This window comes from Streptomyces sp. NPDC107498 (genome assembly GCF_055582805.1).
In genome coordinates this window covers 113,330-195,534 of the sequence record NZ_JBVJPE010000015.1, presented here as the reverse complement: position 1 = coordinate 195,534, position 82,205 = coordinate 113,330, and the positions used below count along the sequence as shown (strand labels likewise).

Below are 82,205 nucleotides of genomic sequence, written 5' to 3'. Positions count from 1 at the left end.
CCATCCCCCTGTACGAGACCACCCTCGCCCAGCGGATGGAGGTACTGGGCGACACCCACCCGGACACCCTGTCCACCCGCAACAACCTCGCCTACGCACTGGAATCAGCAAAGGCCGCACAACAGACCGATGCAGCAACTGAAGCACTCGATAGCGGCTCCCAGCCTCTCTCCCACACCCCTGAATAACCTGTATGCCCCTCCCTGTCGATCTCTATAGAGCTATGGCGCAGAAGGCCCTACGTCCCCAATCGAAGGGAGGCAGAAGCAGTGGCGAGTACAACGTGTTGTCCTGGTCTTTGTCCTGTACGCCAGAGGCCGCGCCCGTTCACCTGTATCCAGGCGCCCGCCTCAACCGCTGCATGAACACCTACGAACGCCCATGAACCCTGGAGCGGACAGTTGGAAAGCGTGTTGGGGGCAACCCCTCACGAGTTCGAATCTCGTATCCTCCGCCATTGCTCTCACCGGGCAATTCGTTGAAGGGCCCCACCGTTCGCGGTGGGGCCCTTCGACGTATGCCCGTCCGTTCTCCCGGACGGGCCCCTCAGGCGGGGCAGGGGGGGACATTCCGGCACGGGCGATCCCCTTGGCCTGGTTCCCCATGTCGACGAGCTCCCGCGCGATCTCCTCGTCGGTGAAGCCCGCCGCCCGCATGTCGGCCTCGGTGCGGTGCATGTCCTCCAGGAGCCCGTGGTGGCGCATTCGGGTCCGCTGGGCCTCGGCAGCACCGACCACGGACGAGCCGGCGGCACACAGGAGGGCGGCGGCGCGGCGCCTTCCCACGGGCGCACCGGCGATCACCCCCACGGGGGCGGGCCGACAGCCGGGCGCCCGCGCGAAGCGCCCCACGCCCGGAGGGGTGAACGGGCCGCCCGACAGGGGGCGTTCACCGGATCGGGGGGTGATCGGAGGGAGGGACGTTCCTGCTGCCACCCGTGTGTAGTGATGCAGATACTTTCTGTGATGACCAGTCGGCACTTTCAGCTCGAGGGGACATCTATGAGGAAGTTGGCGGCAGCTGTCGTGGCTGCGGGGTTGTTCGTCGGAGGAGCGGGGGTGGCGGCGGCCGACTCGTGGCACGGTGTAGCGCTCTTCAAGACGACCGGGGCGGAGTTCGCGGAAGGAATGTACAAATGGGAGCCCGCCGAGGTGCACCAGGGGGCATTCCACATCAAGGGTGAACTGCGCGACATCGGTCTCAACGACAACCACAACGTCTACCTGCTGGTGAAGGTGCACGGTTACGGGTGGAATCGCTTCGACGGTGTCCAGAAGAAGGACGTCTGGCTCGACAAGCTCGTCCACGATGGCGCCAGCCGGTACACGAACACCGCGGAAGTGCGCGTGTGCCAGAACCGCGGCTCCCTGCACCCTGACAACTGCTCTCCGACGAAGTCCTTCAAGCGCAATTAGGGCAGTCGACCTTCGTGGGAGCCGCTTGTCGGCGGCTCCCACTCCCACAGGAGTGCACACCATGACGGACGTCGTCCTCCGCGCCGAGGGCTTGGATCTCTTCTACGGCACCCAGCAGGCGGTGATCGATGTCGATTTCGCGCTCAAGCGCGGTGAAGTGGCCGCCATCACGGGTAGCAGCGGGTCGGGCAAGTCCTCCCTGCTGTACTGCCTCGCTGGAGTTCTGCCGCCCTCCAACGGCACGGTGACTTTCGACGGGGAGCAGCTCTCGTCGCTCCCCGACGGAGAACTCAGCGCGTTACGCCGTACCCGCCTGGGCTTCGTCTTTCAGTACGGGGAGTTGCTGCCAGAGCTGACCGTCGAGGAGAACGCGGCGCTCCCTCTCCGGCTCGCCGGCATCAGCAAGTCCCACGCCCACGCCATGGCGGCCCAGGTGTTGGGGCGGCTCGGAATGGGCGATCTGTTGCGGCGCAGGACGTCGAAGCTGTCAGGAGGCCAGAGCCAGCGCGTGGCGGTTGCGCGGGCTCTGGTCCACCGGCCGGACGTGGTGTTCGCGGACGAGCCGACCGGAGCTCTCGACAGTGCCAACGCAGCTGCCGTGCTCGATGAGTTCCTTCAGCTGGCGAGAAGACAGAAGACCGCCGTCGTCATCGTCACGCACGACGCCGATGTCGCCGCGAAGGCCGACACCCAGTACACGATGTCGGACGGCGTGCTGTCCGAACGGGTGACCGTGTGAACGCGTTCGTCCTCGGGATGCGCCTGCTCTGGGGAAGTGGACGCAGGGCCAGGGTCCGCTTTCTCCTGATGGCGCTCGGATCCGGTCTCGGGGTTGCCTGTCTGGCCGCCGCACTCACCATCCCGACGATCATCGCCGCCAACGACGCCCGGGTGACGAATCGCGCCATCTCCCCCGGGGCGAACAAGAATGCCGTCTACCAGGAATTCCTGGACCCCTACGGCTCGCAACCACTGCGGCGTGTCTTCATCGGCCACAAAGGTGTCGGCCCTCTGCCCGTTCCTCCGGGGATCAAGGCACTTCCTCGCGCAGGTGAAGCGATCGTTTCGCCGAAACTGGGCGGGATCCTGGCGGCCAACCCCCGCGCCGCTGGACTCGTGCCCGGTCGCGTGACCGGCATCATTTCCCCAGAGGGGTTGGGCGGACCGGACGAGCTGTACGCCTATATCGGCACCGACGCCGACGAACTGAGCGGAGCGGCGTCCCTCGGGCGCTTCGGCGCCACGTACACACGGCACGAGGTCATCGACCCCTCCACCCTGGACATCCTGCGGTTCACACTCGGCTGCATCGTGTTGCTCCCGCTCGTCATCTTCCTCTCCGTCTGCGCCCGGCTCTCCGGGGAGTCACGTGCACGTCGGCTCGCCGCACTCCGGCTCGTCGGCCTCAGCGTGCGGGACACCCTCCGGGTCAATGCCGGAGAGAGCGTGGTCGCCGCCTTCGCCGGGGCTGTGGTCGGACTCATCGGATACCTCGGGATCAATGAAGTCATGGCGTGGGTCGGGTTGCCCGGCTTGCGCTGGTACCCGGCCGATGGTCGGCCGGACGGGACGACCATCGCTGTGTGCCTGTTGGGATGCCCGGCCCTCGCCTGGGTCGTGGGGCAGTTCAGTGCACGGCGAGCGGCCCAGTCGCCCATCAGCGTGCGCCGGACCGGTGAGCGCAAGCCTCCGAAGAAGTACGGGACGCTGCTGCTGATCCCCGGCCTCGGAATCATCAGCGGATACTGCCTGCTCGACGCGATGGGACGGAATCCGTCAGGCGGATCGGCCGGCGCCGTGCTGGTTCCCGGCGCCGTGCTGATGACCGGGGCAGGGCTTGTGTTCGGTCTGGCGCCGATCACGGCCTGGCTTTCGCGCCGCCTGGCGGGAATGTCGCAATCGCTGCCGCTGGTGCTAGCCATGCGGCGCACGGAGGTCGATCCGGGGAGCGCCCTGCGGGTGGTCACCGGGCTTGTGCTGCTGGTATTCGGCGCCTCCCTCACTCAAGGGGTGCTCATCGAACTGGATCAGGTCAGTCGGCGGACGGCCCCGGTCCAGGAGTACAGCCTTCCGGCGGAAGAGCTGAGCACGCGACAGCGCTCGGAGATGGCCGCGTTGAGTGGAGTACAGGCCCATGGTCTGGTCGCCCAGTCATGGGTGGGCAGCTTGGAGGGGAGACCATCCAGTATCCGAGCAGTCATCGCCACGTGCGCCCAATTGGCTGCCTTCACCGAGACAACACATGGATGCACCGATAACAAGGTGCTGCGGATTACGGATGCCACGTTCCCTGCTGACAGGGATGCCCGCCCCGGTAACAGCTTCCCGTTCCTGCTCAACAACGGACGAAAACTGCACGTCTCCCTGCCTCAAGAAGCTGTCATGGTTCAGACGTACCAACCCTCAGAGTTCGGCGGCCCAAGCCTGCTCATCCCTCCCTCACTGCTCCCCCAAGGCGCCGAACCCGCCAACGCCCTCTTCGTCCTCGCCAGTCCTTCCGACCCCGCCACCATCCGCACCGTCCTCGACGGCATCGGGGCCGTTGCGCCCACCGCTTCCGTCGAGCCCGTCGGGATCGTCATCGACTCGCTCGCTCAGTTGACCGTGATTCGGAGTCTGCTGGTCGTCGGGATGGTGCTCGGGTTGGTGATCGGGGTTGCCGCGTTCGTCGTGTCCGTGGCTGATCGGGCCATGGAGCGGCGGGGGCAGGTCACCGCGCTCGCGTTGTTGGGGGCTCGGGCGGGGACGTTGCGGGTGGTGCAGGTGGTACAGGTGGTGTTGCCGTTGGTGGTGGGGTTGGGGGCGGCGATCGTCACCGGGTGGCTCGCCGAGTCCAGTTACCTGATCACCGGGGGCGGGGCCGTGCACTGGGACTGGGACGGGTTGCCCTTGTTGTTCGCCTGTGCGCTGGGGGTCGTGCTCGCCGCCGCCCTCGCCTCCGTTCCCATGGTGCGGCGGCACATCGATCCCGAGCACATCCGGCGGGACTGATCCTCGGCGGGGGCGGGAGCCTTCCCGGGGGTCGTGCGGAGCCCGGGCACGCGAGCGCGGTCATGCCGCCAGGGTGTGGGACGTCGTGCGGGATTCCACCCGGGTGCGCAGCGCCAGGGTGGTCGCCGCCGTGGCCGTCCCCGCCGCCAGTGCCGTCCACCACAGCGTCGCCGGGCCCAGGGTCGTGTAGGTCGTCACTCCCAGGGTGAGGGCTCCGAAGCGGGCCACTCCCCAGGTCCAGCTGAAGGCGCCCTGGTAGCGGCCGCGGGCGTGCGCCGGGGCCAGGTTGGCGAAGATGCCGGCCGCGATGCCCGCGACGGCGACCTCGCCGAGCGACCAGACCACGACCGACACCGTGTAGCCGGCGACGCCGTCGGCGAGGCCGGTCAGCGCGACGCCCACCGCGATCAGGCCGCTGCCCGCGCTCTGCACCACCAGTTGCGGGAGCCGCGCCAGCCAGGCGGTCGCGAAGGGCTGGAGCGCGACGACCAGGATCGCGTTGACGGCCGCCATCGCCCCGTACACCGCCGGCGAGAGGCCGCTGTCGCGGACGGCGAGCGGGAGGGCGACCTCGGTCAGCGAGTACACGAAGAGCTGGACGCCGAACAGGGGCAGGAGGAGCAGGGCCAGGCGGTCGCGGAGGACCACTCCGTAGCCGATGCCGTCCTTCGTGTGCCGCGCCGGGGCCGGGCGCTTCGGCTCCGGCAGGCGGACCGCCACCACCAGCGCGTACAGCAGCATCGAGCCCGCGTCGACCACGAACAGCAGCCAGTACCCCTGGGCCGCGAGGTAGCCGCCGAGGACGCCCGCCACGGCCGTGCCGATGTTCACGCCCCAGCCGAAGAGGGCGTACGCGCGCTGCCGCCGTTCGCTGTCGACGGCGTCGGCCAGCAGGGCGTACGCCGCCGGGGAGACCGCGCTGCCGGCCGCGCTGATCAGCAGCGCCGCCCCGGCCATCGTCCACACCCCCGGCGCCAGGAAGAGCGCTCCCTGCGCCGCCGCCGCGCCGATCAGGCCGATCAGCATCGTGGGGCGACGGCCGATGCGGTCGGCGAGGACGCCGCCCACCGCGGGGCCGATCAGGTTGCCCGCTCCGAGTGCGCCGAGCACGTACGAGGTGTCCCCGCCGGTCACCCCCCGCGAGGCGAGGAAGAAGACCAGGAACGGCGTGACGAGGTATCCGAGGCGGTTGACGATCGTTCCCGCGAAGATCGTCCAGACCGCCGGCGGGAGGCCTCTGAAGGCCGAGTCGGAGGGGGTGGGGGTTCGGGTGGGCTTGTCGGGTGTTCCAGGCATGGGGGGAGCGTGCTTCCTGTCCCCACCCCCCTTCCAATGATTAAGCTCAGGCCGAATCCGTTCGCCAGCCCCAGGACGTGGAACGCATGGAAGCCGGGCTCAGTTTCTCCGCCGCCGATCTCGCCCAGACCCGTTTCGCCGTCTCCCCCATGTGGGAGGTCGTCACCAGCTACCGCGTCGTCGCCCATCAGCCCGACTCCGCCCCGCACGGGCGCTGGGCCGCCCAGGTGCGGCCCCGGCTCGTCCGGGCCGGGCTCGACCGCGGCTGGCTCGCCGCCCTCGTCCCCGGTCTCGGGTACCTCGCCGACTTCCTCAACCCCACCCCCACCGGGCCCTTCCCCACCCTCGACGCCGAGCTCGACGCCATCCGCCGCTCCCCCGCCGCGCAGGTCCGGTCCGACCTCGACACCCTCGAGCAGAAGGGCGTGGACGCGGGCCGGCTCCGGCTGCTGCGCGAGGATCCCGAGGCCGTCCTGCCCAAGGTCGCCGACGAGATCGAGACGTACTGGGAGCTCGCCCTCGCCCCCTACTGGGCCCGCATCCAGAAGGTCCTGGAGGCCGACGTCTTCCACCGGGCGCGGCAGGTCGCCGAGCACGGTTCGGCGCGGGTGCTGAGCGAACTCCACGAGACCGTGCGGTGGGACGACGGCACCCTCCGGCTCGTACGGCGGCACTGCGCGCTCACCCGCGACCAGGCCGGCTCCGGGCTGCTGCTCGTCCCCTCCGTCTTCGCCTGGCCCAGGGTCCTCACCCGGTCTGTCCACCCCGATCCGCCCCAACTCGCCTACCCGGCCCGTGGTTTCGGGAGCGTCTGGGAGCCCCGTACCACCGATGCCACGGACGCCGTCGCCGCCGTCCTCGGCCGCTCCCGCACCCTGCTCCTCACCGAGCTCGACACCCCCGCCTCCACCACCCAGCTCGCCACCCACTGCGGCATGTCCGCCGCCGGCGTCTCCCAGCACCTCATCGCCCTGCGCAACGCCGGGCTCGTCACCGCCCACCGCAGCGGCCGCTCCGTCCTCTACGCCCGCACCGCCGTCGCCGATCAACTCCTGCACCCGTAGGGGAGGATGGCGGGGTGACCGATTCCCCCACCGCCTCCTCCGCCGCCTCCTCCGCCGCCTCCTCCGCCGCTTCCTCCGTCGAGCGCGTCGTCGTACGTGACGGCGTGCGGCTCTCCTGTCGCGACTGGGGCGGCTCCGGGCCCGACGCCCTCCTCCTCCACGGGCTCGCCGGTCACTCCGGGGAGTGGGACGCCGTCGCCCGGTCGCTCCGGGACGCCGGTCACCGGGTCGTCGCCCTCGACCAGCGGGGGCACGGCGGCAGCGAGCGGCGTCCGGCGGACGTCTCGCGCGCCGCGCACGTCGCCGACGTCGTCGCCGTCGTCCGGGAACTCGGTCTCGTGCGCCCCCTGTTGGTCGGGCAGTCCCTCGGCGGGCACACCGCCCTCCTGACCGCCGCCGCCCGTCCCGGCCTTCCCCGCGCGCTCGTCCTCGTCGAGGCCGGGCCCGGACGCGCCGAACCGGGCACGGGAGAGCTGATCGGGGACTGGCTGCGGGCGTGGCCGGTGCCGTTCCCCTCGCGGGAGGCGGCCGTCGCCCACCTGGGGAACGGGAAGGCGGCCGTCGGGGAGGGGTGGGCCGACGGGCTCGAGGAGCGCGCGGGGGGATTCCGGCCGCGCTTCGACGCCGACGTCATGGTCCGGTCCCTCGACGAGAACGTCCGCCGCGCCTTCTGGGACGAGTGGGCGGCCGTCCGCTGCCCCGCGCTCGTCGTCCTCGGCGAGGGCGGGCAGGGCGGGATCATCGACGGGGACGAGTACGCGGAGATGGCCCGGATCCAGCCCGGCCTCCACGGCGTGAGCCTGCCCGGTGCCGGGCACGACGTGCATCTGGAGCGGCCCGAGGTGCTGGCCGGGCTGATCCTCCGGTTCTCGTCCTCCTCCGCCCCTTGCCCTGGAGTGCACTCCAGTTCCTAGAGTGCGCGCATGCGCTATCGGATACTCGGCGGGACCGGGATCGACGTCAGCACCTACTGCCTCGGCACCATGATGTTCGGAGCCGTCGGCAATCCGGACCACCAGGAGTCCGTACGGATCATCCATGCCGCCCTCGACCAGGGCGTCAACTTCGTGGACACCGCCGACATGTACTCGGCCGGCGAGTCCGAGGAGATCGTCGGCAAGGCGCTGCGCGACCCGCGGCGCCGGGAGGCGACCGTGCTCGCCACCAAGGTGTACTTCCCGGTCGGCGGCGAGGGCCCCAACAGGGGCGGCAGCTCGCGGCGTTGGATCACCCTCGCCGTCGAGAACAGCCTCAAGCGGCTCGGCACCGACTGGATCGACCTGTACCAGGTGCACCGGCCCGACCACCGGACCGACATCGAGGAGACCCTCGACGTCCTCGGCGACCTCGTCACCCAGGGGAAGGTCCGGGCCTTCGGCTGCTCCGCCTTCCCCGCCGAGGAGATCGTCGAGGCGCACGCCGTCGCCGAGCGGCGCGGGCTGCGCCGGTTCCGCTCCGAGCAGCCGCCGTACTCGCTGCTGGCGCGCGGCGCGGAGGCGCACGTGCTGCCCACCGCCCAGAAGTACGGGATGGGGGTGCTGACCTGGAGCCCGCTCGCGTCCGGGTTCCTCACCGGGAAGTACCGCAAGGGGCGGCCGATCGACATGACCAGCGGGCGGCCCGCGCTCACCCCGCACCGCTTCGACCCCTCGCTGCCGGTCAACGCCGCCAAGCTCGACGCCGTCGAGGAGTTCGTCGCGCTGGCCGACGAGATCGGGTGCTCGCTGCCCGAGCTGGCGATCGCGTTCGCCGCCGCCCACCCGGCCGTGACGTCCGTGATCATCGGGCCCCGGACGATGGAGCAGCTGGAGGGGCTGCTGAAGGGCGCGCCGGTCGTCCTCACCGACGAGGCCCTCGACCGGATCGACGCGATCGTGCCGCCGGGGACCGACCTCTACCAGCCGGACGGCGCCTGGCGGTCGCCCGTCCTCACCGATTCCTCCCTGCGCCGGCGGCCGATCGGCGAGCGCTCGGCCGGGTGAGCGGGGGCGGGTTCGTGAAGACGGTGACGGAGTTCCCGGACTCGGCCGCCGCCTGAATCCATGATGGGGCCCATGGGAGACACCAGGTTCATCGACGCGGCGGAGCGGCGGGCCCGGCTCGGAGTGCGGCACCGGCTGGCCGGGAGCGCGCGGGCGGGGTCGGCGGCGGAGGTCGGGGGCGCGCTCGTGGCGCTGCACGGGACGGATCCGGCGAGCGTGTTCCTCGCGGTGGCGGCGCGGCTGGCCGAGGGGGTCGAGCCGGTGGGGGCGGTGGAACGGGCGCTGTACGAGGACGGGGCGCTGGTCCGGATGCACGGCATGCGGCACACGCTCTTCGTCTTCCCGGCCTCCCTCGCCGCCGCCGTCCAGGCCTCGACGACCCGGCCGGCGGCCGTCCGGGAACGCACCACGCTCCTCAAGCAGTTGGCGGCCGGCAGCACCTTCGACGGGGCCTGGCTCGCGGAGACCGAGCGGCTCGTCCTCGCGGAGCTGGCCGCACGGGGCGAGGCGACCGGGACCGAACTCGGCGCGGCCGTGCCGAGGTTGAGGTCGACGTACGTGTACGGGCCGGGCACCCGCCAGGAGGGGACGCAGTCCGTGGCGAGCCGGGTCCTGCGGGTGCTGGGCATGGAGGGCCGGATCGTACGGGGCCGGCCGCAGGGGACGTGGACGTCGAGCCGCTTCCGGTGGGCGGTCGCCGGGGCCCACCCCGTACGGGACCCGGCGGAGGCGCGGGCGGAGCTGCTGGGGCACTGGCTCGGGGCGTGCGGTCCCGCGACCGAGGCGGACCTGACGTGGTGGACGGGGTGGAAGGTCACGGACGTGCGCAAGGCGCTCGTGGCGGTGGGGGCGCTGCCGGTGACGGTGGACGGGGGGACGGGGTTCGTCCTGCCGGACGACCTCGGGCCCGTACCGGAGCCGGAGCCGTGGGCGGCGCTGCTGCCCGCGCTCGACCCGACGCCGATGGGCTGGCAGGGCCGCGACTGGTACCTGGACCCGGCTCACCGGGCGGCGCTGTACGACCGCAGCGGGAACATCGGGCCGACGGTGTGGTGGAACGGCCGGGTCGTCGGCGGCTGGGCGCAGCGGCCGGACGGCGCCGTCGTCCACCGGCTCCTCGCCGACGTGGGCGCGGAGGCGGAGCGGGCGGTCGGGGCGGAGGCGGCGCGCCTCGCGGAGTGGCTGGGGGACGCCCGGGTGACGCCCCGCTTCCGGACGCCGCTGGAACGGGAGCTCTGCGCGGCCCGGACCTGACCGGCAGGACGGCTTCCGGTCGCGCGGCCCGGACCTGACCGGCAGGACGGCTTCCGGTCGCGCGGCCCGGACCGGCAAGGCACCGCCTAGTGGCGGACGTCCAGGCCGGAGACGCCCAGGTCGAAGAGGCCGTCGAGGACCAGGTCGACGCCGACGGCGGCGAGCAGCAGGCCCAGGAGGCGGCCGAGCAGCTCGATCGTGGCGTGGTGGGTGCGGCGCAGGATCTGGGCGAGGAGCAGGACGCAGGCCAGGTCGAGGGCGATGACGGCCACGTACGCGCCGACCACCGTCGAGCGCCAGCTGAAGGAGTCGCGCTCGGCCGCCTCGATGAGCACGGCGGTCAGGGCGAGCGGGCTCACGACGTACGGCATGAGCAGCTCGCGCACCCCGCTGACCAGGTCGGGGGCGTCCTGGTGGGCGCCGTCGGAGCCGAGGTGGAGGCCGAGGACGAGACCGACGGCGTAGATGAAGAAGATGACCCCGCCCGCCAGCTGGAGGGCGGGGGTGCTGATGTGGAAGAGGTCCAGCAGCCAGGGCGACGTGATGCCGGTGACGAGGCCGACGAGGACGGCCGCGCCGGAGGAGATGAGGGCGACGGTCCGCATCTGGCGGACGTCGTGGACCTGGGCGAGGCCGGCGAAGGCGAGGAGCACCTTCGGGGGACCGACGACGGAGAAGAAGGTGATGAAGGCGGCGGAGAAGGTGAAGGCGTTCACACCGGAAATCATGGGGCAGCCGAGTGATTTATCACGCTTTTCCGGTTTCCGTCCGCGCGGTGTCGAGAACGGCCGCCCGGCTCCGACTGTGCTGCGAGGGACAGATCGGCCCCATGAGCGAGGAGGACGTCATGAAGTACCTGGTGATGGTGCAGGGGTCGCAGGCCGACTACGAGGCGATGGCGGGCCGCGGCTCCGCGCAGAGTCCCGCCTGGGACGGGGCGCAGATCAAGGCGATGTCCGACCACATGAACGCGATCACCGAGGAGGTGTCCGCGAACGGCGAGCTGGTCGACGCCCAGGGCCTCGCCGCCCCGTCCACGGCCCGCTTCGTCACGGCGGGCGCCGACGGCGAGCCGGTCGTCACCGACGGCCCGTACGCCGAGACCAAGGAGGTCCTCGCCGGCTACTGGGTCCTCGACTGCGCCTCCCTGGACCGCGTCACCGAGATCGCCGCCCGGGTGGCCCGCTGCCCGGTCCCGCCCGGCTCCCCGGACCACCCGGTGGTCATCCGCCCGATCGACGAGACGGGCCCGGCCCCGGACTGAACCCGGTGCGCCCCGCGGGCCCCGCCGGTCGCGCGGGGCCCGCCCCGACAGGTGTCATCCTTGGTCTTCGACGGGACCCCGTGCCGGGGAGTAAATTACCCCCTGGGGTATCTGTGGAGGAGTGGCAGTGGAACTCGATCTCGCGGGCGCCGAGCTCAAGGCGGTCCTGAACCGGCTGCGCCGGGCCCAGGGCCAGATCGCCGGGGTGATCCGGATGATCGAGGAGGGGCGTGACTGCGAGGAGGTCGTCACCCAGCTGGCCGCCGCCTCGCGGGCCCTCGACCGGGCCGGGTTCGCGATCATCGCGACCGGTCTCCAGCAGTGCCTGACCGACATCGAGGGCGGGCGCAGGAACGGCGAGGACCCCGAGGCGATGCGGGCCCGCCTGGAGAAGCTCTTCCTCTCCCTGGCCTGACCGGGGAACTCCCCGGCCCGACCGGGGGACGGATGCGGAAGCACCCCCGGAGGCGATGCCTCCGGGGGTGCTTCCGCATCCGTCGTCAGTCGTCCGCCAGGCCCTTCAGGCGCTTCGCGATGCGGGTCAGGCGCTCGCCCTGGTAGCGGGCGCCCGCGAGGACCGCCTCCCCCGGGGCGCCGTTGTCGGCCGGGTGGGAGGTGCCGTACGGGTTGCCGCCGGCCGCGTACACCGCCGGGTCGGTGAAGCCGGGCGAGACGATGACCGAGCCCCAGTGGTGGAAGGTGTTGTAGAGCGCGAGCAGCGTCGACTCGTTGCCGCCGTGGACGTTGTGGGCGCTGGTGAAGGCGGTGGCGGGCTTGTCCGCCATGACGCCGCGCTGCCAGAGGCCGCCGGTCGTGTCGACGTACTGCTTGAGCTGCGCGGACACGTTGCCGAAGCGGGTCGGGGAGCCGAGCGCGTACGCGTCCGCCCACTCCAGGTCCTCCAGCGTGGCGACCTCCACGTCCCCGGTGGCGTCCACGTGGGCGCGCCAGGCCGGGTTGGCGTCGATGGCGGCGTCGGGGGCGAGCTCGGGCACCCGGCGCAGGCGGACCTCGGCGCCGGCCTTCTCGGCGCCCTCGGCGAGGGCCTGGGCGAGCTGGTGCACGGCTCCCGTGGCCGAGTAGTAGATGACGGCGACCTTGACGGACATGGCGGACTCTCCTCAGCCGAACACGAACGGACCCTCACGAACGGACCAAGCGGATCGCTTTCCGCTTCGCCGTGACCGAGATTAAACGGATTCCTATCCGTTTTTCAAGGGGGACAGGTATGCTCACCTCAGGAAGCCGAGAAGCGACCAGGGGGAGACGGAGCTCGGGGACACAGGGACAGGAGTCGGCAGATGAGTACGGAGAACCCGCGGGCCGGAGACCGGACGGCGCCGGTGCTCAGCCTGCTCCCCACCGTCGACACCCCCGGCCCCGAGCGCGCCGACGCGGCCCGCAACCGGCGCAGGATCCTCGACGCGGCCGCCCGGATCGTCGCCGAGGAAGGCCCCGACGCCGTCACCATGAACCAGGTCGCCCACGCCAGCGGCATCGGCGTCGGCACCGTCTACCGCCGCTTCGGCGACGTCTCCCAGCTGCTGTGGGCACTCCTCGACGAGCGCGAGCGCACGTTCCAGGAGGCGTACATGAGCGGCCCGCCCCCGCTGGGCCCCGGTGCCCCCGCCGCCGAGCGGCTCGACGCCTTCCTCGACGCGCTCGTCGACCGGGTCGCCGCTCAGCGCGCCCTGCTGCTCGCGGCGCACTCCGCCGCCCCCCGAGCCCGCTACCACAGCGGCGCCTACCGGGTGATGCACACCCACATGTCCCTGCTCATCGGGCAGCTCAGGCCGGGGAGCGACCGCACGCTCCTCGCGCACCTGGCGCTCGCGCCGTTCTCGCCCGACGTCATGCACCACCTGACGGTCGAGCAGGAGCTGTCGGCCGAGCGCCTCAAGACCGGCGTGCGGGAGCTGCTGACCCTGCGCGCCTGACCCCGGCCGGCCCGTTCGGTCCGGCCGATTCGGTCGGACCCGCTCCGAAGAACGTCGACCGCTCCGCGGACGGTGGTGGACCGGCGGCCTCCGCCGTCGCAGGATCACCGCATGACCACGTACCTGATCCTGCACGGCTTCCAGAACCGCCGCCCGCCCGCCCACTGGCAGCACTGGCTCGCCGGGCGGCTGCGCGAGCGCGGCCACGAGGTCCGCTACCCCCAGCTGCCCGCGCCGGACGCCCCCGTCCTCGACGAGTGGCTCGACGCCCTGGAGGAGCACGGACAGCGCCCGGCCGAGGGGGAGTTCGTGGTCCTCGCCCACAGCCTGTCGGTGCTGCTGTGGCTGCGCGCCGGGGACCGGAGGCCGGACGCCGACCGGGTCCTGCTGGTCGCGCCGCCCTCCCCGGAGGTCGCCGCCTCGATCCCGGAGATCGCCGCCTTCGCCGACGGCCTCGACCTGTCGGAGGCGGGGCTCAAGGCGCGCCTCGTGTACGGGGACGGGGACCCGTACTGCCCCGAGGGCGCCGACCTGCACTACGGCATCCCGCTCGGCCTCGACCTGGACCCCGTGCCGGCCGGCGAGCACCTCAACCCCGACTCGGGGTACGGGGAGTGGCCCTCGCTCCTGGACTGGTGCGAGGACCCGGCCGTACGGGTGCGGGGGAACGGAAGCCCGTGAGCGCGGACCCGTCCCGGCCGGAAAACCCCCCGCCCCGCGGCGCCCGCGCCCGGTAGCGTCGGCCGGATGCATCCCGAGACCGCACCTCACGACCAAGGCCTGCTCGACGTGGGCGACGGCAACCTCGTCCACTGGGAGGCGTACGGGAACCCGGACGGCAAACCCGCGCTCGTCGTGCACGGCGGGCCGGGTTCCGGCTCCTCCCCGCGCAGCCGGCGGCACTTCGACCCGGAGGCGTACCGGATCGTCCTCTTCGACCAGCGCGGCTGCGGTCGCTCCACCCCGCACGCCGGCGACCCGGCCGCCGACATGACCGTGAACACCACCGCGCACCTGGTGGCCGACATGGAGCGGCTGCGCGAACACCTCGGGATCGACACGTGGCTGCTGTACGGCGGGTCCTGGGGCTCCACGCTGATCCTGGCGTACGCGGAGGCCCATCCCGAGCGCGTGTCGGAGATCGTCCTCGCGTCCGTCACGACCACCCGCCGCTCCGAGACCGCCTGGCTGTACGAGGGCGTCGGCCGCTTCTTCCCCGAGGCCCACGAGCGGTTCCGGGCGGGGGCGGGGAACGCCTCCGACGTCGTGGGGGCGTACGCGGCCCTCATGGACCACCCCGACCGGGCCGTACGGGAGAAGGCCGCGGCCGACTGGTGCGCCTGGGAGGACGCGGTCCTCTCCCCGGAGGGCATGGGAACCCCGTACACCGACCGGGTCGACGACGCCCGGCTCGGCTTCGTCCGCATCTGCTCGCACTACTTCGCGCACGGCGCCTTCCTGGAGGAGGGCGCGCTGATCCGCGACGCGCACCGGCTCGCCGGCATCCCCGGGGTCCTGATCCACGGCCGGCTCGACATGGGCGGGCCGCTCACCACCGCCTGGGAGCTGGCCCGCGCCTGGCCGGACGCCGAGCTGCACGTCGTCGAGCGCGCCGGGCACCTGGGCGGCGAGGAGACCCGGGAACGGATCCTGGCGGCCCTCGACCGCTTCGCGAAGAGGTGAACCCACCGGGCGATCATCACGCACGCGCGTGATGATCGACGCGTGAACCCCGAAACCCGTCCCGAAAGCCGCGAAAGGAGACCCACGGACCGGGAATTGATAATTCCGCATTTCCCTCCCGCTCCGACCTGACAGCAATCGTGACGGATCTGTTCACAGAACGCCCCCGAGATCGCTAGCTTCCCCTCAACCTCCGTCCGTACCGGGAAGGACTTCTGTGAACGCATCCCAGCGCCGAGCCGCGGCCATCCTCGCCGCCGCCGCCCTCGCCACCCCGCTGGTCCTCGCCTCCCCCGCCACCGCGGGTCAGGACCCCGCGGCCGCGCCCGCCCGCGACGCCGCCAGGCTGGCGAAGAAGCTGGTCCGCGAAACCACCGCCCGGGACGCCTACGAGCACCTGCAGAAGTTCCAGGCGATAGCCGACTCGGCCGCCGGAAACCGCGCGGCCGGCACCCTCGGCCACGACGCCTCGGCCGCGTACGTCTACACCCGGCTCAAGAAGGCCGGGTACGACGTCCGGTACCAGCAGTTCGACTTCGTCTACACCGAGACGCTCACCGAGAAGGCCTCCGTCCTCTCCCCCGACGCCCGGACGCTCGGCATCAAGGCGATGACGTACACGAAGTCCACCCCGGTCGGCGGCATCACCGCCGAGCTGGCGGCCGTCCCGGTCGACGCCGACGGCTCCACCGGCTGCGAGCCCGGCGACTTCGCCTCCGGCACCTTCACCGGGAAGATCGCGCTGATCAAGCGCGGCGTCTGCTCCTTCGCGATCAAGCAGCAGAACGCCGCCGCGGCCGGTGCCGCCGGCGCGATCGTCTACAACAACGTCGACGGCGCCCTCTCCGGCACCCTCGGCGAACCGGCCGCCGGCAGGATCCCCACCGGCGGGATCAGCCTGGCCGAGGGCACGCGGCTCGCCGACGACCTCGCCAAGGGCCCGGTCTCGCTCTCCTTCGAGATCCGCCAGCTCCAGGAGAAGCGCACCACCAACAACGTCATCGCGGAGACCAGGGGCGGCAACGCCGCGAACACCGTGATGCTCGGCTCCCACCTCGACTCCGTCACCGCCGGCCCCGGCATCAACGACAACGGCTCCGGCTCCGCCGGCCTCCTGCAGACCGCCCTGGAGCTCGCCAGGTCGAAGGAGAAGGTCCGCAACAAGGTCCGCTTCGCCTGGTGGTCGGCGGAGGAGGTCGGCCTCCTCGGCTCCGAGCACTACGTCAACGGCCTGTCGGCGCTCGACCGCAAGGAGATCAAGCTCTACCTCAACTTCGACATGATCGCCTCGCCGAACTACGGCCTGTTCGTGTACGACGGCGACAACTCGGACGGCGTCGGCGCGGAAGCCGGCCCCGAGGGCTCCGCCCAACTGGAGCGCGACATCAACGACTTCATGGACGGGCGCGGGGTCCCGCACGAGGGCACCGACTTCACCGGCCGCTCCGACTACGGGCCGTTCATCAAGGTCGGCATCCCCTCCGGCGGCACCTTCACCGGCGCCGAGGGCATCAAGACCCCCGCCCAGGCGGCCAGGTTCGGCGGGACGGCCGGCGTCGCGTACGACGTGAACTACCACGCCGAGGGCGACGACATCCGCAACATCGACATGAAGGCCTTCGACGTCAACATCGACGTCATCGCCAACGCCGTGGGCACCTACGCCCACGACATCTCCTCCCTGCGCAGGCCGGTGGTCTCCACCCCCACCACGGGCGACGCGGGCAGCGGCGGCGGCCTGCACGGCGACCACGACGAGGTGACCGCCTAGTCAGCGCCTCCGGCGGGCCGTCCCGAAGATCGAGCGGCTGATCTCCCGGCCCAGCTGGGTGCCGATCGACCGGGCCAGGGAGCTGAAGATCCCGCTGCCCACCACCTGCTCGGCGAGCGAGGGCTCCTCCTTCTCACGGGGAGCCCTCGCCCCCGCCTTCCCGGCCTCCTTCGCCGTCTCGGCCTTCTCGGCCTCCTTCGCGGCCGCCGCCTCCAAGGCCGCCTCCTCCGCCGCCCGCTGCTCGGCGGTCAGCCTCTCGTACGCCGACTCCCGGTCCACCGCCTGCGCGTACCGCCCGTACGACGGCGAACCCTTCACCGCCGCGTCCAGGACCGCCGCGTCGACCGGGCCCATCAGCGACTCGGGGGCCCGCAGCCGGGTCACCGCCACCGGTGTCGGAGCGCCCTCCTCGCTCAGTACGGTGATCACCGCCTCGCCCGTACCGAGCCCGGTGAGCACCGCCTCCAGGTCGTACGGCGACTTCGGGAAGGTCCGCACCGCCGCCTTCAGGGCCTTCGCGTCGTCGGGGGTGAAGGCGCGCAGCGCGTGCTGCACCCGGTTGCCGAGCTGCGCGAGCACGTCCGGAGGGACGTCCTTCGGGGTCTGCGTCACGAAGAAGACCCCGACGCCCTTCGAGCGGATCAGCCGCACCGTCTGCGTGATCGACTCCAGGAACGCCTTCGAGGCGTCGTGGAAGAGCAGGTGCGCCTCGTCGAAGAAGAAGACCAGCTTCGGCTTCTCCGGGTCGCCGACCTCCGGGAGGTCGCCGAAGAGGTCCGCCAGCATCCACATCAGGAAGGTCGAGAACAGCTGCGGCTTGTCCCGCACGGCCGGCAGCTCCAGGACCGAGACGATCCCGCGCCCGTCCGCCGCCGTCCGCAGCAGCTCGGCCGTGTCGAACTCCGGCTCCCCGAAGAAGTCCCCCGCCCCCTGCTGCTCGAGGGCCGTGATCGACCGCAGGATCACCCCGGCCGTCGCCGTCGACAGACCGCCGATGCCCTTGAGCTCGGCCCTCCCGGCGTCCGAGACCAGGAAGGCCACCACCGCCCGCAGGTCCTTGAGGTCGATCAGCTCCAGGCCCTTGGCATCGGCGTAGTGGAAGATCAGACCGAGCGACTGCTCCTGCGTCCGGTTGAGCCCGAGCACCTTGGACAGGAGCACCGGACCGAAACCGGTGACCGTCGCGCGGACCGGGATGCCGGGGCCGGTGCCGCCGAGCCCGTAGAACTCGCAGGGGAAGCCGCGTCCCCGCCACTCCTGGCCCACCTGCCCGGCACGCTCCCGGACCCTCTCGCCGTCCTGGCCGGGGGCGGAGATCCCGGAGACGTCGCCCTTGACGTCGGCGAGGAAGACCGGCACGCCGTTCGCCGAGAGCTGTTCGGCGATCAGCTGGAGCGTCTTGGTCTTGCCGGTGCCGGTCGCCCCGGCGACCAGGCCGTGCCGGTTGAGCACGGACAGCGGGACGCGGATACGCGCGTCCGGGTGACAGACGCCGTCCCAGAGCAGGGCCCCCAGTTCGAGTGCGGGCCCGTCGAAGGCGTACCCGGCGGCGATGCCGGTCGCCTCGGCGCCCGGTGGCTGCTCGCTCGCGCTCATGACGGCACCCCGATTCCGGTTCTGTCACGGTTTGCACCAGCATCCCACTGCTCCCGCGTGGCTGCGCCGGGAGCCGCTCGCCCGGTAGGCTTTCCGTGTGATCTTCAAGCGCATCGGAAACGGAAAGCCGTATCCCGACCACGGCCGGGAAAGCACCCGGCAGTGGGCGGACGTCGCCCCGCGCCCGGTCCGCCTCGACCAGCTGGTGACTACCAAGGGCCAGCTGGACCTGGAGACCCTGCTCGCCGAGGACTCCACCTTCTACGGCGACCTCTTCGCGCACGTCGTGAAGTGGCAGGGCGACCTCTACCTCGAGGACGGACTGCACCGTGCCGTCCGCGCGGCGCTCCAGCAGCGCCAGGTGCTGCACGCCCGCGTCCTGGAACTCGACTGACCGCCTCCCGGGAGCCCGTCCCGCTGGGCCTTTCGGGGTCAGTTCGCCCCCATCCGGACGCGATCACATGATCATCAAGTAGGCATCGCCGACGGGCGGCATTACGCTGCGTTCATGAGCATGCTCACTCCCCCCGGCATGGGCGGAAAGTACCGCATCACGGGGGATGTCTACCCCCGCATGCGCCGCCCCCACCGCCGGCGCAGGATCGTCCTCGCGTCCGCCGCCGCCGTGGTCGTGCTCGGCGCGGCCGGCTGGGGGACGCTCCAGCTCGTCGACGTGTTCTCCGGCGACGGGGACACCAGGACGACGGCCGGGAAGCAGACCGACTGCAAGCCCGCCCCCAAGGCGACCGCCGCGCCCGCCGCCGCCTTCCCCGAACCCGCGCAGATCACGGTCAACGTCTACAACGCGACCCCGCGCAGCGGGCTCGCCAAGACGACCGCGGACGAGCTCAAGAAGCGCGGCTTCAAGATCGGCAAGGTGGGGAACGCGCCCGCCGCCTACGACAAGAAGGTCCCGGGCGCCGGCCTGCTGCTCGGCGCCTCCGGAGCCGCCAAGGGCGCCCTGCCGGTCCTCGGCACCCAGCTCGCGGGCGCCACGTCCAAGACGGACACCCGGGGCACGGCGGACGTGGACCTGATCATCGGGACCGCGTTCAAGACGCTGTCCCCGAAGACGACGGCGGACGCGGCCCTGGTCACCCTGACCAAGCCCGCGCCCGCGGTGAAGCCTTGCCGTTAGGTCCTGCTCGGCGGAGCCGGCGGTGAACCGTCCGGCCGAGCCGGCGGCGTCCTGTTCGGCGGAGCCGGCGGCGTCCTATTCGGCGGAGCCGTACATGCGGTCGCCCGCGTCGCCCAGGCCCGGGACGATGTAGCCGTTCTCGTTGAGCCGCTCGTCGACCGAGGCCGTCACGACGGTCACCGGCGTGCCCGCGAGCTCGCGCTCCATGACCTCGACGCCCTCCGGGGCGGCGAGGAGCACGACCGCGGTCACGTCGTCGGCGCCGCGCTTGATGAGCTCCTGGATCGCCGCGACCAGCGTGCCGCCGGTCGCCAGCATCGGGTCCAGGACGTACACCTGGCGGCCCGAGAGGTCCTCCGGCATCCGCGTCGCGTAGGTCGACGCCTCCAGCGTCTCCTCGTTGCGGATCATGCCGAGGAAACCGACCTCGGCCGTCGGGAGCAGCCGGACCATGCCGTCGAGCATCCCGAGCCCGGCGCGCAGGATCGGGACCACCAGCGGACGCGGGTACGACAGCTTCACGCCGGTCGTGGGCGTCACGGGGGTCTCGATGTCGACCTGCTCGGTCCGCACGTCCCTGGTGGCCTCGTAGGCGAGCAGGGTGACCAGCTCGTCGGCGAGACGGCGGAAGGTCGCGGAGTCCGTGCGCTTGTCGCGCAGGGTGGTGAGCTTGTGGGCGACCAGGGGGTGGTCGACGACGTGGAGACGCATGACTCAACAGTAGCCCGCCGCGCACTGGCATCGACCCGCGCCGCTGGGGGAAGGTGGGGTCACAGGGACCCAGCGATGGGGTGGTGTGGCCGATGCCCGACCTGGAAGAACCGGCTGAGGGAGTCGCCGAGGGGGCGGCCCGCACGCCGGCACGGGAGACCGACGCGGAGCGCCGCAGGCGCCGCGCGCAGTTCCTCCGCGAGCTGAACGAGGCGAAGGCGCTGCGCGAACGCGTGCAGCCGCGGCGCGCCCGGGCCGCACGGATGCGGCAGCAGATGCGCATGAGGACCTTCCGGTGGTGAGGTCCCGGCCGGAGGATCCGCCGTGCGCCCCCTCTGTGCGCCGGGGTCGCACGCCCGCCCGATCGCGGGGTCGTTCAGACTGATGCACGACGCAAGAGCCGAAGACCTCTCCTGATCGCGTCGTTTCTGTCACGATGCCGATTGGGCGGGGCATCAGGCTCGCGCCGCCGGAACGTCACACCTCTGATCAGTGGGAGAGAGTCAGGTGTACTTCGCCGCACTGCTCGCGCGCACCGAAGACGGGTGGGAAGCGAGCGACACGGAGCTCGACGACGTGGAGACCCTGTCGGATCTGGCCGAGCTCGCCCGTGAGGCCTCGGACGACGACACGGTGATCGTCTTCATCGAGCAGGAGGACGCGTGGTTCGGGATCGTCCGGATCGAGGGTGAGGAAGACCCTCGTGTCTACGTCTCGGACGGGGCCGCCGCCGCCCGTTCCTCGTACGGGGAGATGCTCACCCGGGAGATCCTCGGCGACGACCTGGACGACCTGGTCGACGACCTGGAGGCGCTGGACCTGGACGGCACCGAGGACGGGGAGCCGCTCGACGCGGACGGGGACGACGAGGCGGGCTCCGTCGCCGCCGAGGCCGTCCCGGCCGCCCCGGTGGGCGACCGGCTGGTCCTGGCCGACCTCGGGATGTCGGCGGAGGACCTGCTGGCCCTCGACACGGACGCGCTCGCGGAGATCGCGGACGCGCTGGGCGCCGCCGAGGTCCTGGAGGCCGTCCGCTAGTGGCGCCCGCGGCACCCGTCCCCGACCCCGCTCCCGACGCCGTTCGGGACCCGGTCCGGGATCCCTGGCGGGACGCCATGCGTCTCGCCCTCGCCGAGGCCGACGCGGCCGCGCCGGCCGGCGACGTACCGGTCGGGGCGGTCGTGCTCGGCCCGGACGGCACGGTGATCGCCCGCGCGCACAACGAGCGGGAGGCCACCGGCGACCCCACCGCGCACGCCGAGGTGCTCGCCCTGCGCCGGGCGGCGGCGGTCACCGGCGAGTGGCGGCTGACGGGCTGCACGCTGGTCGTGACCCTGGAGCCGTGCGTGATGTGCGCCGGCGCGCTCGTCCAGTCGCGCGTCGAGCGGGTGGTGTTCGGGGCGCTCGACGAGAAGGCGGGGGCGACCGGTTCGCTCTGGGACCTCGTGCGGGACCGGCGGCTGAACCACCGCCCCGAGGTGGTCCAGGGCGTCCTCGGCGAGGAGTGCGCGGAGCAGTTGACGGCCTTCTTCCGCAGTCGCTGACGCACCCGTCGGCCCCCTTCCGACCTGCGGAGGGATGCGGATTTCATCGCAGCGGGACTTTGGGCTAAGCTCTCTCTCGGTAGCGTGTCCGAGCGGCCGAAGGAGCTCGCCTCGAAAGCGAGTGTGGGGAAACTCACCGAGGGTTCAAATCCCTCCGCTACCGCTTCGATCGAAGGGCCCGACGCATCAGCGTCGGGCCCTTCGGCGTATCTCCGTGGCCCTTCCGGCTCGACACCCGTCCTGCTCGTCCGTCACCCTTCCGGGGGCGGCGAAAGGCCCCGATCGCAGGGCCCTTGGCGCACAAGGCCTCGGTTAGAGTGGCGCGGTCGTGCGGCGGGGGAACAGGGGAGGGCTGGGCAGGTGGCACAAGCGAAGAAAGTCGTGCTGTACGCGGTCGTGGTCTTTGTGCTGTACACGATCGTCACGTCCCCGGCCAGGGCCGCCGACCTGGTCCAGGTAGGGTTCGAGGGCATTTCCAGCGCCGCCCAGGGGGTCGGTCAGTTCATGACCGAACTCGTCAACTAGGAGCCCACCGTGATCCGCCATCTGGTCCTCTTCAAGCTCAACGACGGCGTCGCTCGCGACGAGCCGCGCGTGGTCGCCGGCGTGGAGGCGTTCCGTGCGCTCGGCGGGCAGATTCCGGAGCTGACGTTCTGGGAGTGCGACTGGAACATCACGGACCGCCCGATCGCGTACGACTTCGCCATCAACTCGGCCGTCGAGGACACGGACGCGCTCCAGCGCTACCTGGACCACCCCGCCCACCAGGCCGGTGTCGCCCAGTGGCGCGAGTTCGCCACCTGGGTGATCGCGGACTACGCCTTTTAGTCCCCTCTTCACCCCGAGGCCCCCTGCCCTCGCGGCGGGGGGCCTTTTCCGCGCGTGACCTCCCCCTTTTCCGCCACTATGCCCCCAACACGGGATTATGCGGTGCTTGCACACAGTGGACATGTCTTGTGATGCTATGACCGCTTTTGACGGATGAGTTGACCGTAGCTGACCCGGTCGACCAGCAAGGACAGGCGAAGGGGTGGCGTGAACGTGCCGGCCAGTACAGCACCTCAGGTCCCGCCCCAGCACGAGGCGGGCGGCGCCCCCGAGGCCCCCCGCACGCGCCCCCAGAGCACCCGCGGCGCCGACACCCGCGCCCTCACCCAGGTGCTCTTCGGGCAGCTCAAGGACCTGGAGCCGGGCACCGCCGAGCACCACCGGGTGCGCGGCGCCCTCATCGAGGCCAACCTGCCGCTCGTACGGTACGCGGCGGCCCGCTTCCGCTCCCGCAACGAGCCGATGGAGGACGTCGTCCAGGTCGGCACCATCGGCCTCATCAACGCCATCGACCGCTTCGACCCCGACCGGGGCGTCCAGTTCCCCACCTTCGCGATGCCGACCGTCGTCGGCGAGATCAAGCGGTACTTCCGCGACAACGTGCGGACCGTCCACGTGCCGCGCCGGCTGCACGAGCTCTGGGTCCAGGTGAACGGCGCCACCGAGGACCTGACGACCGCTCACGGCCGCTCCCCCACGACCGCGGAGATCGCCGAGCGGCTGCGGATCGGCGAGGACGAGGTGCTCGCCTGCATCGAGGCCGGCCGCTCGTACCACGCCACCTCCCTGGAGGCCGCCCAGGAGGGCGACGGGCTGCCCGGACTGCTCGACCGGCTCGGCTACGAGGACCCCGCGCTCGCCGGCGTCGAACACCGCGACCTCGTCCGGCACCTGCTCGTCCAGCTTCCCGAGCGGGAACAGCGGATCCTGATGCTGCGCTACTACAGCAATTTGACCCAGTCTCAGATCAGTCAGGAGCTCGGCGTCTCCCAGATGCACGTGTCAAGGCTCCTCGCCCGCAGTTTCGCCCGCTTGAGATCCGCAAACAGGATCGAGGCGTAACCGGAACGGGTAGACCGCTCCTGAGCGGTTTTCACCCGGGCCAAATGCCGTACACCCCTTGTTTCCTGCGGAAATGCATCGTCGCTGTGTCGACAAGTCACTACAGCGTGTTGCCGACATGTGACATTCTGCTGGAACCGAGTTTGCCGCAGCCCCGCCGCCGGTATTCAGGTGGAGGCTGCGTTCCTCAGACGGTCGCGGCCACCGCGACCGTCCGCGACCTCAAGGGGGTGGCATGTCCACAGAACTGGGCAGCTCGAAGGTGCTCACGCTCACGCCCGTTCCCGTGCCCGCGCAGACGACGGCGCCGACCGCGGCCGACGGCACGGAGACCGTGAACACCGCTGGGACCACCGAGACCGCGCCTCCGCCGATGGTCGTCACGTCCGGCGCCCTCGACACCCGCACCCTCTCGCGCTCCCTCTTCCTGCGGCTGCGCTCCCTCGACGCCGAGGGAGCCGCGGCCGACAGCCCGGAGCGGACCTACGTCCGCGACACCCTCATCGAGCTCAACCTCCCGCTCGTGCGGTACGCGGCGGCCCGCTTCCGCTCCCGCAACGAACCGATGGAGGACATCGTCCAGGTCGGCACCATCGGCCTCATCAAGGCGATCGACCGCTTCGACTGCGAACGGGGCGTCGAGTTCCCGACGTTCGCGATGCCGACCGTCGTCGGCGAGATCAAGCGCTTCTTCCGCGACACCTCGTGGTCGGTGCGGGTCCCGCGCCGGCTCCAGGAGCTGCGCCTCGCCCTGACCAAGGCCAGCGACGAGCTCGCGCAGAAGCTCGACCGCTCCCCCACCGTGCCCGAACTCGCCGCCGTGCTCGGGGTGTCGGAGGAGGACGTGGTCGACGGCCTCGCCGTCGGCAACGCCTACACCGCCTCCTCGCTGGACTCCCCCTCGCCCGAGGACGACGGCGGCGAGGGCTCGCTCGCGGACCGCCTCGGCTACGAGGACACGGCCCTCGAAGGCGTCGAGTACCGCGAGTCGCTCAAGCCGCTGCTCGCCAAACTGCCGCCCCGCGAGCGGCAGATCATCATGCTGCGCTTCTTCGCGAACATGACGCAGTCGCAGATCGGCGAGGAGGTGGGCATCTCCCAGATGCACGTCTCGCGGCTCCTCACCCGCACCCTCGCCCAGCTGCGCGAGGGCCTCATCTCCGACTGAGTTCCGGAAAACCCCCGTTTGCCGACAGCGCGTCGGCCAGACTGGGGCGCATGAGGCGCAGGAAGCCCGGACTCGTGGCGGTGGCGCTCTGCCTCGGCGGGGCGCTGACCGCGTGCGGTGGCGGAGGAGACGGCGAGGGGTACGCGGCGGTCGGCGCCGGCCCCTCCCCGAAGGGCGCGGTCGCCCCTTCGGGCGTGGTCACCCTGGTCCCCCTGGAGAGCCCTTCCGCGAGCGGGACGACGTCCAGCACGTCCTCCCCGTCGCCCGCGGCACCCGGGTCGCCCGGAGCGGCCGGGACGCCCGGGGCGGCCTCCACGGGCGGGGACGGGGCCTTCCCGGGCCCGTCCGGGACTTCCGGGACTCCCGCCTCCGGGACCTCCGGACCCTCCCGTACGGACACGAGCACGGGATCGGGTACGAGTGCGGGATCGGGGTCCGGGCCGGGTACGGCGTCGACGACCGCGCCCGGTCGCGGAGGGAGCGGCACCGGCACCCCGCGTCCCCCCTCCGGCACGCCCGGGTCCACGCCGCCCGGCACCGACACGCCCCCGTCGTCGACCGCCCCGACCCCCGCGCCCGGGCCCGCCGTGCTCACCGTCTCCGCGCCCGGTCTCGCGGACGGCGACCGGCGCTGGTGCCAGCGGGTCACCGTGACCTTCCGCAACACCGGTGGTTCCGCGGCCACTTCGGGAACGGTCGGCTTCGCGACGCACATCATCGGCCTGCTCGGCACCGACTGGGGAACGGTCCCCTCCAGTCAGCCGCTGCCCGCGCCGATCGCCGCGGGAACGTCACGGACGCGGACGTACACGGTGTGCGTGGAGTCCTGGCGGGTGCCGATCGGCATGCGGATCGACACCCGCGAGGTCACCGCCACATGGCGCTGAGCAGTACCTTCGCGAACCCGGCCGGGTGCTCCACGCAGCCCACGTGGCCGCCGGGGAACTCCGTCCGCACGGCGCCGGTCAGTTCGGCGAGCCGCCGGGCCGGTCCGGCGAGCGCCTCCTGATCCGCGGACTCCTCGCCGACGCCCAGGACCAGCTTCCCGGCGGCGGCGCGCAGCCCCTCCAGATCGGGGGCGGAGGAGGAGAAGGGGACCAGGACGTGCTCCAGGAAGACCGGCATGTTGGCGGCCATGCGGGAGGCCATCGGGCGGAGGGAGGCGGGTGGTTCGCCGCCCTGCCGCTCCGGCTTCCGGCCGTCCGGCGTCTCGGAGAACCGGGCCATCGCCGGCCCGAGCCCCCGCGTGCGGTGCAGCTCGCGCACCTCGGCGAAGTGGTCGCGGTACGGGGCCGGGTCGGCGAGCAGCTCCACGAGGGGCGGCTCGTGGGCGACGAGCCGGCGCACCCGGTCCGGGCGGGCGGCGAGCAGGGAGAGGGCGACGATGCCGCCGGAGCTGCTGCCGAAGACGTGGGCGGGCTCGTCCGGGGAGACCGCGTCCAGGACCGCGAGGGCGTCGTCGCGCCACTCGGCCACCCGCTGGTCGGCGGGGGGCCCGTCGAGCGGACTGCGCGACAGGCCGCGCTGGTCGTACGAGACCACGGTGTGTCCGGCGTCCGCGAGGAGGCCGGCCATCCCTTCGAAGAGCCCGGCGTCCCCGGCACCACCGGGGATCAGCAGCAGCGCGGGGCCGCCGCCCCGGGACTCGTACCTCAGGGTCGCCCCCGGGACCTTCACCGTGCCGACGTCGATGCCGTTCATGATCCGTTCCCCCAGTTCTCCAGGACGTGGTGGAGCGCGTCCAGCGAGCGCGCCCAGGATGCGGCGACGGGGCGGGAGTGCGCGAAGCCGCCGCCCAGTTCGAGGTGGACGTAGCCGTGGAAGGCGCTGCGGAGCAGGCGTCCGGCGTCGGTGAGGTCGGGTTCCCGGAGGCCGTAGCCGCGCAGCATGCCGTAGGTGAGCTCGACGGCCCGCAGGAGGACGGTGGTGTCCTCGATCTCCTCCGGCTCGATCCGCTGCTGCGCGGCCGCGTACCGCCCGGGGTGCGCGAGGGCGTAGTCGCGGTAGGCGTCGGCGAAGGCGACGAGCGCCTCCTTGCCGGACCGGCCGGCCACGGCGGCGCCGATGGCGTCGTTCATCTCGCCCGAGGCGAGGAGCGCGAGCCGGACCCGCAGGTCGCGCAGGTTCCTGACGTGTGAATAGAGGCTCGCGTCCTTGACCCCGAAGCGGCGCGCCAGGGCCGAGACGGTGACCTTGTCGAGGCCGCTCTCGTCCGCCATCTCGGCGGCGGCCCGCACGAGGCCGTCGACGGTGATTCCCGCGCGCACCACGGCTCTCCCCTTCCTAGAAACTCTAGGTAGAAACCTAGCACCCCTAGGGAGTGGCGGCAGGGGATTTCAGGGGAAGCGCACTCCCGTCAGGCGCTCCGACTCCTCCCACAGCCGGCGGCCCGTCCCGGGGTCGGCCGCCGCGTCGGAGAGGCGCACGCGGGCCGGGGCGCCCCGCAGCTCGCCCATGCCGCCCGGGCCGATGAACTCGCCGCCCGCGACGGACGCGTCGGTCGCCGCGTACAGCTGGGGCAGCGCGCCCCGCTCCGGCCGCTGGGCGAGCAGCGGATTGCCGACGCGCCCGAAGAACAGCTTCACCAGGCCGGAGGTGTCCTTCGTCTGGAGGTTCGTCGCGGTGTAGCCGGGGTGGGCGAGCACGCTGCGGACCGGGCCGGCGGCCGCGGTCAGGCGACGGTGCAGCTCCTTGCCGAAGACGGCGTTGGCGAACTTGCTCTGGTTGTAGAAGGCCATGGGCGTGTAGCCCCGCTCCCCGCTCAGGTCGTCGAAGCGGAGGCCGCCCTGCCGGTGGTTGATCGAACTGACCGTGACCACCCGGGGGTCGGTCCCGGCGGCGAGCAGGTCGAGCAGCAGACCGGTGAGCGCGAAGTGACCGAGGTGGTTGGCGGCGAACTGGACCTCGTGGCCCTGGCGGGTGAGCGTGCGGGGCGGCGCCATCACGCCCGCGTTGTTGACGAGCACGTCGAGCCGCGGTTCCTCCGCGCGCACCCCGTCGGCGAAGGCGCGCACCGAATCGAGGTCGGCGAGGTCGATCCGCCGCACGACGAGGAGGTCCCGGTCGGCCCCCGCCGCCACGAGGTCCTCGGCCGCCCGGCGGCCCTTCTCCTCGTCCCGCACGGCGAGGATCACCCGCCCGCCCCGCCGGACCAGCGCGCGGGTGGTGGCGAGGCCGAGACCGCTGTTGGCCCCGGTGACGACGAAGACCCGCCCGGTCTGGTCCGGGACGAGGTCGGCGGTCCAGCGCTGTTTCCCAGTCATGCGACACACGTTGCCGTTTGTGTCACCGAGTGTCAAGCGTGACTTTGAATGCCAGCGAAGGCACCGCGTTACCATCGGATCGTGACCACCCGCCCCGAGTCGACCCTCGCCCAGCGCAAACGCCAGCTCGTCGCGACCGAGCTCACCGAGGCGGCGCTCCAGCTGTTCGCCCTCAAGGGCTTCGACGCCGCGACCGTCGACGAGATCGCGACCGGGGCCGGGGTCTCCAAGCGGACCTTCTTCCGGTACTTCGCGTCCAAGGAGGACGTGGTCGTCCAGTTCCTGGCCGGCATGGGCGCCGACATGCGCGCCGCGCTCGCCGACCGGCCCGCCCGCGAGCGCCCCTCCGAGGCGCTGCGGCACGCCGTCTCCGTACCGCTGGCCGCCTGCGGCGACCACGCCGAGCGGGTCCTGCCGGTGGTCCGGCTGATCCTGCGGACCCCCTCCCTCCTCGCGCGCCTCCTGGAGCACCAGGCGGAGTGGCGCGAGGACCTGACGGAGGAGCTGGGGGCCCGGCTGGGACGCGATCCCGAGGTCGACCTCCGTCCCCGGCTCGCCGCGGGCATGGCCCTGACCGCCTTCGACGCCGTACTGCGCCGGTGGAGCGCCGGCCAGGGCGCGGAGGTCACGGAGGATCCGGTCGCCCTGCTCGGGGAGGCCTTCACGGTGCTCGCCCCGGCCCTGGACGGACCGGCCCCCTCGGAGCCGTAGAAGACCGGCTCTCCCGGAGGCGCAGAAGACCGGCCCTCCCGGAGGCGCAGAGGAAGGACCCCTCGGGGCCGCAGAAGACCGCTCCCCTCGGAGGCGCAAAAGAAAGGTGGGCCGGTCCGCTGTCGCGGATCCGGCCCACCCGGGGCGTGCGGTCGGTACGGAGGGTCAGCCCAGCGCCAGCCAGGCGACGGCCGCCAGGACGACGATCACCGCGACGACGCCCACGATCAGGCCGACCCGCGGGCCGCCCGACGCGGCCACGGGCTGCGGCTGCTGCCGCTGCGGGGTGCCCTCGTCGACGAAGGCGCGGAACATCTGCGTGCTGCCGGCGGGGTCGTAGCCCTCGGGACCCTGAGGGGGCTGGCCCTGGCCGTACGGTGCTTGGGGGTTGTGTGCCATGGGCCAGGACCCTAGCGAAGTCGGGATGGGGGACCCAAGCCCCGGCGCCGACGATCCGCCTTTGCCGATTCTTTAGCGCCGTTTGACCGATTTAGTTTGCCTGAAGCAACCATCCATCTCTATGGTTGCCCTAAGCAACAAGATGGACGGGGGTGCCCGATGGCGACGCGGAACAGGTACGAGGAACTCGCCCGCTCGGTGAGTGCGATCGGCGCCGTGAAGCGCGGTCTCGCCCGCGTCCTGCCCGTCGACTGCCAGGGCGGCTCGGCGGCCGTGCTCGCCCTGGTCAACCACCACGGCGCCATGCGGACGAGCAAGCTCGCCGAGCTCATGGCCGTCGACATGTCCGTGTGCAGCCGCCACGTGGCCCACACCGTGGAGCACGGCTGGATCGAACGGCTGCCCGACCCTGACGACAGACGCTCCCGCATCCTGCACCTCACGGAACCGGGCCACGCGATGCTCGACGAGCTCGACCGCCGAGTGACCGAGGCCTTCTCCCGACACCTCGCGGAGTGGACCGACGACGACGTCGACCACCTCACGCTCCTGCTCGCCCGCCTCCGCGACTCCTTCGGGGACTGCCGGGCCCACCACGCTTGAGAAAAAGGAAGTTCATGGCCACGACCACGCCCGACACCGGTGCGCGGAACGGCGTCACCGGTACCGGCGGTGGCGGCGAGACCGCCCCGATGACCCACCGGCAGATCATGGAGGCGCTGTCCGGGCTGCTGCTCGGCATGTTCGTCGCCATCCTGTCCTCGACGATCGTCTCCAACGCCCTCCCCCAGATCATCACCGACCTGGGCGGCGGCCAGTCCGCCTACACCTGGGTGGTGACCGCCTCCCTCCTGGCGATGACCGCGACCACCCCGCTCTGGGGCAAGCTCGCCGACCTCTTCTCCAAGAAGCTGCTGGTCCAGATAGCCCTGATCGTCTACGTCACGGGCTCGATCGTCGCCGGCCTCTCGCAGAGCACCGGCATGCTCATCGCCTGCCGCGTCGTCCAGGGCATCGGCGTCGGCGGTCTGACCGCCCTCTCCCAGATCATCCTGGCCGCCATGATCGCCCCGCGCGAGCGCGGCCGGTACAGCGGCTACCTCGGCGCGACCTTCGCCGTCGCCACCGTCGGCGGCCCGCTGCTCGGCGGCGTCATCACCGACACCGACTGGCTCGGCTGGCGCTGGTGCTTCTACGTCGGCGTGCCCTTCGCGATCATCGCCCTGATCGTCCTGCAGAAGACCCTGAAGCTCCCCGTCGTGAAGCGTCAGGTCAAGGTCGACTGGGCGGGCGCCCTCTTCATCAGCGCCGCCGTCTCTCTGCTCCTCGTCTGGGTCACCTTCGCGGGCGACAAGTACGACTGGATGTCCTGGCAGACGGCCGCCATGGTCGGCGGCTCGGTCCTCCTCGGCGCGGTCTTCGTGCTCGTCGAGTCCAAGGCGAGCGAGCCGATCATCCCGCTCCGCCTCTTCCGCAACCGGACGATCACCCTCGCCTCGCTCGCCTCGCTCGCCGTGGGCGTCGCGATGTTCGCCGGCACGGTCTTCTTCAGCCAGTACTTCCAGCTGGCCCGGAACGAGTCGCCGACCATGTCCGGCGTCCTCACCATCCCGATGATCGGCGGCCTGTTCGTCTCCTCCACCGTCTCCGGTCTCGTCATCACCAAGACCGGCCGCTGGAAGGCCTGGCTGGTCAGCGGCGGCGCCCTGGCCGCCGGCGGTCTCGGACTGCTCGGCACGATCCGCTACGACACGGCGTACTGGCACATCGCGCTCTTCATGGCGGTCCTCGGCCTCGGCCTCGGCATGATGATGCAGAACCTGGTGCTCTGCACCCAGAACCAGGTGGCCCCCGCCGACCTCGGCTCCGCCTCCTCCGTCGTCACCTTCTTCCGCTCCCTGGGCGGTGCGATCGGCGTCTCGGCGCTCGGCGCGGTCATGGCCCACCGGGTCACGGACTACGTCAAGGAGGGCCTGGCCGAGCTCGGTCCGAAGGCCGCGGCCGCCATGGGCAAGGGCGGCTCGGGCGGTGGCATCCCCGACATGGACAAGCTGCCGGCCCCGATCCGCACGGTCATGGAGGACGCGTACGGACACGGCGTGGCCGACGTCTTCCTCTACTCGGCGCCGTTCGCGCTGCTCGCCTTCGTGGTGACGCTGTTCATCAAGGAGGTCGCGCTGAAGAGCAACCAGGCGAAGCCCTCCGAGGAGACGGCCGACGCGAAGGCCTAGGAAAAGCTCCCGGCCGCGCTTCGAGCGGAGGCGCGGCCGGGTCGGGTACGGAGCGGCGGGCAGGGGACGGCCCGCCGCTCCGTCATGTCCGTCGTCCTTCGGCCTCGGCCTCGCGCGCGACCATGACCTCGATGCCGGCGACCAGGACGTCCAGGGCGTAGACGAAGTCGCGGTCCCAGATGTCGCTGAGGCTGCCGTGCAAGGTCCGTTCGTCGAGGATCTCGTCCAGCCCCTCCATCCGGCCCTTGAACTCCGGGTCCCCCCGCAGGGCCTGCACCGAGTCCACGTAGAACTCGTCCTGCGACATCCCCGCCTCGGCCGCGCGCCGGCCGAACTGGGCCTCGATCGTCCCGTAGCCGTACACGAACTGGAAGACCGCCGACGTCGCGCTCGGGCGGCGCTCCAGCGAGAGGCCGGTGTCCCCGATCGCCTCGTGGATCTTGCGGCCGACGGTGATCGCGTTCGGGCCGATGTTCAGGTAGTGGCCGGTGCTCGGCGACATCCACGGGTGGCGGACCAGCATCCTCCGGTACTCCCGGGCCAGCACGCGGATCCGGTCCCGCCAGTCCCGGGCGGCGTCGACCTCCGCGAGGTCGAACTCGCCGTAGACGCTGTCCATGGCGAACTCGATGATGTCGTCCTTGGTGTCCACGTACCAGTAGAGGGACATGGCCGTGACGCCCAGCTCGGTCGCGAGCTTGCGCATCGACAGCTTGGCGAGGCCCTCCTCGTCGAGCATCCGGATCGAGGCGGCGACGATCCGGTCCCGGTCGAGCCCGGTCGGGCCCCCGCCGCTGCGGGTGGCCCGCTCCTCCAGCCACACGCTGGAACGCGCCGGGTTCTTGGCCCGAGCGGCTGCCTTGACCATCGCGTTCCTCCGTCTGTCAGTGGTTCGTCACCATGCTAGGGGGTGTCTTGCCGAGGGGGCCGGACGCGCGACGCCCGGCGCCGCGCCCCGATCCGGCCTGATCGGCGAGTCCCCTCCCTAGGCAGTGGCCGGCTGTTCGGGGGCCAGGGCCTTCTCCTCGCGCTCGGCCCGCTTGAGCAGGGCCGCCGCCAGGAGCCCGCCGGCGAAGACGGCGATCGCGCCGACGAGCTGGCTGGTCTGGAGGCCGGAGGCGAAGGCGTCGGAGATCTGCCGCCGCTCGGCCTCGCCTCCGGCGGCGGCCAGGGCGGCCGGGAGCGAGGTCGCGGTCACGGCGACGAGGGCGGCGAAGCGGGCGTTGAGCACGGCGCCGAGGACGGCGACGCCCAGGCCGTTGCCGAACTCCGCCAGGGTGCCGTTGATCCCGGCGCCCACGCCCGCCTTCTCCGGCGGGATCGCGCTCATCAGGGCGTTGGCCATGGCCGGCGAGGAGACGGCGATTCCGAAGCCCATCAGGACCAGGCCGAGCAGCATCCCCCCGTAGCTGCCGTCCGTGCCGCCGCCGAGCAGCGCGATGGAGGTGAGGCCGGCGGCGACCAGCGTCATGCCGAGCACGACGGTGGGCGGGGTGCCGAGCTTCACGACGATCTTCGGGCCGACGCCGGTCAGGTTGAGGCCGACGATCGTCAGGGCGAGCGGCGCCATCCGGAGGCCGGCTTCGAGCGGCTCGTAGCCGAGGACGAACTGCAGGTGCTGGGTGAGCAGGAAGAGCGAGCCGCCCATGCCGAAGACGACCAGGATCGAACCGCCGACGGCACCGATGAACTTCTGGTTCCGGAAGAAGTGCATGTCGAGCATCGGGTACGGGGTGTGCAGCTCCCACCGCGCGAAGGCGCCGAGTCCGAGGAGGCCGACGGCCGCCGGGACCAGGACCTGGGCGGAGAGCCAGCCGTGCCCGGGACCGCTGATGATCGCGTACACGACGGCGGTCATGCCGATGGTGGAGAGCAGCGCGCCGAGCAGGTCGGGGCGCTCGCCCTGGGGGTTCTTGGACTCCGGGACGAGCTTGAGGACGGCGACCAGGGCGACGGCCGCGACCGGCAGGTTGATCAGGAAGATCATTCCCCACCAGAAGTGGTTCAGGATCACGCCGCCGAGCAGGGGGCCTCCGGCGAAGCCGAGCGAGGCGACCGTGGACCAGAGCGCGATGGCCTTGACCCGCTCCGAGTCGTCGAAGATCTGCATCACGACGGCGAGGGTGGTGGTCATCAGGAGCGCGCCGCCGACGCCCATGCCCGCGCGGGCGGCGATCAGCTGCGCGGTGGTGCCGGCGAGACCGGCGGCGAGGGAGCCGAGGCCGAAGAGCGCGAGGCCGGCGGCGAGGAGCTTCTTGCGGCCGTAGCGGTCGGCGGCGTTGCCGGCGGTGAGCAGCAGGCCGGACTGGACGAGCGAGTAGGCGTTGATCATCCACTGGATGTCGGAGGTGGACGCGTGCAGTTCGGAGGTCAGGGAGGGGATGGCGACGCTGAGCACGGTGTTGTCGAGCAGCACCGTGAGCTGGGCGAGGCAGATGACGCCGAGGATCAGCCAGCGCTGGGGATGGCCGCCGGTGGCTGCCGTCATGGGACACGACTCCTTATACGGTGTACGAGAGGAGGGCTCGTACACCGTACAAGGACTCTCGTACGGTGTATAGCGGTTATGTCCGCAGGCTACTTCTCCCGGGTCAGGTCGTAGAAGGTGGCGCCGCCGATCGTGGTCTTCTCGAAGGTCTCCGCGACCCAGGTGGAGATCTCGGAGTTGCCGCCGCCGGGACCGCCGCCGTTGCCCGCGCCGCCGATGAAGTAGTGGATCCTCCCCTCGGCGACGTACTGCTCGAACCGGGCGAGCGTCGGGGAGGGGTCGCTGCCGTTGAAGCCGCCGATCGCCATGACCGGCTTCTCGGTGGCCAGTTGGTAGCTTGCGGCGTTCTGCGCGCCGATGGTGGCCGCGACCCAGGTGTACGCGTCGGCGTCCTCGAGGAGGGCGGCCTTCGCCTCCGTACCGACGTCGGCGCCGTTGAGCAGACCGCCCATGCCGCCGCCGCCCATGCCGCCGTTCATACCGCCGCGCTCGCCGCCGGGACCGCCGAAACCGCCGGGGCCGCCGGGGCCGCCGAAGGGCTGACCGTTGCCGGGCATCTGACCGCCGGGGGCCTGGCCGTTGCCGGGGGCCTGACCACCGCCCGGAGCCTGGCCGTCGCCCGGGGCCCGGCCGTCGCCCGGAGACCGGCCGCCGAAGGCCGTCCTGCCGTTCATCGGGCCCCGGCCGCCCATGCCGCCGCCCGCCGGGCCCGCCGTCACGATCGAGCCCTGGTGTCCCGAGTCCACCGTCGCCAGGGTGTACGCGAACGGCCCCGCGAGCCCCGTCGCCAGGCCGAGCCCCGCCGCCGCGAGCCCGAGGCGCCGGTCGACCCGGCCCGCGCACAGCAGTCCGAGGGCCCCGACGGCGCCCGCCACCAGGACCGTCCAGCGCAGCCACGGCAGCCAGTCCGGTGTGCGGCCGAGCAGCGTCCAGGCCCACCACGCCGTCACCGCCGCCGTCACCGCGAGCGCCGCCGAGGCGGGCCACCGGGTCCGCTCCTCCCACAGCACGGCCGCACCCGTGCCGATCAGCGCCGCGAGGTACGGGGCCAGGGCCACCGTGTAGTACTCGTGGAAGATGCCGGCCATGAAGCTGAAGACGGCGAGCGTCGTCAGGAGCGAACCGCCCCACACCAGGAACGCCGAGCGCGCCGTGTCCGTCCGGGGCGCCCGCCGGGTGACGACGAGTCCGGCGACCAGCAGGATCAGCGCGGCCGGCAGCAGCCAGGAGATCTGACCGCCGACCGAGTCGTCGAACATCCGGCCGATCCCGGTCTCGCCCCAGCCGCCGCCACCGCCACCGGGACGACCGGGCAGTTCCATGCCCGCCGGCAGGTTCTCGACCGTCCCGCCGGGACCGCCCCGGCCCCCTCCGCCGACGCTGCCGGTCTCGTCGCCGTTGAGGCGGCCGAGGCCGTTGTAGCCGAAGGTCAGCTCCAGGAAGCTGTTGTTCTGCGAGCCTCCGACGTACGGGCGGGAGGACGCCGGCCACAGCTCGACCAGGGCCACCCACCAGCCCGCCGAGACGAGCATCGCGAGCCCGCCGAGGGCGAGCCGGCCGAGCCGCCGCCCGAACCCGCCCGGCGCGCACACCCCGTAGACCAGCGCGAGCGGCGGCAGGATCAGGAAGGCCTGGAGGGTCTTCGCGAGGAACGCGAAGCCGAGCGCCACCCCCGCCCACACCAGCCACTTCACGCTGCCCCGCTCCTCCTCCAGGGCGCGCAGCACGCAGTACACCGCGACCGTCATGAGCAGCGCGAGCAGCGCGTCCGGGTTGTCGAAGCGGAACATCAGTGCGGCGACCGGCGTCAGCGCGAGGACCGCGCCCGCGATCAGACCCGCGCCCGCGCCGAAGCGGCGCCGGACGGCCGCGTAGAGCACGGCGACCGTGCCCGCTCCCATCAGCACCTCGGGCACGAGGATCTGCCAGGAGCCGAGCCCGAAGAGGCGGACGGAGAGGGCCATCGGCCAGAGCGCGGCCGGCGGCTTGTCGACGGTGATGGCGTTGGCCGCGTCGAGGGAGCCGAAGAAGAAGGCCTTCCAGCTCTCGGAGCCCGCCTGGACGGCGGCGGAGTAGAAGGAGTTGGCGTAGCCGGAGGCGCTCAGGTTCCACAGGTAGAGCAGCGTGGTGGCGGCGAGCAGGCCGAGGAAGGCGGGCCGGACCCAGGGGCGGTCCTCGGCGCGTCCGCGCCACAGCCGGGCGAGCCGGCCGCCGCGGGGGGCCGCGGGGACGGCGGTGGACGGGGTGGTCATCGGTCGTTCCTTGAGGTCGGCCGCTCCGGGAAGACCCAGAGCCGGAAGAGGAGGAAGCGCAGGACGGTCGCGGCGAGGTTGGCGACGATCAGGACGGCGAGCTCGGTGGAGTGCGCCGGATCGCCGGTCGCCGCGCCGAGGGCGGCGAGCGAACCGCTGGTCAGGGCGAGGCCGATGGCGAAGACCACGAGCCCCTGCGCCTGGTGGCGGACGGCCCGGTCCCGGCCCCGTACGCCGAAGGTGAGGCGCCGGTTGGCGGCCGTGTTGGCGACGGCGGAGACGAGGAGCGCGGCGGCGTTGGCGAGCTGCGGGCCGACGCCGGGGCGGAAGGCCGAGTACAGCGCGAGGTAGCAGAGCGTGGACAGGACCCCGACCGCGCAGAAGCCGACGAGCTGCCGGGCGAGGCCGCCCGGCACGCCGTTCAGCTCACGGTCCCGGGGGTCGTCGCCGAACGGCCGGGCGAGCCGGTCGAGGGGCAGCGAGCCGGTCGCGAGGGCCCGCCCCACCCGCCACACGCCCTTCAGGTCGTCGGTCGCCGTCCGCACGATGTGGACGGTCGAGTCGGGGTCGTCGATCCAGTCGACCGGCACCTCGTGGATGCGCAGCCCGGCCCGCTCGGCGAGGACCAGCATCTCCGTGTCGAAGAACCAGCCGGTGTCCTCCACCATCGGCAGGAGCCGCTCGGCGACCTCCCGCCGTATCGCCTTGAAGCCGCACTGCGCGTCGGAGAACCGGGCGGCGAGCGAGGAGCGCAGGATCAGGTTGTAGGCCCGCGAGACGAACTCCCGCTTCGGCCCGCGCACCACCCGCGAGGAGCGGGCGAGCCGGGAGCCGATCGCCAGGTCCGAGTGGCCGGAGATGAGCGGCGCGACCAGCGGGAGCAGCGCGTTGAGGTCGGTGGACAGGTCCACGTCCATGTAGGCGAGGACGGGCGCGTCCGAGGCCGACCACACGGTCCGCAGCGCCCGGCCGCGCCCCTTCTGTTCGAGCCGTACGGAGCGCACCTCCGACAGGTCGGCCGCGAGGCCGGCGGAGACGGCGGGCGTGGTGTCGGTGGAGGCGTTGTCGGCGACGGTGATGCGGAAGCCGTACGGGAAGGTCCTCAGGAGGTGCTCGTGGAGCCGGCGGACGCACGGCTCCAGGTCCTTCTCCTCGTTGTAGACGGGGATCACCACGTCCAGGACGGGCCGTCCGGCGACGCTCACCGGCAGGTGCTCCCGGGCGGGAAGGGCTTCCCCGATGGTTTGGGTTCGCATGCCGACGACCCTCGCCGAGGCCGCTGTCACGGCTGTGTGATGAGCCTGTGGCCTGCCTGTGAGTCCGGTGCGACGGTCGGTCCGGCCTCCTGTGCGACCTCCTGGCCGGCGCCCGGCGCGTCGGGCAGCCGGACGGTGAAGACCGTCCGGCCGGGGGCGCTCCGGACGCCCACCTCGCCGCCGTGCGCGAGCACGACCGCGCGGACGATGGCGAGGCCGAGGCCGGTGGATCCGGCGTGCCGGGAGCGGGAGGCGTCACCGCGCGCGAAGCGCTCGAAGACGACGGGGAGCAGCTCGGGTGCGATGCCGGGCCCGTCGTCCTCGACGTCGACCGTCGTCCAGGTGCCCTCCGGACGGACACGGGCGGTGACCTCGGTGCCGGGCGGGGTGTGGGTGCGGGCGTTGGCGAGGAGGTTGACCAGGACCTGCTGGAGCCGGGCGCCGTCGGCCCGTACGACCGCGCTGTCCCCGGGCAGTTCGAGACGCCAGCGGTGGTCGGGCCCGGCGGCCCGGGCGTCGCTCACGGCGTCCACGACGAGCGGGACGAGGTCGATGACCCCGTACGAGAGGGGGCGGCCGGCGTCGAGCCGGGCGAGCAGCAGGAGGTCCTCGACCAGGCCGGTCATCCGGATCGCCTCGGACTCGATCCGGCCGAGGGCGTGCCGGGTGTCGGGGCCGCACTCCTCGTGGCCGCGCCGGGTGAGCTCCGCGTACCCCCGGATCGAGGCGAGCGGGGTGCGCAGCTCGTGGCTGGCGTCCGCGACGAACTGCCGTACCCGGGTCTCGCTCTGCTGGCGGGCGTCGAGGGCCGAGTGGACGTGGTCGAGCATCCGGTTGAGGGCCGCGCCGACCTGGCCGATCTCGGTGCGCGGGTCGGCCTCCGCCTCCGGGACCCGCTGATGGAGCGCCACCTCCCCGCTGTGCAGGGGGAGCCGGGTGACCTGACGGGCGGTGGCGGCGACCCGGCGCAGCGGGCGGAGGGCGACCCGGACGAGCACGGTTCCGGCGAGCAGGGCGGCGACGAGCCCGGCACCGGTGACGCTCAGCTCGACGAGGACGAGGGTGGAGAGGGCGTCCTCGACCCCGCTGAGGGGGATGCCGACGAGGAGCTTGCCGTGCGCCCCGGCCGCGTACTCGACCCGGTACGAGCCGAGCTTCCCGGGCATGTCGACGGTGTGCGGCCGGCCGTCGCGGGGAACGTCGGCGAGCGCGGCCCGCTGGACCGCGTCGAGCGCGCTGACCGGGATGAGCCGCTCGTACGGCCCGCTGCCCCCGGCCTCCGCCGAGTACCCGGCCGAGGTCACCTCGCCGTCCGTGAGGACCGCGCCGAGGGTGCCGAGGGTGCCGGGCCCCCGGAGGAACGCGAGGGGGTCCTTCGGACGGGACGGGCCGAGCGAGCCGGGCGCCGGGGGTCCGCCGGCCGGCGGACCCGCCGCCCGGACCGCGAGGGCGTGGACCTGTTCGTCGGCCTGGCCGTACAGGTACGAACGGAACGCGATGGTCGTCACCGTCCCGATCACCGCCGCGACGACCGCGATCAGCGAGACCGCCGAGACGACGAGCCGCGTCCGCAGCGACCACGGCCGCCCCCGTCGTACGCGCACCGGGGCTACTCCCCCGGCTTGATGAGGTAACCGGCCCCGCGCCGGGTGTGGATCATCGGCGAACGGCCCGCGTCGATCTTCCGGCGCAGGTAGGAGATGTAGAGCTCGACGACGTTGGCCTGGCCGCCGAAGTCGTACGACCAGACCCGGTCGAGGATCTGCGCCTTGCTGAGCACCCGCCGCGGATTGCGCATGAGGTAGCGCAGCAGCTCGAATTCGGTCGCGGTGAGGTGGAGGGAGTCGCCGCCCCGGGTGACCTCGTGGCTGTCCTCGTCGAGGGTCAGGTCCCCCACGGCGAGCAGGGACTCGCTGCGCGTCTGCGTGGCCCCGGACCTGCGGATGAGACCGCGCAGCCGGGCCACGACCTCCTCCAGGCTGAAGGGCTTGGTGACGTAGTCGTCGCCACCGGCGGTGAGCCCGGCGATGCGGTCCTCGACGGCGTCCTTCGCGGTCAGGAACAGCACGGGCACGTCGGGCAGTTCCCGGCGGATCGAGCCGAGCAGGCTCAACCCGTCGGCGTCCGGGAGCATGACGTCGAGGATGACGGCGTCGGGCCTGAACTCGCGCGCGGAGCGGAGGGCGGCGGCCCCGTCCCCGGCACTGCGGACCTGCCAGCCCTCGTAGCGCAGGGCCATGGAGAGCAGCTCGGCGAGCGAGGCCTCGTCGTCGACGACGAGGACCCGGACGGCGGTTCCGTCGGCGCGGAGCATGTCGGCGTGGGTGCCGGTGCGGGCGCTGGTGCTTCGCGTGGTCACGGTCATGGCTCCCACGGTGGGGGCCGCCGCTGAGAGGCCTCTTTCCCTTTCCTGTGAATTCCCTGAGAAAGGCTCAGGGCCGTTCAGGCGGACGGCCGCTCACCGTTTCACGTGAAACATCACGGCGCCGTTCTCGTACAGGACCCGCCGGAGCCAGTCGTCGCCGAGCCCGAGGCGTTCGAGGGCGTGGAGCTGGTGGGCGTACGGGTACGGGATGTTCGGGAAGTCCGAACCGAGGAGGATCCGGTCGGCGAGGTCGAGGAGCCGCTTGCGCTCGACTCCGGGGAAGGGCGCGAGCCGCTCGCTGAAGTCGGTGAAGGCCATGGTGGTGTCGAGGTGGACGCCCTCGTACCGCTGGGCCAGGTCGAGGAACTCGCTGTACTCCGGCATCCCCATGTGCGCGACGATCACCCGCAGGCGGGGATGCCGGGCGAGCAGTCGTCCCATGGGCCCGGGACCGGTGAAGTTCCCCGGCGTGGGGCCGGAGCCGCAGTGCACGACGACGGGGGTGCCGCTGTCGGCGAGGGCGCCCCAGGAGGCGTCGAGCCCGCTGTCGGTCGGGTCGAAGCCGCCGACCTGGAGGTGCACCTTGAAGACCCGGGCACCGGCGTCGAGCGCCTGGTGGACATACGCGTCGACGCCCGGCTCGGGGAAGAAGGTCGCCGTGTGCAGGCAGTCGGGGGTGCGGGCCGCGAAGTCGGCGGCCCAGGAGTTCAGCCAGGCGGCCATGCCGGGCTTGTGCGGGTAGAGCATCGCGGTGAAGGCGACCACGCCGAACCCGCGCAGGAGGGCGAGCCGGCGCTCCTCCTCCTCGCGGTAGGTGATGGGCCACTCCATGCCGGTGAGGGGGCCGACGGCGTCGAAGTACGCCCAGACCTTGTCGAGGACGTTCTGCGGCATGAAGTGCGTGTGCACGTCGACGAGCCCGGGGAGCCCGAGCCGCTCGACGAGGGCCGGGATGTCGAGGGCCGGGGCGCCGGGGGCCGGGGCGCCGGGGGCCGGGGCGCCGGGGGCCGGGGCGCGGTCACTCTCGTTCAAAGCCGTAGCTCCGTTCGACCTTGCCGATGTGGACGCTGTAGCTGTCGTACCAGTGCTTCCGCCCGTACGCCTTGGCGGCCTGGTGCTCGGTGTGGAGGCGCCAGGCGTCGAGGGCCTCCAGGTCGCGGAAGTAGGCGACGGTGATGCCGATGCCGCCGGGGGTGCGGGCGGACTCGTGGCCGAGGAAGCCGGGGACGTCCCGGACGACCTCCTGCATCCGGGCGGAGGTCTCGGCGTAACCCTCGGGGGCGTCGGGACGGACGGAGGTGAAAACGGCGGTGTAGTAGGGCGGTTCGAGGCCCGCCACCAGCTTCGGGGTCATGTGATCACCCTCGCCGGGAGGGCGGCGGGCTGTCCACGGCGGTCGGGGAAAGGGATCCAAGACTTTACGAAGCCCGGTCAGGGGCGGGACGGGGGCGGATCGCGAGGGCCGTCCGGAGCGAAGGCCGCCAGGAGCAGGGCCGTCCGGAGCGAAGGCCTCCAGGAGCAGGGCCGGACGGAACGGGGCCGCCAGGAGCAGGGCCGGACGGAACGGGGCCGCCAGGAGCAGGGCCGTCCGGAACGGGGCCGCCAGGAGCAGGGCCGGACGGAACGGGGCCGCCCGGAACGGGGCCCGGCGGATGCGGGTTCAGAAGAGCCCCTCTTGGGCGCTCCCGGTCGCCGGGGGCGCCGCCGTCACCGGCACCGAGAAGCCCTCCCCCTCCCCGGCGGCCTCCAGGACCCAGCCGCGCACGAGCCGGGTGTCGAGGGCGAGGCAGCGCCCGTCGGGGGCGAGGAGGTGCAGATCGGGCCCAACGGCGGCGAGCAGCCGCCCGGTGACGACGCCGTCGCCGACGAGCTCGGCGACCGTGCCGTCGAGGCGCGGCAGCCCGTCGAGACGGAACGCCCCCGCATGGTCCCGTGCGGTGAACTCCAGCGGCTCCAGGGTCTCCGTCCAGCCGCCGACGGCCCGTGCGCGCCGGTACAGCTCCTCGACCTCGCGGGCCCGGTCCCCGGCGGGCGGCAGGGCGTGCCGGGCGGCCCGCTTGCGCTCGTACGCCACCCGGTCGGGCACCCCGAGGGCCTGCCGCAGCACCTCCTCGGTGCGCCGGGCGGCCATCAGCGGGCCCCGGCCGAGCCAGCTGAACGCGACGGCCCCCTGCTCCAGGAGCCGGGCCTCGCCCCGCGCCTCGGCGGTGATCCCGACCTTGGTCATGCCGGGCCCGAACCAGGCCAGGTAGACGCGGTACGGCTGCGGGTCGTCCGCGACGGTGTCGGCCGCGACGGAGTGGGCCCGGTCGAGCCGCGCGCACTCCGGGCACCGCCCGCCGGTGGACCGGCCGGGCACGACGGCCTCCAGGGGGCAGGGGTTTCCCCGGGCACCGGGGCACCGCCGGACGCCGACGGCCCGGAAGGCGAGCCGCTGCCCGTACGTGAGCGGGCTGACGCGCCCGCCCCGCCACCGCAGCCCGGGCGCTCCGCCGGTCCAGTCGATCCCCCGAGACCACCACTCCACGCCGTCGCGCCTCCCTATGCTCCCCGGATGTCGTCCAGTCTCCGTCACATCCGCTTCCAGTCCCCGGTCCGGAGCCCCCGCGGCCACCGTCCCGGCGTCTTCGGCCTGGCCAACGCGCTGGCCCGGGAGGGCAGGCTCTCCCCCGAGGAACGGGCGGTCTGGCGCGCGTCGAACGACTGGTACGACGCGCACTTCCCGAACCCGTCGGCGGTGGACCCGGGGGTCTACGACCCGGCGGTGAACCCGGGCGCCGCCGCCTGGTTCCGGCCGACGGCGACCGAGGCGCTGGCCCGGGTCGCCCCGTACCTGCGCATCCTGCGGGACCACGGCGTGCCCTGCGTACGCCTGGAGTCGGCGACCCCGGGCCGGATCGTGTACGCGGACGCGTACCAGGTGGTGGCGGTGGGCCCGGCCGGTCCGTAGCGTCCCGGCCGGCAGGGGCAGGACGTGGACCGGTCAGGGCAGGACGTAGATGCGGGTGCCGTCCGGGGCCGGGGCGCCCACCTCGCGCATGCAACCGCGTTCGAGGAGGAGGCGGACGCAGTCCCGGACGCGCTCGCCGGAGAGGCCGGTGCGGCGGGTGACGTCCTGGGGCCGGTAGCGCACCCCGCCCCGTACGAGCGCGGGCGCCAGGCAGGAGGCGACCGTCCGCACGTCCCCCGTGATGGCCCAGGACTCCACGAGCTCCTGCGGCGTGAGGGCGACGGCGGCACCGGTGCGCTGACGGGGCACGGCGAGCCGCTCCAGGGAGTCGGCGACCCTGGAGAGGTTCTGCCGGGTCTCGCGGAGCAGCTCCGCGTACTCGGCGTGCTCGACGTACGCGGCGGCCCGCTCGTCGAACCGTCCCTCCAGCCGTACGAGGACGTCGACGAGCTCCGGCGGCAGCAGGAACCCGGCGTGCACCGGGGAGGGTTCGAGCCCGTACCCGCCGTACCGCTGGATCGCCGCCACGACCCCCGCCGTCCACGTCCGGAACGGCCCGGCCTCCGGTCTCCGGCACGCCCCGACGAGCTGGACGAGCCCCTCCAGGCTCACCATCCGGGTCGACGCCCGGATCCCGGTGGACCGGCCGGGGGTCCCCGTGCCCCCGTCGAGCTCCCGTGCGGCCGCGAGGCACTCCTCGGGCAGGGCCACGGTCCGCAGCGCCTCCCGCGTCCCCGCGTATCCGAGGCTTTTCGCCACGTCCACCACCGGGAACCAGTGGGTGCCGTCCGGCGTGGTCAGCCGCCGCAGGGGCGCTCCGGTGGCGGCGTGCACCAGGTCATCGATGTCGATCGCGTCCATCGATCATCACCTCCGCCACGCAAGGTAGGCCGAGGGCATATTCAACTGACATGCAAATCAGACAGGTTCACCCAAAAGGGGAGGGTCCTCGGCGATTTCCCCGAGAACCCTCCCCTCCCTGCCGTCCGGCTCCGTACGCCTACTTGGCGACGAACTGCGTGAGGATCGCCTGCACCTCGTAGATGTCGACCCCCTTGGTGAAGGTCTTCTGGACCGGCAGCTGGCTGCCCGAGATCCAGATCTTCAGCTCGGCGTCCAGGTCGAAGGTGCCGGCCGTCTCGACGGCGAAGTGCGTGATGCTGCGGTACGGGATCGAGTGGTACTCGACCTTCTTGCCGGTGATCCCCTGCTTGTCGACGAGCACGAGCCGCCGGTCGGTGAAGAAGATCGTGTCGCGGATCAGCAGGTACGCGGCGTGCACCTGCTCCCCCTGGCCGAGCAGACGTGCGAAGTCCTGCTGCGCCTGCGCCGGATCGATCGCGTGCGCGTTCCCGAAGAGTGCCATGCCCCAAACCCCCACGTCCGATGAGAAAGAAAGATCATCCGACCCTAACGCCCCTCCCGGAAAGGCCGCTACGGTCCTGTGCGCCCGCCGTCGCGCACCCACCCGGACTAGGATCCGGCTCATGGCCCTGACCGTGAACGACGTGGACCGGTTCGAGGCCTCCAGGCCCCGCCTGGAGGCGATCGCCTACCGCCTCCTCGGCTCGGCGAGCGAGGCCGAGGACGCCGTGCAGGACACCTTCCTGCGCTGGCAGGCCGCCGACGTCGACCGCATCGAGGTCCCCGAGGCGTGGTTGACGAAGGTCCTCACCAACCTCTGCCTCAACCAGCTCACCTCGGCCCGCGCCCGGCGCGAGACCTACGTCGGCGAGTGGCTGCCCGAGCCGCTCCTCGCCGGCGACCCGATGCTCGGCCCCGCCGACACCGCCGAGCAGCGCGAGTCGGTCTCGTACGCGGTCCTCGCCGTCATGGAGCGCCTCTCCCCCAACGAGCGCGCGGTGTACGTGCTGCGGGAGGCCTTCGACTACCCGCACCGCGAGATCGCCGAGATCCTCGACATCAGCGAGGCCGCCAGCCAGCAGGTCTTCCACCGCGCGAAGAAGCACGTCGCCGCCGGCAAGGCCCGCACCGAGGTCGACGGGGCCGAGGCCCGTCGGATCGTCGAGGAGTTCCTCGCAGCCGCCACCAGCGGCCGCACCGAGCCGCTCGTACGGCTGCTCACCGGCGACGCCGTCTCGATCGGCGACGGCGGCGGCAAGGTCCCGGCGCGCGCCAAGGCGTTCGAGGGCGCCCTCGCGGTCGCGACGTTCATGCGGGGCCTCTTCAAGCCCGGCATCGCCAAGCGCAAGGTGATCGGCGGTTCGCCCGACGTCTACGCGACGACCGCGAACGGCGCCCCCGCCGTCGTGGCCGTGCTCGACGGCCGGGTGGTCGGCGTCATGTGCCTGGAGGTCACCGACGAGGGCATCGCCGCCTTCCGCAACCAGGTGAACCCCGACAAGCTCGAACGCGCGACGAGGCGGTGGGCGGCCTCCGACCACGGCGCCCCCTTGAGGGAAGCCGCCTTCTGACCACCGACCGACCCCCGATCGACTCCCCGTGACCCACGTCACACCGCACTCCTGTCAGGAATCGTCGGCCTGCCCGGTTCAAGGGTCGACACCGCGCGAGACAGGAGCAGGCACATGCAGCAGCACCGCATCATCGTCCTCGGAGCCGGCTACGCCGGAGCCACCGCCGCCGGGCGCCTCGCCAAGCAGCTCCACCGCGAGGACGTCGCCATCACCCTCGTCAACGCCGAGCCCGACTTCGTCGAGCGCGTCCGGCTGCACCAGCTGGCGGTCGGCCAGGAGCTTCCGCACCGGCCCTTCGCCGAGATGTTCGCGGGGACGGGCGTCGCACTGAAGCTGGCGACGGTGACGGCGGTCGACGCCGAGCGCCGGACCGTCTCGGTCACCGCCGGGAACACCGCCGAAGAGCTGGAGTACGACACCCTCGTGTACGCCCTCGGCAGCGGCTGGAACGACCAGGGGGTCCCCGGCACCGCCGAGCACGCGCACGAGATCGCCGGCCGCCCCGGCGCGCTCCGGCTGCGCGAGCGCCTGGCCGCCCTGGAGGCCGGAGGGTCCGTGGTCGTCGTCGGCGGCGGCCTCACCGGCCTGGAGGCCGCGACCGAGATCGCCGAGGCTCGACCGGACCTCGCCGTCACGCTCGCCGCCCGCGGCGGACTCGGCGACTGGCTCTCGGACAAGGGCCGGCGGCACGTGCGGAGGGTCTTCGCCGACCTCGGCGTCACCGTGCTCGAACACACGGCGGTCACCGCCGTCGAGGCGGACCGCGTCCTCACCGCCGACGGCCCGGTCCCGGCCGCGGTCACCGTCTGGACCACCGGCTTCGCGGTCCACCCGATCGCGGCGGCCACCACCCTGGAGGTCACCGACACCGGCCGGATCGTGGTCGACGGGACGATGCGCTCGGTCTCCCATCCGGACGTGTACGCGGTCGGCGACGCGGCCCTCGCCACGGGCCCGGGCGACAAGCCGCTGCGGATGTCCTGCGCCACGGGCACCCCCATGGCCTGGCAGGCGGCCGACGCCATCGCGGCCCGCCTCACCGGCGCCACGGTCCCGAGGACGCCGCTGCGCTACTTCAACCAGTGCATCTCGCTGGGCCGCAGGGAAGGCCTGATCCAGTACGTCACCGCCGACGACCGCTCGGTCCGCGCCGCCCTGACGGGCCGGTTCGCCGCCGGCTACAAGGAACTGATCTGCAAGGGCGCGGCCTGGGGCGTGGCGCACCCGAAGCTCGGCCTCCGCACCCGCCCCCGCCGCGTCCTGAACCCCCTCCCCACGGCGGCCCCCCGCGAGGCCACGGCCTGACCGGAGGCCCCGCGTACCCCTCGCATCTGCATGGAGGACGCGTTGGGGCTGGAGATCGATGAGGCCGGCCACGGCGCATGCCCGACGCTTCATGCGAACGGACGCCAGAACCCGGAAGCGGAGTCGCGCGCCTGAGCGTGTCGTCGGACTCTGAGGAGATGAGCGAACCCCCGTCCGGGCAGGAGCCCCGTCCAGATCCGTATCAGCAGCCGTGGGGGCAGGGTGCACAGCAGCCTCAAACCGGGGCGGGCTGGCAGTCTCCACAGGGCGGTAGGGCGCCTTACGGAGCAGCAGCACCAAGAAAGAAGCGGCGGAAGTGGCCATGGGTGCTTCTCATCCTGGTCCTGCTGGCGGCAGGAGGGTGCGTGGCCGTCATCGCCGGCATCTCCCACGAGGTGTCGAAGGACGTCACCGTGGAGTACGCGGTCACCGGCGACGCCAGAGACGTGACGATCGCCTACTCCGTCTGGAACGACGACGGCATCTCCACGAGGTCCGAAACCGTCAAGAAGCTGCCGTGGCGGAAGACCCTGAAGACGAAGGGCTTCATGAAGGGCGGATCGCTGCTCATCAGCCTCAGCGGATCAGGAGGCACCGCCACGTGCTCGGTGGCCGTGGACGACGACGCGCCGAAGACGGCCACCGCCTCGGGGCCATCAGCAGCAGCTACTTGCAGCGGCTTCTGAGCCAAGCCCCGAGGTACGGGTGCAGGACGTTGATGTCACCCGCTGATGTCAGAGGCCCCCTGGACGATGTCCAGGGGGCCTCTGATCCGTGTGCACTCGGCAGGATTCGAACCTGCAACCTTCTGATCCGTAGTCAGATGCTCTATCCGTTAAGCTACGAGTGCTTGTTTTTAGTTCTTGTCTCCGTTCCCCCGGCCCTTTCGGCCCGCTGTCCCGGCGACAGGAAGAACATTACATGAGTCCCGCCGTCATGTGAAATCCATTCCCCACACCCCTTGTGACCTGCGAAAACGTCAGGGCGGGGGTCAGGTGGGGGGTGGCGGGGGAGCGGGCGCAGCGGGGGTGCGCGGGGTGGAAATCCCGGAAAAGAGACCGGGGTCACACCGTCGGAGGGTGAAGGCGGGGCGCGTGCTCGGAGCCGGGCCGGGAACGGCCGAAGCCCCGGCTTGGGGGCCGGGGCTTCGGTAGGGCGGAGGCGGAGGGATTTGAACCCTCGATGGGCTTTAAGACCCAAACCGCATTAGCAGTGCGGCGCCATAGACCGGACTAGGCGACGCCTCCTCGCACCCCGCGCATGCGCGGGTGGTGCGTGCAGATGATGACACAGGCGAACCGGCTGTCACCAATCGATTCTCACCGTACTAGTCCTCCGGGGTCCAGGGCAAAGCCCGGCGGGTCCCCGTGCCGTTCTCCTCGTCCCCGCCCGGCGCACCCCGCTTGCGCAACGCGGGGGCGTCCGGAGCGTTAGAGGGGGCGGGCGCGTCGTGCCTCCGCGCCCGTCGTCCCTCCCGCGCTCCTGGAGATCCGCATGCTGCGCAGCCTCGTCCTCGCGACCCTCGCCACCGCCGCCGTCGGGACCGCCGGTCTCGGCCCCCTGCCGCCGCTGACGCTGTTCTCCTCGCCCGACACGCTGACCGTGACGGTCGAGAGGAGCGGCCACCCGCGCGCCGACGGCACCTTCCGGCTGACCTGTGGCGACCGTGCCGGGGGCGACCACCCGGCCGCCGAGGACGCCTGCCGGCGCCTGGGGCAGTTGGCGGAGGAGGGCGGCGATCCGTTCCGGCCCGTCCCCGGGGACCGGATGTGCACCCAGGTGTACGGCGGGCCCGCCCTCGCCCACGTCACCGGCACCTGGCGGGGCCGCGAGGTCGACGCCCGCTTCTCCCGGGCAAACGGGTGCGAGATCGACCGTTGGGAGAATCTGGAGCCGTTGCTTCCCCTCGTCCGGGGGTGATGCCCGGAGGCTCCCTTAGACTCCCCTCAGTGACAGGCTGCGGCCCGCGGGGCAAGATGGGGCCGGCCGATGGGCAAGCACGTGCAGTGCGTCAGGGAGGAAGCGTCGTCGTGAGCAGCAGGCCATCCCGAGGCGCTGCTCGCCTCGCAGCCATACTCGACGCCCTCCCCGACGGCCTCGTGCTCGTCAACTGCAACGGCACGGTCGTCAACGCCAACACCATCGCCCTCGGCATGTTCGAGACGCCGGGCACCGCGCTCGTCGGGCGCGGCCTGCTCGATCTGCTGCCCACCTTCGACTCGCGCCTCATCCCCGGCTCCATGCGCCGCCCCGACGGCGCCGACGAGCGGGGCCGCACCAAGCCGACCCGGATGATCGCCCGTCGCACGGACGGCTCCGAGTTCCCCGTCGAGGTGACCAGCGCCAGCCTGGAGGACGGCCGCGAGGCCTACGACTCGTACGGCGGCTACACCGGCGACGAGCTGCTCATGCTCGTCGTGCGCGACCTCACCGGCACCCTCGACACCGAGGCCGAACTCGCCCGCTCGCAGCGGCAGACCGAGATGATCCTGCGCGCCGCGGCCGAGGGCGTCGTCGGCACCGACACGGACGGCCGGGTCGTCCTCGTGAACCCCGCCGCCGCGCAGATCCTCGGCCACCGCGCCGGCGAGCTCGGCGGCCGGGAGCTGCACCCGCTGATCCTCGCCAAGCGCGCGGACGGCGAGCCCTTCCCGTACGAGGAGTCGCCGCTCGCCGACACCCTCAAGTCCGGTCGCAAGCACCGGGTCCGCGGGCAGGTCCTGTGGTCGAAGAAGGGCGAGCGGGTCCCGGTCGACCTGACGACCGCTCCGGTACGGGACGGGGACCAGCTCGTCGGCGCGGTGATGACCTTCACCGACCGCAGGCCGTACGAGGAGCTCGTCGAGAAGCACGCCGCCGAGCTCGCCGACCTGGCCGAGCGGCACGCGGCGGAGCGCGAGGCGCAGGCGGAGGAGTACGCCTCCCTGGCCGCCCGTCACGAGCAGTTGACCGCCGTCCTCGCCGAGTCGCTGCGCGGCCCCCTGGAGGAGCTGCGCACCCAGCTGGGCGCCCTCGCCGCCGACGACGCCGGGCAGCTGTGGCCGGAGGCCAACCAGGTCCTGCACCACCTGGCCGCCGGGTACGCCCGGATGACCTCCCTCGTCGACAACGTCCTCGGCTACCAGCGGCTCGACGCCGGCGCGGAGGAGCTCGACAAGGCCGTGGTGCTGCTCGACGGGATCGTGTCCGGCGGCATCGACGGCGCCGTGGAGCTGATCGGGCCCGGCCGCGCCCAGTTCGCCGTGCACGCGCCTCCCATCGAGGCCGAGGTGGACGCGGCCCGGCTGGCGACCGCGCTCGCCCATCTCGTCGCGGACGTCGCCGGCGTCGACGCGACCGGCAAGAGCAAGGCCGAGCGGACCCCGAGCGACTCCACGATCGTCGTCGCGGCCGCACAGCGCGGTGACGTCGTACGGATCGAGGTCCGCGGCCCGTACGCGGGCGGCGACCCGGTCCACGGGCCCGTCGTGCGCGGCATCGTGGCGGCGCACGGCGGTGTCGTGCAGACCCACGAGGTGCCGGGGACGAGCGGCGGCGCGTACGTGCTCGAGGTGCCGCTCGGGGCCGGTCGGGGCACGGTCCCGGCGCCCGCGCCGGACGTCGCCCCCTCGGGCGCACGCGAGGCCCTCGCCCTCCCCGCCCAGGCCTCGGGCCCGGTGGGCGGTCCCGCGCAGGACTCCGGTTCCGTGCAGGGCTCCGGTTCCGTGCAGGGTTCCGGTTCCGTGCAGGGCGGCGCGTCGCCGTCGGGCGCCGGCTCGCTGTCCGTCGCGGCTCCCGGGGGGACGGCTCCCGGCGGCGGCACGGTCACGGGTTCCGGTGCCGTCGTGGCTCCCGGCGGGATCCCGGGGGCGAACCCCGGCCCCGAGGCCCCCGGCGGGGGGCGGCGGCGGGCCCGGCGCGGCTCGACGGACGCCTTCCTGGAGAGCGCGGTCGCGCCCGAGGGCGGTGCGGAGCCGAGCGGGCGCCGCCGTGCCCGTACGGGAGAGGCCGCCGGTCCCGCCGAGCTGATCCCCGCCCAGCAGAACGCCCGGGGGGACTCCGCCCTCGCGACGCCCCCCGGCGCGCCCGTCCCGCCGGGCGCCCCCGCCCTTCCCGTGGCCCCCGGCACGCCCGTTCCGCCCGCCCCCGCCCCCGTGGAGCCCACCGGGCGCCGTCGGGGCCGGCCCGCCGAGGGCTCCGTGGTGACCGCGGCCGAGAGCGCGCAGGGGCGCGCCGCGCTCGGCGCAGCCGTGCCTCCGCAGGGCGTCTCCGTCGAGCCGACGGGCGCTCCCGCCCTGGCCCGTGCCCTGCCCGCCGTCGCCTCCGCCCCCCAGGAGACCCCTGCGGTCCCGGCGGCCCCCGCGCAGCCGAGCGGTCGCCGCCGGCGCGCGCTGGCCGCCGCGCAGGAGCGGGCCGCCGCGGCCGAGGCCGGGCCCCGCACCCCGTTCGCGCTCGGGCCCGTCGAGACCGACGGGGACGCCGAGGCGGCTCCCCCGGCCGCCGCTCCCGCGGCCGGTCCGCTGCCGGTGTCCGACGAGGGGCGGCACGAGGCCGTACGGGGCGTCCCGGGCGCCGACCACACGCCGCCGCAGCACCATCCGCACGGACGGCCGCAGCCCGACACTCCGGTGACGTCGGAGCCGGCCACGGCAGCACCGGTCGAACCGACCGGTCGGCGCCGGGCCGTGACGGCTCCCCTGCCGGAGCAGGCCCCGGAGCCCGCGTCCCCGCACGCGCCGGCGCCGCAGCCGGGGCCCGTGCCCGCGAGCGGCACCGGCGCCGGTTCCGGGACGGGCACCGGCTCCGTACCGCTGCCGCCCGAGCTGCCGATGCCGGTGCCGATGCCCACGTCGCAGGACTCGACCCAGGGCCGGGCGTTCAGCGTCCGCACCCTCGGGCAGGGCGTCCCCTTCGTCCCGCCGACGGCTCCCGCAGCCCCGGCTCCGGCCCCCACCGCCACGCCCGCCGCCCCCGCCAACGGTTCGGGACGGCGGCGCAGGCTCGCCACCCCGCCCGAGGTCGACCCGCCCGTGCCGGCCCCGCTTCCCGCACCGGCCGAGGCCAGGCCGCACCCGCAGCCGACGGCGCCGGCCCCGTCGCAGCACGACACCCCGCCCGAGGGCCGGGCGTACGCCATAGGGGCGCCCGCCGAGGGGTCCGCCGAGGGCCCGGAGCCGCTCGACGGCCCGGGCGGCGCGGTCGAGGTCGCCAACCGGCCCGCCCCGCGCCCCGTCGACGACGAGCTGCCCCCGGAGCCCCTCGACAACCCGCGCCGGCTGCTCGTCTGGCCCGCGCCCGACGTCTCCACCCAGCAGGCGCTGAGCGACCGCGGCTACCGGCCGGTGATCGTGCACTCCCGCGAGGAGGTCGACGCCCAGATCGCCGCCTTCCCGGCCGCGCTCTTCGTCGACCCGCTGACCGGGCCGATCACCCGGACCGCGCTCCAGTCGCTGCGTCAGGCCGCCGTCGCCGCCGAGGTGCCGGTGTTGCTCGCGGCCGGGCTGGGGCAGGCGACCCGGGAGGCGGCGTACGGCGCCGATCCGGCCGTGCTCCTCAAGGCGCTCGCGCCCCGCGACAGCGAGCAGCACCCGTCCCGGGTCCTGCTGATCGAGGAGCACGAGTCCGTCGCGCAGGCGCTCGCGGCCACCCTGGAGCGGCGCGGGATGCAGGTCGCGCGGGCGGCCACGGACACGGAGGCGGTCGCGCTGGCCACCGAGACCCGGCCGAACCTGGTGGTGATGGACCTGATGCAGGTGCGCCGCCGACGGGCCGGGATCATCGACTGGCTGCGTGCGAACGGGCAGTTGAACCGCACTCCGCTCGTCGTCTACACCTCGGCCGACCTGGTCGAGGAGGAGCTGCCGAAGCTCGACTCCGGCGAGACCGTCCTGTTCCTCGCCGAGCGGTCGAACAGCGCCGAGGTCCAGGCGCGGATCGTCGACCTGCTCGCGAAGATCGGCACCAACTAGCCCGTACGGGCCGGTCGGTGCCGATCTGTGCCGGTCGGTGCCGGTCGGTGCCGATCGCCGGCTGGTGGGTCAGAGCCGGGTCACGTCCAGCCCGCCCTCCGCGTACTGCTTGCGGATGACCTTCTTGTCGAACTTGCCGACGCTCGTCTTCGGCACCGCCGGCACGATCGCCCAGCGCTCCGGCAGCTGCCACTTGGCGATGCCGCCCTCGTCGGCGAGGAAGGCCCTCAGCGTCTCGTAGTCCGCCGTCGCGCCCTCCTTGAGGACGACGGTGGCGAGCGGGCGCTCGCCCCACTTCTCGTCCGGCACCGCGACGACGGCGGCCTCGGCGACCGCCGGGTGCGCCATGAGGGCGTTCTCCAGCTCGACGCTGGAGATCCACTCGCCGCCCGACTTGATGACGTCCTTGGCGCGGTCGGTGAGGGTGAGGTAGCCGTCCGGGCCGATCACGCCGACGTCGCCGGTCTTGAGCCAGCCGTCCTCGCTGAACTTGTCGGCGGGGCGGACCCCCTCGGCGTCGACGCCGCCGAAGTACGCCCCCGCGATCCAGGTGCCGCGCACCTCCAGCTCGCCCGCCGACTCGCCGTCCCAGGGGAGGTGTTCGCCGCCGGGTCCGACGAGGCGCGCCTCGACGCCGGCGGGGAAGCGTCCCTGCGTGACGCGGTACGGCCACTCCTCCTCGGCGGTGAGCCCGTGCGGCGGGTGGGCCATCGTGCCGAGCGGGGAGGTCTCGGTCATGCCCCAGGCGTGGCAGAGGCGGACGCCGAGCCGGTCGTACGCCTCCATCAGGGAGGGCGGACAGGCGGCGCCGCCGATGGTGACCTGCTTCATGGAGGAGAGGTCGCGGGGGTGCGCGGTGACCTCGGCGAGCAGGCCCTGCCAGATGGTGGGGACGGCGGCCGCGTGGGTCGGCCTCTCGCGCTCGATCATCTCGGCGAGCGGGGCCGGCTGGAGGAAGCGGTCCGGCATGAGCATGTTGATGCCGGTCATGAAGGTGGCGTGCGGGAGCCCCCACGCGTTCACGTGGAACTGCGGCACCACGACCAGGGTCGTGTCCTTGGCGGTGAGGCCCATCGACTCGGCCATGTTCACCTGCATCGAGTGCAGGTAGATCGAGCGGTGGGAGTAGACGACGCCCTTGGGGTCGCCCGTGGTGCCGGAGGTGTAGCACATCGCGGCGGCCGAACGCTCGTCGAGCTCCGGCCAGTCGTACGCGGTCGGGCGGCCGGCGATCAGCTCCTCGTACTCGTGCACGCGCGGGGCGGCGCCGTCCAGGACGGAGCGGTCTCCCGGGCCCGCGACGACGACGTGCTCGACCGTCGGCAGGTGCGGGAGCAACGGGGCGAGGAGCGGGAGCAGGGAGCCGTTGACGATCACGACCCGGTCGGCGGCGTGGTTGACGATCCACACCAGCTGCTCGGGGGGCAGGCGGAGGTTGAGGGTGTGGAGCACCGCGCCCATGGAGGGGATCGCGAAGTACGCCTCGACGTGCTCCGAGTTGTTCCACATCAGGGTGGCGACGCGCTGGTCGCCGGTGACGCCGAGCTCGTCGCGCAGGGCGTGGGCCAGCTGGTGCGCGCGCGTCCCCGCCTCCGCGAACGTGCGGCGCTGCGGCTCCGGCTCGCCCGTCCAGGTGGTGATGGCGGACTTCCCGTGGATCGTCATCCCGTGCTGGAGGATGCGGCTCACGGTCAGTTGTACGTCCTGCATGGTGCTGTACACGGGGCGTCCTCCCGGTGGGCGCTACGTGGCAGAAGGGGTGGGGAGATTCTGCGCACATACCACGCGGTATGTCACTACCCGGGAGTACGTAATCGCCAGTGATGACTGGCGGAACCCGACGGCCGGCCGCCCCGCCTACCGCACGGGCGTCAGCTCCGGGTCCTCGCGGAGCTTGCCGAGCGCCCGGGACACCGCGCTCTTGACCGTCCCGACCGACACCCCGAGCACCTCGGCCGTCTGGGCCTCGCTGAGGTCCTCGTAGTACCGGAGGACCACCATCTGGCGCTGCCGCTCCGGCAGCTTCAGGACCGCGCGCCACATCGCGTCGTGCAGCACCTGCCGCTCGGCCGGGTCCGGCTCCGGGAGGCCGGTCGGCTCGGGCAGCTCCTCGCAGACGAACTCGTCGACCTTGCGCTTGCGCCACTGCGACGTGCGGGTGTTCAGCAGCGCGCGGCGGACGTAGCCGTCCAGGGCCCGGTGGTCCTCGATCCGCTCCCAGGCCACGAAGGTCTTGGCCAGCGCGGTCTGGAGGAGGTCCTCCGCGTCCGAGGGGTTCGCGGTGAGGGAGCGCGCGGTGCGCAGGAGCACGGGGCCACGCGCCCGTACGTACGAGGTGAAGGTCGGGAACGACGCGTACTGCGAGGCACCGGCGCAGACGGGGCCAGAGGGTGGCGGAGTCATGGCTCCACGCTAGGAGCGGACGGGTACCCGGCGGATCGGCCCCAGGTCCCGACCCGCCGTCCGCCTCAGGTTGTAGGGGTGGGGACGGCTCCACCTCCTCTGGGTGGAGACCCGGGGCACCCGCGTCAGGGTCGGCGCCCCGTCAGGGGCGCCGGGACCCGACGAACGACAGGGGCACCGGGACGCGTGCGGCGAACCGGGCCGGGTCGGGGACCCGGGCGACGGGGGCGTCCATCGCGTTGCGGTCGATCGCGAGGGTGCGCCCGCCGTACGTCTCGGTGACGTTCCCCGCGTACTGGTGGATCCGCGCGTGCGGCGTCCAGGCCTCCGGACGCAGCACCGACTCGGTGAGCAGCGCCGGCTGCCCCCGCCAGCGCGCGAACCACATCACGTCCGGCAGGTCCTTCGTCCCCGCCCTCCGCTGCGCCTCCATGTCCCGCACTCCCGTGTCGGCGCTGCTGTAGAAACCGGGGAAGTAGCCGAGGCGCCGCACCTCCCGGTTCCAGGCGCGGACGAACGAGAGGGTGGTCGCGGCGCAGCTCGTGTCACTCCGCCGGTAGGCCTCGATGTCGAGGTAGAGCGGGCTGCTCGGGCCGATCCCGAGGGCGCTCGCGGCCCGGACGGCGTCGCCTCCCTCCTTGGTGCCCTGGCCGGTGGGGTCGGCGCCGATGGCGAAGCGGCGCTTGGCGAGGGAGTCCACGCACGGCGCCTGGGAGCCGACGAAGAGGGGCAGCAGCCGCCAGCCCATGGCGTGGGCGGAGGCGACCCAGGCGGGGGTGAGCTCCTTCTGGACGGGGCAGCCCCGCCCCCGCCCCCCGAAGTAGATCCCGACGGCCCCGTACGGCGACCCCAGCCAGGCCCTCATCACCGCGAGGGACGGCGCCTCGCAGGTGTCGAAGGCCTTTCCGGCGAAGTGCAGGGGGGTGGCGGGGGTGCCAGGGGTGCCGGGGGTGCCTTGGGCCGCGGGGGCGAGGGGTGCGGGGGCGGGGCCGGGGCCCGCGGCGGGGGCGGGCGCGACCGGGGCGGGCTCCGCGGCCGGGGCGGCGGTCGTCACGGCCGGGCGTTCGGTCGTCGTGGTGGCGGGGGGCGGGGGGGCGAGGAGGACCGTCCCGGCCAGCGCCACCATCATGGCGGCGACCACGACCCGCGCCCCGGGGGGCGGCGCGGAGCGCGGGCGGACCGGCGCCGACGGCGGGACCGGGACGGGAGCAGGGGCGGGGACGGCTTCGGGGGCGGAGGCGGGTTCGGGGGCGGCTTCCGTGGCAGGGGCGGAGGCGGCTTCGGGGACGGAGTCGGAGGCGGGTGGCGTACGAGTGCTCATGGCGCGAGTGAAGGACCGCCCGCCCCGCCCGGCCACCGCTCAGGCCGTCGCCTCAGCCGTCCGTGCCCAGGATCAACCCGGACGTGGGAACCCCCGTGCCCGCCGTGACCAAGGTCCGGGCCGCGCCGGGCACCTGGTTCACCGAGGTGCCGCGGATCTGCCGCACCGCCTCCGCTATGCCGTTCATGCCGTGGAGGTACGCCTCGCCGAGCTGCCCCCCGTGGGTGTTCAGCGGCAGCGCGTCGGCCGCGACGAAGTCGGCCGCCTCCCCCGGCCCGCAGAAGCCGAACTCCTCCAGCTGCATGAGCACGAACGGTGTGAAGTGGTCGTAGAGGATGCCCACGTCGATGTCGGAGGGCGCGAGCCCGGACGTCCGCCAGAGCTGCCGGGCCACCACGCCCATCTCCGGAAGCCCCGTCAGGTCGTCGCGGTAGAAGCTGGTCATGGCCTCCTGCTTGCGGCCGGCGCCCTGGGCCGCCGCCAGGATCACGGCGGGCGGACGCGGCAGGTCGCGGGCGCGCTCGACGGAGGTGACGACGACCGCCTGGCCGCCGTCGGTCTCCTGGCAGCAGTCGAGCAGCCGGAGCGGCTCGACGATCCAGCGCGAGGCGGCGTGGTCGGCGAGGGTGATCGGCTTCCCGTGGAAGTACGCGGCGGGGTTGCGGGCCGCGTGGCGCCGGTCGGTGACGGCGACGTGGCCGAAGGCGTCCGGGGTCAGCCCGTGGGAGTGCAGGTACCGCTGGGCGGTCATGGCGACCCAGGAGGCCGGGGTGAGCAGCCCGAAGGGCAGCTGCCAGCCGAGCGCGGCGCCCTCGGCCGAGGGCTCGCGCTCCTGGACGCCGGCTCCGAAGCGGCGCCCCGAGCGTTCGTTGAACGCCCGGTAGCAGACGACGACCTCGGCGACCCCGGCGGCGACGGCGAGCGCGGCCTGCTGCACGGTGGCGCAGGCGGCGCCGCCCCCGTAGTGCACGCGGGAGAAGAACGACAGCTCTCCGATGCCGGACGCCTGGGCGACGGTGATCTCGGGGTTGGTGTCCATGGTGAAGGTGACGAGGCCGTCGACGTCGGCGGGGGCGAGCCCGGCGTCGTCGAGGGCCGCGCGCACGGCCTCGACGGCGAGGGAGAGTTCGCTGCGGCCGGAGTCCTTGGAGAACTCGGTCGCCCCGATGCCCACGACGGCCGCCCGCCCGCCGAGCGCGTCCCGGCCGCGGACGCTCATCGCGCCACCTCCACGGTGACCGTCCCGGTGACGTGGTGCCCGAGGCCGTTGGATCCGACGACCCGGACGCTCGCCGTGTCCCCGTCGACGTCGGTGACCGTCCCGGTCAGGACCATGGTGTCGCCGGGGTGGTTGGGGGCGCCGAGCCGGATGGCGACCTTGCGGAGGACGGCCCGGGGACCGAAGTGGTCGGTGACGTACCGGCCGACGAGCCCGTTGGTCGTGAGGATGTTCATGAAGATGTCCGGTGAGCCCTTCTCCCGGGCCAGCTCGGCGTCGTGGTGCACGTCCTGGTAGTCGCGGGAGGCGACGGCCCCGGCGACGATCAGGGTGCGGGTGATCGGGATCTTCAGCGGCGGCAGTTCGTCGCCGGGTTCCACGGGGCTCATGACGGGTCCCCCTTCGCGAGCCGGTCGCCGAGTTCGGCGAGGAGTTCGGTGCCGCAGCCCAGGTAGGCGTCGAGCTGCCGGCCCCACAGGAAGTGCCGGTGGACGGGGTGGTCGAGGTCCGCGCCCGTGCCGCCGTGGAGGTGCTGCCCGGCGTGCACGACCCGTCTGCCCGCCTCGGAGGCCCACCAGGCGGCGGTCAGGGCCGCCCCGGCGAAGTCGAGGCCCTCGTCGAAGCGCCAGGCGGCCTCGTAGGCGGTGACCCGGATGGCCTCGGTGTCCATGTGGGCGTCGGCGGCGCGCAGTTGCACCGCCTGGTGGGTCGAGAGCGGGCGGCCGAACTGCTCCCGTACGGAGGTGTGCTCCACGGCCCTGGCGAGCGACCCGGCGCACACCCCCGCCTGGAGCCCGGCGAAGGCGATCCGCGCGGCGGCGAGCACGTCGTCGTAGGGCCCGGCGCCGTCGTCGTAGGGCCCGGCGCTGCTCTCGGAGGACCCGGCGCCGCCCTCGGAGAGCCCGGCGCCGCCCTTGGAGAGCCCGGCGCCGCCCGTCCCCGTCCCCGTCCCCGCCCCCGTCCCCGTTCCCGCCCCCAGCCGCTCGGCCGGCGTCCCGTCGAGGACGAGCCGGGCCGCGGCCCAGGGCGCGGTGAGCTCGACGGCCTCGACGGCGGCCGCGTCCTCGGTGCGGACCAGCCAGAGGGCGCGGTCCTCGTCCGGTACGAGCACATGGGTGGCGTCCCTGAGCCACGGCACCCAGTCCACGGCGCCGCCGAGCCCTCTCGGACCCGCGGTGACCGTGCCCGGTGCCGGAAACGCGCCCGTCACCACCGTCGTGCCGTCGCGCAGACCGGGCAGGAGCCGGGCGCGCTGCTCCTCCGTACCGTGCCGGGCGACGGCGAGGATCCCGTACGCACAACTCGCGGCGAACGGCACCTGCGCCGTCCTGCGTCCCTGCTCCTCCAGGAGCAGGACCAGGCCGAGCAGGCCGGTCTCCTCGACGGCGCCGGGCAGCCCGGCCGCGCAGAGCGCCTTCCAGAGCTCGGCGTCCGTGCCGGTCCCGGCGGCCCTGAGCCGCTCGTGCGTGGCGAGGTCGGCGAAGATCCGCCCGGCCAGCTCCCGGGCGGCCTCCTGCTCCTCGGTGGGGGTGAAGTCCATGTCAGTGCTCCCCTCCGGCACGGAAGACGGGGAGTTCGAGCTCCTCGTCGACCCGCAGGAACTCGAGGCGTACGGGCATCCCGATCCACACCTCGTCGTACGGCACGCCCACCACGTCGCTGATCATCCGCACGCCCTCGGCGAGTTCGACCAACCCGACGGCGTAGGGCGGGTCGAAGGCCGGGAAGGACGGGTGGTGCATCACCACGTACGAGAAGACCGTCCCGGCACCGCCCGCCTCGACCGTGTCCCACGCGCGCGAGCCGCAGTCGGCGCACCCCGGCAGCCAGGGGAAGCGCAGGGCCGCGCAGTCGCCGCAGCGCTGGATCAGCAGCCGGTGCTCGGCCACGCCCTCCCAGAACCCGGCGTTGTCCCGGTTGACGACGGGCCGGGGCCGCCGGGGCGTCGGCTTCGTCGGGCGCCCGGTCGGCACGTACTTGAGGATGCGGAAGCGGTGCGTGCCCGCGAGTTCGCCGGCCGCCCGGACGTCCGTCCGCGTCGTCACGAAGTACCCGGTGCCGAGCTTGGTGGTCTTGCGCTCCGACACGGACTCGATGACGGTGTCGAAGCCGATCTCGTCGCCCGGGCGGAGCGGCCGCAGGTACTCCTGCTCGCAGTCGGTCGCGACGACCGAGGTGTACCCGGCGCCGTCGAGGAGGGCGAACAGCTCCTCGTGAGCCGAGGACCGGTCCGCGTGTCCGGAGAGGCCGCCCATCGTCCACGCCTGGAGCATGGTCGGGGGCGCGACGGCGTCCGGCCCCCGGTAGGCGGGGTGGGCGTCCCCCATCGCCTCGCACCAGTGCCTGATCATCGGCAGGTTGACCGGGTCCTTGCCGGTGCCGGCGGTGGCGGCGGCCCGGCCCTCGAAGGCCACGAGCCGCTCGTGCAGGGCGTCGGCCCCGTCCGTGGCGCTCATCGCCGTCCCCTCCCCTTCATGCCGAGCCGCGTCCTCGCGACGATCTCGCGCTGCACCTCGCTCACCCCGCCCCCGAAGGTGTTGATCTGCGCGGCCCGGTTCATGCGCTCCAGCTCGCCGCCGTCGAACTCCCCCGGCGACCCCGCGCGCACCGTCCCCGGCCCGCCCGCGATCTCCTGGCAGATGCGGTACACCTCCACCGCCGACTCGGTGCCCGCGAACTTCACGCCGCTCGCGTCCCCCGGGGCCAGTCGACCGGCCCCCACGTCACCCACCAGGCGCCAGTTCAGCAGGCGGGTCGCGGCCAGCCGGGCATGCGCCTCGGCGGCCCGGATCCGGATCCACGGCTCGTCGACGCGGCGCCGGCCCGTCACCGGGTCGGGGGTGCGGGCCCGGTCGAGGACGGCCGCGAAGAAGTCCTCCGCCTGCATGCCGATCGCCGCCAGCGCGACCCGCTCGTGGTTGAGCTGGCTGGTGACGAGGCCCCAGCCGCCGTGCTCGGGCCCGACGAGGTTGCCCGCGGGAACCCGTATCCCGTCGTAGTACGTGGCGGTCGTCGTCAGTCCGCCCACCGTCTCGATCGGGGTCCAGGAGAAGCCGGGGGAGTCGGTGGGGACGAGGACGACGGAGATCCCCCGGTGCGGCGGTGCGTCGGGATCGGTGCGGCAGGCGAGCCAGATCCAGTCGGCGTTCTGGGCGTTGGAGGTGAAGACCTTCTGGCCGTCGACGCGCCAGGAGTCCCCGTCCCGTACGGCCCGGGTGCGCAGGGAGGCGAGGTCCGTGCCGGCCTCGGGCTCGCTGTAGCCGATGGCGAAGACGGTCTCGCCGCGCAGGATCCGGGGCAGGAAGAAGGCCTTCTGCTCCTCGGTCCCGTACGCCATGAGCGTGGGGCCGACCGTGTTGAGGGTGACCATCGAGACGGGGGCGCCCGCGCGGTGCGCCTCGTCGAAGAGGACGAACTGCTCGTCGGGCCCGCGGCCCTGCCCCCCGTACTCCTCGGGCCAGCCGAGGCCGAGCAGTCCGTCGGCGCCGATCCGGCGGAGCAGCCGCCGCTGGGCGCCGGCGTCGGTGGCGGGCGGTGGCCCGTCGGGCATCACGTCCCGGAAGTACGCGCGGAGTTCGGCGCGCAGCCGCAGCTGCCGCTCGGTCGGGGCGAGGTGCACGGCGACGGCCTCCCGTGGGACGACTGAGATTTCTGACTGTCCGTCAGATTCCGTGCGCCTGTCAAGGTCGGCGACGCCCGGCACCGCCCCGGAGGCCGCGCCCGCGAAAGCGCGACGGCCCGCGCACCGGCACCGAAGTACCGAGGTGCGGGCCGTCGTTCACGGCGCGGTCACGCCCCCGTCGGACCGGCCGGGCGTTCGGCTCCGACCGCGAGGGAACGACCGGCACCGCCTCCGCGCCCTCACGGGGACTCCGACCCGCCGGACCCTCCCTCACGCGCGAGGGCGGCTTCGAAGGCGGCGTACGCGGTCGCGTCGAAGAGGACGAAGCGGACCTCCTCCACCTCGGTCTCGGCGGCCCGTACGGTCTCCACGGCGATCCAGGCGCCGTCGTCCATCGGCCAGCCGTAGACGCCGGTGGAGACGGCCGGGAACGCGACCGTGCGGTCCCCCAGTCCGTCGGCCACCCTCAGCGCTTCGCGGTAGCAGGAGGCGAGCAGCTCCGAGCGGTCCTCGTCGCGGGACCACACCGGTCCCACCGTGTGGATCACGTGCCGGGCCGGCAGCCGCCCGGCCGTGGTCGCGACGGCCCGCCCGGTCGGCAGCCCCCTGCCGTAGTGCGCGCTCCGCAGCTCCCGGCAGGCCGCGAGGATCTCCGGCCCGCCCTTCCGGTGAACGGCCCCGTCGACCCCGCCCCCGCCGAGCAGCGAGGAGTTCGCCGCGTTGACCACCGCGTCGACCGCCTCGGCGGTGATGTCCCCCTGGACGAGCACGATCCGCATCCCGATCCCGACCCCTGTCTCCGTGGTTTCCCGGACCCTATGCCCCCGCCCTCCGGGCGGCACCGCTTTTACCACCTCCCCGGAGCGGGAACCCCCGTCCGGGGCCACGGGCGGCCCGGACGCGGAGCGATCCATACGTACGGGATGACCCGGTGAAAGCGCCGTCACACGTACGGGTGAGTGTGGGGGCCTGGTGGACGGGTACCGAACCGCCGCCCCGGAGGAGAGGGCTCCCGGAGGCACTCGTCGGGCCGCGGAAGCTAAATACCCGGCACAGAAGGCGTTTCCGGCCTTCAATCGCTCAGGGGTGTGCGCGTGTCTAACCCCAACCCGACGCCTAAATTGTTCAGAATGTCACCTACTGCCCCACTTGAAACTACGAAGTTTCGTTGCCGAGGAGCGTGTCATGCAGATTCGCAGGTGGCTCCCAGACCAGCCCACCCGCATCGGCCGCCATGACTGGCCGGACGAGGGCGTCAAGGGAACACATCTGCGACTCCAGGCCGGATCCATCGTCGTGCTCGACCGGCAGGCGTGGCGCGTCCTGGACATCACCGGTTATCCGGGCAACCACTGGCCGGAATCCTACGAGAAGGCCTGGCGCGACCACGTCGAGCTGTGGTGGCACGCCAACGAACTGCGGCGGGCCGAGAACCAGACGGTCAAACCGGCCCCCGAACGCGCCGAGTTCTACAGGCGCCCGGTGGTCCTGGTACTGCGCGACGAGAACCTGCCCCGGTCGGCCGCGAAGCACTGGTGCGCACCCGCCAGCCACGACTGGCAGGTCCTCCCCGAGCACTACGCCGTCTGCCGGGCCTGCGGCGAACTGCCGCCCTGCCACCACGGCGAGTACCGCCCGGAGGGCGGCCCCCGCCGCCCCGAGCAGAGCGGCGGCGTCCCGCTCATCGTGCCGGAGGGCTGCTGCATGGGGTGCGCCGAGGAGATCAAGCCGCGGATGCGGACCGTACGCTTCCCCGGCCCCAACCTCTGGTACCCGGACCTGGGCGACAACACCGCGGTCTTCCACGCCCGTTCCTCCTGCGAGGACCAGGTGGAGTACTACCGCGCGCAGTGGCAGAGCGAGTACGCCCAGCCCGCCGCCCACCCCGCTCCCCCGGCGTTCCCCGGCTTCGACCACTTCGTCCTGCCCCGGGCCCGCCGGTCCCGGCCCCCGGTGCTCGGACCGGTCCCGCAGCACGGGCAGGACCCCGCCGCGGCCCCGCACTCCCCGGAGGAGGCGCACACCTCCCTGGCCATCGGCTCCGGCACCTTCTCACCGTCCTTCGAGGACTACCGGACGGAGCCCGAGCCGTACCCCTCGGCCCCGCCGCCGCCCGCACCGCCCTCGGTCGTGCCCACGCCCGTGCCCGTGACCGCGGCCCAGAACCCGCCCGCGCCCGCACCCGCGCCTTCACCCGCACCCGCGCAGAGCGCGGTCCCCGCCGTCGCGCCCGCCGGGGACAGCGGCCCTGCCGGCCCCGCCGTCCGGGCCGCGGAGGAACTGAGCCGCACCCTCACGGAGCGCCCGGCCTTCCACAACGCGGAACAGGCGGCCCGGGTGATCGAGGAACTCACCGCGGCCGTCCGCAACATCGCCCTCTGCCTGAACAACCCGCAGACCCGCACCCACCCCTGACCGGGCGGGTCGGCACCCGTACGGCGCACGCGGAGGGCGGGCCCCAGAATCCGGAGCCCGCCCTCTGACGTGCCGCTTCTCTGACCTGCAAGCGGTGGGTGTGGGATTTGAACCCACGGTGACTCGCGCCACGACGGTTTTCAAGACCGTTCCCTTAGGCCGCTCGGGCAACCCACCCGCGCCCCGGTCCACCTGGGGCGGAGCGGCTACAGCCTACCGGCTGGGAGGCGCGGGCAGGGAAGTCCGGTCGGGTCCGTCAGCTGTCGCCGGTGCGCTCCCCGAGGACGACGGTGGCCGTGGCGGTCCTGCCGTCACGCTCGTAGGTGATCTTCACCGAGTCGCCCGGCTTGTGGGTCCAGATCTCGCTGATCAGGCTCGGCCCGCTGTCGATCTGGTGGTCGTCGAAGCCCGTGATCACGTCGCCGGCCTTCAGGCCCGCCTTCGCCGCCGGGCCGCCGGGCGTGACCGGGGGCGTCCCGCCGGTGCCCTGTCCGGCGATCGTCGCGCCCTGGCCCTTCTCGTTCATGTTCACGGTCGCGCCGATCACCGGGTACACCGGCTTGCCCGTCTTGATCAGCTGCTGCGCCACGTTCTTCGCCTGGTTGACCGGGATCGCGAAGCCCAGGCCGATCGAGCCCGCCTGGGACTGGCCGAAGCCGCCGCTGGTCGACTGGATGGCCGAGTTGATGCCGATCACCGCGCCGCTCGCGTCGAGCAGCGGTCCGCCGGAGTTGCCCGGGTTGATCGAGGCGTCCGTCTGCAGCGCGCTCATGTACGAGTTGCCGCCGCCGGAGCCGTCGCCCGAGGCGACCGGGCGGTTCTTGGCGCTGACGATGCCCGTCGTCACCGTGTTCGACAGGCCGAAGGGGGCGCCGATCGCGATCGTCGAGTCGCCGACCGCCACCTTGTCGGAGTCCCCGAGCGGCAGCGGCGTCAGCCCCTTCGGCGCGTCCTTCAGCTTGATGACCGCCACGTCGTAACCCTCGGCCCGGCCGACGACCTCCGCGTCGTACGCCTTGCCGTCCGGGAACGTCACGGACAGCGTGCCGCCGTCCGCCGCCGACGCCACCACGTGGTTGTTGGTGACGATGTGGCCCTCCTGGTCGTAGACGAAGCCCGTGCCCGTACCGCCCTCGTCCCCCTGGCCGCCGGCCTTCGCCTGGATGGTGACCACGCTCGGCAGGGCCTTCGCGGCGACCGCCGCGACCGTCCCCGGCTCGCGCTTGAAGGAGGCCGGGGCCTGGCCGGAGGAGACCGTGGTCGAGCTGAAGCCGTTGTCGCCGCGCTCGGCCGCCCAGTAGCCGATGCCGCCGCCGATGCCGCCCGCGACGAGCGAGGCGACGAGCACGGCCGCCACGAGGCCGCCGGTCCGCCTGCGCGGCGCCGCGGGGGGCGCGGGGGGGTGCGGGGCGCCCCAGGCCGGGACGGCCGGCGGGGGCGGCGGCCAACCGCCGGCGGAGGCGGGGGCGTGGGCGTGGGGGTGGGCGTGGGCGTGGGTCTGGTCCGGGGCCGCCTGCGGAGCCGCCGGGGCCGCGGCCGGAACCGTCGGCTGGACCGCCGTCGGCGCGTCCGCCTCCGGGGACGCCGCCGGGGGCGTCTGCGGGGACGCCGCCGGGGGCGGGGAGGTCTCCGGGGACGTCACGCCCGCCGGCCTCTCCGTCGACGTCGGAGGCACGGGAACCGTCGGAGGGGCGGAGGGGGCAGCCGGGTCCGCCGGAACCGGCGTGCCCTCGTTCTCGGTGCTCACAGCTCGCTCTCCTCGTTGACTGCGCGGGATGGGGGGTACGTAGGGGCTCCAGGGTGCTGCACCAGCTTTTCCCACCGGACGTCAGGCCGCTGTAAGGCGGAGCTGTGCGTTCGCACCCCATCCTTTATATACGGACAGAACGGACAGCTCTCGGGGTGCCCGCACCGCCCCGCCAATGGCACCATGTCGCGGTGACCCACGCACGGCAGCACCCGAACCGCGTCCCCCTCCAGGTCGTCGCCCACCGCGGAGCATCGGAGGACGCCCCGGAACACACCCTCGCCGCCTATGTGAAGGCCATCGAGGACGGCGCGGACGCCCTGGAGTGCGACGTCCGGCTCACCGCCGACGGCCACCTCGTCTGCGTCCACGACCGGCGCGTCGACCGCACCTCGAACGGCCGCGGCGCCGTCTCCGCGCTCGAACTCGCCGATCTCACCGCCCTCGACTTCGGCACCTGGAAGGGCCGGGACGACTCCAAGGAGATCCCCGACCGGCGGGATCCCGGATCCACCTCCGTCCTCACCCTGGAACGGCTCCTGGAGCTGGTCTCCGACGCCGGCCGCCGGGTCGAGCTGGCCATCGAGACCAAGCACCCCACCCGCTGGCGGGGCCAGGTCGAGGAGCGGCTGCTCCAGCTCCTCAAGCGCTTCGGCCTGGACGCGCCCGCGTCCCCCGCCGAGTCCCCCGTGCGCGTCATGAGCTTCTCGGCCCGTTCCCTGTACCGGATCGCCGCCGCCGCGCCGACGCTGCCCACCGTCTCGCTCGCCCAGTTCGTCTCGCCCCGGCTGCGCGACGGCCGGCTGCCCTCGGGCGCGCGCATCGCGGGCCCGTCCATCCGGATCGTCCGGCACCACCCCGCCGTGATCCTGAGGCTCCAGAAGGCCGGGCACCAGGTCCACGTCTGGACGGTGGACGAGGCGGAGGACGTCGAGCTCTGCGAACGCCTCGGCGTGGACGCGATCATCACCAACCGCCCGAAGCAGGTGCTCGCCCAGTTGGGCCGCGGCTGAACGGCGCCGGGGCACCTCTTCCGTCACTCGTTCCCCATGCGCCACAGGGACAACAGGCCTTACGGGGCGTGCCCCGGCGCGTTCCGTGCGTACGCGATCGTCACGAGTGCCTCATCCCACACGGATTGGCCGGTTTCCGGTCCAGGCCATGGGGGCATTCACACCGTGGCGTGGGGCAAAGGAGGTCTCGGGGGTGGCGTTGGTGGTGGCACAGGAGGTGCCCACGTCGTCGAGCATGGCCGTACCCCATGGTCCTGCGGGCGTGGGTGAGGCGCGACACCGGATGCGGGACGAGCTGTACCGCAGCGGGGTGTCCGAATCGGTCGTCGACGACGCGGTGCTGATCCTTTCCGAACTGCTCAGCAATGCCTGCCGGTACGGCAGGCCGCTGAACCACGCGGAGCGGGGCGAAGGCGATGTGCGGGCGGCCTGGCGGGTCGACCCGGGCGGCGGCCTGCGGGTCGAGGTGACCGACGGGGGCGGCCCGACCCGGCCCGTCCCGTCGACGCCCTCGGTCACCGCGCGGGGCGGCCGCGGGCTGAACATCATCGGAGCACTGGCCCGGGACTGGGGCGTGCGGGACAGCGCGACCGGCGAGGTCACCGTCTGGGTGGTCGTCACCGAGGGACACCGTCGCGAGGACTTCGCCACGCGCGTCGGCGGCGGCTCGGGCTTCGACTTCCTCGACGCGTACGACGATCTGGACTGAGGACCGGCGTCGGGGGCGGCAGCGGCGCCGCCTCCCGGCGGAGCCCGTTCGCCCCGGTCCTCGTGCCGCCCCGCCTGAACGGCCCCGGGGCCCGGTGCGGCTAGGCTCGCGCCCGGTACAGCACCGCAGACAGCACAGCCGCGATCGGGAGAAAGCCACACCATGGCCAAGAAGCGCCCCCAGACGAAGGCCGGCAGGACCGGCCAGGCACAGGTCACGAGCGGAGAGATCCCGGTCGTCGGCGCGCGCGAGCCGTGCCCGTGCGGTTCCGGCCGCCGCTACAAGGCGTGTCACGGCCGGGCCGCCGCGCACGCCGTGACCGAGCTCGTCCAGCGCCCCTTCGAGGGCCTGCCCGGCGAGTGCGACTGGGTCGCGCTGCGCGAGCTGGTGCCGGCCGCCACCGTGCCGCTCACCCTGAAGGGCGGGCTGCCGGAGGGCGTGCCGTCGGTGACGCTCGCGACCGTGCTGCCGATGGCGTGGCCGGCACTCCGCCGCGACGACGGTTCCGTCCTGCTCGCCCTGCAGAACGACTCCACCTCCGGCGACCTGGCCCGCGACCTCGCCGACACCCTCCAGCGCGCCCTGGAGGCGGAGCCGGGCACCCCGATCCCCGCCCGGCGCGTGCCGGCCGAGGGGACCCGCCTGCAGGAGCTGCTCGACGCGGACGCCCCGTTCGTCCCGGAGGTCCACACGGGCTTCGAGTTCTGGATCCCGCAGTCCGCGGACGGCGCGGACCCTGAGGTCGCGGCCTCCCTGGAGCGGGCCAACGCGGCGGCGATCCCGACCGTGAAGCTGACGAGCGTCGACTCCGCGTACTGGTGCGAGGTTCCGGACAAGAACCACCTCCGCTGGGTCATGCCGCACCCGGAGGAGAAGCTCCTCGACGCGCTCGCCCGCCTCCAGGCCGGCGAGGGCACCTCGCTCGGCACGGACACCCGGCTCGTCGGCTCCTTCCGGGCCCACGGCCTGATGGTGCCGGTGTGGGACCTGCCGTCCTCGATGACCGCCGAGGACTGCGAGAAGCCGGCGGCCGAGTTCGCCGAGCGACTGGCCGCGGCGCTCGCCTCGGACGCCCCGCTGACGGCGGAGGAGCGCCGGGCGCGCGGCGGCCTCACCAACCGTCAGGTGACTCTCAGCTGATACCCCAGGTGGTATCGGTGACCGACAGACCGACCGGTCGGTGACTTCCGCCACAAGAAGGGTCCTCGGACGGATAAATCCCTGTCCGAATAACCGAGATCGAATTTGCGAACCGCAGATCTCTTGTTACCGTTCTTGAAGCCCGGTCGCTGGTGCATCCCCCGTCGCCAGCGACCGGGCCTTTCCATGTCCGCCTCCGGCAGCGCCGGGGCGTTCGACGCTCAACTTCCTTCGCCGTCCGCCGTGTTGCTTCCCGCGCGGAGCAGCAGCGGAGTGGCGTCCCCCTCGCCCGTTCCCGCGAATTCCGCGACCGCCGTATACGCCGTGACCGCGCCGCGAGCGCGCTCCCCCGGCGTTTCGCAGGTCCCCGGTTCGTCCTGCGCCGGGACCGGGCAACGCACTTGTACGGTCCGTCCGCCGGGGCCCATGAGGGTCAGAAACGCGTCGAACTGTCGACCCGTGGCGTTCCGGTAGTACGTGCGCGCCCAGACCTCGCGCTCCTCGCTCAGGACGCAGGTCTGCGCCTCGGCCCCCTCCGGGGAGGCGAGTTCCGGCCCACAGCGCGTGACGCGCTCGGGAACGGCGGGAGGCACGGTGGCCGCCGGGGCCGCGGAGGCACGGGCGGGAGGGACGGAGGCCGGCGTACGGAGCCCCGCGCCGAGCTCCCCGAGCAGGTCCCCGGGCTTCGCGTCCCCCGCGGCAGCAGCACCGGCCGGCCGTGCGGGGTCCCCCGTCGGTCTCGCCGTCGCGACGAGGGGCAGCAGGACGGCGACCGTGACGGCGGCCCCGAGTCCGACCACACGGAGGTTCACCGGGCTCATGGGACCCACCTGCTCCTGCTCGGCTGGAGATCCGGAGATCTGGAGATCTGGAACGGTGGGGTGAACATAGCGGCGGGATCCGGGCGCGCGGCCGGTCGCGCGCCCGTTTCCCCTGCGAGTCGGGCCGGGACGCACCCGTTCGGGTGAACGGACGTACCTCGCGCGCCCGCGCTCAGTACGCCAGCCGGCTCCCGCCGCCCGGCGTGCTCGTGCTCGCCTCGACCAGGGCGTCGACCACCGCCTCCACGTCGGGCAGCCACGGCCGGGCCGAGCCGGCGAGCGGTTCCCGCTCCCAGCGGACCTGTCCGGTCCCCGCGACCGACGGCGGAAGCAGCAGGTAGCCGCCCTCGCCGTGGAACCGCAGCGAGCTGGGCACGCTGTCCTTCGCGTACAGCAGCTCGCCCAGCCGTTCGAGTCCGTACGGGGCGACGAGGATCGACCACCGGGTCGGGGTCGCCACCACCGGGCCGAGCCGCATGCCCACCGCGTCGAGCGCGGCGAGGGCCCGCGCCCCGGCGACGGCGGGGAGGCTGACCGCGCAGGGCGCCCGGCCGCCCGTGGCGAGGACCACCGGGGCGTCCGGGCGCCGGGTCCACCACCAGCGGACCATGCGCTCGTCCGTGGTGGCCGCGAGCAGCCCGGGGTCGTAGGGGTGCGCGCCGGGCACCACGCAGTCGGGGTCGGGACAGGAGCAGGTTGCTCCCGTGGCCGTACGGGTCGTCGCTCTCAGGCTCGCGCCCGGCAGGACGGGCCAGTTCCAGTCGACCGCGAAGGCGACCGCGGCGTCGAGCCGGGCGGTCCTCTCCTTGCGCCGGAACCGGAGCCTGCGTCGCCTTCCGAGGATCTCGCGCATGAGCGCTCGTTCCTTTCCGTTGAACGCCGAATCCACATCACACCATGTGCAGAAATCTTCACCGTGCGTATCAGCGCGTGCCGGGTCGGCGGGGAGCCGGCCCCCCGAGGAGCGGGGCGGGCCGGGCCGGTGCCGGATGGATCCCGGGGGAACCGGGTGGAGCCAGGTCAGAGCCGGAGCGGGTCAGAACACGTTCCCCGCCACTCGGTGACGGGTTGCGGCCTGCGGCGGGAAAGACGCCGGGGTTCCGCGTCACGTTCCGGGGCGGTGCCAACTGCCCCTGCCTGTCACCGATTACGTACCCAGCACGCTTGGAATGACGCGCTTTCAAACGACGCCAGTCGACCGCAAAAGGTGCACACCGGAGGCAATTTTCGGCCAACTTCCCGCGTACTTCAACCCTCTCGCACGACCTCACGGACACCACAAGTCCCGTGGGGACAATGCTGGACATCGTTCCTCTTGTGCGTGTACATGTGGATGCATCGAGCGGCTCAGATTGACATGGGGGTTTGCGATGCTATGGCGTCAAACGCACCGGTCGGAAAGCCGACTGCCATGAGCGCTCCACGCATGCCGAAAGTGGCTGGAATCGATTCCACGGTTCCCGGGCCCCCGCACACTACGCCGCCCCTCCCCGGGGTGCCCGCTGCGGCGGGCCCCGCGGACGCCGCCCTTCCCCCCGGGGCCCTGATCCAGGACCGGTTGGCCTGCTGGGTCTCCGACCTCACCACCCTCCACGAACTCACCGAGCGCCTCATCAGGACCGCCTCCCTCGACGAGGCCCTCCGCGAGGTGCTCGACGCCGGCGCCGCCCTCGTCGGCGCCCGCCGCGGCCTGTCCGTCCTCGAACCGGCCGACGGCCGCGGCCCCACCGGCACCATCGGCCTCGGCCTCGCCCACGCCGACCTCGGCACCATCGAGACCGTCCCGCGCGACGCCGGCAGCTACGGCCGCCTCCTCGACGGCCTCCCCGACCCCGGTCACCCCGAGCGCGTCCCCGACCCGATCGCCATCCGCGACGTCCGTACGGAGGAGGGCCTCGACCCGCGCCACCGCGAGGTCGCCGCCCGCCTCGGCTACGCGGCCAGCTACGCCCTGCCCCTCGCCACCGAGGAGGCCGGCCGGCTCGGCGCGGCCGTCTGGCTCTACGACGAGCCCGCCGAACCCACCGAACGGCAGCGCCACCTCATCGGGCTCTACGGCCGCTTCGCCACCGAGCACCTCGCCCGGCTCCTCCAGGTCGAGCGCGCCCGCGCCCAGGTCGCCACCGTCGCCGAGGAGCTGCTCCCCAGCCGTCTCCCGCGCGTCCCCGGCGTCCAGCTCGCCGCCCGCCACCGCACCGGCCCGCTGGGCGGCGGCGACTGGTACGACGCGCTGCCGCTGCCCGACGGCGCCCTCGGTCTGGCCGTCGGCTCCGTCTCCGGCACCGGGCCCAGCGCGCTGGCCGCCATGGGCCGGCTGCGCGCCTCCCTGCGGGCGTACGCCGTGATGGAGGGCGAGGACCCCGTCGCCGTCCTCTCCGACCTGGAGCTCCTGCTCCGGATCACCGAACCCGCCCGCTCGGCGACCGCCCTCTTCGCCTACGCCGAGCCCGCGCAGCGCCGGATCGTCCTCGCCGGCGCCGGGCACGCCCCGCCGCTGGTCCTCGGCGACCGCCGCACCGAGTTCGTCGAGACCTCCCTGTCGGCCCCGCTCGGGATGCTCTCCTGCTGGGAGGCGCCGAGCGTGGAGCTGTCCCTCGCGCCCGGAGAAACGGTGCTTCTCTACACGGACGGGCTGCTGCGGCGCACCGGCGACGCCACGGACCGGGCCTTCGCGCGGCTCCACGCGGCCGCCGCGGGCGTGCCGAGGGCGGACCGGGGCGACCCGGGCGCCGTCGCCGACCACGTCCTGCGGGCCCTGTTCCCCGAGGGCCCGGACCCCGACGTGGACGGCGAGGACGTGGTCCTGCTCGCCGCCCGCTTCGAGTGAGCCCCGCCACCCGTTTCGAGTGAGCCCCGCCGCCCGCTTCGGGTGAGTCCCGCTGCCCGTTTCGGGTGAGTCCCGCTGCCCGTTTCGAGTGACCGGAATGTGACGCTCCGGTAATGGGTCTTCCGGCCCTGGGCCCCCTTCCGTACGACCGTACGATGGTGGGGGTTCAGTGTCGTACCAAGAGGAGGCAGACCCGTGGCCGAGGAGCTCACCCCGGAGACCCCGGAAGAGACCGAGACCGAAGAGCAGCCGATCAAGCAGCGCAAGAACGGGCTGTACGGGGGCGTGTCCGACGAGCTCGCCGAGAACATGCGGTCCGGCTGGGCCGACACCGAGCTGCACGACCTCGCGCCGATCGCGCAGGCCGACGAGACCGCCGCGCGCCGCGCCGCGCTCTCCGCCCGCTTCCCGGGCGAGCGCCTGGTGATCCCCGCCGGAAAGCTGAAGACCCGGTCGAACGACACCGAGTACGCCTTCCGCGCCTCCACCGAGTACGCGTACCTCACCGGCGACCAGACCCAGGACGGCGTCCTCGTCCTGGAGCCGGTGGAGGACGGCCACGAGGCCACGATCTACCTGCTGCCGCGCTCCGACCGCGAGAACGGCGAGTTCTGGCTCGACGGCCAGGGCGAGCTGTGGGTCGGCCGCCGCCACTCCCTCGCCGAGGCCGAGCGGCTCCTCGGCGTCCCGGCGAAGGACGTCCGCGAGCTCGCCGCCGCCCTCGCGGAGGCCACCGGCCCCGTCCGCGCCGTCCGCGGCCACGACGCCGGCATCGAGGCCGCGCTGACCGACAAGGTCACCGCCGAGCGCGACGAAGAGCTGCGCGTCTACCTCTCCGAGGCCCGCCTCGTCAAGGACTCCTTCGAGATCGCCGAGCTGGAGAAGGCCTGCGCCTCGACCGCCCGCGGCTTCGAGGACGTCGTCAAGGTCCTCGACAAGGCCGAGGCCACCAGCGAGCGCTACATCGAGGGCACGTTCTTCCTGCGCGCCCGCGTCGAGGGCAACGACATCGGCTACGGCTCCATCTGCGCCGCCGGACCGCACGCCACCACCCTGCACTGGGTCCGCAACGACGGCGACGTCCGCTCCGGCGACCTGCTGCTGCTCGACGCCGGCGTGGAGACGAACGAGCTCTACACCGCCGACATCACCCGCACCCTGCCGATCAACGGCCGGTACACCGAGATCCAGCGCAAGATCTACGACGCCGTGTACGAGGCGCAGGAGGCCGGCATCGCCGCGGTGAAGCCCGGCGCCGCCTACCGCGACTTCCACGACGCCGCCCAGCGCGTCCTCGCCGAGAAGCTCGTCGAGTGGGGCCTCGTCGAGGGCCCGGTCGACCGCGTCCTGGAGCTCGGCCTCCAGCGCCGCTGGACCCTGCACGGCACCGGTCACATGCTCGGCATGGACGTCCACGACTGCGCCGCCGCGCGCACCGAGATGTACGTGGACACCACCCTCGAACCGGGCATGTGCCTGACCGTCGAGCCCGGTCTGTACTTCCAGGCCGACGACCTGACGGTGCCGGAGGAGTACCGCGGCATCGGCGTCCGGATCGAGGACGACATCCTCGTCACGGAGGACGGCAACCGGAACCTCTCGGACGCGCTGCCGCGCCGCGCCGACGAGGTCGAGGCGTGGATGGCCGCGCTGAAGGGCTGAACTCCGCGTACGTTGGAACCGAAGGGCCCCCGTCGACCGACCGGCGGGGGCCCTTCGCCGTGGTCTCACGCCATGAGGAGCGACGGGCTGTCCCGCCACTTCAGGATCTTGTCGAAGCTGACCACGGCGCCGCCCCGGCCCGAGCGGTTGCCGAACTGCACGTGATCGGCCAGTTCCTCGATCAGGCGCATCCCCCGGCCGTGCTCGGCCTCGTCCGACGGGACGGCCGGCGCCGCGGCGCCGGGGAAGCCCGGACCCGAGTCCGCCACCTCGATCCGGCACGTCTCGCCGTCCAGGTACGCCGTCACCCGGTACGCCCCGCCCGGCTCCCGTGCGCCGGCTCCGCCGCCGTGCTCGACGGCGTTGGCACACGCCTCGGTCAGCGCGACCGACAACTCGTACGACACGTCGGGATCGACACCCGCCGTCTCCATCGTGCCCAGCAGAAGCCTTCGCGCGAGCGGCACGCTCGCGGCCTCGCGCCGCAGATGGAGTGACCACCAGATGCTCATGCTCCAGCCTCCCGGCAGCGGCTCGACATACCGATACGTATTGCCGGAGCGGACGCTCCGTAAGCACTCCGGGGCGTCAAGAGCGCTCGTTCGGCGGATGCACCGGGTGGGTGCGCCGGTGTATGTCACCTCTGTACGCCGGCTCGACGGACGGCCGTACGTCATCTCGACGGTCGGCCCTACGCACCCTGGTGGCCGGCCGTACGCCACCCCGGTGGTCGGCCCGTCTCGCCCCGAAGGCGCTCAAGAACGACCTTCCGGACCTGCCTCATGGCGAGGGCGCGCAGGGTGCGATGATGGGCCCGCCATGAATGCCCCCGCGCTCGCTCCACGGCTGCTGAGGGCCGCGGTGTTCACCGCGGTCTGCGTCGTGCTGTCCGCGCTGGGACACGCCCTCGCCGCCTGCGCGGGCATCGCCCTGTGGACACTCGTCGCCGGATTCCTCGGCGTCTTCGGGGTCGCCGTCCTCCTCGCCGGCCGCGCGCGCTCCCTCGGCCTCGTCGTCGGTGCCCTCGCCGGCGGGCAGCTCGGCCTGCACGTCCTCTTCGGACTCGGACAGCGTCAGCTCGCCCTGAGCGACCAGGCCGACGACGCCCTGGTCCGGATGGCCGCCCGGCTGGTCTGCGGGGCGGGCACCGCCTCCCTCAGCCCCGCCGACGCCACCCGGATCATCACCGACGCCGGGCTCGACCCGGCCGACGCGCACGCCCACATGGGACACCTGGCCGCCGGAGCGACCGCACCCGCCGGTGAACTGCTGCCCGGCCTGCCCATGCTCCTCGGCCACCTCCTGGCCGCCCTGGCCACGGGCTGGCTGCTGCGCCGGGGCGACCACGCCCTCGGCCGGCTCGTGGAGCTCTCCGGACAGGGCGCGACCGAGCTCGCCGAGTGCGCCCTCGTGCGCTCCCTGCGCGCCGCGCTCCGTCTCGTACGGGCCCTGCTCGCCGGACTTCCGTCGGCGCCGGGCACGGGGCCGCGGCGGATCCTCCGGGCACCCCTCGACTCCTCGCCGCCGCCGGTGGCCGAGGCCCTTCAGCACACGGTGATCAGGCGCGGCCCCCCGGCCGCCGACTGCGTCCTCGCAGCCTGACGCGGACCGCTCGACGTGAGCGGGCCGTGCTCGTCCGCACGCCTGGGCGGATCTCCGTCCCCCGGCGCGCCGGACCTTCTCACCTCTCTTCGAGCTGGAGTGTCTTCCGCCATGAACGTTTCCCGCGTCACCGCCACCCGCGCCGCCCTCGCCGGCGGCATCGCCCTCTCCTCCGTGGTGCTGCTGTCCGGCACCGCCTTCGCGCACGTCGGCGTGCAGCCGCAGGGCGAGGCGGCCAAGGGCGGCTACGCGACCGTCAACGTCAAGGTCCCGAACGAGCGCGACAACGCCTCCACCGTGAAGCTGGAGGTCAACTTCCCGCTCGACCACCCGCTGGCCTCCGTCATGCCGCAGCCCATCCCCGGCTGGAAGGCCGAGGTCACCAAGAGCAAGCTCGACAAGCCGCTGGAGCTGCACGGCAAGAAGATCAACGAGGCCGTCTCCAAGGTCACCTGGACCGCCGACGGCTCGAAGATCGGCCCCGGCCAGTTCCAGCAGTTCCCGCTCTCCCTCGGCCAGCTGCCGGAGGACACCGACGAGCTGGTCCTCAAGGCGATCCAGACGTACGACAACAAGGAGGTCGTGCGCTGGATCGAGGAGCAGAAGGAGGGTGCGGAGGAGCCGCAGAACCCGGCCCCCGTCCTGAAGCTCTCCGCCGCCTCCGCCGACCACCACGGCGCCGCCGCTCCGTCCGCCTCCGCCTCCGCCGACGAGAAGGCCGGACACGACGACAAGTCCGCCGACCACCAGGAGACCGCCGCCGCGTCCTCCGCCACCGACAACACGGCCCGTGTCCTCGGCGGCGTCGGCATCCTCGTCGGTGTCGCGGGCGTCGCCTTCGGCGTCCTCGCCGGCCGCCGCCGCTCGGCCTGACGGCCGCGCCCCACCCGATCCGGAAGAAGCACCATGTCTGAAGAGAAGACGCCCGGGACGGCCACGGCCCGTCCCGGGCGGCGCACGCCGCTGGTGATCGCGGCCGTCGCGATCGTCGCCGCGCTCGGCATCACCGCCGCCGTCGGCCTCGGCGACGACAAGCCCTCGGGCTCCGGCTCGGCGGTCGCCGAGATCTCCGGCGTCACCGACTCCACCAGGGCCGCCACCGTCCTCGACCGGCCGTTCACCAAGCCCGCGCTCGTCCTCACCGACACCAAGGGCGAGAAGTACGACCTGCGGGAGCGGACCAAGGGCAAGCCGACGCTCATCTACTTCGGCTACACGCACTGCCCCGACGTCTGCCCCCTGACGATGAGCAACATCGCCATCGCCAAGAAGAAGCTCCCCAAGGCCGACCAGGACAAGCTCCAGGTCGTCTTCGTCACCACGGACCCCGAGCGGGACACCTCCGCCGAGCTCGCCAAGTGGCTGCCCGCCGCCGGCGACCCCTCCTTCACCGGTCTCACCGGCGACTTCCCCGCCATCCAGGCGGGGGCCCGGCAGATCGGCATCGGCATCGACCCGCCGAAGAAGGAGAAGGACGGCTCGGTCGTCTCCATGCACGGAGCCCAGGTGATCGCCTTCTCGCCCACCACCGACCAGGGCTACGTCCTGTACGGCGAGGACACGACCGTCGACGACTACGCCAAGGACCTGCCGAAGATCATCAAGGGGGAGAACCCGTGACCCGCCGCACCACCGCCCTGTCCGCCGCCGTGGCGCTCGCCGCCGCGCTCGCGCTGACCGGGTGCTCGTCCTCCGAGAGCAAGCCCGACCTGGAGGTCAGCGGCGCGTTCATGCCCCAGCCGGTGATGGACATGGCCGGCGGCTTCCTCACCATCAAGAACGACGGCGACACGGCGGACAAGCTGACCTCCGTCACCAGCCCGCTCTCGGACGACGTCACGATCCACGAGACGAAGGACCAGAAGATGCAGGAGGTGAAGTCCTTCGACATCCCCGCGAACGGCGAGCTGAACCTCGAACGCGGCGGCAACCACATCATGTTCATGGAGCTGAAGTCGAAGCCCAAGCAGGGCGACAAGGTCAGCATCGAGCTGCACTTCGAGAAGTCCGACCCCATCAAGGTCGACCTTCCCGTCGAAGCACCCAACCACAACCCGCAGCAGCACTGAGCTCGTTGACGGAGTGACACAGAGATGACAACCACCGCCCCGCGCCTCGGCAACGCCCTGGCCCGGCTGCTGATCCTCGCGGCCGCGCTGCTCGGCACGCTGCTCGCCGGCGCCGCCCCCGCCTCCGCGCACGCGGCGCTCACCGGCAGCGACCCGAAGGACGGGGCGGTGGTCGCCGTCGCCCCCAAGGAGGTCAACCTGACCTTCTCCGAACAGGTCGCCATGAGCGCCGACTCCATCCGGGTCCTCGACCCGGCGGGCCGACGGGCCGACACCGGCGAGATACGCGACCTGTGCAGCGGCTCCGTCGTCCGGTACGGCGTGGGACTCCGCGCCGGACTGCCCGACGGCACGTACACCGTGGCCTGGCAGGCCGTCTCGGCCGACAGCCACCCCGTCGCCGGTGCCTTCACCTTCTCCATCGGAGCTCCTTCCACGACCTCCGTCGCCCTGTCCGACCAGGCGCCCGGCGGCGGCCTCGTCGGCGCCCTGTACGGCATCGCCCGCTACCTCTCGTACGCCGGATTCGCCGTCCTCGTCGGCGGCGGCGCCTTCGTCCTGGCCTGCTGGCCGCGCGGCGCGAGCGTCCGCCCCGTCCAGCAGACCGTGGTCCGGGGCTGGCTGACCCTGACCGGCGCCACCCTGGCGATGCTGCTCCTGCGCTCCCCGTACACCGGCTCCGGGAAGCTCTCCGACGCCTTCGACCTGGCCGGCCTGAAGACCGTCCTGGAGACGAAGACCGGCGCCGCCCTCACCTCCCGGCTGCTGCTGCTCGGCGCCGCCGCGCTGTTCGTGGCCGTTCTCTTCGGCGCCTACGCCCGCCGCACCGACCCGAAGGAGAAGAAGGACCTCGCCTTCGGACTCGTCGTCGGCGGCACCGTCGTCGCCGCCGGCATCGCCGGGACCTGGGCCCTGGCCGAGCACGCCTCGACCGGCCTCCAGCCGGGCGTCGCCATGCCCGTCGACGTCCTGCACCTCCTCGCCGTCGCCGCCTGGCTCGGGGGCCTCACCGTGCTCCTCGTCGCCCTCTACCGGGCGCCGTCCGTCGAGCGCTCCGCCGTCGAGCGCTTCTCCAAGGTGGCCTTCGGCTCCGTGGCCGTCCTCGCGGCCACCGGCCTCTACCAGTCCTGGCGCCAGGTCGGCTCCTGGTCCGCGCTGACCGGCACCCGCTACGGCCAGCTGCTCCTGGTCAAGATCGGCCTCATGGCGGTCCTCATCGGCATCGCCTGGATCTCCCGCCGCTGGACCCAGCGCCTGGCGGAACCGTCACCACGGGAAACGGAAGAGCCCGAGGCCGGAGACGGTGCCGCCGGGGCCGAACTCGACGGAGCCGGGAACGACGGAGCCGGGAACGACGGAGTCGAAGCCGATGCCTCCAAGACCGACGGAGACGAGGCCGGTGCCTCCGAGGCTGCCGGCTCCGATGCCGACGCCTCCGAGGAGTCGGCTTCGTCCTCGGACGAAGCCGCCGGAGCGGTCGACCCCGCGCGGGCCGCACAGCTCGCCCGGCAGCGGGCCGCCGTCGCCACCGCCCGGCGCAAGCGGGAGCGGGACGCCGACCCCGAGCGGACCGGTCTGCGCCGCTCGGTGCTGACCGAGGCCGCCGTCGCCGTCGTCCTCCTCGCCGTGACCACCGTCCTCACCTCGACCGAGCCCGGCCGCACCGAGGAGGAGGCCGGGCGGGCCACCGCCTCCGGCCCGGCCGCCGTGCCCGACCGGCCCGTCGACATCCGGCTGCCCTTCGACACCGGCGGCGTCGACGGCAAGGGCGTCGTCCGTCTCAGCCTCGACCCCGGCCGCACCGGTGCCAACGCGCTCCACATCTTCGTCGAGCGCCCCAACGGCAAGCCGCTGGACGTCCCCGAGATCAAGCTCGCCCTCACCCTGGAGGCGAAGAACGTGGGCCCGCTGCCCGTCGCCCCCGACCGGATCCAGACCGGGCACTGGAGCGCGAGCGGCGTCCAGATCCCGATGCCGGGCGACTGGAAGATCCAGGTGACCGTCCGTACCTCCGAGATCGACCAGACCACCATCGACAAGAACGTGAAGATCGGCTGAGCCTCGTGACCGACAGCGACAACCTCGATCTCTCCCGGCGGCGCCTGCTCGGCGCCGTCGGCACGGCGGGCGCGGCCGGCCTCGTCGCCGGCGCGGCCGGTGGGGCCGGGATCTCCGCGGCCCTGTCCGACGACACCGCCGGAGCCGGCGGCGCCCCGGCCCTGACCACCGTCGGCTCGACCGCGGTGATGTTTCACGGGAAACATCAGGCCGGCATCACCACTCCCCTTCAGTCCCGTGGCCATCTGGTCGCCTTCGACCTCGCCCCGGGCGCCGGGCGCAAGGAGGCCGCTGCCCTGCTGCGCCGCTGGTCGGCCACGGCGAAGGTGCTGATGGCGGGCAAGGCCCCGGCCGAGGACACCGGAGTCGCGCTCGACGCGGGCCCGTCCTCCCTCACGGTCACCTTCGGCTTCGGCCGCACCTTCTTCGACCGCACCGGGCTCGCCCCGCGCCGTCCCGCCGAACTGGACCCGCTGCCCGCCTTCTCCTCCGACGCCCTGGACCCCCGGCGCTCGGAGGGAGATCTGTGGGTGCAGATCGGTGCCGACGACGCGCTCGTCGCCTTCCACGCGCTGCGTGCCGTCCAGAAGGACGCGGGGGACGCGGCCCGGGTGCGCTGGCAGATGAACGGCTTCAACCGCTCGGCCGGCGCCACCGCGAAGCCGATGACCGCCCGGAACCTGATGGGACAGGTCGACGGCACGGGCAATCCGAAGCCCACCGACCCGGACTTCGACCGGCGGATCTTCGTCCCGGCCGGGTCGGGCGGCGCACCGGAGTGGATGGCCGGCGGCTCGTACGCGGTGGTGCGCCGGATCCGGATGCTGCTCGACGACTGGGAGAAGCTGCCGCTGGACCGGCAGGAGAAGGTGATCGGGCGCCGGAAGTCCGACGGGGCCCCGCTCACCGGCGGCTCCGAGACCACCGAGCTCGACCTGAACAAGCTCGGGCCGGACGGGAAGCTCGTCATCCCCGACAACGCCCACTCCCGGATCTCCGCCCCCGAACAGAACGGCGGGGCGGCGATGCTGCGCAGGCCGTTCTCCTTCCACGACGGGATCGGGCCGGACGGCACGCCGGACGCGGGGCTCCTCTTCATCTGCTGGCAGGCGGACCCGCTCAGGGGCTTCGTCCCGGTGCAGCGCAAGCTCGACCGGGGCGACGCGCTGTCCGCCTTCATCCGCCACGAGGCGAGCGGGCTCTTCGCGGTCCCGGGCGGCCCCGCCGAGGGCGAGTACGTGGGCCAGCGTCTCCTGGAGGCCTGACCGCCCCGTCCGACCGTCCCGGCTCCCTGCCCCGGCGGCGACCATTAGGGTGACGTCATGTCCGCCACCCGGTACACCTATCTCGGCCCCGAAGGCACCTTCACTGAGGCGGCGCTGCGCACGCTGCCCGAGGCCGCGACCCGGGAACTCGTCCCCATGGTCTCGGTCCCGGCCGCCCTCGACGCCGTGCGGAACGGGGAGGCGGCCGCCGCGCTCGTCCCGATCGAGAACTCGGTCGAGGGCGGGGTGACCGCGACGCTGGACGAGCTGGCCTCCGGCGAGCCGCTGATGATCTACCGCGAGGTGCTCCTCCCGATCGCGTTCGCCCTGCTCGTCCGGCCCGGGACCGCGCTCTCCGAGATCAAGACGGTCACGGGCCACCCGGTGGCCCAGCCGCAGGTCCGGAACTGGCTGCGGGCCCATCTGCCCGAGGCGGTGTGGGAGTCGGCGGCCTCCAATGCGGACGGTGCCCGGCTGGTGCGGGAGGGCCGCTTCGACGCCGCCTTCGCGGGGGAGTTCGCAGCGGCGACGTACGGCCTCGAGGCGCTGGTCACGGAGATCCACGACGCGGAGAACGCCGAGACGCGGTTCGTGCTCGTGGGCCGGCCGGCCCGGCCGGCGGCTCCGACGGGCGCGGACAAGACCTCGGTGGTGCTGTGGCTGGGTGACGATCATCCGGGTGCCCTCCTCGAACTGCTCCAGGAATTCGCGGTGCGCGGGGTGAACCTGATGCTGATCCAGTCCCGGCCCACGGGAGCGGGGATCGGGAACTACTGCTTCGCCGTGGACGCCGAGGGCCATATCTCGGACCGGCGGGTGGGCGAGGCGCTGATGGGCCTCAAGCGGATCTGCCCCAAGGTGCGGTTCCTCGGCTCGTACCCCCGGGCGGGCGTCGCGGTGGAGGACGTGTCGGCGCTGCGGCGCGGGACTTCGGACGGGGAGTTCATGGAGGCCTCCGACTGGCTGGCGAGGGCCCAGGACGGTCGGGCCTGATCCGATGGTGGACGAACGCGCTCGACGGCGTGAGCGTTCGTCCACAGGTACGGACCACTAGTCCTACCTGCATACTTTTCAGTTACCCACAGAGGTTATCCACAGGCGCCCTCTCGGACCTGGGGACAAGTCGACACCCCGCCGAGACAAGGTCGACAAATCACCCGGCTCACTCCCCGTCAATCCGTGCGCCGTCCACAGCGCTTCCTTGGCGCCCCCGTCAGCGACCCTCTGTCGACCCACTCGTTGGAGCGACCAATTCCCACCCAAATGAGTGTGTGAGGGGTGCTTGATCACGAAATTCCCAGGCACGATGAGGGAAATCCGCGCGGCCCCCTTCGCAGTCCACAGTTTTTCCGCACAGCCTGTGGATAAGTGAATGCGACGCCCCGCGCCCCGACCTTTCCACGGGTCTCAATTCGGGCGAATCGACACGCGTGCCCTTATCCGGTGGGGGCACGCGAACGCGCACCGGTAGCCTGGTGGGGTGATTGACCTTCGCCTGCTCCGTGAGGACCCCGACCGTGTTCGCGCCTCCCAGCGCGCCCGTGGAGAGGACGTCGCGCTCGTCGACGCCCTGCTCTCCGCCGATGAGCGGCGCAGGTCGTCCGGCGTCCGCTTCGACGAGCTCCGATCCGAGCAGAAGGCGCTCGGCAAGCTGATCCCCAAGGCCGGCCCCGAGGAGCGCGCCGAGCTCCTGCAGAAGGCCGAGCAGCTCAAGACCGACGTGAAGGCGGCGGAGGCCGAGCAGAACGAGGCCGACGAGACGGCCAAGCAGCTGCTGCTCCAGCTCGGGAACATCGTCCACACGGACGTCCCGGTCGGCGGGGAGGAGGACTTCGTCGTCCTCGAGACGCACGGCACCATCCGCGACTTCGCGGCCGAGGGCTTCGAGCCCAAGGACCACCTGGAGCTGGGCGAGGCGCTCGGCGCCATCGACGTCGAGCGGGGCGCCAAGGTCTCCGGCTCGCGCTTCTACTACCTGACCGGCGTCGGCGCCCTCCTGGAG

General features: G+C 72.9%; 79 protein-coding genes, 4 tRNA genes and 1 pseudogene (1 of these 84 cut by a window edge). 48 read left to right on the top strand and 36 right to left on the bottom strand.

What is annotated here, in order from left to right:
• From ACZ66Z_RS25495 to ACZ66Z_RS25480, 4 genes are all read left to right on the top strand, one after another.
• Positions 1 to 188 (top strand): hypothetical protein (locus ACZ66Z_RS25495; RefSeq protein ID WP_469937641.1); only part of this gene is annotated, 188 nt, incomplete at its 5' end.
• A gap of 870 nt (positions 189 to 1,058) precedes the next feature.
• A complete protein-coding gene (locus ACZ66Z_RS25490; RefSeq protein ID WP_469937639.1) occupies positions 1,059 to 1,415 on the top strand; it encodes a hypothetical protein in 357 nt (118 codons plus the stop codon).
• Positions 1,416 to 1,476: 61 nt separating this feature from the next.
• The gene (locus ACZ66Z_RS25485) at positions 1,477 to 2,154 is read left to right on the top strand and encodes an ABC transporter ATP-binding protein (protein ID WP_469937637.1); all 678 of its coding nucleotides are present in this window, start codon (positions 1,477 to 1,479) and stop codon (positions 2,152 to 2,154) included.
• Positions 2,151 to 4,406 carry an FtsX-like permease family protein gene (locus ACZ66Z_RS25480; RefSeq protein WP_469937635.1) on the top strand — a complete coding sequence of 752 codons (2,256 nt, stop codon included), beginning with the start codon at positions 2,151 to 2,153 and terminating at the stop codon, positions 4,404 to 4,406. The genes ACZ66Z_RS25485 and ACZ66Z_RS25480 overlap by 4 nt, the downstream gene beginning before the upstream one ends.
• 60 nt (positions 4,407 to 4,466) lie before the next feature.
• On the opposite strand, the gene ACZ66Z_RS25475 is transcribed toward ACZ66Z_RS25480, so the two are convergent.
• Positions 4,467 to 5,702: an MFS transporter gene (locus ACZ66Z_RS25475; protein WP_469937633.1), complete on the bottom strand. Its 1,236-nt coding sequence runs from the start codon at positions 5,700 to 5,702 to the stop codon at positions 4,467 to 4,469.
• An 86-nt stretch (positions 5,703 to 5,788) separates the two neighbouring features.
• On the opposite strand from ACZ66Z_RS25475, the gene ACZ66Z_RS25470 reads away from it, so the two are divergent.
• The 4 genes from ACZ66Z_RS25470 to ACZ66Z_RS25455 all read left to right on the top strand — a co-directional run bounded on the left by ACZ66Z_RS25470 (position 5,789) and on the right by ACZ66Z_RS25455 (position 10,002).
• On the top strand, positions 5,789 to 6,766 hold the full coding sequence (locus ACZ66Z_RS25470; protein WP_469937654.1) for an ArsR/SmtB family transcription factor: 978 nt from the start codon (positions 5,789 to 5,791) through the stop codon (positions 6,764 to 6,766).
• A gap of 104 nt (positions 6,767 to 6,870) precedes the next feature.
• Positions 6,871 to 7,680 carry an alpha/beta fold hydrolase gene (locus ACZ66Z_RS25465; RefSeq protein ID WP_469937652.1) on the top strand — a complete coding sequence of 270 codons (810 nt, stop codon included), beginning with the start codon at positions 6,871 to 6,873 and terminating at the stop codon, positions 7,678 to 7,680.
• A 9-nt stretch (positions 7,681 to 7,689) separates the two neighbouring features.
• A complete protein-coding gene (locus tag ACZ66Z_RS25460; RefSeq protein ID WP_469937631.1) occupies positions 7,690 to 8,748 on the top strand; it encodes an aldo/keto reductase in 1,059 nt (352 codons plus the stop codon).
• Positions 8,749 to 8,820: 72 nt separating this feature from the next.
• Positions 8,821 to 10,002, top strand: a complete 1,182-nt coding sequence (locus ACZ66Z_RS25455; RefSeq protein WP_469937629.1) for a winged helix DNA-binding domain-containing protein — start codon at positions 8,821 to 8,823, stop codon at positions 10,000 to 10,002.
• An 86-nt stretch (positions 10,003 to 10,088) separates the two neighbouring features.
• Here the strand turns inward: ACZ66Z_RS25455 and ACZ66Z_RS25450 are convergent, their stop codons facing one another.
• On the bottom strand, positions 10,089 to 10,718 hold the full coding sequence (locus ACZ66Z_RS25450) for a MarC family protein (protein WP_469937627.1): 630 nt from the start codon (positions 10,716 to 10,718) through the stop codon (positions 10,089 to 10,091).
• Positions 10,719 to 10,849: 131 nt separating this feature from the next.
• Here ACZ66Z_RS25450 and ACZ66Z_RS25445 point away from each other — a divergent pair, with 131 nt between their 5' ends.
• Together ACZ66Z_RS25445 and ACZ66Z_RS25440 are read left to right on the top strand one after the other, a co-directional pair.
• Positions 10,850 to 11,266, top strand: coding sequence for a YciI family protein (locus ACZ66Z_RS25445; protein WP_469937650.1), 417 nt, complete (start codon positions 10,850 to 10,852; stop codon positions 11,264 to 11,266).
• A gap of 127 nt (positions 11,267 to 11,393) precedes the next feature.
• Positions 11,394 to 11,681 (top strand): metal-sensitive transcriptional regulator, encoded by a 288-nt coding sequence (locus ACZ66Z_RS25440; RefSeq protein WP_469937625.1) that lies wholly within the window; start codon positions 11,394 to 11,396, stop codon positions 11,679 to 11,681.
• 85 nt (positions 11,682 to 11,766) lie between these two features.
• On the opposite strand, the gene wrbA is transcribed toward ACZ66Z_RS25440, so the two are convergent.
• Positions 11,767 to 12,375, bottom strand: coding sequence for an NAD(P)H:quinone oxidoreductase (gene wrbA / locus ACZ66Z_RS25435; RefSeq protein ID WP_469937623.1), 609 nt, complete (start codon positions 12,373 to 12,375; stop codon positions 11,767 to 11,769).
• Positions 12,376 to 12,567: 192 nt separating this feature from the next.
• Here wrbA and ACZ66Z_RS25430 point away from each other — a divergent pair, with 192 nt between their 5' ends.
• The 4 genes from ACZ66Z_RS25430 (at position 12,568) to ACZ66Z_RS25415 (ending at position 16,657) form a co-directional block, all read left to right on the top strand.
• Positions 12,568 to 13,203: a TetR/AcrR family transcriptional regulator gene (locus tag ACZ66Z_RS25430; RefSeq protein WP_469937622.1), complete on the top strand. Its 636-nt coding sequence runs from the start codon at positions 12,568 to 12,570 to the stop codon at positions 13,201 to 13,203.
• A gap of 111 nt (positions 13,204 to 13,314) precedes the next feature.
• Entirely contained in the window at positions 13,315 to 13,884 is a 570-nt protein-coding gene (locus ACZ66Z_RS25425; protein ID WP_469937620.1) for an RBBP9/YdeN family alpha/beta hydrolase, read from the top strand.
• 66 nt (positions 13,885 to 13,950) lie between these two features.
• Positions 13,951 to 14,886 carry a prolyl aminopeptidase gene (pip, locus tag ACZ66Z_RS25420; protein WP_469937618.1) on the top strand — a complete coding sequence of 312 codons (936 nt, stop codon included), beginning with the start codon at positions 13,951 to 13,953 and terminating at the stop codon, positions 14,884 to 14,886.
• Positions 14,887 to 15,103: 217 nt separating this feature from the next.
• A complete protein-coding gene (locus ACZ66Z_RS25415) occupies positions 15,104 to 16,657 on the top strand; it encodes a M28 family metallopeptidase (RefSeq protein WP_469937616.1) in 1,554 nt (517 codons plus the stop codon).
• Here ACZ66Z_RS25415 and ACZ66Z_RS25410 read toward each other — a convergent pair whose 3' ends face one another.
• The gene (locus tag ACZ66Z_RS25410; protein WP_469937614.1) at positions 16,658 to 18,253 is read right to left on the bottom strand and encodes a helicase HerA-like domain-containing protein; all 1,596 of its coding nucleotides are present in this window, start codon (positions 18,251 to 18,253) and stop codon (positions 16,658 to 16,660) included.
• Positions 18,254 to 18,350: 97 nt separating this feature from the next.
• Between ACZ66Z_RS25410 and ACZ66Z_RS25405 the strand changes: the two genes are divergently transcribed.
• Together ACZ66Z_RS25405 and ACZ66Z_RS25400 are read left to right on the top strand one after the other, a co-directional pair.
• A complete protein-coding gene (locus tag ACZ66Z_RS25405) occupies positions 18,351 to 18,647 on the top strand; it encodes a type II toxin-antitoxin system VapB family antitoxin (RefSeq protein ID WP_030209440.1) in 297 nt (98 codons plus the stop codon).
• Between the two features lie 114 nt (positions 18,648 to 18,761).
• Complete coding sequence (locus ACZ66Z_RS25400; RefSeq protein WP_469937612.1) at positions 18,762 to 19,391, top strand: LytR C-terminal domain-containing protein; 630 nt, start codon at positions 18,762 to 18,764, stop codon at positions 19,389 to 19,391.
• A 75-nt stretch (positions 19,392 to 19,466) separates the two neighbouring features.
• Here the strand turns inward: ACZ66Z_RS25400 and upp are convergent, their stop codons facing one another.
• Positions 19,467 to 20,102: a uracil phosphoribosyltransferase gene (upp, locus tag ACZ66Z_RS25395; protein ID WP_015034991.1), complete on the bottom strand. Its 636-nt coding sequence runs from the start codon at positions 20,100 to 20,102 to the stop codon at positions 19,467 to 19,469.
• Positions 20,103 to 20,194: 92 nt separating this feature from the next.
• Here upp and ACZ66Z_RS25390 point away from each other — a divergent pair, with 92 nt between their 5' ends.
• The 9 genes from ACZ66Z_RS25390 (at position 20,195) to ACZ66Z_RS25350 (ending at position 25,591) form a co-directional block, all read left to right on the top strand.
• Positions 20,195 to 20,404 (top strand): hypothetical protein, encoded by a 210-nt coding sequence (locus ACZ66Z_RS25390; protein WP_469937611.1) that lies wholly within the window; start codon positions 20,195 to 20,197, stop codon positions 20,402 to 20,404.
• 205 nt (positions 20,405 to 20,609) lie between these two features.
• Entirely contained in the window at positions 20,610 to 21,140 is a 531-nt protein-coding gene (locus ACZ66Z_RS25385; protein WP_469937609.1) for a tRNA adenosine deaminase-associated protein, read from the top strand.
• Between the two features lie 77 nt (positions 21,141 to 21,217).
• Positions 21,218 to 21,646: a tRNA adenosine(34) deaminase TadA gene (gene tadA / locus ACZ66Z_RS25380; RefSeq protein ID WP_469937607.1), complete on the top strand. Its 429-nt coding sequence runs from the start codon at positions 21,218 to 21,220 to the stop codon at positions 21,644 to 21,646.
• Positions 21,647 to 21,724: 78 nt separating this feature from the next.
• Positions 21,725 to 21,809 (top strand) — tRNA-Ser (locus ACZ66Z_RS25375).
• A 197-nt stretch (positions 21,810 to 22,006) separates the two neighbouring features.
• Positions 22,007 to 22,171, top strand: coding sequence for a hypothetical protein (locus ACZ66Z_RS25370; protein ID WP_469937605.1), 165 nt, complete (start codon positions 22,007 to 22,009; stop codon positions 22,169 to 22,171).
• 9 nt (positions 22,172 to 22,180) lie between these two features.
• Positions 22,181 to 22,474, top strand: coding sequence for a Dabb family protein (locus ACZ66Z_RS25365; protein ID WP_469937603.1), 294 nt, complete (start codon positions 22,181 to 22,183; stop codon positions 22,472 to 22,474).
• Between the two features lie 213 nt (positions 22,475 to 22,687).
• Positions 22,688 to 23,536 carry an RNA polymerase sigma factor SigF gene (locus ACZ66Z_RS25360; RefSeq protein WP_469937601.1) on the top strand — a complete coding sequence of 283 codons (849 nt, stop codon included), beginning with the start codon at positions 22,688 to 22,690 and terminating at the stop codon, positions 23,534 to 23,536.
• A gap of 235 nt (positions 23,537 to 23,771) precedes the next feature.
• Entirely contained in the window at positions 23,772 to 24,704 is a 933-nt protein-coding gene (locus ACZ66Z_RS25355; RefSeq protein WP_469937600.1) for an RNA polymerase sigma factor SigF, read from the top strand.
• Between the two features lie 50 nt (positions 24,705 to 24,754).
• Positions 24,755 to 25,591 (top strand): hypothetical protein, encoded by an 837-nt coding sequence (locus ACZ66Z_RS25350; protein ID WP_469937598.1) that lies wholly within the window; start codon positions 24,755 to 24,757, stop codon positions 25,589 to 25,591.
• Here the strand turns inward: ACZ66Z_RS25350 and ACZ66Z_RS25345 are convergent.
• The 3 genes from ACZ66Z_RS25345 to ACZ66Z_RS25335 all read right to left on the bottom strand — a co-directional run bounded on the left by ACZ66Z_RS25345 (position 25,572) and on the right by ACZ66Z_RS25335 (position 27,967).
• Positions 25,572 to 26,405 (bottom strand): alpha/beta fold hydrolase, encoded by an 834-nt coding sequence (locus ACZ66Z_RS25345; protein WP_469937596.1) that lies wholly within the window; start codon positions 26,403 to 26,405, stop codon positions 25,572 to 25,574. The genes ACZ66Z_RS25350 and ACZ66Z_RS25345 overlap by 20 nt on opposite strands.
• Positions 26,402 to 26,974, bottom strand: coding sequence for a TetR/AcrR family transcriptional regulator (locus ACZ66Z_RS25340; protein WP_469937594.1), 573 nt, complete (start codon positions 26,972 to 26,974; stop codon positions 26,402 to 26,404). Before ACZ66Z_RS25340 ends, ACZ66Z_RS25345 begins: the two co-directional genes overlap by 4 nt.
• Before the next feature lie 66 nt (positions 26,975 to 27,040).
• On the bottom strand, positions 27,041 to 27,967 hold the full coding sequence (locus ACZ66Z_RS25335; RefSeq protein ID WP_469937592.1) for an oxidoreductase: 927 nt from the start codon (positions 27,965 to 27,967) through the stop codon (positions 27,041 to 27,043).
• A gap of 48 nt (positions 27,968 to 28,015) precedes the next feature.
• On the opposite strand from ACZ66Z_RS25335, the gene ACZ66Z_RS25330 reads away from it, so the two are divergent.
• Entirely contained in the window at positions 28,016 to 28,678 is a 663-nt protein-coding gene (locus tag ACZ66Z_RS25330) for a TetR family transcriptional regulator (RefSeq protein WP_469937591.1), read from the top strand.
• A 165-nt stretch (positions 28,679 to 28,843) separates the two neighbouring features.
• Here the strand turns inward: ACZ66Z_RS25330 and ACZ66Z_RS25325 are convergent, their stop codons facing one another.
• A complete protein-coding gene (locus ACZ66Z_RS25325) occupies positions 28,844 to 29,077 on the bottom strand; it encodes a hypothetical protein (protein ID WP_469937589.1) in 234 nt (77 codons plus the stop codon).
• A gap of 159 nt (positions 29,078 to 29,236) precedes the next feature.
• Here ACZ66Z_RS25325 and ACZ66Z_RS25320 point away from each other — a divergent pair, with 159 nt between their 5' ends.
• Both ACZ66Z_RS25320 and ACZ66Z_RS25315 read left to right on the top strand, forming a co-directional pair.
• Complete coding sequence (locus ACZ66Z_RS25320; RefSeq protein WP_469937587.1) at positions 29,237 to 29,680, top strand: MarR family winged helix-turn-helix transcriptional regulator; 444 nt, start codon at positions 29,237 to 29,239, stop codon at positions 29,678 to 29,680.
• 89 nt (positions 29,681 to 29,769) lie between these two features.
• Positions 29,770 to 31,299: pseudogene (locus tag ACZ66Z_RS25315) on the top strand (MDR family MFS transporter); the annotation flags it as partial.
• Positions 31,300 to 31,390: 91 nt separating this feature from the next.
• Here the strand turns inward: ACZ66Z_RS25315 and ACZ66Z_RS25310 are convergent.
• The 9 genes from ACZ66Z_RS25310 to ACZ66Z_RS25270 form a co-directional block, all read right to left on the bottom strand.
• Positions 31,391 to 32,176 (bottom strand): TetR/AcrR family transcriptional regulator, encoded by a 786-nt coding sequence (locus tag ACZ66Z_RS25310; protein WP_469937585.1) that lies wholly within the window; start codon positions 32,174 to 32,176, stop codon positions 31,391 to 31,393.
• A gap of 117 nt (positions 32,177 to 32,293) precedes the next feature.
• Positions 32,294 to 33,796: an MFS transporter gene (locus ACZ66Z_RS25305; protein ID WP_469937583.1), complete on the bottom strand. Its 1,503-nt coding sequence runs from the start codon at positions 33,794 to 33,796 to the stop codon at positions 32,294 to 32,296.
• An 89-nt stretch (positions 33,797 to 33,885) separates the two neighbouring features.
• Positions 33,886 to 36,048: an ArnT family glycosyltransferase gene (locus ACZ66Z_RS25300; protein ID WP_469937581.1), complete on the bottom strand. Its 2,163-nt coding sequence runs from the start codon at positions 36,046 to 36,048 to the stop codon at positions 33,886 to 33,888.
• On the bottom strand, positions 36,045 to 37,304 hold the full coding sequence (locus tag ACZ66Z_RS25295) for a bifunctional glycosyltransferase family 2/GtrA family protein (RefSeq protein WP_469937579.1): 1,260 nt from the start codon (positions 37,302 to 37,304) through the stop codon (positions 36,045 to 36,047). Before ACZ66Z_RS25295 ends, ACZ66Z_RS25300 begins: the two co-directional genes overlap by 4 nt.
• A 26-nt stretch (positions 37,305 to 37,330) precedes the next feature.
• Complete coding sequence (locus ACZ66Z_RS25290) at positions 37,331 to 38,908, bottom strand: sensor histidine kinase (protein WP_469937578.1); 1,578 nt, start codon at positions 38,906 to 38,908, stop codon at positions 37,331 to 37,333.
• Between the two features lie 5 nt (positions 38,909 to 38,913).
• Positions 38,914 to 39,669: a response regulator transcription factor gene (locus ACZ66Z_RS25285; RefSeq protein ID WP_469937576.1), complete on the bottom strand. Its 756-nt coding sequence runs from the start codon at positions 39,667 to 39,669 to the stop codon at positions 38,914 to 38,916.
• A 93-nt stretch (positions 39,670 to 39,762) separates the two neighbouring features.
• Positions 39,763 to 40,623 carry an amidohydrolase family protein gene (locus ACZ66Z_RS25280; protein WP_469937648.1) on the bottom strand — a complete coding sequence of 287 codons (861 nt, stop codon included), beginning with the start codon at positions 40,621 to 40,623 and terminating at the stop codon, positions 39,763 to 39,765.
• A 64-nt stretch (positions 40,624 to 40,687) separates the two neighbouring features.
• Positions 40,688 to 41,023 (bottom strand): antibiotic biosynthesis monooxygenase family protein, encoded by a 336-nt coding sequence (locus ACZ66Z_RS25275; RefSeq protein WP_469937574.1) that lies wholly within the window; start codon positions 41,021 to 41,023, stop codon positions 40,688 to 40,690.
• Between the two features lie 306 nt (positions 41,024 to 41,329).
• Entirely contained in the window at positions 41,330 to 42,196 is an 867-nt protein-coding gene (locus ACZ66Z_RS25270) for a DUF2797 domain-containing protein (protein WP_469937572.1), read from the bottom strand.
• Positions 42,197 to 42,223: 27 nt separating this feature from the next.
• Between ACZ66Z_RS25270 and ACZ66Z_RS25265 the strand changes: the two genes are divergently transcribed.
• Complete coding sequence (locus ACZ66Z_RS25265; protein WP_469937570.1) at positions 42,224 to 42,619, top strand: hypothetical protein; 396 nt, start codon at positions 42,224 to 42,226, stop codon at positions 42,617 to 42,619.
• A 33-nt stretch (positions 42,620 to 42,652) separates the two neighbouring features.
• Here the strand turns inward: ACZ66Z_RS25265 and ACZ66Z_RS25260 are convergent, their stop codons facing one another.
• Together ACZ66Z_RS25260 and ACZ66Z_RS25255 are read right to left on the bottom strand one after the other, a co-directional pair.
• On the bottom strand, positions 42,653 to 43,480 hold the full coding sequence (locus ACZ66Z_RS25260) for a BRO-N domain-containing protein (protein ID WP_469937568.1): 828 nt from the start codon (positions 43,478 to 43,480) through the stop codon (positions 42,653 to 42,655).
• 139 nt (positions 43,481 to 43,619) lie between these two features.
• Positions 43,620 to 43,985, bottom strand: coding sequence for a PH domain-containing protein (locus ACZ66Z_RS25255; protein WP_017240499.1), 366 nt, complete (start codon positions 43,983 to 43,985; stop codon positions 43,620 to 43,622).
• Between the two features lie 121 nt (positions 43,986 to 44,106).
• Between ACZ66Z_RS25255 and ACZ66Z_RS25250 the strand changes: the two genes are divergently transcribed.
• The 3 genes from ACZ66Z_RS25250 (at position 44,107) to ACZ66Z_RS25240 (ending at position 47,048) form a co-directional block, all read left to right on the top strand.
• Complete coding sequence (locus tag ACZ66Z_RS25250; protein ID WP_469937566.1) at positions 44,107 to 45,054, top strand: RNA polymerase sigma-70 factor; 948 nt, start codon at positions 44,107 to 44,109, stop codon at positions 45,052 to 45,054.
• A 114-nt stretch (positions 45,055 to 45,168) separates the two neighbouring features.
• Positions 45,169 to 46,362 (top strand): NAD(P)/FAD-dependent oxidoreductase, encoded by a 1,194-nt coding sequence (locus ACZ66Z_RS25245; RefSeq protein WP_469937564.1) that lies wholly within the window; start codon positions 45,169 to 45,171, stop codon positions 46,360 to 46,362.
• Between the two features lie 365 nt (positions 46,363 to 46,727).
• Positions 46,728 to 47,048 (top strand): hypothetical protein, encoded by a 321-nt coding sequence (locus ACZ66Z_RS25240; RefSeq protein WP_469937562.1) that lies wholly within the window; start codon positions 46,728 to 46,730, stop codon positions 47,046 to 47,048.
• A gap of 91 nt (positions 47,049 to 47,139) precedes the next feature.
• Here the strand turns inward: ACZ66Z_RS25240 and ACZ66Z_RS25235 are convergent.
• Positions 47,140 to 47,212, bottom strand: a tRNA-Arg gene (locus tag ACZ66Z_RS25235).
• A 306-nt stretch (positions 47,213 to 47,518) separates the two neighbouring features.
• Positions 47,519 to 47,609 (bottom strand) — tRNA-Ser (locus ACZ66Z_RS25230).
• 247 nt (positions 47,610 to 47,856) lie between these two features.
• Between ACZ66Z_RS25230 and ACZ66Z_RS25225 the strand changes: the two genes are divergently transcribed.
• Together ACZ66Z_RS25225 and ACZ66Z_RS25220 are read left to right on the top strand one after the other, a co-directional pair.
• On the top strand, positions 47,857 to 48,282 hold the full coding sequence (locus tag ACZ66Z_RS25225; RefSeq protein WP_469937560.1) for an SSI family serine proteinase inhibitor: 426 nt from the start codon (positions 47,857 to 47,859) through the stop codon (positions 48,280 to 48,282).
• A 110-nt stretch (positions 48,283 to 48,392) separates the two neighbouring features.
• A complete protein-coding gene (locus ACZ66Z_RS25220) occupies positions 48,393 to 52,310 on the top strand; it encodes a PAS domain-containing protein (protein WP_469937558.1) in 3,918 nt (1,305 codons plus the stop codon).
• 69 nt (positions 52,311 to 52,379) lie between these two features.
• Here ACZ66Z_RS25220 and ACZ66Z_RS25215 read toward each other — a convergent pair whose 3' ends face one another.
• From ACZ66Z_RS25215 to ACZ66Z_RS25175, 9 genes are all read right to left on the bottom strand, one after another.
• Positions 52,380 to 54,032, bottom strand: coding sequence for a long-chain fatty acid--CoA ligase (locus ACZ66Z_RS25215; protein ID WP_469937556.1), 1,653 nt, complete (start codon positions 54,030 to 54,032; stop codon positions 52,380 to 52,382).
• A gap of 135 nt (positions 54,033 to 54,167) precedes the next feature.
• A complete protein-coding gene (locus ACZ66Z_RS25210) occupies positions 54,168 to 54,713 on the bottom strand; it encodes a SigE family RNA polymerase sigma factor (protein ID WP_469937554.1) in 546 nt (181 codons plus the stop codon).
• Between the two features lie 142 nt (positions 54,714 to 54,855).
• Entirely contained in the window at positions 54,856 to 56,034 is a 1,179-nt protein-coding gene (locus ACZ66Z_RS25205) for a DUF1906 domain-containing protein (protein WP_469937552.1), read from the bottom strand.
• A gap of 52 nt (positions 56,035 to 56,086) precedes the next feature.
• Positions 56,087 to 57,253, bottom strand: a complete 1,167-nt coding sequence (locus tag ACZ66Z_RS25200) for a lipid-transfer protein (protein WP_469937550.1) — start codon at positions 57,251 to 57,253, stop codon at positions 56,087 to 56,089.
• Positions 57,250 to 57,633, bottom strand: a complete 384-nt coding sequence (locus ACZ66Z_RS25195) for a MaoC family dehydratase (RefSeq protein ID WP_469937646.1) — start codon at positions 57,631 to 57,633, stop codon at positions 57,250 to 57,252. The genes ACZ66Z_RS25200 and ACZ66Z_RS25195 overlap by 4 nt, the downstream gene beginning before the upstream one ends.
• Positions 57,634 to 57,638: 5 nt before the next feature.
• Positions 57,639 to 58,793: an acyl-CoA dehydrogenase family protein gene (locus ACZ66Z_RS25190; protein WP_469937549.1), complete on the bottom strand. Its 1,155-nt coding sequence runs from the start codon at positions 58,791 to 58,793 to the stop codon at positions 57,639 to 57,641.
• A 1-nt stretch (position 58,794) separates the two neighbouring features.
• The gene (locus ACZ66Z_RS25185; protein WP_469937547.1) at positions 58,795 to 59,709 is read right to left on the bottom strand and encodes a bifunctional MaoC family dehydratase N-terminal/OB-fold nucleic acid binding domain-containing protein; all 915 of its coding nucleotides are present in this window, start codon (positions 59,707 to 59,709) and stop codon (positions 58,795 to 58,797) included.
• Positions 59,706 to 60,872, bottom strand: coding sequence for an acyl-CoA dehydrogenase family protein (locus ACZ66Z_RS25180; protein ID WP_469937545.1), 1,167 nt, complete (start codon positions 60,870 to 60,872; stop codon positions 59,706 to 59,708). Before ACZ66Z_RS25180 ends, ACZ66Z_RS25185 begins: the two co-directional genes overlap by 4 nt.
• 242 nt (positions 60,873 to 61,114) lie before the next feature.
• Complete coding sequence (locus tag ACZ66Z_RS25175) at positions 61,115 to 61,654, bottom strand: O-acetyl-ADP-ribose deacetylase (RefSeq protein ID WP_469937543.1); 540 nt, start codon at positions 61,652 to 61,654, stop codon at positions 61,115 to 61,117.
• A 406-nt stretch (positions 61,655 to 62,060) separates the two neighbouring features.
• Between ACZ66Z_RS25175 and ACZ66Z_RS25170 the strand changes: the two genes are divergently transcribed.
• Complete coding sequence (locus ACZ66Z_RS25170) at positions 62,061 to 63,290, top strand: hypothetical protein (protein WP_469937541.1); 1,230 nt, start codon at positions 62,061 to 62,063, stop codon at positions 63,288 to 63,290.
• Positions 63,291 to 63,382: 92 nt separating this feature from the next.
• On the opposite strand, the gene ACZ66Z_RS25165 is transcribed toward ACZ66Z_RS25170, so the two are convergent.
• Together ACZ66Z_RS25165 and ACZ66Z_RS25160 are read right to left on the bottom strand one after the other, a co-directional pair.
• A tRNA-Ser gene (locus tag ACZ66Z_RS25165) sits at positions 63,383 to 63,467 on the bottom strand.
• A 79-nt stretch (positions 63,468 to 63,546) separates the two neighbouring features.
• Complete coding sequence (locus tag ACZ66Z_RS25160) at positions 63,547 to 65,037, bottom strand: S1C family serine protease (protein WP_469937539.1); 1,491 nt, start codon at positions 65,035 to 65,037, stop codon at positions 63,547 to 63,549.
• 191 nt (positions 65,038 to 65,228) lie between these two features.
• On the opposite strand from ACZ66Z_RS25160, the gene ACZ66Z_RS25155 reads away from it, so the two are divergent.
• The 3 genes from ACZ66Z_RS25155 (at position 65,229) to ACZ66Z_RS25145 (ending at position 67,899) form a co-directional block, all read left to right on the top strand.
• Entirely contained in the window at positions 65,229 to 66,050 is an 822-nt protein-coding gene (locus ACZ66Z_RS25155) for a glycerophosphodiester phosphodiesterase (RefSeq protein WP_469937537.1), read from the top strand.
• Between the two features lie 148 nt (positions 66,051 to 66,198).
• Positions 66,199 to 66,759, top strand: coding sequence for an ATP-binding protein (locus ACZ66Z_RS25150; protein WP_469937535.1), 561 nt, complete (start codon positions 66,199 to 66,201; stop codon positions 66,757 to 66,759).
• 162 nt (positions 66,760 to 66,921) lie between these two features.
• A complete protein-coding gene (locus ACZ66Z_RS25145; RefSeq protein ID WP_469937533.1) occupies positions 66,922 to 67,899 on the top strand; it encodes a DUF5926 family protein in 978 nt (325 codons plus the stop codon).
• A gap of 221 nt (positions 67,900 to 68,120) precedes the next feature.
• Here ACZ66Z_RS25145 and ACZ66Z_RS25140 read toward each other — a convergent pair whose 3' ends face one another.
• On the bottom strand, positions 68,121 to 68,720 hold the full coding sequence (locus tag ACZ66Z_RS25140; protein ID WP_469937531.1) for a hypothetical protein: 600 nt from the start codon (positions 68,718 to 68,720) through the stop codon (positions 68,121 to 68,123).
• 172 nt (positions 68,721 to 68,892) lie between these two features.
• Positions 68,893 to 69,573, bottom strand: coding sequence for a bifunctional DNA primase/polymerase (locus tag ACZ66Z_RS25135; protein ID WP_469937529.1), 681 nt, complete (start codon positions 69,571 to 69,573; stop codon positions 68,893 to 68,895).
• 522 nt (positions 69,574 to 70,095) lie between these two features.
• Between ACZ66Z_RS25135 and ACZ66Z_RS25130 the strand changes: the two genes are divergently transcribed.
• Together ACZ66Z_RS25130 and ACZ66Z_RS25125 are read left to right on the top strand one after the other, a co-directional pair.
• The gene (locus tag ACZ66Z_RS25130; RefSeq protein WP_469937527.1) at positions 70,096 to 71,547 is read left to right on the top strand and encodes a PP2C family protein-serine/threonine phosphatase; all 1,452 of its coding nucleotides are present in this window, start codon (positions 70,096 to 70,098) and stop codon (positions 71,545 to 71,547) included.
• A 195-nt stretch (positions 71,548 to 71,742) separates the two neighbouring features.
• Complete coding sequence (locus tag ACZ66Z_RS25125; protein ID WP_469937525.1) at positions 71,743 to 73,209, top strand: aminopeptidase P family protein; 1,467 nt, start codon at positions 71,743 to 71,745, stop codon at positions 73,207 to 73,209.
• 65 nt (positions 73,210 to 73,274) lie between these two features.
• On the opposite strand, the gene ACZ66Z_RS25120 is transcribed toward ACZ66Z_RS25125, so the two are convergent.
• Positions 73,275 to 73,721, bottom strand: coding sequence for an ATP-binding protein (locus ACZ66Z_RS25120; RefSeq protein ID WP_469937523.1), 447 nt, complete (start codon positions 73,719 to 73,721; stop codon positions 73,275 to 73,277).
• Between the two features lie 307 nt (positions 73,722 to 74,028).
• On the opposite strand from ACZ66Z_RS25120, the gene ACZ66Z_RS25115 reads away from it, so the two are divergent.
• From ACZ66Z_RS25115 to serS, 8 genes are all read left to right on the top strand, one after another.
• Entirely contained in the window at positions 74,029 to 74,811 is a 783-nt protein-coding gene (locus tag ACZ66Z_RS25115) for a hypothetical protein (RefSeq protein ID WP_469937521.1), read from the top strand.
• Between the two features lie 111 nt (positions 74,812 to 74,922).
• The gene (locus tag ACZ66Z_RS25110) at positions 74,923 to 75,684 is read left to right on the top strand and encodes a YcnI family copper-binding membrane protein (protein ID WP_469937519.1); all 762 of its coding nucleotides are present in this window, start codon (positions 74,923 to 74,925) and stop codon (positions 75,682 to 75,684) included.
• 33 nt (positions 75,685 to 75,717) lie between these two features.
• The gene (locus ACZ66Z_RS25105) at positions 75,718 to 76,431 is read left to right on the top strand and encodes an SCO family protein (protein WP_469937517.1); all 714 of its coding nucleotides are present in this window, start codon (positions 75,718 to 75,720) and stop codon (positions 76,429 to 76,431) included.
• Positions 76,428 to 76,880, top strand: coding sequence for a copper chaperone PCu(A)C (locus ACZ66Z_RS25100; RefSeq protein WP_469937515.1), 453 nt, complete (start codon positions 76,428 to 76,430; stop codon positions 76,878 to 76,880). The genes ACZ66Z_RS25105 and ACZ66Z_RS25100 overlap by 4 nt, the downstream gene beginning before the upstream one ends.
• Before the next feature lie 24 nt (positions 76,881 to 76,904).
• Positions 76,905 to 78,938, top strand: a complete 2,034-nt coding sequence (locus tag ACZ66Z_RS25095; protein ID WP_469937513.1) for a copper resistance CopC/CopD family protein — start codon at positions 76,905 to 76,907, stop codon at positions 78,936 to 78,938.
• A gap of 5 nt (positions 78,939 to 78,943) precedes the next feature.
• Positions 78,944 to 80,203 (top strand): iron uptake transporter deferrochelatase/peroxidase subunit, encoded by a 1,260-nt coding sequence (efeB, locus tag ACZ66Z_RS25090; protein ID WP_469937511.1) that lies wholly within the window; start codon positions 78,944 to 78,946, stop codon positions 80,201 to 80,203.
• A 57-nt stretch (positions 80,204 to 80,260) separates the two neighbouring features.
• Positions 80,261 to 81,196: a prephenate dehydratase gene (pheA, locus tag ACZ66Z_RS25085; protein ID WP_469937510.1), complete on the top strand. Its 936-nt coding sequence runs from the start codon at positions 80,261 to 80,263 to the stop codon at positions 81,194 to 81,196.
• 487 nt (positions 81,197 to 81,683) lie between these two features.
• Positions 81,684 to 82,205 carry the 5' end (the start) of a serine--tRNA ligase gene (gene serS / locus ACZ66Z_RS25080; protein WP_469937509.1) on the top strand. Its footprint extends 768 nt past the window's final position, so 522 of the gene's 1,290 nt are visible here — the first part of the coding sequence; the start codon lies at positions 81,684 to 81,686; the stop codon falls past the right edge of the window.

Bases quoted from the DNA above. Each gene is read 5' to 3' on its own strand.
- ACZ66Z_RS25095 (WP_469937513.1), top strand. From the start codon at position 76,905: ATGACAACCACCGCCCCGCGCCTCGGCAACGCCCTGGCCCGGCTGCTG.
- ACZ66Z_RS25355 (WP_469937600.1), top strand. From the start codon at position 23,772: ATGTCCACAGAACTGGGCAGCTCGAAGGTGCTCACGCTCACGCCCGTT.
- tadA (WP_469937607.1), top strand. From the start codon at position 21,218: ATGCGTCTCGCCCTCGCCGAGGCCGACGCGGCCGCGCCGGCCGGCGAC.
- ACZ66Z_RS25140 (WP_469937531.1), bottom strand. From the start codon at position 68,720: ATGAGCCCGGTGAACCTCCGTGTGGTCGGACTCGGGGCCGCCGTCACG.
- ACZ66Z_RS25260 (WP_469937568.1), bottom strand. From the start codon at position 43,480: ATGGACGCGATCGACATCGATGACCTGGTGCACGCCGCCACCGGAGCG.
- ACZ66Z_RS25150 (WP_469937535.1), top strand. From the start codon at position 66,199: ATGGGGGCATTCACACCGTGGCGTGGGGCAAAGGAGGTCTCGGGGGTG.
- wrbA (WP_469937623.1), bottom strand. From the start codon at position 12,375: ATGTCCGTCAAGGTCGCCGTCATCTACTACTCGGCCACGGGAGCCGTG.
- ACZ66Z_RS25130 (WP_469937527.1), top strand. From the start codon at position 70,096: ATGGCGTCAAACGCACCGGTCGGAAAGCCGACTGCCATGAGCGCTCCA.
- ACZ66Z_RS25225 (WP_469937560.1), top strand. From the start codon at position 47,857: ATGCTGCGCAGCCTCGTCCTCGCGACCCTCGCCACCGCCGCCGTCGGG.
- ACZ66Z_RS25305 (WP_469937583.1), bottom strand. From the start codon at position 33,796: ATGACGGCAGCCACCGGCGGCCATCCCCAGCGCTGGCTGATCCTCGGC.
- ACZ66Z_RS25400 (WP_469937612.1), top strand. From the start codon at position 18,762: ATGAGCATGCTCACTCCCCCCGGCATGGGCGGAAAGTACCGCATCACG.
- ACZ66Z_RS25120 (WP_469937523.1), bottom strand. From the start codon at position 73,721: ATGAGCATCTGGTGGTCACTCCATCTGCGGCGCGAGGCCGCGAGCGTG.
- ACZ66Z_RS25265 (WP_469937570.1), top strand. From the start codon at position 42,224: ATGTCGTCCAGTCTCCGTCACATCCGCTTCCAGTCCCCGGTCCGGAGC.
- ACZ66Z_RS25205 (WP_469937552.1), bottom strand. From the start codon at position 56,034: ATGAGCACTCGTACGCCACCCGCCTCCGACTCCGTCCCCGAAGCCGCC.
- ACZ66Z_RS25105 (WP_469937517.1), top strand. From the start codon at position 75,718: ATGTCTGAAGAGAAGACGCCCGGGACGGCCACGGCCCGTCCCGGGCGG.
- ACZ66Z_RS25115 (WP_469937521.1), top strand. From the start codon at position 74,029: ATGAATGCCCCCGCGCTCGCTCCACGGCTGCTGAGGGCCGCGGTGTTC.
- ACZ66Z_RS25190 (WP_469937549.1), bottom strand. From the start codon at position 58,793: ATGGACTTCACCCCCACCGAGGAGCAGGAGGCCGCCCGGGAGCTGGCC.
- ACZ66Z_RS25295 (WP_469937579.1), bottom strand. From the start codon at position 37,304: ATGCGAACCCAAACCATCGGGGAAGCCCTTCCCGCCCGGGAGCACCTG.
- ACZ66Z_RS25310 (WP_469937585.1), bottom strand. From the start codon at position 32,176: ATGGTCAAGGCAGCCGCTCGGGCCAAGAACCCGGCGCGTTCCAGCGTG.
- ACZ66Z_RS25110 (WP_469937519.1), top strand. From the start codon at position 74,923: ATGAACGTTTCCCGCGTCACCGCCACCCGCGCCGCCCTCGCCGGCGGC.
- ACZ66Z_RS25350 (WP_469937598.1), top strand. From the start codon at position 24,755: ATGAGGCGCAGGAAGCCCGGACTCGTGGCGGTGGCGCTCTGCCTCGGC.
- ACZ66Z_RS25255 (WP_017240499.1), bottom strand. From the start codon at position 43,985: ATGGCACTCTTCGGGAACGCGCACGCGATCGATCCGGCGCAGGCGCAG.
- ACZ66Z_RS25245 (WP_469937564.1), top strand. From the start codon at position 45,169: ATGCAGCAGCACCGCATCATCGTCCTCGGAGCCGGCTACGCCGGAGCC.
- ACZ66Z_RS25410 (WP_469937614.1), bottom strand. From the start codon at position 18,253: ATGAGCGCGAGCGAGCAGCCACCGGGCGCCGAGGCGACCGGCATCGCC.
- ACZ66Z_RS25210 (WP_469937554.1), bottom strand. From the start codon at position 54,713: ATGACTCCGCCACCCTCTGGCCCCGTCTGCGCCGGTGCCTCGCAGTAC.
- pip (WP_469937618.1), top strand. From the start codon at position 13,951: ATGCATCCCGAGACCGCACCTCACGACCAAGGCCTGCTCGACGTGGGC.
- ACZ66Z_RS25485 (WP_469937637.1), top strand. From the start codon at position 1,477: ATGACGGACGTCGTCCTCCGCGCCGAGGGCTTGGATCTCTTCTACGGC.
- ACZ66Z_RS25330 (WP_469937591.1), top strand. From the start codon at position 28,016: ATGCCAGCGAAGGCACCGCGTTACCATCGGATCGTGACCACCCGCCCC.
- ACZ66Z_RS25345 (WP_469937596.1), bottom strand. From the start codon at position 26,405: ATGAACGGCATCGACGTCGGCACGGTGAAGGTCCCGGGGGCGACCCTG.
- ACZ66Z_RS25425 (WP_469937620.1), top strand. From the start codon at position 13,315: ATGACCACGTACCTGATCCTGCACGGCTTCCAGAACCGCCGCCCGCCC.
- ACZ66Z_RS25285 (WP_469937576.1), bottom strand. From the start codon at position 39,669: ATGACCGTGACCACGCGAAGCACCAGCGCCCGCACCGGCACCCACGCC.
- ACZ66Z_RS25250 (WP_469937566.1), top strand. From the start codon at position 44,107: ATGGCCCTGACCGTGAACGACGTGGACCGGTTCGAGGCCTCCAGGCCC.
- pheA (WP_469937510.1), top strand. From the start codon at position 80,261: ATGTCCGCCACCCGGTACACCTATCTCGGCCCCGAAGGCACCTTCACT.
- ACZ66Z_RS25300 (WP_469937581.1), bottom strand. From the start codon at position 36,048: ATGACCACCCCGTCCACCGCCGTCCCCGCGGCCCCCCGCGGCGGCCGG.
- ACZ66Z_RS25185 (WP_469937547.1), bottom strand. From the start codon at position 59,709: ATGAGCGCCACGGACGGGGCCGACGCCCTGCACGAGCGGCTCGTGGCC.
- ACZ66Z_RS25320 (WP_469937587.1), top strand. From the start codon at position 29,237: ATGGCGACGCGGAACAGGTACGAGGAACTCGCCCGCTCGGTGAGTGCG.
- ACZ66Z_RS25170 (WP_469937541.1), top strand. From the start codon at position 62,061: ATGCAGATTCGCAGGTGGCTCCCAGACCAGCCCACCCGCATCGGCCGC.
- ACZ66Z_RS25275 (WP_469937574.1), bottom strand. From the start codon at position 41,023: ATGACCCCGAAGCTGGTGGCGGGCCTCGAACCGCCCTACTACACCGCC.
- ACZ66Z_RS25325 (WP_469937589.1), bottom strand. From the start codon at position 29,077: ATGGCACACAACCCCCAAGCACCGTACGGCCAGGGCCAGCCCCCTCAG.
- ACZ66Z_RS25430 (WP_469937622.1), top strand. From the start codon at position 12,568: ATGAGTACGGAGAACCCGCGGGCCGGAGACCGGACGGCGCCGGTGCTC.
- ACZ66Z_RS25200 (WP_469937550.1), bottom strand. From the start codon at position 57,253: ATGAGCGTCCGCGGCCGGGACGCGCTCGGCGGGCGGGCGGCCGTCGTG.
- ACZ66Z_RS25475 (WP_469937633.1), bottom strand. From the start codon at position 5,702: ATGCCTGGAACACCCGACAAGCCCACCCGAACCCCCACCCCCTCCGAC.
- ACZ66Z_RS25470 (WP_469937654.1), top strand. From the start codon at position 5,789: ATGGAAGCCGGGCTCAGTTTCTCCGCCGCCGATCTCGCCCAGACCCGT.
- ACZ66Z_RS25460 (WP_469937631.1), top strand. From the start codon at position 7,690: ATGCGCTATCGGATACTCGGCGGGACCGGGATCGACGTCAGCACCTAC.
- ACZ66Z_RS25455 (WP_469937629.1), top strand. From the start codon at position 8,821: ATGGGAGACACCAGGTTCATCGACGCGGCGGAGCGGCGGGCCCGGCTC.
- ACZ66Z_RS25390 (WP_469937611.1), top strand. From the start codon at position 20,195: ATGCCCGACCTGGAAGAACCGGCTGAGGGAGTCGCCGAGGGGGCGGCC.
- ACZ66Z_RS25445 (WP_469937650.1), top strand. From the start codon at position 10,850: ATGAAGTACCTGGTGATGGTGCAGGGGTCGCAGGCCGACTACGAGGCG.
- upp (WP_015034991.1), bottom strand. From the start codon at position 20,102: ATGCGTCTCCACGTCGTCGACCACCCCCTGGTCGCCCACAAGCTCACC.
- ACZ66Z_RS25335 (WP_469937592.1), bottom strand. From the start codon at position 27,967: ATGACTGGGAAACAGCGCTGGACCGCCGACCTCGTCCCGGACCAGACC.
- ACZ66Z_RS25145 (WP_469937533.1), top strand. From the start codon at position 66,922: ATGGCCAAGAAGCGCCCCCAGACGAAGGCCGGCAGGACCGGCCAGGCA.
- ACZ66Z_RS25175 (WP_469937543.1), bottom strand. From the start codon at position 61,654: ATGCGGATCGTGCTCGTCCAGGGGGACATCACCGCCGAGGCGGTCGAC.
- ACZ66Z_RS25135 (WP_469937529.1), bottom strand. From the start codon at position 69,573: ATGCGCGAGATCCTCGGAAGGCGACGCAGGCTCCGGTTCCGGCGCAAG.